The sequence below is a fragment of the Stenotrophomonas sp. STEN014 genome, assembly GCF_056760315.1.
This window is the reverse complement of sequence record NZ_JBRREN010000002.1, coordinates 169,322-279,700: the sequence shown is the minus strand read 5'-3', so window position 1 is coordinate 279,700 and position 110,379 is coordinate 169,322. Positions and strand designations below refer to the sequence as shown.

The window sequence follows — 110,379 nt, the reverse complement described above, 5'->3', positions numbered from 1 at the left end:
TGAGCACGACGGCACCGGCCCCATCGCCGAACAGGACGCAGGTCGTGCGATCCTCCCAGTCGACGATCCGGGTCAGGGTTTCCGCACCGATCACAAGCACATGCCTGGCATCGCCGCTGCGGATGAATTTGTCAGCCACGCTCAGGGCGAAGATGAAGCCCGAACACGCCGCATTAACGTCGAACGCCGCCGAACCGGTCGCGCCAAGACGCGCCTGGATCAGGCAGGCGGTAGACGGGAAAATCAGATCAGGCGTGGTCGTACCCACGATGATCATGTCCAGCTGCGAAGCCTCGATGCCGGCCGCTTCCAACGCGCGAACCGCCGCGTTGTAGCCCAGATCACCGGTGGTTTCGCCTTCGGCAGCGATATGCCGCTCACGGATACCCGTACGCGACTGAATCCACTCGTCGGTCGTGTCGACAATCTTGGTCAGATCGTCATTGGTCAACACTTTCTCGGGCAGATAACTACCTGTGCCCGCGATCCGCGAATAAATCCGCTTGCTCATGCTGTTTCCTGTTGCGCGAAGCCGCCCGAAGGCGGCCCCGGAAGAATCGGTGCAACAACCGCCACGTTTCCGCAGCGGCCGCCACGAATCAATCTTCTTCGACGACCGAGGAGGACTTGGTCGCGATCACTTTCTTGCCACGGTAGAAACCGTCAGCAGTGATGTGGTGGCGCAGATGCACTTCACCGGTGGTCGGATCGGTGGACAGCTGCTTGGCGCTCAGGGCGTCATGGGCACGACGCATGCCGCGGCGGGACGGGGTAACACGGGATTTCTGCACAGCCATGGGATTGCTCCAAACTCGATTCGTTTGCTTCGTCGTTTAATTGCACGGGACGCCAGCGTCCTGCACTACTTTCGCTTTTGCCGCGACCGCCGACGACAACCGGCCGCTATTGTTTCTTCAACGCCGCCAGCGCCGCGAACGGGTTGGCCTTGCTCAATTCTGCATCGGTCGCGAACCAGTCTTTTTCGACTGCCTCACTTCCGGGTGACAACGGCACCACCGGCACCGCCAGCACCAATTCGTCTTCCACCAGATCCAGCGGCCGCAGATTGCCATCTTCCGGCACCAGCAACGCCTCGTAATCCGGAGGCAGCGCAGATTCCTCATCCTCGTCGCGGATCAGGCCCAGCCGCTGCTTCACCGATACCGGCAGCAGGAAACGCTGCATGGTGCGCTGGCAGACCAGCGGCAACTCGACATCAATGGACAGCTCGACATAAGCCACCTGCAGCGTATCGTCGCGGCCAAATTCCAATGCATAGCGGCACTGGCCTTCGGCATCGGCAATCAGACCCTGCAGTCGGGTCAATTCGGACAAAGGCACCTGGCCGTCAAAGCACCTGCGTGCTGCGACCATCCGCCAAGCATCCAGCAATTCGGGTACGTTCGCGGACATAAGCTGCAGAATGTTAAGGATGACCCAAGCCGCTGTCAAACCCGGCCTGTTGTCCGGTTGCCATGCGGACCTTCACAGCCGCAGACTGCCTGTGCTTTCCGACGGTATTTTCGCATGCAAACACTGGTTCTGGCTTCCACTTCCCGCTATCGCGCCGAATTGCTTGCTCGACTGCGGATTCCGTTCAGCTGCGCACGCCCTGACGTGGATGAATCGGCACTGACCGGGGAATCGCCTCGTGCCTTGGCGCAGCGCCTGGCCGAAGCCAAAGCCCGCGCCGTCGCGGCGCACTACCCGCACAGCCGGGTCATTGGCTCGGACCAGGTCGCGGAGCTTGAGGGAAAACCCCTGGGCAAGCCCGGCACCGCGGAGGCCGCACTGGCGCAACTGGCAGCCATGTCCGGCAAATCCGTCAGATTCCATACCGCTGTCTGTGTCATCAGTGGCGCCGAGCTGCTGCATGCTCTGGATCTCACCACCGTGCGGTTCCGCACCCTGGGCCAGACCGAAATCGAGCGTTACGTGGCCGCCGAACAGCCGCTGGATTGTGCCGGCAGCTTCAAATGCGAAGGCTTGGGCATCAGCCTGTTCGAGGCGATCGACAATCAGGACCCCACGGCCCTGATCGGACTGCCTCTCATCCGCCTTGCGCAGCTGCTGCGCAAGGCGGGCTATCAGCTGCCCTGAGCCCCCTCCCCGCCATCACCGCGCGGGAGTCAGACGACACCATTGATAGGGGAACTGCCCCTGTCCAATACGCGATGTCAAGGTGATGCAGGACCCGGGCACAAGCATCAAGCCGTAGGCGGCCAATCGCGATTGCGCCAAGACGCGCTGCTCCGCCTCGGCTTCCATGACACTCTGCAATGCGCCATTGCGCGGGATCAGTACGCACCGCCCATCAGTGACGTGTACATCGGAGCGCAACCCCTTCAACCTGCGCGTCAGCCAGCGCAATTTCGCGCAATCGGATTCGCGATCCAGCCCGGCCATCGCCACTTTGGCATTCAGACTCTCGAACCGGGCCGCCAACTTGTCCGAGGAACCGGGGAATATCGCAAACTGCTGTGGGCGGTCTAGAAGCATCTGCCGCAAGTGCGCGCGGTAGCCCTCGGACTCCGGAAAATTCGACGCGACCGCGGCGTATCGCACAGAACGTGGCAGAAACGCGACCCGCCACGCCTGCGGATCGCCACCGACCAGCAGCACAACGCTCTCCCCGGGGGAATCGATACGCGGTTGCTGCACTTCGAACGCATTGGATGCCCAGCGCTCATGGCCCCAGTTGCCCCAGCCGGCCAGCGAAATCAACACACACACGCCTATCGCCCATCCCCCCATCCGCATGCCCCGGGGTGAAGGCCGCAGCGCCACACAGGCACACCACAGCAGCAGCGGCGCGATCAGTTCCAGTGCCACCAGGTAGCGATGGATACTGAACAGGGTTTGCCACAACAGGTAGGAAACGACGAAGAACACCACCAGGCTGCGCAGTACGGGCGCAAACACCACCCCACCGCCCTCACGCCTACCCAGCAGGCGCCGGGCCAACAGCAGGAACATGGCGACCGCCAACATCGCCCAGATGCCCGACGTCAGGGAAACTTCACTGATCCGCTTGGGATCGAAGGTGAACAGCAGCGGCCACGCCAGATGCTCGGCGAAACCCTCCGGCAACCAACGTGTGTCGCCAATGGAACCCTGCGCTGCCAGCGGCGACTGGAACAACGCGTTGAACTGCGGAAACAGCGGATTCCCGAACTGCTGCCAGACTTGCCAGTACCACCAGCCCACCGACAGCACGGCAACCACCATTGCCGCCAGAGTCACCAGCAGCAACGCGCGAAAACGGGATATCCAATGCCCGGGCCCGGCCAGCACTGCGGCCGCCAGCCCTACCGCATAGATGGCATTGGTCAACTTCAACGCGACCGCAAATCCGATCAACGCGCCGGCCAGCAGCCAGCCGTGGCCAGGGCGAGGCAAGGCCGTCCCAGCCTGCATACGCAGCACCCACCATACGCTGCACAGCACAAACAGAGCGGTGGTGTTATCGGCCATGGTGTTGCCGAATTCCGACAGGACCGCGCCCATGCACAAGCCGGACAAAGCCAGTAACGGCGCCAGCCACGCGCGCTCTTTCCGCCCGTCCAGCACGCACCATGCGATACCTGCAGCCGGCAGGAACAACAGGCCATGCAGCACGCCCATCAAAAATCCCGACAGCGCACCCGGCATGCCGGTCAGCAACAGGTACTGGGCAATATCAAGCAGCGGACTGAAGTAGCTCTGCATCTGCGCCGGCGCCAGATCCAGCGCGAGCCGGCCATGCAAAGCGGCATATCCGTTGTAGAGGTGGTAGTTGCGCAGATCCCAATTGGCATCCTGCCCCAGCCACAGCGACACGCAGCCCCCCAGCAACGACACAAACAGCGTCGCGGCCACCATGTTTGCACGGGAGTTGAACGCGAACCGCCGCTCAACGGCGGCCAGAAAGCGGTGTCTGGAACCTGCGGCATGCACCGCCCGCTGCGCGCTCACCGGCGATCACCGGAACCAACCGCGGTTCCTCTCGACACCGACAGATACGCCAGATGCTTTGCCTCGACACGCCCACGCGTCACGGTATCGAGGATCAGGCCGCACGCAAGCAGCAAGAACCCCAGCAACGCCAAGGCCACACACAGTATTGCGGTGGGAAAACGCGGCACCATCCCGGTTTCGAGATAGGTCTGGAACAGTGGAATCGCCAGTCCGAGTGACAGCAGTTCAGCCAGCGCAAAACCAATCGAGAAGAACAGCAGCGGCCGCTCGGCCTTGAACAGCTTGGCGATCGTACAGAGGATGCGCCAGCCGTCGCGCCAGGTATTGAGCTTGCTGTGCGAGCCTTCCGGACGCACGCCATATACGGTATCCACCTCGGCCACCGGCATGCGCAGCTGAAGCGCATGCACAGCCAGTTCGGTTTCAATCTCGAACCCATGTGCATGGGCGGCAAAGGAATGCACATAGCGCCTGGAGAAGACGCGGTAACCGGACAGCATGTCATCGAAGCTGCGGCCAAACAGGAAGCCGGCGCAACGCGTCAACAGCATGTTCCCCAGCCGATGTCCGGGCCGATACGCAGCCGCCTGCTGATCACGCCGTGCACCGACCAGCATATCCAGACGCTCCTCGATCAACTTGCGGATCAGACCGGGCGCCGCAGCGGCCTCGTAGGTGTCGTCGCCATCGACCAGTACATACACATCCGCATCGATATCGGCAAAGCCGCGCCGGACCGCGTTTCCCTTGCCCTGCAATGACACCCGCACAATCTCGGCCCCCGCCTGAAGTGCGATCTCGGCAGTGCGGTCGCTGGAGTTGTTGTCCAGCACCACGATCCTTGCCGCAGGCAGGCTCAGGCGGAAGTCGGCCACCACCTTGGCAATCGCCGCCTGCTCGTTGTAGCAGGGAATCAATACCGCAACGTCGAAATTTTCCATTGTCCCACCAGCTGTTGAAACTACCCTGTCAAGCGCTCTCGCAATCCATATCCGGGACCGCACCGCGTTCTATTTTTCCACGATGAACGGCTGCTCCATCCATTGTTCGACACTGCCGTCCCGGCCATACAGACGAAGCCCCAGCCAGTGTCGCCCCGGCTTCAACCCGGCGATATCCACCTGCGCATCAAACCCCACGTCGGGATGGCGGGGATCGCTGGTTCCCGGCCACGCAGGCCGCACATCGAAGGTGCGACCGTACTTCGCATCACCTGCACTGCGCCCATCCACCAGCAGCTCCACCCGCGCCAGCCCTACACCGTCCTTGAAGGCCCAGCCCTGCACATCCAGTTGCCCGGCGACCTTGGCACCTGCCACAGGGGTGTCCAGCCAGGCCATCGCCGGCGTCACACACGGTCCCTGCACCTTGGCCGCAGGCAGGCGGAACAGCAGAAATCGCTGGAAGCCGTGATCGGTGGACACCACGCGCGGTGGCGGCAGTGGCCCGACCAGCGCGCAGATGCGGTGATAGCGTGCCAGCAGATCGCGATAACGCTGGTCGCCAGGGGCGATCACCAGCAGCTGGGGAACGGTGCGGCTGCCATCGCTGATCAGACCCCACAGGGCCAGCTGCGCGGTGCGACCATGCCGGTCATTGAGTTCATGCGGCAGCACCTTGATGGCCGCATCGTCCAGGCGGAATCCCAGCTCGGACCCGACCTTGAAACTGCCGGCCACTATCTCGGTCTCGGCCGGCATCTGCGCCAGCTCGTCGCGCACCGCATCGGCCAGCGGCTGCCATCCGGCGAAATTGCGCGGGTAGTACTTGCTGCCGGCCATCTGCTCGCGCAACGAAGGCGCCGATGCCATCACGTAGTAGCCCAGTGCCATCACCAGTCCCAACGCAGCCACCGCCCAGACGCTGCGCCGCCAGAAGCGGGGCCAGCGGTTGAGCATCAGGGGCACACAGGCCAGCAACGCCAGGTATCCGGGCAACGGCCAATGGAAACTGACACGTTCCACATCGGTGAAGAATCCGAGCAGGAAGATCAGCAGGGTCGAGGTGGTACCTACCAGCGCGAAATAGCGCCACTGCAGATGACGAAAACCGCCCCGGCCGCGGCGCAGACCCTCGATGGCCACCAAGGCCAGGGCGGCAAACAACACGGGCGTGACCATCAACGGCTGGATCAGCAGGAACCACAAGCCGTCACCATGGAAGCTCCATGGATGACGTTCCAGTATCTGGAATTTCAGTCCGGCATCCTGGTTGTCCAGGTTCCACGCCAGCAGCGGCAGCCACGCCACGATCCCCACGGCTATCGCCACCCAGACACGGGCATCGCGCAGCATCCGCCGACCCTCCGGCAACAGCAGCAGGGCAATGAAGCCGACCACGATCACACCGATGAAGCGGTAGTGGCTCAGCGCGCCGACCAGCAACCCCAGCGCCAGCAGCAGCACCGCTCCCGCATCGACATTGCGCAGCAGCCGCGCGCCGGCATCCAGACAGAGCACCGCCGCGATGGCCATGGGCACATCGGGCACCGCCAGGATGCCCAGGCTCGCCGACAGCGGCATCAGCAGCGTGAATGCACCCGCCTGCCAGCCGGCACGCGCACCGAACCAGCGCGTGGTGATGTTGACCACCATCCACGGCAATAGCGCCCCCAGCAACAGGAACGGCAGGCGCACGCCGAGACGATGGTTGCCGACCAGCTCCACACCCAGGCGCGTCAGCCAGGCCGTCAATCCCGGCAGATCGGAATAGGCCGGTGCCAGATGTTGACCTTCCTGCCAGTAGAACGCCTCATCCACGAACAGGGGAAGATAGGCCGCGATGAGAACTTTGACGCCGCTGATCAACGCCCACAGCACAAGAAACGTCGTGCAGGCACGTTGTTCGCTCGCAGTTGCCACGTAAACTCCCCTTGAAACCAGATATACGAGACGACCATGCCAGTCGCACCGCCCGGAATGCTAACCCAAGTCACACTGCAGTCCCTGCGCCAGGCGCAGGAGCAGGTCAACGCGCTGCTGCTGGGCAAGGCCCTTGAAGTGCGTTTGGCCTTTGTCGCCCTGCTGTCCGGCGGGCACCTGTTGATCGAGGATCTGCCGGGCCTGGGCAAGACCACATTGGCGCATGCCATGGCCTCCAGCGTCGGCCTGCAGTTCCAGCGTGTGCAGTTCACCTCGGACCTGCTGCCGGCCGATGTACTGGGCATCTCGATCTATGAGTCCCACAGCCGCAGCTTCCAGTTCCATCCCGGGCCGGTGTTCTGCAATGTGCTGCTGGCCGACGAAATCAACCGGGCACCGCCGCGCACCCAGAGTGCGCTGCTGGAGGCCATGGCCGAACAGCAGGTCACGCTCGATGGCGTGACCCATGCCCTGCCCGATCCGTTTTTCGTGATCGCCACCCAGAACCCGGCCGACATGTCCGGCACCTTCCCGCTGCCCGATTCGCAGCTGGACCGCTTTTTGCTGCGGCTGACCCTGGGCTATCCCAATACCGAATCCGAACGTGCCCTGCTGGCAGGCAGCAGCCGCCGGGAACTCATCGCACAGACAATGCCGTGCCTGTCCGAAGACGATATCCGCCAGCTCCGTGCGGCCGTTGAACACATCCATGCCAGCGATGCGCTGATCGACTACGTACAGCGCTTGCTGACGCGCAGCCGCCAGCAACCGGGGATACGGGTGGGACTGTCACCGCGCGCGGGCATCGCCCTGCTGCGTGCGGCCAAGGCCCATGCGCTGCTGCTGGGACGGCAGCACGTGCTGCCGGAAGATGTGCAGGCGCTGTTCCTGGGTGTGGCCGGCCATCGGCTGGTTCCCGAAGCCGAGTCGACCACCGGGCCGGCGCTGGCCCGCGCGATCCTGCACGGTGTGCAGGTTGATTGAAGTACGCCAGCTCATGCGCGGCGACTGGCAGGTGTTGCAGCTGCTGGCCCGTCCACGCCATCCCGAGACCCTTCCGGTCACCCTCGACCGGAAGCGGATCTACGTGCTGCCCACGGGTTTTGGCCTGTTTCTGGCCGTTCTGCTGACGGTGATGCTGCTGGGCGCGCTCAACTACAACAACAACCCCGCACTGCTGCTTGCGCTGCTGCTGGCAACCACCGCACTGGCCAGCGCGCTGCAGGCCCACCTGCAGCTGTCCGGGCTGCAACTGGAAGCGCTCTCAGCCGAGCCGGTCGCCGCCGGCCAACCACTGCGGTTGCGGCTGGTGATCGCCCGCCAGGATCGGCGCCCGCGCCGCGGCCTGCGGATCGAACACCAGCAGGCCCACGCCCGCGCGGACCTTGAGGGTGATGAGCGCAGCGAAGTGGACCTGTGGCTGGCGACCTCCCGCCGCGGCTGGCTGGATCTGCAGCGCATCCGGTTCTCCACCACCCAGCCGCTGGGGTTGCTGCGGGCCTGGAGCTGGGTGTGGCCCGAAAGCCCCGTGCTGGTCTACCCCGCGCCGGAAACGCCCGCCCATCCGCTGCCCGACAGCAGCGACGGCGCCACCCGCACCCGTATCCATCCGCTCGGCGAGGAACTGCAACAGCTGCGCCCGTACCGGCAGGGCGACGCCATGCGCACCATCGCCTGGAAACACTCCGCACGCCGCGATGGCCTGCTGGTACGCGAGTACGAGCGCCCCGCCGGTGCGGAACTGGTGCTGGACTGGGCCACCCTGGGCGCGTTGCCGTATGAGTGGCGCATCGCCCGCCTGGCACGCTGGGTGGACGACGCCGAGCGCGAAGGCCGCCGCTATCGTCTGCTGCTGCCCGACGCCGCACCGATCGGCCCGGGCAGCGGTGATGCACATCGCCACCAGTGCCTGAGGGCGTTGGCCCTGATGCCGCCGGCATGAAGACCAGCCCACCACTGGACGCCCCCACCCGGGGCTGGGCACTGCTGACCACCGCCCTGGCCCTTCTGCCACTGCTGCTGCAGCTGCCGGCAGTGCTGGCCGTCGGCTATGCGATCGCCGCCATCGCCGTGGCGGCACTGGCGTGGCGCCACACGGTTCCCATGTCGCTGCGGCTGTTGCTTATCGCCGTCATGCTGGTGGCCATCTACTGGCAGATGGGTCCGCGCCCGGGCCGTGACAGCGGCTGCGCCCTGCTGGCGGCGATGCTGGCGATCAAATCCAGTGAACTGCGCACGCTGCGCGATGCCCGCAGCCTGCTGGGCTTCGCCCTGTTCGCGCCATTTTCGGCATTTCTGCTGGACCAGGGCCCGGGCACCCTGCTGCTGGCACTGGCTGCCGTGATCAGCACCCTGCTTAGCCTGCAGCGTATAGCGGATGGTGAAGCCGGGCGCGCCTCTGCGGCGATCACCCAGCAACTGCGCGTGGTAGGCCGCTTGATGGTCGTCGCCCTACCGCTGGCGCTGGCCGCGTTCTGGCTGGTACCGCGCCTGCCCACGCCACTATGGGGTATTCCCGAACGCGCGGTCGGACGCCCTGGTCTTTCGGACACGATGCAGCCGGGCGAGTGGATCGACCTGATGGCCGATGACAGTCCGGCCTTGCGGGCGCAGTTCTTCGGTCCGGTGCCGGCGGCGAGTCAGCGTTACTGGCGCGGCCCGGTGCTGACCCGTTTTGACGGGCGCGCCTGGACGCGGCTGGACAGCCAGCGCCACACCGCCGCCCCCCGCCTTGTGGCCGCCGATGTCCGCTGGGACTACCAGATCGAATACGAGCCTACCGAACGCCGCCAGCTGGTTGCACTGGACCTGCCAACCACCGCGCCGGCGGATACCCAACTGGATGCCGATTACAGCCTGACCAGCCGACGCCCGCTGACCGCGCTCACGCGCTGGCGCCTGCAGTCCACCAGCTACCGCCAGTTCCAGCCGGACCTGCCGCCGCTGTTGCGCCAGCAGGCGCTGCAGCTGCCACCCGGCTTCAACCCGCGCACGCAGGCATTGGGACGGCAATGGCGCAGCGAGGCCGGCGGCGACGAGGCCGCCATCGTGCAGCGCGCCTTGCAATGGATCACCCGCGAGTTCGCCTACACCCTGGAAACGCCGCTGGCCGGCCGGCACAGCGCCGATGAATTCCTGTTCGAACAGAAGGCCGGCTTCTGCGAGCACTTCAGCTCGGCCTTCGTGGTGCTGATGCGCAGCGCCGGCATCCCCGCGCGGGTGGTCACCGGCTATGCCGGCGGGGTGCGCAACCGTTTTGGCGACTACTGGGTCGTGCGCAAGATGGACGCGCATGCCTGGAGCGAAGTGTGGCTGTCCGGGCGAGGCTGGGTACGCGTGGACCCCACCGCCGCCGTCGCCCCGGAACGGATCTATGACACCCTCGAAGACCGTCTCGGCCAAGCCAATGCCGGCGGCTTCGACGTCGCCGGGCAATGGAACCAGCTGGCCCAGCTCGGCGACTGGATGCGCCGTGGCTGGAATGACATGGTGCTGTCCTTCGATGCCAGACGGCAGCAGCAGCTGCTGCGTCCACTGGGCATCGAGCGTCTGCAGCCGGCGCAGCTGATCGCGCTGTTCGCGGTGCTGGCTCTGCTGACGGTCGGTGTGATGATCCGGCTGCTGGCCCGCGGCGAACGCGAGCGCGATCCACTGCTGCGTGCCTGGCACCGCCTGGGCGCCCGCTATACCCGGCTCGGCCTTGCCCGTGAGCCCCACGAATCCGCTACCGCCTGGGCACAAAGGGTCGAGGAAAAACATCCCGGCAGCGACCTGCCATTACTCAGCCAACGTTTCAGCGATGCGCGTTACGCTGGCGCCCAGTCCGACCTCGCTTCACTATTGGCAGACCTGCGCAGGCATCGCCCGAAACCCGGAGCACGAACATGAAGACCCGCATTTTCCTCACCCTTGCCGCCAGCCTGGCACTGGCCGGCTGCGCGACCGCTCCCAAGCCGCTGCAAGGGCAGTTCAGCACCGTCTCGCCGCGTGATTCGGTGGCCCAGAAGCAGACCGGTACGCCGGTGCGCTGGGGCGGTCGCATCATCGAAACGCTGCCGGGACAAGGTGAGACCTGCTTCCAGATGATCGCCCGCCCGCTCAATGGCAGCGGCCGACCGAGCAGCACCTCGGCCGACGCCAGCGACGGCCGTTTTATCGCCTGCCGTGCGGGCTTCTATGATCCGGCGGTGTTCGAGCCGGGCCGCGACGTGACCTTCATCGGTCGCATCGATGGCTACCAGACCACCAAGATCGGCGAGTACGACTATCCGCTGCCCAAGATCGCCGCCGACGTGGTCTATCTGTGGCCGGTGCAGCGCGAGGTGGAAGTGGTACCGGCCTACCCGTACGGCCCGTGGGGCCCGGGTTGGGGTCCTGGCTGGGGCTGGGGCTGGCGCGGCGGCTGGTGGTGATCCAGCCGCGTGTGACCGAAAAACGCCGCCCGATGGGCGGCGTTTTCATTTCCGTAGTGCGTGCGCCCCAGCGATCGGCACGGCCGGGGGCACCTGCAACTGCGGGAGTTCCATACGTGCGCAGCGCGCGCCGGACCACTCCGCGCCCTGCTGCTCAGCCAGCGCCGAAACGCCCCAGTGGTGCGCCGGCCAGCAGATGCAGGTGGATATGGAACACGGTCTGCCCGGCATCCTCGCGGCAGTTCATCACGATGCGGTAGCCCTTCTCGGCAACCCCCTGCTGCCGTGCGTACGCGGCGGCGGCCAGGGCCAGTTTGCCGATCAGATGCGCCTGCGACGGCTGCAGGTCATCCAGGGTCGGGATGACCTCGTTTTTCGGGATGAAAAGCACATGCACCGGCGCCTGTGGCGCGATGTCCTGGAAACCCAGCACATCCTCATCTTCATAGACGATGGTGGCGGGAATCTCGCGGCGGATGATCTTGCCGAAAATCGTGTCGGTCATGCGACTTCTCTCTGCAGGAAACGGCCTACAGCTTAGCGCCTCACCCGGCGCTTATTCGCCGATTTCGCTGCGGCTGCCAAACGCATGCGACAGCGTGCCGCGGTCCACGTACTCCAACTCGCCGCCCAGCGGCAGGCCCTGCGCCAGCCGGCTCGGCCGCACCTTGTGGCGGCGGGCCAGCTGCGCCAGGTAGTGCGCGGTGGCCTCGCCTTCGACCGTGGAATTGGTAGCGATGATCAGCTCGGTGACCTCCCCCTGTGCCAGCCGCGCTTCAAGCCGGTCCAGCCCCAGCTCACGCGGGCCGATGCCGTCCAGCGGCGACAGGCGCCCCTGCAGCACGTAGTACACGCCGCGGTAACTGGTGGCATGTTCGATCGCCAGCCTATCGGCAGGTGATTCGATCACGCACAGCATCTGCCGCTCGCGACTGGCGCTGGCGCACACCGGGCATACCTCGGACTCACTGAAATCGCGGCACTGCGTGCAATGGCCGATCTTCTCGATCGCCTCGGCCAGCACTTCCGACAGCCGCTGACCGCCCTCGCGGGCGCGTTCCAGCACGTGATAGGCCATGCGTTGCGCGGTCTTCTGGCCGACGCCGGGCAGCACCCGGAAGGCTTCGATCAGTTGTTCCAGCAGCGGCAGGCTCATCGCGACAAGCTCTCTTCAAAACGAACGCGCGAAGCCTTCGAGGCTTCGCGACGTGGGCGACACATGTGCCGGGCAGCGCCGGCACGCGTCTGGTCAGAACGGCAGTTTCATGCCCGGCGGCAGTTTCATGCCGGCCGTGGCCGAGCCCATGCGGCTCTGCGATTCGACATCGATCTTGTTGGACGCATCGTTGAAGGCGGCCGCGATCAGGTCTTCCACCATTTCCTGGTCGGACAGCAGCGACGGATCGATGCGCACCTTGCGGCACTCCTTGGCGCCGGTCAGGGTGACGCTGACCATGCCGCCGCCGGCACTGCCGGTGACTTCCAGCTTGGCGATCTCTTCCTGGGCCTTCTGCAGGTTTTCCTGCATTTTCTGGGCCTGCTGCATCATTTGGGCGATATTGCCGCGCATAGTTGCTTACTCTTCAATGGGACGGATGGAATCGGCCACGACCCGGGCGCCCTGCTGGAGCAGCTGACGCACCTGGGGGTCGGCCATGAACACGGCTTCAGCCGCATTCTGGCGCTCACCGCGCTGACGGTCAGCGCGTTCGTGCAACGTCTCGGCCTGGACGTTGCCGGTTTCAATCACGATTTTCGGTGTGGTGCCCAGCGCCTGCGCCAAGGCCTGGGCCAAGGCCGTCAACGCACGCTCGGTCTGCAGGTACTCAAACCCCGGCAGCAGGCCCAACCGCAACACGCCGTGCTGAAAACTCACGAAGGCGCAGTTGGCCGCCAGCTCACGCGACGGCCCCGAAAGACCACTGTCCGCCACCAGGTCCAGCCACTGCTCGGCATTTTCCAGCGCGCGCACAGGGACATCCGGACCACGCTCAATGGCATCAGCGACCGGCGGCACCACAGCGGGCGCAGCCACCGGCGCCTGGCGTACCGGTTCGGGTTCGGCCTGCGCCATCTCCATGGCCATGGCTTCATCACGCGCACGGGCATCGGCGGCCTCTATCGCCCAAGGCGGCAGATCGTCGGTGGATACGGGTTTCCCGGCGGATACCCCCGGTGCCGACGGCCGCAGGGGTTCAGGCACGGGCGCGGTCGTCGCCATCGCGACAGGGGGCGCCGGTGGGGGCGGCGCAACCGCCGGTGTCGGTTCGACAGGCCTGGCCACCGGCGGCGCTGGCGGCAACACGGGAGGCGCAGTGGCCACGGCCGAGGCTGCCGGTGCTGCCGCGCCCGGAGCCATCGGCATCACGCTCTCGGGAACGGCCGGCACCACGCCGGCCGGACGGAATGCCAGCATCCGCAGCACCGCCATCTCAAAGCCGGCACGCGGACTCGGCGCCAGATGCAGGTCGCGACGGCCACTCAGTGCCATCTGGTACCAGAGCTGCACCACTTCCGGGCGCAGCCGCTGTGCGAAGGCGCCCGAATCGATCCCTTCACCAGGCACCACGGTCCCGGGCACCAGCTGCTGCACCTGGATACGGTGCAGCCCCTCGGCCAGCGCATCGAGCACGCCGTTCCAGTCCGGCGAGAACTCTGCCAGCGTGGCCACCACCTGCAACAGGCGCGCACCATCTCCTACGGCCAGCGCATCGAGCATGGCCGCCACCTGGGTGCGATCGACTGTGCCGAGCATGGCGCGCACCACGTCATCGCGCAGCGCGCCACCGGCATAGGCGATGGCCTGGTCCAGCAGCGACAGCCCGTCACGCAGCGAGCCATCGGCGGCGTGGGCCAGCTGCACAAGGGCGCTGTCGTCGAATTCGATGCCCTCGGCGGTCATGATCCGCATCATCTGCCCGCGGATCTGCTCCTGGTCCAAGCGCTTGAGGTTGAACTGCAGGCAGCGGCTGAGCACGGTCACCGGCAGCTTCTGCGGATCGGTGGTGGCCAGCAGGAATTTCACATGCTCCGGCGGCTCCTCCAGCGTCTTCAGCAGCGCGTTGAATGCCGCCTTGGACAGCATGTGCACTTCGTCGATCAGGTAGACCTTGTACTTGCCGCGCGAGGGCATGTACTGCGCGTTCTCGATCACTTCGCGTACGTCATCCACACCGGTGTTGGACGCGGCGTCGATCTCCAGCAGGTCGATGTAGCGGCCCGAATCGATGTCCAGGCAGGCCGGGCACTGGCCGCACGGATCGGCGCTGGTGCCCTGCTCGCAATTCAACGACTTGGCGAAGATGCGGGCGATCGTGGTCTTGCCGACACCGCGGGTGCCGGTGAACAGGAAGGCGTGGTGGACGCGACCACTGTCCAGCGCATTGCTGAGCGCGCGGACCACGTGTTCCTGGCCCACCAGCTCGGCAAAACGCTTCGGACGCCACTTGCGGGCAAGGACGAGATAGGACATCAGGCAACCGTCTTCATCTGAGGTCCCATTGTGCCATGCCCGGCCCCGCCAGCCGTATCCGGCGCCTGTCCCGGGCCAGTGCGCGCATGGCTCAGGTTCGCGTACGCGCGGCCGCTACCTCCGTAGTAACCCCCGGACAGCGACCCACGAGGGAATTCGTGCTGGCCGGCCCCCGATTCCACAAGGGAGAGGCCCGATGCGGATACGCAGGACAGGATTGACATCGATTGTGGCGCGCACCGCGCTGGTACTGGGCCTGGTGGCTGCCACCTGCTTCGCCGGGGCGGCCTGGCTGATCCAGCAGAAAGCGGCCGCCGTTCAGGAAGCCAGCGCACTCAATGAACTGGAGCAACTGGCCCGCGCGGAGGCCGCCAAGGTGCGGGGCTCGGTCAACGAGCCGCTGTCGCGGGTGCGCGGGTTGGCCGACGCCACGTTGGCGCTCATGGAGCGCGGCAACGGCTCGCGCGCCGAAGTTTCCGCCCTGGTGCGCCGCTATGCCGACGCCGACCCCGCGGTGCTGGGCTACTGGCTGGAATTCGAACCCGATGGCTTCGATGGCGCCGATGCCCGCTTCGCACGCAGCTGGCCGGACGGCGAACCGGCGGACGACACGCTGAAGACGTTCGTCGCCGGCCTCTCCGAAGATCAGCGCATCAGCACCGATTCGGGGCGGCTGTCGCTGTACTGGACACGCGAACCCTCCGGGCAGACCTCCCTGCAGGACGCGGTCGGCCCGGCGAACGACCTCCAGCTCGATGGCCCGGACGCGGAGAAATATTACGTGGCCGTGCGCGAACGCGGCGAGGAGCTGATGTTCGAACCCTATGCCGACGAGGTCTCCGGCCAGCAGGTGCTGATGACCAGCCTGATGGTGCCGGTCAAGGTCGACGGCCAGTTCCGCGGCGTGGCCGGCGCGGATATCGCGCTGTCCACCATCCAGGCCGAATTGGCCAAGATCCGCCCCTACCAGCGCGGCGTGGTACGCCTGCTCTCGCCCACCGGGCGGGTGTTGGCTGCACCGGAGCAGCAGAATCTGGGCAAGCCATTCGCCGCGGATATGGCGCCGCTGCTGGCACAGCTGGCCAAGGGCCAGATCGTCCGCCAGCGCACCTTCGACCCGACCGTGGGCGGTGAGGTGCTGCGCATCTATGTCCCCGTCACCGCCGGCCGTTCGCCCGATGCCTTCGCACTGATGGTGTCCGCACCGGTCGACGCGGTCATGGCCGGCGTGGTGGAGATCCGCAACCGGGTGATCCTGGTCGGTGTGGCCAGCGTGCTGCTGCTGGTGGTGGTCGTGGTGGTGTTGCTACGCACGCTGGTAGGCACGCCACTGCGCGGCATCGTGCAGGGCGTGGATGCGGTGGCGGCCGGACAACTGGACTACCCGATCGCCGCCGGCAGCGAGGACGAGGTCGGCCAGGTTTCGCGCGCCCTGCGCAAGATGCAGGCCGACCTGAAGGCCCGCCTGGACAGCGAACGCAGGATCGCCGCCGAAAACCTGCGCGTGCGCATCGCCTTGGACAACGCCGGCACGGCCATGCTGATCGCCGACGCCCACGGCCAGGTCGCCTACGCCAACCCGGCGATGCAGCGGCTGCTGCAGCAGCATCGCGGTGAACTGGCGCAGCACCTGCCGCACGCGAACCTGGACCATCTCCAAGGCCAGGCGCTGGCGCAACTGCAACCGGCAGGCGGCAACGATCCAGCCAAGGTCCAATCCACGCAGCAGAGCGAGCTGCGGTTTGGCACCGCGGTGTTCGCCCAGACCGTGGCTCCGGTGATCTCGGCCGAGGGCCAGCGGCTGGGCGTGGTGGTGGAATGGCGCGACCGCAGCCAGGAAGTGGCGGTGGAAGCGGAAGTGGCCGGCGTCATCGATGCCGCCGCTGCGGGCGACCTGTCGCAGCGGATCGACACCCTCGGCAAGAGCGGCTTCTTCCGGCGCCTGGCAGAAGGTGTGAACAGCATGTTCGATACCAACGCCGCGACCATCGGCGATGTGCAGCGCGTGCTCGGCGCCCTGGCGCAGGGCGACCTGACCCAGCGCATCACGGCCGACTACCGTGGCGTGTTCGGGCGGATGCGCGATGACACCAACACCACCGTCGAGCACCTGACCGGCATCCTGCAACGTGTACATGGCGCGGTCGATGCCATCGGCAGCGCCGCCCGCGACATCAACGCCGGCAACAACGACCTGGCCGCGCGTACCGAACAGCAGGCCGCCAACCTGGAGGAAACCGCCGCCTCGATGGAAGAGCTGACGTCCACGGTGAAAAACAACGCCGACACCTCGCAGCAGGCCCGCCAGCTGGCAACCGGCGCGGCCGACATCGCCGCACGCGGCGGCACGGTTGTCGCGCAGGTAGTCGAGCAGATGGACGGCATCACCCACGCCTCGCGGCAGATCGAGAGCATCATCGGCGTGATCGACGGCATCGCCTTCCAGACCAATATCCTGGCGCTGAACGCGGCGGTGGAAGCCGCCCGCGCCGGCGAACAGGGCCGCGGTTTTGCGGTGGTCGCCAGCGAGGTGCGCTCGCTGGCGCAGCGCTCGACCGAAGCGGCACGGCAGATCAAGCAATTGATCGGCGATTCGGCGCAGCGGGTGGACCAGGGCGCGGTGCTGGTCAACGACGCCGGCCGCACCATGCAGGAGGTGGTCACCGCGGTGCGCCAGGTCAACGAGCTGATGGCCGAGATCTCGGCCGCCTCGCAGGAACAGAGCGCCGGCATCGAGCAGGTCAACCAGACCATCATCCACATGGACAATGCCACCCAGCAGAACGCGGCGATGGTGGAGGAAGCCACCGCCGCGGCCCATGCCCTGCAGGAGCAGGCCGACGAGCTGGCACAGATGGTGGCCGTGTTCCGTCTACAGTGAGCACCGGCATATAGCCCCGGCGCAGATTCGACTTGTGGCCGCCGCCGCGACCCTATAGAATTTGCGCCCCTGCAGCGCCTTTACGGTTGCGGCAGGTCCGGAGAGGTGTCCGAGTGGTTGAAGGAGCACGCCTGGAAAGTGTGTAAGCGTCTAAACCGCGCTTCGGGGGTTCGAATCCCCCTCTCTCCGCCAGTTTTGAAGAAAAAGGCCGCCCACCGGGCGGCCTTTTTCATATCCCTCTCCCAGTCGAGCCGCAGCGGCTTGATAGCTGTATCAGCTCAAGAGCATCGACAATCAGCAGCGCCGCGCCCATGCGCCCGGCATGGATCTGCTGGCCCAGCAAAACGATGCCGACCGCAAATGCACCGACCGCACCGATGCCGGTCCAGATCGTGCAAGCGGTACCCAGCCCGGCACATGGCCAAGGCCAGCCACCAGCAGCAGCTGGCGATCCTGCCGACCAGGGTGACAGTGCCGGGAACCCGCCGGGTGAATCCCTGCAACTGCCTCATCGTCAGCGCCCACACACTCTCCAGCCAAGCTGGCAATCAGCACATAGATCCAAGCGATCCGACCTGCGGGAAGGGGCCTGGCCGTCCGGGGGAGATTCCGAAGTTGGGAACAGGTCGTCTTCCCTGCGTGCGGCGTTCCAGCCAATCACGGGGCTGCCGCAGCAGCCCGCCTTGTGCGGGTTGCAGACGATTCAATGCATCTGCGGCTGGCTGTTGTGTCCCCGCATACGTTACAATCGCCGCGCGCTGCAGGGTTCGTGATCCGCAGCGCCCCTTCTGGAATACCCGCCGGCTGATATCCATCGCCCCGTTTTCCAGAAAGAGCTCAGGCCGCCGCAAGGCGGCCAACGTCTCTATGGTGGCCCCGTCGGCCCCTCGCGACGCTAGGTCGAAAATCCCGCCAGGGCCGGAAGGCAGCAACGGTATCGATCGACGCGGGCGCCGAGGTCAGCCGGCGGGGCCACCGCCTTTTTGGGCCACATCGCCGCGTGGCCTGTTCAGACCGGCGCCGCAGTGGCGGCGGTCGGCCCAGCCAGGACCACACATTCGCCAGGCATCGCCACGCGATGTCCGCGTGCGCGCAGCGCATCGCCATCGGCCCCGCTGGCGTAGTGGTAGAGGATCATCCGCGCCTGCGTCGCCGCGTCGTATTCGCGTTCGAGATCATCCACCCCGGTATGCGAGGGATTGCCATGCAGGCCGCAATCATGGGCGATCAGCTCGCCGTCGGCCGCATAGCGCAGCAGCATCTCCGGAATAGGACGGGTATCCCCGCTCCACACCAGCGCCCCTTTCAGGCGCAGACCGTAGGCGGTTTCCGGCCAGTGATGGCGCACGGGGAACACCTCCAGCCGCACGCCGTCATGCCAGAACGCCTCACCGACGGCGATCAGCTGGAAGGCATCCCAGAAATTGGCACCGCCCTCGGCCAGCACATTCGGATAGTCGCCGATGCGCCTGTGCAGCAGTGGCAGCACCGTGGCCGGCACATACACGCGCACCGTGCCGCGCCGGCGCGGATTGAAATACGCATCGACGAACAAGCGCTCGAAGCCGGCCACGTGATCCAGGTGCACATGGGTGACAAACAGCGCATCGGGCATCGCCGCGTAGTGCGCGCGATAGGCCGTGAGCCCCTCACCGCCACAATCGATGGTCAACCACGGCTTGCCGTCGCGCTCGATCACCGCCATCGGAGAACCCAGATCGACCGCCGAGGCGTTGCCGACGCCCAGAAAACGTAATGCCCAGCTCATTTCAGACGCCCCGGTTCCAGGCCAGATCATAGGCACGGCGCAGCCGCGCGAAGTCATGCGCCACCTCCTCGCAACTGCGCTCACCGCGCAGTTTGAGCAGGGAGCGCAGCAGACGCTTGAGGTTGCGCTCGCGCCAGCGGGTGGCGGGAATACGCAGCACGCCACGATCGAAGTCGATCAACCAGCCGTGGCCGTTGGCATCGAACAGGATGTTGTGGGCGTTCAGATCGGCATGATCCAGACCGGCGCGGTGGAAGCGGGCGATCAGCCGGCCGGTTTCCTCCCATGGCGCGCCACGCCCGGTCACCAGCGCACGATCGGCCAGCGAACGCACACCCTCCAGCCGTTCCATCAGGATCGCCGCGCGGTAGCCCAGCCCGTCGCGCATATAGAACGCGGCCAGCGGCCGCGGCACCGGAAGCTTGTGCGCGATCAGCTCACGCATCAGCCGGAACTCGGCGAAGCTGCGGGTGCGATGTGCGCCCTGCCACAGATACAGATCGCGGCTGAACCTGGCCGCGACACCGCCACGCAGGTAGCCGCGCAGCACGCAGTGCCCGAACGGCGCGTCGACAAACCACGCACCTCCGCGCCCCCCCTCGCCGACCGGCCGGGCCTTCTCGCCCCAGTGCGCAGGCGAAAACAGAGCAGGCTCGGCTTGCCGCAGGCGTTCGCGGTCGAACAGAATGGCGCCATAACCGCGACCATCGCGGCAGGGCGTCAGCGCTTCAGTGGCGTCGAATGCGACCATTCTTTGCGAGTCTAACAACACCATGCCTGCATCGTCCCCCTCATTGTGCCTCTTGCGCCTTTCGGCATTGGGAGATGTGACCCATGTAGTCCCATTGGTGCGCACGCTGCAACAGGCACGACCGGGCACGACGCTGCACTGGGTGATCGACAAGGCCGGCCACAAACTGCTCGAAGGCCTGCCCGGCGTGACCTTCCATGTCTACGACAAGAAGACCGGCGTGGCCGGAATGCGCGCACTGCGCGAGCAGTTGCCTGCGGCGCGATTCGATGCGCTGCTGCAGATGCAGGTCGCCTTCCGCGCCAACCTGCTCTCGGCCTTCATCCCGGCCCGGCGCCGCATCGGCTATGACAGGTCACGTTCGAAGGATCTGCACGGCCTTTTCATCAATGAACGTATTGCCGACCGTCCCGGCATCCATGTACTGGATGCGATCGGCAGCTTCTGCGAACCGCTGGGATTGAAGCAGACCGAGGTCAGCTGGGACCTGGCCACGCCACCAGAAGCTTATGAGTGGGCGCGCGCGCAGTGGGACGAGGATGGTCGTCCGGTGCTGATGATCTCGCCCTGCTCCAGCCACCAGCGCCGCAACTGGTATGCCGAGCGCTACGCGGCGCTGGCCGATCACGCCGCAACGCAGGGTTGGCGCGTGGTGTTGTGCGGCGGTCGCAGCGAACTGGAGCGCAGCACCAGCGATGCCATCCTTGCCGCGATGAGGCACCCGGCACTGGATCTGGTTGGCAAGGACACGCTCAAGCAGCTGCCGGCACTGCTGGCCCGCGCCCATCTGCTGGTCACGCCGGACTCGGGCCCGATGCACATCGCCAACGCCGTGGGCACCAAGGTGCTGGGCCTGCATGCGGCCAGCAACCCGGCGCGCAGCGGTCCGTATTCGGATCGGCGCTATTGCGTGGACCGTTATGACGACGCCGCCCGCCGCTACCTGCACAAGCCGGCCAGCGCGCTGAAATGGGGTACCAAGATCGAGTTCGACGAGGTGATGTCGCTGATCAGCGTGGACGACGCCATTGCCGCCTTCGAGCGCTACCGCAGCGACCATCCACAGTGAACCGGCCGCGATGATGCAAAAGGCCGCCTCGACGGGCGGCCTTTCGCCTCCAGCAACCGCGCCTCTCAGCTGGCGCGGTAATCCTGGTAGGACTTCTCTTCCACGTAGCTGGAACCCAGCGCCAGGTTGATCGCCTTCTTGATCCGCGCGCGTTCGTCGTTCTGGAAATAGACGCTGCGCGCCAGCTGCACAAAGCCGTCATCGAACAGCTGCGCCTTTTCCTTCAGGCGGATGTCATCTTCGATATCCCACAGCCGCTCGTTGACCGCCTTCAGGTCCGCACGCAACGCGGCGATGTCCTGGGCCGCGGCCGGGTGCGCCCTCCAGGTGGCGTCCAGCGCCGCCAGCTCCTTGCGCACATTGGCCAGCTTGGCCGCATCGCTCATCCGCTCGGACTTGATCTGCAGGATCGAGATCTTGTCCAGCAGCTCGCCGAAGGACACCGGCACCAGGATTTCAGACATGAAAGTCACCATTTGGATCAGGCGCACAGTGTAGCGGGCCAGACGCGCCATGGCCGGGCAACGCGGAGGAAGGTCCCCGAGACGCGACCGCGACCGGTGCCGGGTTCTTGCGAGAGCGGACAGCGCGCCCTGATCCGCGCCCAAGAAAAAAGCCACCCGCAGGTGGCTTTTTCCGGTATCTGGCGGAGAGGGGGGGATTCGAACCCCCGAGGCGCTATAAACGCCTGCCTGATTTCGAGTCAGGTACATTCAACCGCTCTGCCACCTCTCCAGATGGTCCCCGGCGAACCGGGCTGCGAATAATAAGGGGCATTGGCATTGCCGACAAGCGGTTTTTCACAATTGACGCGCCATCGCCTGCCCGGAGGGGGCGTTGCGGCAACCGGCAGGCCATATTGCGACGCTTGCTGTACACCTCCATGAACGCGATGATGCGTTGCCCTTCCTGACGCAATACAGCCCACGCCGGCACTCATGATCGAATTCGGACACCTCAGCCATGTCGGCCTGCGCCGCCAGCTCAATGAAGACACCTACTACGGTGACAGCGAGCTCGGCCTGTGGCTGGTGGCTGATGGCATGGGCGGACACGCCTGTGGCGAAGTGGCCAGCGCCCTGGCGCGGGAAACCATCGTCCGCGAGATCCGCAAGGGGATCCCGCTGGTCCAGGCGATCCGTATCGCCGATGAGGAGATCATCCGCACCTCGCGACGGCGCAATGACAGCCTGCCGATGGGCACCACCGTGGTGGCCGCACAGATCCTGGGGCACCAGTTCGAAGTGGCCTGGATCGGCGACAGCCGCGCCTACCTGTGGCGGGACGGCAAACTGAGCCAACTGAGCCAGGACCACAGCTACGTGCAGGAGCTGGTCGCAAAAGGCTCACTGACCGCCGAACAGGCCCGCGCCCACCCGCACCGCAACGTGGTCACCCAGGCATTGGGAGTCACCGACCCGGCGCACCTGAACGTGGCCACGATGACCGGGGAATTGCGCCCGGGCATGCAGCTGCTGCTGTGCAGCGACGGGCTGAGCGAGGAAGTGGACGATGCCAGCATCGCCAGCATGCTGGCCCATGCCGATTGCAGTGCGCAGGAATGCGTGGACACCCTGGTCGGCGCGGCACTGGATGGCGGCGGCTCGGACAACGTGACCGTCATCCTCGTCCGCTGCCACTAGCCCCCTTCGATTGCCTCAGGCGGTTTCCGGCGCCACCGGCGCACGCTCACCATCCCACCAGGCGTGACCGGCCTTCTTGCGCAGCCGCGCCAGCCGGGCTTCGTGCGCCTCCAGCTCGGAACTGGTCGCCAGCACCCGCGGGCGCGGCAGCAAGACCGCAGGGTCAAATGCCTGTACCGCGCCGACAGCGCCACTGCGCTCGGCCTCTGGCTGACCGAAGCCGATCTCCTCCTGGCCCGAGGTCAGGGCGATATACACATCGGCCAGAATCTGCGCATCGAGCAGTGCGCCGTGCAGCTGGCGATGCGAGTTGTCCACGCCCAGCCGCCGGCACAGCGCGTCCAGCGAGTTGCGCTGGCCAGGGTAGCGCTCGCGCGCCATCAGCAGGGTATCGGTGACGGTGACCCGCTCGGCCAGCCGGGTTTTTCCGGCCAGCGCCAGCTCGTTCTCCAGGAAGCCCATGTCGAACGAGGCGTTGTGGATGATCAGTTCGGCGCCATCGACATAGGCCAGGAACTCGTCGACTACTTCTTCAAAGCGCGGCTTGTCGGCGAGGAACTCCAGGGTCAGCCCGGTGACTTCCTGCGCCCCACTCTCGAACTCGCAATCGGGCTTGAGGTAACGATGGAAATTGTTGCCGCTGGGGCGGCGTTCAAGCAGCTCCACGCAGCCGATCTCGACCACGCGGTTGCCTTTCTTCCAGTCCAGGCCGGTGGTTTCGGTATCAAGGATGATCTGGCGCACGGCCTACCTCAGTTGCTTGCGGCGCTGGCGCGCACGCGGATGGCTTCATCGCGGGCCAGCTGGTCCACGCGTTCGTTGTCCGGGTCGCCCGAATGGCCCTTGACCCAGCGCCAGTCGATCCGATGCCGCTGGGTGGCCGCGTGCAGACGCTCCCACAGATCGCGGTTCTTGACCGGATCGCCACCGGCGGTTTTCCAGTTGCGTCGCACCCAGCCGCCCATCCATTCGGTGATGCCCTGGCGCACGTACTGCGAATCGGTATGCAGCACGATCTCACACGGCTCGGTGAGGGTCTCCAGGCCCGAGATGGCGGCCATCAACTCCATGCGATTGTTGGTGGTGTGACCTTCCCCGCCGGTGACCTCGCGCTCATGTCCCTTGTAGCGCAGCAGGGCGGCCCAGCCGCCCGGCCCGGGATTACCGAGGCACGCGCCGTCGGTGTGTATTTCAATGGATTTCATGTAGTTCCGTAAAAAGTCAGGTCGCCAGCGGCCGGCGCCAATCGGCCGTCCTGAGCTGGCCAATAGCGGTCAACGTGGTGGTGCGTTTTTCCCCGCTCAATACACAGATCGCGCGCAGTGCCGCCAACGAAGTACCTGCGCCTGCACCGGAGGAATCCAGCAAAGGCCCCAGATGGCGCAGCGAGGTGCAGCGCAGGCCCTGGCGTTGGATCAGCATCCGGCAATGCCCCGCCGAGGGTGGCCGTGCGCCCTGCCATTGCCAGTGCGTGCGGTAGGGACTGCAGCGGTTGAGCAGTGTCATCCACAGCCGCCCCCCGGGCATCAAGATCCGCGCGCACTCGGCCAGCAGATCCGCCGCCTGCTCCGCCGCCACATGCTGCAGCACGATCGCATTGACGGACTCGGCCGGCAGCGGCAGGGGCAGCGAGCAACGCAGATCGCCGTCGTACCCCGGTCCGGTCACATGCGGATGCAGCCGGATGCCCCGACCCTGGGGTGGAGACACGGGCAACCAGCTGGCCGCCGGCCCCATCCACAGCCAAGGCTGCGCCGGTACCGCACGCAACTGTTCAAGCAGGGTCCGATGCTCGAGTTCACGCATCGCAAGCGCGCCAGTTTTCTCAAACCAGGCCGAGACTGCAGCTTGACGGGGGAACGGGGCGGCGGGCATGGTCCAATTCTATGCGACTGACCGCCCTGCCTGCATTTCAGGACAACTACATCTGGGCGCTGCAAACGCCTGACGACCGCACGGTTTTTGTCGATCCGGGCCAAGCCGGCCCCGTATTCGACGCCGCGGACCAAGGCATGCAGCCCGCTGCCGTCCTGCTCACCCACCACCACGACGACCACATCGGCGGCGTCGCGGCGCTGCGCCAGCGCTGGCCCTGGCTGCCGGTGTTCGCCCCAGCCGATGAACGCATCACTTTGGATTGTGAACGGGTGGGTGAAAACGACCGGGTACAATTGCCCGGCTTCGATTTCACCGTGCTGGAAGTTCCCGGCCACACCGGGAGCCATATCGCCTACCTCGGCCACAACCACCTGTTTTGTGGCGACATGCTGTTCAGCCTGGGCTGTGGACGCATGTTCGAAGGTACGCCCGCCCAGATGCTGGCCTCGCTGCAACGCCTGGCCGCGCTGCCCCCGCAGACATGGGTCTGCTGCGGGCACGAGTACACACTGGCCAATGCCGTGTTCGCTCGGCATATCGATCCCACCAACGCGGCATTGCAACGCCGCCAACAGGAAGCTCAGGACATGCGCAGCCGCTCACGCCCCTCCGTTCCCGCCTTACTGGCCAGCGAACTGCAGTGCAACCCATTCCTGCGCACCAACGACTCCGCCATTCGCGCCGCCGTCGCCACCCGCCTAGGCCGGGCGCCAGCCGATGAAGTGGAGACCTTTGCCGAATTACGGCGCTGGAAAGACGGTTTCCGCGCATGAAGCGGCACGCTCTGGCGCTCGCGCTCGGGATGTTTCTGGGCGTGGGCGCGGCTGCCGCCAGTACCCCGGCGCTGCCCGTCAGCGCCGGGGTGAGCCAGAACCTCGCGGCCCTGGGCGCCTTGCCCATTGACCCGGCCTCGCTGCCGCCGCCGACCAGCCGCAATGGTCGCGAGATTTTTGCCAACTTCCGCGAAGGCCTGGCCGACGCCCAGTGCGATGCCGCCGCGACCAGTCCCCGCTGGCGCAAGCACTTCGCACACGCCCCTTCGCGCCTGGGCAATATCGAAGACGACGCACTGCCGCTGTTCGGTTACGTGGTTGATGAACTGCGTGAGGCCGGCCTGCCGACCGAATATGCGTTGATCCCGTTTGTGGAAAGCGGCTACAGACCCGGCGCGCGCAATGCCGGGGGCCCGGCCGGCCTGTGGCAGTTCATCGCCACCACCGCACGCAACCACCGTGTACCGATGGAAGCCGGCTACGACGGCCGCCTTTCTGCGGTGGATTCCACCCGCGCGGCCGTTCGCTACCTGAAAACGCTGCACGGCATGTTCGGCGGCGACTGGCGGCTGGCGGTGATGGCCTACAACGCCGGCGAGTACCGCATCCTGCAATCGCTACGGCGGGCCGGCATGAACGCCCAGAACGCGCGTCCTGCAGAGTTGCCCGGGCTCTCGCCCATCACCTATTCGTATGTCGAGAAACTGCACGCGCTGGCCTGTGTGCTGGAACAGGCCGAGAAGCAACCGGATCTGATGGCCGCCCTCGACCGTCCAGTACCGATTCTCAAGGGCCATTCGCTGCCAGCCAACACCACGCTGGCCGCCTGGTCGGCGCAGAACGCACTGGATCCGGCCCGAATCGCCCGTCTCAACCCGGCTGTGACCGGTGCACGCCCGGGCGTGCGGGTGCTGGCACCTGCGATGATCGGCCATGCAGAAGGCGCCATGGCGCCGACCGACAGCGTCGTAGTGGCCTCCTCCTCCCCACCACCTCCGGCCACGGCTGTAGGCGCGCGTGTGGCCAGCAGCAGCGCGGCAACCACCACTGGCCGGACCTCACGCCGCCATACCGTGCGCAGCGGCGAATCGGTCTGGTCGATCGCACGTCGCTACGGGGTTACCGTCAAAGCGCTGCTGGCCCGCAACAACCTGGACGCCAAGGCGACGCTCAAACCGGGCATGGTGCTCAACTTCGAAGAGGCGCGCTGAGGCCGCAACTCCCCTGCCCACCCGGCACTGCAGGACAGACAAATGAAAAAGCCCGGCGAAAGCCGGGCTTTTTACTTGACCCCAGACCTAGAGCTGGGATTCCTGCACCTGCACCTTGAAGCGCTTGCGCATGCCATCCACATAGGCCTTCGCCGCCGCAGCGCCATCGATCTGGCTGAGCTGCTGCTTCAACATGGACTGCTGCTGCTCACTCACTTCAGCGATATCGCCAGGCGTCACCTTGGTCACCGCGAACACCGCATAGCGACCATCGCCCATGTCGACTTTGCCATAGCTCGGCTTGTCGGCACTCGGCGGTGCTGCGGCGAATACGGCTCGATTGGCCTCAACGGTAGGCATCGGCGCGGTACGCGGCAGACCCGGCATCGGCAACAGCTGCAGTTTGTCGGATTCGGCCAGCAGCTGCAGGGTTTGTCCGCTGCCCAGCTTGGCCAGCAGTGCATCAGCGGCCTTGCTCGATGCTTCTTCCGTACGGTGTGCGCGAATGGCGGCAATCACCTGCTCACGTGCCTGCGCAAGCGGAATCGGCTGCTCCGGCGTGTGCTCGGTGACACGCAGCATCACGTTGTGGTTTGGCGCGATCTCGATCGGGTCACTGACCGTACCGTCTTCCACCCGCGCGTCGGAGAACGCCGCACGCAACACGGCCGGATTGGCAGCGATACCGCTGGCGGTCGTCCGCGTGAACGGTCCCAGCACCTGCACCGGCACGCCCACTTCCTTGGCTGCCGGCTCCAACGCGGTCGGGTTCTTGTAGACCAGATCCACCAAGCGCCCGCTCAGCTCGCTGAACGCCTTTTCGGTATCAGCCTGCAACTGTTCGGCAGCCAGCTGATCGCGGACCTCCTCGAACGGACGCCCTTCACCGCCCTTGATCTCGCGCAGCTTCAGCACGTGGTAACCGAAATCGGTCTTGACCGGCCCGGTGATCTCGCCAACCTTCATCGCATACAGTGCGTCCTCGAACGGCTTGACCATCACGTCGCGCTCGACCCAGCCCAGATCACCACCCTCGTTCTTCGAGCCCGGGTCATCGGAGTTGGCCTTGGCCAGTGCCGCAAAATCAGCCCCCTGCCTGGCTTCTTCAGCCAGCTTTGCCGCCTTGGCTTCTGCGGCCTTCTGCGACGCCGCATCGGAACCGGCGCTGATCAGGATGTGCGATGCCAGACGCTGCTCAGGCGCAACAAAACGCGCCTTCTCCTCGTCGTAGCGACGGCGCAGCGCGGCGTCATCAGCCGGCGCAACCGGCGGCAACGTCGCCGCACTGAGTTCAACGTACTCGATGGAGACACTTTCCGGCTGCAGGAAATCCTTCGGATGGCTGTCGTACCACTGCTTGATTTCGTCATCGCTGACAGCGGCGGTATCGGCTTCCGGCGAGGGCAACAGCGCGAACTCGACGTCACGGGTTTCACCCAGCAGCTTCAGCAGACGCTCGCTTTCACCCTTGGTGACAAAACCGGACTGTGCAAGCGCACTGGGAATGATCGACTGCTGCAGACTGGTGCGCACCAGCTGTTCGAACATCGCCGGTGTCCGCGGCGGCACACTCTGCGCCAGCACCAGCCGGTACTGGTCGGCATCGAACTTGCCATCGCGCTGGAACGCCGGAATGCTGGCGATGTAATCGCGCACCGCGGCATCGCCGATCACGATATGCGCGTCTTCAGCCGCCAGACGCACGACCTGCTCATCGATCAGCTGATCCAGCACCAGCAGTTTGTTTTCCGCCGTTTCGAATTCACGCGGATCGAAATTCTCGCCCTGCTGCTCACGCGCCTGCATCCGCGCCTGCTCGAAACGGGTACGGAATTCTTCGGCACTGATTTCGTGATGGCTCCACAGGAACGACATCGGCCACCAGGACGGCGCCGACTGCCACCAGGTTGGCGGCGCCGACACCTTGGCCACGTTCTGCGCACCGACACCGCCAAGATAGCTGTTGTCGATCACGAACAGGAACGGAATCATCAACAGGCCCATGATCACGGTAACGATCCAGCCCGAGGTCTTGTCGCGGAGTTTCTGCAGCATGGGAAAAATCACGGCCCGATTGGCGAGCCGGGCAGTGTAACCCGCTTCCCGCCTGACTCCCAGCACAGGTGTGCCGCATGAGCGGCCAAAGAAAAACCCCCGGCTTGCGCCGAGGGCTTTTGAGACAACTGGCGGAGCGGACGGGACTCGAACCCGCGACCTCCGGCGTGACAGGCCAGCATTCTAACCAGCTGAACTACCGCTCCACATTTAACCTGTTTGTTTTCTCCGGTCCCGGGGGACTTGAGAAAACGAGGCCCCCGATTCCTCAGGGGCCCGTATGAAGTGGCGGAGCGGACGGGACTCGAACCCGCGACCTCCGGCGTGACAGGCCAGCATTCTAACCAGCTGAACTACCGCTCCACTTTCAAACTTTTACCAATGATGCTTTGGTGGGTGCTGAGGGTTTCGAACCCCCGACCCTCTCCGTGTAAGGGAGACGCTCTACCGCTGAGCTAAGCACCCTAGGTGAGCCGCTTAGTTTACAGCGTCTTTCAGAGCTTTGCCAGCCTTGAACGCAGGATTTTTCGAAGCGGCGATCTTGATGGTGTCACCGGTCTTCGGATTACGGCCGGTGCGCTCGGCGCGCTCGCGAACCTGGAACGTACCAAAGCCGACGAGAGTCACGGCATCGCCCTTCTTCAGAGCTTTGGTGATCTCGGCGATGACGGCGTCAACTGCACGGCCAGCTTCAGCCTTGGACAGGTCGGCAGCAGCGGCAACGCCATCAATCAATTCGGTCTTGTTCATTCTGTAAAACTCCCTTTGCGGTAATGCCGCGGAATAGATGGGTGGGTCGTCGCCCGCATTTGCAGCAGCGGCAACCGGAAAATCCTTCAAACACGTTGCCTGTGATTTCACAGGTACGTGAGTCGCACTTTTATACCAGCCGCCCCCTACCCGCGCAAGCTGAAAAGCCAATAACGACGCGGGTTTCAGGGGTTTTCAGCACTGCATTCAATGCTTGACGCGCGTTGCCGGAGATGACTTGGCCTTGCCTCGTACCGCCACACGCGGCGCTTTCTTGCCCACCTTCTTCGGTGCCGGTGGCGACTCCAGTGCGATATCCAGCACTTCATCGATCCACTTCACCGGCACGATGTGCAGATCGCGGGTGACATTGGCGGGGATATCAGCCAGATCCTTGCGGTTCTCGTCGGGGATGAGCACGGTGCGGATGCCACCGCGCAACGCCGCCAGCAGCTTCTCCTTCAAACCACCGATGGCGGTGACGCGGCCGCGCAGCGTGATTTCACCCGTCATCGCCACATCCGCCTTGACCGGAACCCGGGTCAGCGTGGAGACCAGCGAGGTGACCATCGCGATACCCGCGCTGGGGCCATCCTTCGGCGTGGCGCCATCGGGCACATGCAGATGCACATCGTGTTTCTGCAGGAAATCGACATCGATCCCCAGCGTTTCGGCACGCGCACGCACCACCGACAATGCCGCCGTCGCCGACTCCTTCATCACATTGCCCAGCTGGCCGGTCAGGGTGACAGCGCCTTTGCCCGGAATCAGTGTCGACTCGATCTGCAACAGGTCACCGCCGACCTCGGTCCACGCCAGACCGGTGACCAGGCCGATCTCGTTCGCCTCCTCGGCACGACCGAAGTCGAAGCGCTGCACGCCCAGGTATTTCTCCAGGTTCTTCGCGTCCACCACCACGGCTTTCGGCTTCTTGGCAGATTTCTTTGCAGCCACTTTCTTCACCGGCTGCGGACCGGCCAGGGCAATTTCCTTCACCACCTTGCGGCAGATCTTGGCGATCTCACGTTCGAGGTTGCGCACGCCCGATTCGCGCGTGTAGTAGCGCACGATGTCACGGATCGCCCCCTCCTCGATCGCCAGCTCCTCCACCTTCAGGCCATTGGCCTTGAGCTGCTTGGGCACCAGGTAACGGGTGGCGATGTTGAGCTTTTCATCCTCGGTATAGCCCGGGATGCGGATCACTTCCATGCGGTCCAGCAGCGGACCGGGGATGTTCAACGAGTTGGAGGTGGCCACGAACATCACTTCGCTCAGGTCCAGGTCGACCTCGAGGTAGTGGTCGTTGAAGGCGTTGTTCTGCTCCGGGTCCAGTACTTCGAGCAGCGCCGAGGACGGATCGCCACGGAAATCCATCGACATCTTGTCGATCTCATCCAGCACGAACAGCGGATTCTTGCTGCCGACCTTGTTGAGGTTCTGCACGATGCGGCCCGGCATCGAGCCGACGTAGGTACGGCGATGGCCACGGATCTCGGCCTCGTCGCGGACGCCACCCAGGCTCATGCGCACGAACTTGCGGTTGGTGGCCTTGGCGATGGACTGGCCGAGCGAAGTCTTGCCCACGCCCGGCGGTCCGACCAGGCACAGGATCGGGCCCTTCATCTGCTTCACGCGCGACTGCACGGCCAGATACTCGAGAATGCGATCCTTGACCTTCTCCAAGCCGTAGTGGTCGGCATCCAGCGTGTCCTGCGCGGCCTTCAGATCCTTGCGGACCTTGGTGCGCTTGTTCCACGGCACACCCAGCAGCCATTCCAGATAGTTGCGCACCACCGCCGCTTCTGCCGACATTGGCGACATCTGCTTGAGCTTGTTGAGTTCGTTCTTGGCCTTGGCCTCGACCGCCTTGGGCATGCCGGCGTCGGCGATCTTGCGCGCCAGCTCTTCCAGCTCGCCCGGCGCGTCATCCAGATCACCCAGTTCCTTCTGGATGGCCTTCATCTGCTCGTTGAGGTAGTACTCGCGCTGGCTCTTTTCCATCTGCGACTTCACGCGCCCGCGGATGCGTTTCTCCAGCTGCTGCACGTCGATCTCGCCGTCGACCAGGCCGACCAGCATTTCCAGACGATCACCGATCTGCAGGGTTTCCAGCAGCTTCTGCTTGTCGGCCAGGCGCACGCCGATGTGCGCGGCGATGGTGTCGGCCAGGCGCGCCGGCTCATCGATACCGGCCAGCGTCTGCAGCAGCTCCGGCGGCAGCTTGCGGTTGGTCTTGACGTACTGCTCGAACAGCGACATCAGCGAACGGGCGATCGCCTCGATCTCTCGCGGCTCGCGCGTTTCATCCGATTCGATTTCCACGCCGTGCCCCTGCAGCGCGCCATCCCGCTCATGGACCTTGTCCACGGCCACGCGCGAGAGCCCCTCGACCAGCACCTTGATGGTGCCATCGGGCAGCTTCAGCAATTGCAGCACCTGCGCCAGGGTGCCGACGGTGTACAGGTCCGCCGCGGCCGGATCATCGGTTTCGGCCGACTTCTGCGCCAGCAGCAGGATGCGCTTGTCCGCCTCCATCGCGCGCTCCAGCGCCTGCATGGACTTGTCGCGGCCCACGAACAGGGGAATGACCATGTGCGGGAACACCACCACGTCGCGCAGTGGCAGGACCGGCAGGTCGAGGACTTCGAGTTGGGACTGGGCCATGGGGGCTCCGCAGGAATTCGGGGGAACAACCAGCCGGGAGCTGGTGGGTGGACAAGGCTGAAATAAAAAAGCCGATGGCCCCGTTATGGGGCCATCGGCGAGGTGTTGCAAGAGGTGTACGAGCGAGATTCTGAACGGGCAACCCAGCCCCGCAGCAGTGCGTCCCGTCGCCCCTGTTCAGTCGCCGGAAGCAGCCTTGGGCGGTGCCGGCGGCGTCTGGTAGATCACGTACGGCTCGGACTTGTTCTCGATGACCGATTCATCGACCACCACCTTGCTGACATTTTCCTGCGACGGCAGGTCATACATGGTGTCCAGCAGCACCGACTCGACGATCGTGCGCAGGCCGCGGGCACCGGTCTTGCGCTTGATCGCCTTTTTGGCGATGGCTGCAAGTGCATCAGGCCGGAACTCCAGCTCGACGTTCTCCATTTCGAACAGTTTCTTGAACTGCTTGGTGATGGCGTTCTTCGGCTCGGTTAGGATCTTGATCAGTGCCGGCTCATCGAGCTCTTCCAGCGTGGCGACCACCGGCAGGCGGCCGACAAACTCGGGGATCAGACCGAACTTGATCAGATCTTCCGGCTCGACCTCGGCCAGCACCTTGCCGATCTCCTGCTTGCGCTCGGTGCTCTTGACCTTGGCGCCAAAGCCAATACTGCTGGTTTCCGAGGAACGCTGCTGGATCACCTTGTCCAGGCCGGCGAACGCGCCGCCACAGATGAACAGGATGTTCTTGGTATCGACCTGCAGGAACTCCTGCTGCGGATGCTTGCGCCCACCCTGCGGCGGCACGCTGGCCACGGTGCCTTCGATCAGCTTCAGCAGGGCCTGCTGCACACCTTCGCCGGACACGTCGCGGGTGATCGACGGGTTCTCGCTCTTGCGCGAGATCTTGTCGATCTCATCGATGTAGACGATACCCTGCTGCGCCTTCTCGACGTCGTAGTCGCACTTCTGCAGCAGCTTCTGGATGATGTTCTCCACGTCCTCGCCCACGTAACCGGCTTCGGTCAGCGTGGTCGCATCGGCCATGGTGAAGGGCACATTGAGCAGCCGCGCCAGCGTTTCGGCCAGCAGCGTCTTGCCCGAACCGGTCGGGCCGACCAGCAGGATGTTGGACTTGGACAGCTCGACGTCGTCGTTCTTCTGACGGCTTTCGATGCGCTTGTAATGGTTGTACACCGCCACCGCGAGCGTGCGCTTGGCGCGGGTCTGACCGATCACATACTGGTCCAGGACCTCGAGGATCTCCTTCGGCTTGGGCAGCGAACTGCGTGCCGACTGGGCCTTCTCCTCAAGCTCCTCACGGATGATGTCGTTGCACAGCTCCACGCATTCATCACAGATGAACACGCTCGGGCCCGCGATCAGCTTGCGTACTTCATGCTGACTCTTGCCGCAGAACGAGCAGTAAAGAATCTTGCTGCCGTCCCCGGAACGACCTTGCCGGTCTTCGCTCATGCTTCGCTTACCCAGTTGCTTCCCCCTATGAACAGGGGGTTCAAATTCGAGAATAACACAGGGCCGGAGGGACACCAGCCCCGTTCCGACCCTGCAGAATTGCCGTGTTTTCCGGCAGTTTTTACCATCAGGCCGCTTGGATCGACTCGTCCGGACGACGCTCAAGCACCTGGTCCACCAGACCATAGGCCTGGGCCTCGGCCGCGCTCTTGAAATTGTCGCGCTCGGTGTCGCGCGCGATGGTTTCCAGCGATTGCCCGGTGTGCTTGGACAGCACCTCGTTCAGGCGAGCACGCAGGGTCAGGATTTCACGCGCGTGGATGTCGATGTCGGTGGCCTGGCCCTGGAAGCCCCCCAGCGGCTGATGGATCATCACCCGCGAATTGGGCAGCGCATAACGCTTGCCGGCCGCACCGGACGCCAGCAGCAGCGCGCCCATGGAGGCCGCCTGACCGATGCAGATCGTGCTCACATCCGGCTTGATGTACTGCATGGTGTCGTAGATCGCCATACCGGCTGTGACCACACCACCGGGCGAATTGATATAGATGCTGATGTCCTTTTCCGGATTTTCCGCTTCCAGGAACAACAGCTGCGCCACCACCACGTTCGCCATGTGATCGTCGATGGGACCGACCAGGAAAATCAGGCGTTCTTTGAGCAGGCGCGAATAGATGTCATAGGCGCGCTCGCCGCGGGCGGTCTGTTCGACCACCATTGGAACCATGTTCAGGGCTTTGGCTCGGTTGTCCATTACGTGGGGCACCTATTTTGAGAGGAACACCCCGCGCCAGCGGCGCGAGGATCAAACGCCCGCCAGTTACTGGCGGATGGCTTCCTGGAACGACAGCGACTGCTCGGTGTGCTGGGCACGCTCGGCGATCCAATCGATCACCTGCTCTTCCATCACACGGTTCTGCAGGCCAGCCATAAGCTGGGGGTCGTTGCGGTACATCTCAATGACCTGCTCGGGCTCTTCGTAGGTCGAAGCGATCAGGCGCATGGTTTCGTTCAGGCGCTTCGGATCCAGGCGCAGCTCGTTCTTGCGGGCCACTTCACCGACCAGCAGGCCGACCAGCACGCGCTTGGCAGCGGCGTCCTTGAAGCCCTCATGGGCATCGGCCGGCACTTCGCCCGGGTTGCCGCCCTGGCGACGGATGGCCTCGATCTGCTGGGCCAGCATCGCACGGGCCTCGTTCTCGACCAGACGCGGCGGCAGCTCCACCGAGGAATAGGCGGCAATCAGCTGCTCGCCCACTTCACGGCGCAGACGGTTCATCAGCGCACCCTTGAGCTCGCGCTCCAGGTTGGAACGGATGTCGGCGCGGAACTGCTCCGGATCACCGTTCTTCACACCGAAGCTCTTGATAAACGCGGCGTCGACTTCCGGAACTTCCTGTTCGGAGACTTCAACGGCCTTGACGGTGACCTTGGCCGTCTTGCCGGCCAGCGCCGGCACGCGCCAGTCGGCCGGGAAATCGACGTCCAGCGTCTTTTCCTCGCCCTTGGCCAGCCCGACCAGGCCCTTTTCAATCGACTCGAACATCATGCCCTGGCCGAGAATGATGGTGCCCTTCTCGGCACCTTCCGCCGGCAGGCGCTCGTCGCCGATCTGCGACCAGGTTTCCAGACCGACCAGATCCCCTTGCTGCGCACCGCGCGCAACCGGCTTCCAGCTGCGGCGCTGCGCACGCAGGTTCTCGATCATCTGGTCGATGTCGGCGTCGCTGATTTCAGCGGTGTGACGCACAACGTTCAGCTTGGTCACATCGACATCGCCGAAGTCCGGCACCAGCTCGACGGTGGCGACGAAATCGAACTCGCCTTCGCCGGCCTTGTCGATGCGCGGATTGCCGGCGATGCGCAGCTCATGCTGGCGCAGCGCGGCGTCGAAGGTCTCGCGCAGCAGGCCATCCACGGCCTCGGCGCGCACCTGCGGGCCGAAACGCTGCTCGATCACCTTGGCCGGCACCTTGCCCGGACGGAAGCCCTTGATGCGCGCGGTGCGAGCGATCTCACCCAGACGACCATTGATGTGGGTCTGCAGGCGCTCCTCCGGCAGGGAGAAGGTCAGGCGGCGTTCCAGGTTGCCGGTGGATTCGATCGAAGCTTGCATGTGGACTCCTGCCACCGGTGGCGCATGGGCCCCGGCTCGATTGGTAGAGAAACGGATTTGAACGGCGCACGTATCCACGCCAGCCCGGTAGTTTCGCTGATTCTGGCGGGCGCTTCCAGCCCGCTGCAAGACCGCAGCACCGAAACCGGCGCCAGGAAGATGGGACCAGCAATATCCAAAGATGGTGCGAAAGGGGGGACTCGAACCCCCACGCCTTGCGGCACTGGAACCTAAATCCAGGGCGTCTACCAATTCCGCCACTTTCGCGATGCCGATTCAGGCCGCCATTGTTGCAGGAGCGCCAGAAAAGCGGAAGAGAAGCACCCGCCCTCCATCCAACGCCCCAGACCGGCACCGTGCCTGGCAAGAAAAAAGCCGCCAGATCACTCTGACGGCTTTTCAATCTGGTGGGCTGTCAAGGATTCGAACCTTGGACCTATTGATTAAGAGTCAACTGCTCTACCAACTGAGCTAACAGCCCTGAAACTTCGGCGCCAAGTCTACACCACAGGGTGTTTTCCACGCCACCCCAAAATGCGGGGCTTACACATAAAGAAAAAGCCGGCAGATCGCTCTGACGGCTTTTCAATCTGGTGGGCTGTCAAGGATTCGAACCTTGGACCTATTGATTAAGAGTCAACTGCTCTACCAACTGAGCTAACAGCCCTGAAAATCAGGAGGCGAATTATGCCGCAACCTGGCTTTTATTGCAAGCCCGGATTTCACTCCGAAGCTTTGAAACAGTGGGGTGGCTGAGGGGATTCGAACCCCCGACCACCGGAATCACAATCCGGTACTCTAACCAACTGAGCTACAGCCACCACTGAAAACTTGCTACCTACCGCTTGCACCTGATGGTGCGCCCGACAGGAATCGAACCTGTAACCGCCGGCTTAGAAGGCCGGTGCTCTATCCAGTTGAGCTACGGGCGCTCTGACCGGATTGTCGCATTCCAACACGCGCTTGGTGCATTGGATGGTCGGGGTAGAGGGATTCGAACCCCCGACATCCTGCTCCCAAAGCAGGCGCGCTACCAGACTGCGCTATACCCCGGCGGTGAATCTCTCCGATGCCCCGGAAAGGTCGGCTATTGTCGTAACTGTGGCGCAGCCTGTCAACGGTAAATTTCACTTCGATTGATACGGGTATGCTTGATGCAGCACCCGCCCCTCATTCCTCAGCAACGGAGACTTGCATGCGCAGCGGCAACCCGGCCCTTTCCGAATCCACTTTCCTCGACCTTGGCAGTGGCAGCGTGGTCTCACGCGGCGCGCAGGTGATGACGATCAACGGTACCGTCAACAAGACCGGCCTGCTGTTGCTGCTGGCCGTGCTCACCGCCGCGTTTGCATGGAGCGGCACGATCAGCGACAGCGGCGAGCTGCTGCCGGCCGCCAAACTCTACCTGTGGGGCGGCCTGATCACCGGCCTCATCCTGTCGCTGGTGACGATCTTCAAGAAGAGCTGGGCACCGATCAGCGCACCGCTGTACGCGCTGGCCGAAGGCTTCTTCCTGGGCTCGATCTCGGCCATCTATGAAGCCCGCTTCAACGGCATCGTGTTCCAGGCGGTGATCCTGACCTTCGGCACGCTGTTCGCGCTGCTGTTCGCCTATCGCAGCGGACTGATCAAGGCCACCGAGAACTTCAAGCTGGGCGTGGTCGCCGCCACCGGCGGCATCGCACTGGTGTACCTGGCCACGATCGTATTGGGCTTTTTCAATATCAACATCCCCTTCATCCATGAGTCCGGCCTGATCGGCATCGGTTTCAGCCTGTTCGTGGTGGTGATCGCGGCGCTGAACCTGGTGCTGGATTTCGACTTCATCGAAAGCGGCGTGGAAGCCGGAGCACCCAAGTACATGGAGTGGTACGGCGCGTTCGGGCTGATGGTCACCCTGGTGTGGCTGTATATCGAATTCCTGCGCCTGCTGTCCAAGCTGCAATCCCGCAACTGAGGGCCTGCAGCAGACGGTGATGCAAAGGGCGCCCTCAGGCGCCCTTTGTTTTTGGGATGTTGCGCCGCTGACCTGCAGCGCGGGGAGTGCACAGGGCCCGGCCCCCGCCCTTTCACATAGCGAAGGCGCGGCGATGACGTGGCGGCCACCCACAGCACCCCGCCCACGCGATCAATCCAAACAGAAACGGAGCGCTTGCGCGCCCCGTTTCGTCAACCACTAGAACGTGCCTCCGCCGCAATCAGATGCGGCTGGCGATCGCCTTGGCGAAGCCCATGGTGGTGCCGGTGCCGCCCAGATCGCCGGTCAGCGAGTCCTTGGCTTCCATCGTGGCGACGATGGCCTTGCGCAGGCGCTCGGCGTTCTGCGGCTGGCCCACGTGGTCCAGCATCTGCGCCGCCCCCAGCATCAGCGCCACCGGGTTGGCCTTGCCCTGACCGGCGATGTCCGGCGCGGTGCCATGCACGGCTTCGAAGATCGCCACGTCAGCACCGATGTTGGCACCCGGAGCCAGACCCAGGCCGCCGACCAGGCCGGCACACAGGTCGGAGATGATGTCGCCGAACAGGTTGGTGGTGACGATGATGTCGAACTGCTCCGGACGCATCACCAGCTGCATGCAGGCGTTGTCGACGATCATTTCCTGGAATTCGATTTCCGGGTACTTGGCGGCCACTTCACGCGCCACGTCCAGGAACAGGCCCGAGGTCGACTTGATGATGTTGGCCTTGTGCACGGCGGTGACCTTCTTGCGGCCGGTGCTCTTGGCCAGCTCGAAGGCGTAACGCACGATGCGCTCGGAACCCTTGCGGGTGATGCGGGTGCCGGAGAACGCGGTCTCGCCGTCGGCCGACACTTCCTGGCCTTCGGCCAGGTAGGCGCCTTCGGTGTTCTCGCGCACCGTGATCATGTCGATGTTCTCGTAGCGCGACTTGGTGTTCGGGAACGAGATGGCCGGACGCACGTTGGCGTACAGGTCGAACTGGCGACGCAGGGCGACGTTGATCGAGCTGAAACCACCACCCACCGGCGTGGTCAGTGGGCTCTTCAGCGCCACCTTGTTCTTCGTGATCGATTCCAGCGTGGACGCCGGGATCAGCTCACCGTGCTTTTCCAGCGCGGCCAGGCCGGCGTCGGCGTATTCATAGGTCAGGCCGGTGTTCAGCGCGTCGAGCACGAACAGGGTGGCGTCCATGATTTCCGGGCCGATGCCATCGCCGCGGATGACGGTGATTGTCTGCGTCATTTTGGGTATTCCAAACAGGGAGGAGGGGAAAGCGCCATCCGGCTGCCCGGAACCCGGCGCGATTGAAAAGGTTTCAACTGTCAATTATGCCCGATCCGCCCCTCCGCCCCCAACTGGACCAAGGTCTGGGTTCAGCCGTGGTCGTGCCCGGCCGGCGCCTGGGCCGCCCCGCTCTCGAGCTGGTCGAGGAAATCCACCGCCCGCCGCAGGTGCGGAATGACGATCGAGCCGCCCACCACCAGACCGACCGAGAAGGTCTCGAAGAACTCCTCGCGACTGACCCCGGCCTCCTTGCACTGGGCCACGTGGTAACTGATGCAGTCGTCGCAGCGCAGTACCAGCGAGGCGACCAGACCCAGCAGTTCCTTGGTCTTCACATCCAGCGCACCGGCCTGGTAGGTCTGGGTGTCCAGCGCGAAGAAGCGCCGCACCACCTGGTTGGGCTCGGCCAGGATGCGCTGGTTCATGCGCTGGCGGAATTCGGTGAATTCGGCCAGACGGTCCTTCTCGGCCCCGGCGCTCATGCGCCTTGCCCCGCCAGCAGCGGCTCGAGCTTGCCGGCACGATGCAGCGCCATCATGTCGTCGTAGCCACCGACGTGGACGTCGCCGACGAAGATCTGCGGCACGCTGGTGCGCCGGGTCAGCGCCATCATCTTCTCGCGCTCGGCCGGATCCAGGTCGATACGGACTTCGGTCCACGACTGGTTCCTGCTCTTCAGGAAGTTCTTGGCGGCCACGCAGTAAGGACACACGGCGGTGGAGTAGATGGTCACTGCAGGTGCGCCGGACACGGCGCCGGTGACGGGATTGCTCACAAGGAAACTCCTCGCTGGAAATGTTGTCCTTATATGGTAGCGGGCGCATGGATTTTCGATGCCACCGGCAGAACACTCTGGATTAACCTGCGCTTCACACCCCGCCGCCGCTTCCCCGTCATCCTCCGCCCAGCCCTACCGGAGTCACCGTTTGCGCCCGTTGCTGCTTGCCACCGCTTTGACCTTGGCCCTGGCCACCCCGCCCGGCGCGGCCCAGGACACGAAACTGCCGGACATCGGCTCATCGGCCGGCGAGCTGCTGACGCCCGCCCGTCAAGCTGAATACGGCGGCATGATGCTGCGCGAGCTGCGCAACTACGGCTACCTGCTGGACGACCCCCTGATCGACGACTGGCTGCAGGGGATGGGCACCGGGCTGGGTGCCAGCAGCGCGCAGCCGCGCCAGCCGTTCACGTTTTTCATGCTCAAGGACCGGCAGATCAACGCCTTCGCCACCCTGGGCGGCTACATCGGCGTGAACGCCGGGCTGGTGCTGACCGCCCAGCGCGAAGACGAGGTGGCCGCGGTGCTGTCCCATGAAATCGCCCACGTCACCCAGCAGCACGTGCTGCGCGGCGTGGAGCGCGCCCAGCGCGACCAGATCCCGATCCTGCTGGGCATGCTGGCGGCGGTGGTCGCCGCGCAACAGGCCGGGGGCAACTCCTCCGGCGACGCCACCCTGGCCGCGATCACCTCGGGCATGGGCCTGATGCAGCAGCGCCAGATCAATTTCACCCGCTCCAATGAAGCGGAGGCCGATCGCCTCGGCATCCGCACCCTGGCCCACAGCGGCTATGACGTGGACGCGATGGCCGGCTTCTTCGAGCGCATGTCCGCGGCCATGCGCGGCAACGAGGGCGGCTACAGCACCCCGGATTTCCTGCGCACCCATCCGGTCAACATCACCCGCATCAGCGAGGCCAAATCCCGCGCCGAGCAGATGAAAAAAGACACCGTGCTGCTCACCACGCAGACGCCCACCGGCGTGCGCCAGGAACGGGTGAATCCCACCCTGCCGGATATCCGCGACCCGCTCGGTGCCGGCGGCAATCCGCTGCTGCCGAGCTCCCTGCAGCTGTCGCTGCCGGCCAGCAGCGTGGCCCGCGGCGCGAGCGGCCAGTTCGACTGGGCCCGCGAACGGCTGCGGGTGCTCAGCGCGCCGACGCCGTCGGAGCTGGTCCGCGAATACGAGGATCTGCGCCGCAGCCAGAAGGACGGCCTGGATGATCCCCAGCGCTACGGTGTGGCCATCGCGCAACTGCGGGACGGCGGCAGCAACACCCGGCAGGCGCTGGAGTATCTGCAGCAGCTGCACGCCACCTACCCGGACAACCTGTGGATCAGCCTGGGCTTGGGCGAAGCCGAGTCGCGCAGCGGGAAGCGCACCGAGGCCAACCAGCGCTTCGATACGCTGCTGCAACGCCTGCCGCGCAACCGTGCGGTGGCGCTGACCTACGCCCAGGTACTCAACGAGCAAGGCGGCGCCGAGGCAGGCAAGCGCGCCCAGAGCATGCTGCGCCCGCTGCTGGCCCGCTCGGGCGATGACCCGGTGTTCCAGCGGCTGTTCGCCCGTGCCTGCGAACTGGCCGGAGACCCGGTGCGTGCCAGTGAGGCCTACGCCGAGGCCGCCTATCTGAATGGCCGCCCGGAACAGGCGCTGCTCCAGTTCGAGGCCCTGCTCAAACAGCCCGGACTGGATTACATCAGCCGCGCCCGCGTGAATGCGCGCATCGAGTCGATCATGCCCACGGTGCTGGAAATGCGCCGCCTGGGTGTGCGTGACCCGGACATGTCACGGAACTGAATCACGCCGCCGCGTACCGCCGCCGGAAGTCTCATCCGATGTCACAAACCGGTCATCAAACCGTAGTCTACTGGGCGCACTCCAGATTGATGGGCTCTACGGTAGGCAGACGTGCAGAAACGCATCCTGATAGTCGACGACGAACCCGCGATCCGTGACATGGTCGCTTTCGCCCTGCGCAAGGGCGAGTACGACCCGGTCCACGCCGGCGATGCGCTGGAAGCGCAGACCGCCATCGCCGACCGGGTCCCGGACATGATCCTGCTGGACTGGATGCTGCCCGGCACCAGCGGCCTGGAACTGGCCCGGCGCTGGCGCAAGGAGGCCCTCACCCGCGACGTGCCGATCATCATGCTCACCGCCCGCGGCGAGGAGAACGACCGCGTCGGTGGGCTGGAAGCCGGCGTGGACGACTATGTGGTCAAACCGTTCTCCGCACGCGAGCTGCTGGCCCGCATCCGTGCGGTGATGCGCCGCACCCGCGATGACGATGAGGACGGCAGCGTGGCCATTGGTCCGATCCGCATTGACGGCGCTGCCCACCGGGTGTTCGCCGGCGAGGCGCCGGTGCCGATCGGCCCGACCGAATACCGCCTGCTGCATTTCTTCATGACCCATCCCGAACGCGTCTACACCCGTTCGCAGCTGCTGGACCACGTCTGGGGCGGAAGTGTGTATGTGGAAGAACGCACCATCGATGTGCACATCCGCCGCCTGCGCAAGACGCTGGAGCCGTTCGGTGCGGAGAACATGGTGCAGACCGTGCGCGGTGCCGGCTATCGCTTCTCGGCCTCCATCTGAGCGGCTTGATGCTATAACCAGCAGTCATTTCGACGGATCCATCCGCACCACCCGAGAACGCAATGCCCCGCCAATTCCGATCCGCCTGGTTGAAGACGCTGGCCGCCGTGGCCGCGCTGTTGTTGCTGGCCGGATTGCTGGGCGCACTGGTCGGCCACGTCGGGCTGACCGTCGCGGCCGCCGCGCTGGGAATCCTGGCGTGGCACTACTGGCGCCTGCGGCAGGTGCTGCTGCGCCTGACCGCGCGCCAGCGCTGGGAAACCATCAACGGCAATGGCGTCTGGAACGAACTGGACCGCCTGCTGTACCGCAACCAGCAGGAGATGCGCGCGCGCAAGCGGCGCCTGCTGCAGATGCTGCGCAGCTACCGCGCCGCCGCTGCCGCGCTGCCCGATGCGGTGGTGGTGGTGGACCGCAACACCCAGCGTGTGCAGTGGTTCAACGAGGCGGCGACCACCCTGCTCGGCCTGCAGCATCCGCACGACATGGGCGCGGCGCTGGTCGAACGCCTGCAGCCGCTGCCGCTGGCGCACTGGCTGGCCGGTGGCCGCAACGCCGAGCCGATCCTGGATGCCAACTCGCCGGTGGATTCGGGCATCCGCCTGCACTTGCGGCTGATTCCCTATTCGGACCACCACTGGCTGCTGGTCGCCCGCGACGTCACCAAGCTGCTGCATCTGGAGCAGGTACGCCGCGATTTCGTCGCCAATGTCTCGCACGAGCTGCGCACGCCCTTGACCGTGGTACATGGCTATCTGGACATGATGGAGCCGGAGGATTTCCCCGGTACCGGCCCGATGCTGATGGAGATGCGCAAGCAGTCCCAGCGCATGGCGCAACTGGTGGAAGACCTGTTGACGCTGTCGCGGCTGGAATCGCAGCAGCACACCGAACTGGAAACCGTGGCGATGACGCCGATGCTGGTGTCGCTGCGGCGCGAAGCCGAGGCGCACAGCCAGGGACGCCATACCATCAGGATCGAAGACAACGCCGGGGTGGACCTGGCCGGCTCCAACAAGGAACTGCACAGCGCCTTCTCCAACCTGGTCACCAACGCGGTGCGCTACACCCCGGCTGGCGGTCGCATCACCCTGACCTTTGCCCGCGAGAACGGCGGTGCGGTGCTCGCCGTCACCGATACCGGCTATGGCATTCCGGCCAGCCACCTGCCCCGCCTGACCGAGCGCTTCTACCGCGTGTCGAGCAGCCGTTCGCGCGAAAGCGGCGGCACCGGACTGGGCCTGTCCATCGTCAAACACATCCTCGGCCTGCACCAGGCACGCCTGGAAATCCGCAGTGAAGTCGGCCAGGGCAGCACCTTTGCCTGCCACTTCGATGCTGAACACGTCCGCCCGCGACCGGCTCCGCTGTCGCCAGCTCTCACGGAAGATCCCCCGGCATGACTCCTCCCGTTTCGCCTCCGTCGCCCACGTTTGTCAGCACCGATCCGCTGCGCGATCCGGCGCTGTATATCAACCGGGAACTGTCGCAGCTGGATTTCAATTTCCGCGTGCTGGCCCAGGCCATGGACGCGCAGGTGCCGCTGCTGGAACGGCTGCGCTTTCTGTGCATCTCCTGCACCAACCTGGATGAATTCTTCGAGATCCGCGCCGCCGCGGTACGCCACGCGCAGGAGTTCGGTTTGCCCCCGGCACCGGACGGCCTGGGCCCGCAGGCCATCCTCGGCGCGATCCACGACCGCGCCGCCGAACTGGTCGAGCAGCAGTACCACTGCTGGAACGAGGTGCTGCGCCCGGCACTGGCCGAGGCCGGCGTGGGCATCCTGCACAACCGGACCTGGACGCCACGCCAGCGCCGCTGGCTGCGCGCCTATTTCCGCAACGAGATCATGCCGGTGCTCTCGCCGCTGGGACTGGACCCCTCGCACCCGTTTCCGAAGATCCTCAACAAGTCGCTGAACATCGTCGTGGTGCTCAAGGGCACCGATGCGTTCGGCCGCGCCGGCCACTTGGCGCTGGTACGTGCGCCGCGCTCGCTGCCACGCATCATCCAGCTGCCCGAATCGCTCGGCGGCCCGCAGAACTTCGTGCTGCTGTCGGCGGTGCTGTCGGCCTTCGTCGACGAGCTGTTCCCCGGCATGGATGTGCAGGGCGCCTACCAGTTCCGGGTCACCCGCAACTCCGAGCTGGTGGTGGACGAGGAGGAAGTGGAGAACCTGGCGCTGGCGCTGCGCGATGAACTGGCCGACCGTGGCTACCGGCCGGCGGTGCGGCTGGAGATCGCGCACGACTGCCCCAAGCCGATCATGCAGACCCTGCTGCAGAACTTCGGCCTGCCCGAAAACGCGGCCTACCGCATCGACGGCCCGGTCAACCTCAACCGGGTGATCCAGGTGTATGACCTGCTCACCCGGCCGGACCTGAAATACCCGCCGATGTCCCCGCGCGTGCTCAAGACCGCCGAGGGCATCTTCGAGAGCGTGGCCGGCAACGACATCCTGCTGCACCATCCGTTCGATTCGTTCAGCACCGTGCTGGACCTGATCCGCGAGGCTTCTGTGGATCCGAACGTGCTGGCGATCAAGCAGACGCTGTACCGCACCGGCAAGGATTCGGGGATTGTCGAGGCGCTGATCCAGGCCGCGCGCAACGGCAAGGACGTCACCGTGGTGGTCGAGCTGCGCGCGCGTTTCGATGAGGAGGCCAACCTCGGCCTAGCCGACCGCCTGCAGGACGCCGGCGTGCAGGTCGTCTACGGCGTGGTCGGTTACAAGACCCACGCCAAGATGCTGCTGATCGTGCGCCGCGAGGGCCGCAAACTGCGTCGCTACGTGCACCTGGGCACCGGCAATTACCACAGCGGCACGGCCCGCGCGTACACCGACCTGAGCCTGATCACCGCCAATGCCGACATCGGCAACGACGTGCACCTGCTGTTCCAGCAGCTGTCCGGGCTGGCGCCGAAGATGAAGCTCAAGTGCCTGCTGCAATCGCCCTTCACCCTGCATGCCGGGCTGATCAAGCGCATCGAGCGCGAGACCCGGCTGGCGCAGGAAGGCAAGCCGGCGCGCATCATCGCCAAGATGAACGCCCTCAACGAGGCCCAGGTGATCCGTGCGCTGTACGCCGCCTCGCAGGCCGGCGTGCAGATCGATCTGATCGTGCGCAGCGCCTGCACCCTGCGCCCCGGCGTCCCGGGTATTTCGGACAACATCCGCGTGCGCTCCATCGTCGGGCGTTTCCTGGAGCACAGCCGCGTGTACTGGTTCGGCAACAACGGCGCCCCGGAGCTGTTCTGCGCCAGCGCCGACTGGCTGGAACGCAACCTGCTGCGCCGCGTGGAAACCTGCTTCCCGATTCTCGATGCGGAGGTCGCCCGCCGCGTGTATCGCGAAACCCTGCAGAACTATCTGGATGACAACCTCAACGCCTGGGAACTGCAGGCCGACGGCCGTTACCGCAAGTGCGCGCCAGGCAACGGTGAACCGCCGCATTCGGCGCAGATGACGCTGCTGGCCGGCGTCTGAGCCGCCGGCCCGCAACGGCTGTCATCAACAGGTGACGGCCGCGCCCGGCCATCGGCTACCATTCCGCCATGCCACTGTCCTCCACGACTCCCCCGCCCCTGCAGGAAGGCGACCTGCTGGCCGCCATCGACCTGGGCTCCAACAGCTTCCACATGGTCATTGCCCGCTACCTGCTGGGGCAGCTGCGCGTGGTCGACCGCCTGCGCGAAACCGTGCGCATGGCCGATGGCCTGGACGGCAAAGGCGGGCTGTCACCGGAGGCCCGGCAGCGCGCGCTGGAATGCCTGGCCCGCTTCGGCCAGCGTATCCGCGACATCCCGCCGTTGCGGGTGCGCGCGCTGGCCACCAACACCGTGCGCAAGCTGCGCTCGCCGCTGGCGTTCCTGATGCCGGCTGAAACCGCGCTGGGCCACCCGATCGAAGTGGTCAGCGGCCGCGAGGAAGCACGCCTGATCTACCTGGGCGTGGCCCACGCGCAGCCACCGCACCCGGGCCAGCAGCGGCTGGTGATCGACATCGGCGGCGGCTCCACCGAATTCATCATCGGCCGCGGCTTCGAGACGATCGAACGTGAAAGCCTGCAGGCCGGCTGCATCGCCAGCACCCGCCGTTTCTTTCCCGGCGGCAAGCTGAGCAAGAAGCGCTGGAAGGACGCGCTGACCGAGATCGGCGCCGAGTTCCAGCCGTTTGCCGCCAAGTACAAGGTGCAGGGCTGGAACGAGGCGCTGGGTTCGTCCGGCACGCACAAGGCGATCAGCGACATGTGCGCGGCGATGAAGCTGAGCAAAGGGGCGATCACCGCCGAGGCGCTGCCGCTGCTGCGCGAGGAACTGCTGCGCGCCAAGCACATCGACGAGATCGACCTGCCCACGCTGTCCAACGAGCGCAGGCCGATCATCGCCGGTGGCATCCTCGTGCTGGAGGCGGCGTTCCAGGCGCTGGAACTGCAGAAACTGCAGGTCAGCAAGGCCGCGATGCGCGAAGGCATCCTCTACGACATTGTCGGCCGTGCCAGCGAGAACGACCTGCGCGATGAATCCGTCGCCGCGCTGATGCACCGCTACGGCATCGACAGCACGCAGGCGCAGCGCGTGGAGGCTACCGCGCAGCGTCTGTTCGAACAGGTCGCCCCCCTGTGGAATCTGGAAACCGATGATGCGCTGATGCTGGGCTGGGCCGCGCGCCTGCACGAGATCGGCCTGGCCATTGCCCACAGCGGTTATCACACCCATGGCAGCTACATCCTGGAGAACTCGGATATCGCCGGTTTCTCACGACAGGAACAGCAGCTGCTGGCGGCCCTGGTACGCACCCACCGCCGCAACGTGCCCAAATCCGCCTTCGAGGCCCTGCCCGACCGCCTGCTGATGCCGGCCCGGCGCCTGGCCGCGTTGCTGCGCCTGGCCGTGCTGCTGCACCGTGCCCACGAAGCCGATCCGATTCCGACCCTGGAACTGTCGGCAGACGGTGACAACCTGTCGCTGGTACTGGCCCAGGCCTATATCGATGCCCGTCCGTTGCTGCGTGCGGACCTGATCGGCGAGGTCGACGGCATGACCGGCCTGGGTATCAGCTTCAAGCCATTCATCGCCTGAGCACGGGCCGGCTGTCACAACGCCGGCATCTGCGCGACATCCTGCCGCCACACCCGCCCGGCATCCTCCGCTCAAACGCCGGAGGCCGCCATGCGCTTTGCCATCGTCACCGAGACCTATCCGCCGGAGGTCAACGGCGTCGCCCTGACGGTACAGGGGCTGGAACAGGGCCTGCGCGCACGGGGCCATGCGGTGGAGGTGATCCGCCCGCGCCAGGGTGTGCATCCGGCCGCCACGCATGAACTTCTGGTGCATAGTGCGCCGCTGCCCCGCTATCCCGGCCTGCGCCTTGGCCTGCCCGCGCCGCGGCGGCTGGCCCGGCAGTGGCAGTGCCACCGCCCCGATGCGGTCTACATCGCCACCGAAGGCCCGCTGGGCTGGTCGGCGCTGCGCACCGCGCGGCGGCTCGGCATTCCGGTGGCCTCCGGGCTGCACACCCGCTTCGATGAATACCTGGCCGACTACGGCGCCCCCTGGCTGCGGGGCACCGCACTGGCATGGATGCGGCGCTTCCACAACCAGTGCCAGGCCACCCTGGTCCCCACCCGCGAACTGCAGCAGTTCCTGCAGCACAAGGGCTTCGTCCGCGCCCGCCTGCTGGCCCGCGCGGTGGATGGCCGCCAGTTCGATCCGTGCCAACGCGATCCCGCGCTGCGCGCCGACTGGGGCATCGAAGGCGAGGGGTTCGTGGCGATCCACGTCGGCCGGATCGCCGCCGAAAAGAACATCGGGCTGGCGGTCAAGGCGTTCCGCCGGATCCAGCAGGTCCGGCCGCGGGCGCGGTTCGTCTGGGTGGGCGATGGCCCGCTGCGCGAGCGGCTGGCGTATGAAAACCCGGACTTCATCTTCTGTGGCATCCAGCGCGGCCAGGCGCTGGCCCGGCACTTTGCCAGCGGTGACCTGTTCCTGTTCCCCAGCCGCAGCGAAACCTTCGGCAATGTGACCCTGGAGGCCATGGCCAGCGGCGTGGCGACGGTGGCTTTCAACTACGGCGCCGCAGGCGAGCATCTGCAAAACGGTCACAGCGGGGTGGCGGTGGACAACGAGCAGACCTTCATCGCCGCCGCCGTGCAGCTGGCCGGCGATGACGAGATGCGTGCCACGCTCGGCGCCAACGCCCGCCGCGCGATGCAGCGGCTGCATCCGGAACAGGTCGTGGCCCAGTTCGAGGCGCTGCTGCAGGAGCTGGCCGCGCAAAGGCACACCGATGCAGCCGCCTGAGGGCATCCTCGCCCGCGAGGCCCGCTGGTGCCGGCGGGCGAACCGCTACGGCCGCCGACGCGGTATCCGCACGCTGTTCTCGGTGCTGAGCCGGCTCGGTGACGGGGTGTTCTGGTATGTGCTGATGGTCGCGCTGGTGCTGGCCGACGGACTGGACGGGCTGCGCGCCGCCCTCCATATGGCGCTCACCGGTGCAGCAGCGCTGGCGCTGTACAAAGGGCTCAAGCGCTGGACCCGGCGCCCGCGTCCGTTCGCCGCCGACCTGCGCATCCGCGCCTGGATAGCGCCCCTGGACGAATACAGCTTTCCGTCCGGACACACACTGCATGCCGTGGCATTCACTTGGGTGGCGCTGACCTACTACCCGCAGCTGGCGCCGCTGCTGCTGCCGTTCTGCGCCGGCGTGGCGCTCTCGCGCGTGGTGCTGGGGCTGCATTATCCCAGCGACGTACTGGCCGCCACCGGCATCGGCCTGGGGCTCGGCGGCCTCTCCGTGCACCTCGCCCCCATGTCCGCCGGGTGAACAGCCCCTACAATGCGGAGCATGACGACACTGTTCATCTCCGACCTGCACCTGGACCCGAGCCGTCCGGCCATCACCGAGCTGTTCCTTGATTTCCTGCGTGACCAGGCGCGCCATGCCGAGGCGCTGTACATCCTCGGCGACCTGTTCGAAGCCTGGATCGGCGATGACACGCCCTCCAGCGCGGCCGATGCGGTGGCTACCGCCCTGCGCGCACTCCACGACGCCGGTATCCCGGTGTACTTCATCCGCGGCAACCGCGATTTCCTGCTCGGCAACGACTATGCCGCCCGTGCCGGCATGCGCATCCTGCCCGACCCGGCGGTGATCGAGCTGTACGGCAAACCGGTGCTGCTGCAGCACGGCGACCTGCTATGTACCGATGACACCGCCTACCAGGCCTTCCGCACACAGACCCGCGACCCGGCCTTCCAGGCCCAGTTCCTGTCGCAGCCATTGCAAGCCCGCATCGCCTTCGCCCAGCAGGCGCGGGCGGCCAGCCAGGCCCACCAGTCGGAAATGAAGGAAGGCGACCGCGCCCAGTTCGAAACCGTCACCGACGTGGCCCCGGCCGAAGTCGTTGCGACGTTCCAGCGCTACGGGGTGGACACCATGATCCACGGCCACACCCACCGCCCGGCGATCCATGCGCTGAAGGTGGGCGGACGCGATTGCACCCGCATCGTGCTGGGCGACTGGTACGAACAGGGCTCGGTACTGCGCGTGGAGGCCGATGGCTTCACGCTGGATGCGCTGGGCTAGACCTAAGCGCCACCTGGCCCAACAACGGAACGGCAGCCTCGCGGCTGCCGTTGCTGTTTCAGGGTGCGGGCACCGGCACCGCCGGATCTCGGGCGCAGCCTTTGAGGGTTTCCGCACCCAGCACAAACTCCGCCGTGTAGGGATGGGGCAGATCGGACATGCCATCCGAACAGGTCGCACGTTCGATGGTCAGGCGGAATGCGTCCTGCCCTTCACCGCCCTGCACCCGCAGGCGGCCGTCGCGCACCTCACGCGTCCCCTCGAAATGACGGGGGCTCTGCTGGGTGTCCGGGGTGGTGTAGTCCAGCGCCGCACCCTCCACGCGTACGCCCCAGAACGGCTCGGTACCGGAGGCCTGCAGAACGGCCGGATAGTCATCGGCAGCAGCCGCCGCGGTGATCGCGGAAGACGACGCGGAGGGCGCAGCGGCGACCGGTTCGGGCGCCTGCCGGGCACAGCCCAGCAGAGCCAGCATCGGCACGACCAGCCAGAGAGGCGAATGCTTCATTTCAGATCCTTTCGGGGCAATGACAAGCCTCAACCCTACAGTCCCGCCACCTGTTGCGGTACCCGCGACGGACAGCACCGGACATTGAAAGCCGGCGCTGCGGCTGGCTCAGCCCGCCTGCTCCACCAGATCGGCCAGTTCCTCGTCATCGAAGCCGGCCAGCAGCCGCGCCTCCAGATTGAACGGCCCGCGCAGATAGCCGTGGGCGTATTCGCCCAGCAGCTGCTTGAAGCGTTCGCGCGGCTCGACGCCTTCGCGTTCGCAGTACCAGCGGTACCAGCGCGAACCGGCGGCGACGTGCGCCACTTCCTCGCGCAGGATCACCCCCAGCACATCGGCGGTGGCGTCATCGCCCAGCGAGCGTAGTTTGCCGATCATCGCAGGGGTGACATCCAGCCCGCGCGCTTCCAGTACCCGCGGCACCAGCGCCATGCGCGCCAGCCCGTCATGCGCGGTCTTCTCGCACATCTCCCACAGGCCGTTGTGCGCGGGGAAATCGGCGTAGTCGTGGCCGTGCGCCCGCAGCCGCTCGCGCAACAGCACAAAGTGGCGCGATTCATCGTCCGCGCAACTGACCCAGTCCGCATAGAAACTGCCCGGCAGGCCACGGAAGCGGTACACCGCGTCCCAGGCCAGATCGATCGCGTTGAGTTCGATATGGGCGATGGCGTGGATGAAGGCCGCGCGTCCCTCCGGCGAACCCAGCCCGCGTCGCGGCACGTCGCGCGGATGCACCAGCACCAGCTGCGGTGGCCGCCCCGGCATGCGGATCGGCTGCGGATCGGACGCCTGTGCCGGCAGCTTCAGTCCCCCGGTACGGAACCGCGCGGCGAAATGCTGGGTCAGCGCCACCTTGCGCAGCGGGTCGGCCTCGACCAGGCACAGTTGCGCGGCCTGCAGCAGATCATCGACCGCAGGCATGCCGTCGGCGGCGGCACAACCGGTGTGCATGGATCAGGCGCGGCGCTGGTTCTTGGCTTCGTCCGAACGCAACTGCTGGATGCGTTCGAAGTAGCCCGACTCGATGCCGGTGACGTACTCGCCATTGAAGCAGGACGAATCGAAGGCCTTCAGCTCCGGGTTGCCCTCGCGCACGGCCGCTTCCAGGTCTTCCAGATCCTGGTAGATCAGCCAGTCGCAGCCCAAGTGCTTTTCGATGTCCTCGATGCTGCGCTCGTGGGCGATCAGCTCTTCGGCGGCCGGCATGTCGATGCCGTAGATGTTCGGGTAACGCACCGGCGGTGCGGCGCTGGCCAGGTAGACCTTGCGCGCGCCGGCGTCACGCGCCATCTGCACGATCTGCTGGCTGGTGGTGCCACGCACGATCGAGTCGTCCACCAGCAGCACCACCCGGTTGCGGAACTCCAGATGGATCGGATTGAGCTTGCGGCGCACGGATTTCACCCGCTCGCCCTGCCCCGGCATGATGAAGGTGCGGCCGACATACCGGTTCTTGACGAAGCCTTCGCGGTACTTCACGCCCAGCACGTTGGACATTTCCAGGGCGGCGTCACGCGAGGTGTCGGGAATCGGGATGATGGTGTCGATGTCATGGTCCGGACGCAGGCGCAGGATCTTCTCGCCCAGCTTCTGGCCCATGCGCATGCGCGCCTTGTGCACGGAGACGTTGTCGATCATCGAATCCGGGCGCGCGAAGTACACGTACTCGAAAATGCACGGCGTCTGCTGCGTGGTGGTGGCGCAGACCTCGGAAAACAGCTCGCCGCGCTCGGTGATCACCACCGCTTCGCCCGGCGCGACATCGCGCACGCGCTCGAAGCCCAGCACATCCAGCGCCACCGACTCGGAAGCGACGATGTACTCGTCACCTTCGGCATGGCTGCGCTTGCCCAGCACCAGCGGACGGATCCCGTGCGGATCTCGGAACGCCACCAGCCCCAGGCCCAGCACCACACTGACCACGGCATAGCCGCCCTTGCAGCGACGGTGCACACCGGCCACCGCGCGGATCGCCGCTTCCGGGGTCAGCATGCGCTGCGCGTCCAGCTCATAGGCGAACACGTTCAGCAGCACTTCGCTGTCCGAATCGGTGTTGATGTTGCGGCGATCAGCCTCGAACACCTGCTTGCGCAGCGCTTCGGTGTTGATCAGGTTGCCGTTGTGCGCCAGCGCGATGCCGTAGGGCGAATTGACGTAGAACGGCTGCGCCTCGTCGGTGCCCTCCGAACCGGCGGTGGGATAGCGCACGTGGGCGATGCCGATGCGCCCCTTCAGCACCTGCATGCGGCGCTCGTCGAACACGTCGCGCACCAGGCCATTGGCCTTCTCCACGCGCAGACGGGTGCCATCGACCGTGGCGATACCGGCCGCATCCTGGCCACGATGCTGGAGGACGGTCAGACCGTCATAGAGCTGCCCGGCGACGTTCTGGTTGCCGACGATTCCGACGATGCCACACATGTTGCGCGATCTCCGCTGGGCGATGCCCGTTAACGTGAAGGTGGCCGTACCTGGCCGGGGGACTCGACCCGTGCCGGATCGGGGTGACCCGGGCGCACCTGCGCCGGATCGATATTGGAAGGCAACGCCTTCGCCGGGTCCTGGTCGTCTGCATCCGCGGCCTGGCCAGTGGCACCTGTCAGCGCCCTGGACACAACCTGCGACAGCACGCCGCCCTTCATCATCTCGTTCAGGGCCGCATTATCGCCTGCGATGGGCAACTTGCCCACGTCCAATCGCGCATCCTTGCCCGGCTCCGGCGCAGACAGTCCGCCCACGTCCACCTCCGGCATCTGGAAGTCCGGCAATTGCGCACGCATCCAGCCGGTAGCCGGGAGCAGCAACGGCAACACCAGGGATTGCTGCCACGCGGCTTCGCGCGGCATCGGCGTGAAGCCCATCAGCAGGATCAGGAGGCAGCTGAAAAAGGCGCCGCGCAGCGCGCCCAGCGCAAATCCCAGCGCACGGTCGGTACCGGTCAGCCGGGTCGCCTGGACGAGGCTGCGCACCGCCATGCCCAGCAGCGCCACCAGCACCATCGCGCCGATGAACACCAGCACATAGCCGCCGAGGTAATTGGTCATCGAGGGCTGCGCGCCTTCGGCCAGCCAGTGCGCGGCGCGATCGCCGAACTGGAAGGCCGCCCAGCCGGCCAGCAGCCACGAAACGGTGCCGACCACGATGCCGACGAAACCTTTCATCAGGCCCAGCAGGGCCGACACCCCGATCACCGCCAGCAGCAGCAGGTCGATCATGCGCCACCTGCGGCGCGTGGCCGGGCCGGCAAGCGGGCGACGGGAGCGCTCAGGTCAACGCGCATCAGGGATGCGGTCGGACCATGCCGGCGATACCCACTTTGGCGGCGACCTGTGCCTTGAGCTGCTCGGCATCGGCGCGGCTGGCCACCGGGCCGACCCGCACGCGGTTCAACACGCCGTTGTCGGTGCGCACCTGCTCGACGAAGGCGCTGAAACCGGCCGCCCGCACCTTGTCGCGCAGCGCATTGGCATCGGCAGCCTGGCCGAACGCGCCCAGCTGCACGGCGAACCCGACCGAACTGGCCGCCGGAACCGTCGGCTTGGGCGCTGCTGCCGGAGCAGGCGTGACGGCAACCGGTTTGGCCGGTGCGGGTTTGGGCGCTTCCGGCTTCGGCGCCGGTTTGGATTCGGGTTTGGGCGCGGCGGCAACCGGCTTGGCCGGTTCGGGCGGCAAGGTCTCGGTCCGCACCGGTGCCGGCGGCGGGGCGGCGGCCGGGGTACTGGCCACCGCCTCGGGCGCCGCGGCCGGCGTGGCGGCATCGGCATTGAGCACGACCACCTGCGCGTTCACGTCGTTGCGCACCTTGCCCGCTTCCAGACGCACCAGCTCGGCCTGCGCGCGATCGGCATACGGACCGATGCGCACGCGCCAGGCCTGGCGGCCGTTGATGGTGTCGGCCTGGCGGAAGCCCGGCAGATTGGATTTCTTCAGGTGGGCGATGACCGCATCGGCATCGGCCTCGGTGGCGTAGGCGCCAAAGTTCACCGCGTAGTTGCCCGCCGCCGTTGCCGGCGGCAGCTCGGCACCCGGCTGCCCGGTGGACGGCGCGGCGGCGGCCGTTTCCGGCTGCGCGGCGGGCATACCCAGTGCGCCACCGGGCGGCGCACTCGGCGTCACCAGCGGCAGCTCACGGGTTTCGAACTGGCCCTCGGACGGCGCGATCGGCGCCTTCAGCGGCACGTCCTGCACACCACTGTCCGGCGCCGGCCCTTTGACCAGCATCGGCAGGAAAATCACGGCCAACGCCACCAGAACGATGGCACCAATCAGTCGCTGTTTCAGAGGAGTTTCCACAGATGGCGTACAAGCGGCGCGGCGGAATGCCGTGGCGATTATAGGCGGGACGCCCGGCTCACCGCTTCAACCGGCTGAACGGAGCAGCGGCAGGACCTCGGCCACGGTATGGAACGAGCCAAACACCAGTACCCGGTCTCCCGCCTGCGCCTGCGCCAGCGCGGCTTCCAGCGCCCGGCCGACGTCATCGGCCAGCACCGCGGTGGCGGCCTCGGTCTGGAGCAGCCGGTCCCGCAATTGCAGCGCGCTCTGGCCACGCGCAGCGTCGAGCCCGGCCAGGAACCAGCCGGCCACCTGACCCTGCAGCGCGGCGACCACGGCCGGCGCATCCTTGTCGGCCAGCGCTGCATACACCGCCAGCGTGCGACCGGCAGCGGGCTCGGCCTTGAGCGCGGCCGCCAGCGCCGTGGCGGCCTGCGGGTTGTGGCCAACATCGACCAGCACTTCGACCCCCTCGCGCATGAAACGCTGCAGGCGCCCGGGCACCTGCGCGGCGGCCACGCCCTGCGCCCATGCAGCCAGCGGCACCTCCCGGTCCAGCGCGCGCAGCGCGGCGATGGCGGTGGCGGCGTTGTTGCGCTGGATCGGCGCCCACAACGCCGGCTGCGGCAGCTCGACCTGGAAAGACACATCGCGCCAGCGCCAGCATTGCGCATCCACCGCCTCGGCGAAGAAATCACTGCCGAAACGGATCGCGTTGGCGCCCAGCACATAGGCGCGGCGCAGCACGCTGGAGGGCGGGTCGATCTCGCCCAGGATCACCGGCTTCCAGCCGCGGATGATGCCGGCCTTCTCCACACCGATGGTTTCGCGGTCGTTGCCCAGCCAATCGGAGTGGTCGATGTCCACCGTGGTGATCACCGCCACGTCGGCGTCGATCAGGTTGACCGCATCCAGCCGGCCACCGAGTCCGACCTCGAGCACCGCCAGATCCAGCCCCGCCTGCGCGAACACCCACAGCGCGCACAGCGTGCCGTACTCGAAATAGGTCAGCGGGGTATCGCCGCGCGCGTCTTCCACGGCGTTGAAGCCGGCCACCAGCGTGGCGTCGTCCACGTCCTGGCCGTCGATGCGTACCCGCTCGTTGTAGTGCAGCAGGTGTGGCGAGGTGTAGGCGCCCACCCGCCAGCCGGCGGCACGGGCGATGGACTCGATGAACGCCACCGTCGAGCCTTTGCCGTTGGTACCGCCGACCACGATGCTGCGTTCGGCCGGTTGACCGGGCGGCATACGCTGGGCGACCTCGCGCACGCGCTCCAGGCCCATCGCGATGTTCTGCGGATGCTGCTGTTCGATATGGGCGAGCCACTGCTCGAGCGTGGCGGGACGGACGGAAGACATGCTGACGTTTCTCAGGATCATGGCCGGGCTGCAGGCCGGCTGCGCGTTGCGCGCGGGACAGGCGCCCATGATACAGCCCGCCGTCGACGCCCTGCGTGTGATCCGGCCCCGCAGGAAGGCCGGCATGCGACCTGTGCAGCCGATGCGGCGGGTGGCTACGGCGCCGGGGCTTCCAGCGGCAACGGCTGCTGCCGCGTGCGGGCGGCGCGCAGCTGCGCCAGCGATTGCCGGCACGCCTCCAGATCACGCCCGCACAGCACGCTGCTGACCACGAACCGGCGCTGTCCGTCGTTGACCAGCCGGTTGCGCACCAGCATCGTGCCGTTGAGCTGGAACAGGCTCAGCCCCTCCTCATCGCGCAGCCAGAAATTGACCTGGTCGCCATAACGGCGGAATACCGCCAGCGGGCCGATGGCCGCGATCGCCTCGGGAATCTGCATGAAACCGATCGGCACCGGATCGGCCACGAAGCCCGGCATCCCCTGTGCGCTGTTGCCCAGCCCCGGCCGCACCTGGCCGCTACGGCGTTCTTCAAAAAACGGATCGCGCGCCCGCGCGGCGGCGCGCGCCGGCACCGCCTCGGGCAGCGGATCAAACGCGAACGGCAGACGATAGCGGGGCTGGCCACGGTACTCCGGCGCCACAACCCAGCCGCGCGCGGCCTCCAGCGCCACCGCATCCAGCGCCGCCACGCCCGAGGACTGCTCCAGGCGCGCAGCGCCGACCCGGCCACAGCGGTCGGTCTCGATGATCACGTTGACGGTGTAGTCCAGCAGCCGCCACAGCTCGTCCACCGGATAGGACGGCGCGCGGTTGGCGTGCGCCGGGAACGGCGGGCAATCGGCCTGGGTCGCCGGCTGCGCCGCCGCTGCCGACGGCAACGCCAGCAGCAAGGCCACCAGCCCGACGACGGCGGTCACCGCACGCCGCATTACAGCGCGCGGTGCTTGGCTTCGCCGAAGAACGGGGTGTGGTGCGCGCAGTCGTTCAGGCGCACCACTTCCAGATGCTCCACATCCGGGCCTTCGAGCAGGTTCAACGTGGTCGGCGCCTGGCGGAAGCTCCACAGTTTGGCAATCGGCAGGCCCAGGATCTTGCACAGGATCACCCGGTTGACCGCGTCATGGGCCACCACCAGCAGCGTGTCGTCCTCGCCCAGCCCGTCGGCGGCGGCGCTCAGGCCGCGCCAGCTGCGATCCAGCACCTGGCGCAGCGATTCGCCGCCGGGCATCAGCACGGTGTCCGGCTCTTCGCGCCACGCGCGCAGACGCGCCGGGTCCTTGTCGTTGATCTCGCTGGCAAGCAGACCCTCCCACTCGCCGTGGGCGATTTCCTGCAGGTCCGGCTCGGTCAGCAGCATCGCTTCACGGGCAGTGCCCAGCGCGGCCCTGGCGGTCGCCTGGGCGCGGCTCAGTGGCGAGGCCACCGCACGGGCGATCTGCACGTCCGCCAGCCGCTCCCCCAGCGCCCTGGCCTGGGCCTCACCCACTGGCGAGAGGGGAATGTCGATCTGGCCCTGGTAGCGGCCTTCGGCGTTCCACGGCGTTTCGCCGTGACGGGCAAGCAGGATGCGCATGCAGCATTTCCGTTGAAAGGGGGAGAACCGCCGGGTGAATGCGGCGGGACCGGCATCATAGCCTGAGCCCGCCGCGGTGCCAGAAACGGTTGCCTGCGTTACGGACTCGGCGTGTTCAGCGCATCCGCCGTCTGGCCGGAACGGCGACCGCAGGGGAGCCGGCGGCGAATGCGGGCAGACCGGCAACGGCGGGAGATGGTCGCGATCCGGCGTGACCATCCCGTACATGCCGCACAGACCTGTCCGACCGGCGGCCAAGACCGGGGCGCCAGCGCCGCCTTTTGTTGCCCGCCGCGCATTCACCCGGCGACGGCAGGCGTTACCATGCCCGGCTTCCATCGCCCAACCGGTATGACGTCCGCATGAGGGTCCGCACCTCCCACGCCCCCCAGCCGGCATGAACGACGTTCCTGTCGCACCGACGTCCCGCTCCGCCCCCTGGAGCGAACAGCGTGATCCCTGGGCCGCAGCGCTGGTCAGCGCGCTGCTGCATGCGCTGATGCTGCTGCTCCTGCTCCACTCCAATCCCCCGCTGGTATCCACGCCCCAAGGCGCGGTTGGCGGTGGCCGGGTCAAGGTCGATTTCGTCGGCGACGCACCGCCGTCAACGCAGCCAAGCAACGTGCCGCCGCAGGACAAGCCGACCCAGACTCCGCGCTCGCAACCCAAGCCCGCAACGCCCCGCCGCAGCGACAACCGCAAGCCGGTGGCCGAAGCGCGTTACATCGAGCCCCCCAGCGAACCGGAGCAGCAAGAACAGCCGACGCCGCAACCGGCACAGGCGCCGGCCGCGCCACCGCCGGCAGCCAGCCCCTCCGAATCGGTACCGCGCCGCCGGCAGACCTGGACCGGACGCCCGCCCGGCGCGCTGGACAGGACCACCGCCGCGGACGATCACGGGCATTCGGCCGGCCCGGGCAATGACAGCGGCCGCCGCATCGACCGCAGCGCGGGCGCGCCGGCCATGGAAGTGGGCGGCTACCAGATCGTCTATGACCTGATCAGCGAGGAAAAGCTGCGCGCGTGGATGGACGGGGCCAAGGAGGTCGATGGCCAGAAGGAACTGTCGATCCCGCTGCCGGGCACCACCTGGCTGATGGTCTGTCCGGCCGAAGTGGCCCTGCGCCGCGGCTCCAGCAAGTGCCGCATGCTGGCGGCGGACGCGCCCGAACTGCAGGCCATCGGCGATGCCCGCCAGTTTGTCATCGTGATGTTCGTCTACCGCTACGGCGAGCTGCTGTGGCGCGGGCCCGGCCCTTACCGCTGAGCGCGGTGCAGAATCAGGCAGCGTAGCCCGGGCAAGCGCAGCGCACCCGGAAGACGGGCGATCGTCGCCGGGGGCGCGCAAACCTCCCCGGGGGCGCGTGACTGGCCCGAGCCGCAGCTTTGGCAGGAACGACGCCGCTCGCGAATCCATCGACGCCACAACACAGCAGCGAGGTCCGCAAGTGCAGCGGCTTCGGCCAACGGCAACTTCCTCGGCTTCGCAACGGAGGTCGCTGTCAAAAAAGCCGTGACCCTCCCGGGCACAAAAAAGCCCCGGGCCGTTTCCCGCCCGGGGCTTTTCATTCACACGATGCGACCGCTTACTTGGAGGCGGCGTCCATTTCCTTCAGCAGCTGCGGCGCCGGCGCCACTTCCTGCATGATCCAGCGCATGTAGCGCTCGTCCACCGAGATCATGCGGGTCATCACCGGGTCGAACACCCAGTTGCTGGCGACCGATTCCCAGATGCCGTCAAACGCCAGGCCGACCAGGCGACCGTGCGCGTCCAGCACCGGCGAGCCGGAGTTGCCGCCGGTGATGTCCAGGTCCGACAGGAAGTTCACCGGCACGCTGCCGATGCGCTTGTCCTCGAAGCCACCGTAACGCTTGGCCTTGACCGCCTCCAGCAGCGCCTTGGGCGAATCGAACGGATCGGCGCCGGTTTCCTTGGCGACGATGCCTTCCAGGTCGGTGAACGCGGCCTGTTCCTTGCCATCCAGACCGGTGTAGCCCTTCACGTTGCCGAAGGTGATGCGCAGCGACAGGTTGGCGTCCGGATAGACGAAGCCGCCCTGGCTCTTCTTGTAGTCGGCGATGGCCTGCAGGAACAGCGGACGCGCCACCAGCTCCTCGCCGATGCGCAGCTTGCGCTGGTGCTCCAGCTCCAGCAGCGCCGGCATCACCGCCACCGCGTACTGGATGGCCGGATCGGTGCTGGCTTCAAACGCGGCCTTGTCGGCCTTGAGCCACTTCAGGCGTTCATCCAGGTTGCCCAGCTTGGAACCGTCCAGACGCGACACCGTCGCCGCCACGGCCTTGGCATCGCTGCCACCGATCCAGGTGTCGAACGCCGGCAGGCGCTGTGCGGCCGGCAGCTGCACGTACTCGTTGAGCCAGTACTGCTGGAACTGGCGGTCCATGGCCGGCACGTAGCGGCGGTCCATCTGCTTCAGGCCGCCCTCGATGGCCGGCAGGTCACGCTCCTGGTAACCCTCCTGGCGCTCGGCGTCGGGCTTGGTCCTCTCGATGGCCAGACGGTACAGGCGCACGGCGGTGCCCAGCGTACCGGTGCGGTTGAGCATGCCCAGATCCATGTCGCGGGCCTGGGTGGCGCGGGCCTGCTGGCCCAGCACCTGCAGCTGCGCATAGGCGTCCAGCGCCGGCTTGCCGGCCGCGCTCTGGCCACGCAGCCATTCCAGCACCGCCGCTTCTTCCTTCTGCTTGTGGGCCAGCACGTTGTTGCGCTTGAAGCCGTCCAGCTGGCCGTCGTAGTTCTTGCTGGTGTTGTTCCAGCTGGCCATGTTTGCGGCGTACTTCACCGCGATGTCCGGGTTGTCCTTGCTGGCCGCTTCCACCAGCGCGATCTGGTCCTTGTAGGCCTTGGCGATGGCCGGGTAGGTCCAGGTAGCGGTGTTCTCGAACTCGCTGACCAGCGCATAGCGGTCGGTGCGGCCCGGGTAACCGGCCACCATCACAAAGTCACCCTCGCCCAGCGGCTGGTTGGCCAGCTTCAGCCAGTGCTTGGGCTGGTAGGGCACGTTGTCGGCGGCGAAGGCGGCCGGCTTGCCGTCCTTGCCGACGTAGGCACGGTAGAACGCGAAATCGCCGGTGTGGCGCGGCCACATCCAGTTGTCGATGTCGCCACCGAACTTGCCGACGCTGCCCGGCGGCGCATAGGCCAGGCGCACGTCGCGGATTTCCATGTTCTTGAACAGACGGTAGGTGTTGCCGCCGGAGAAGCTGTACAGCGTGCAGGCGTAGGCCTCGTCGGTTTCACACTCGGCGATGAGCTTCTTCTCGAACGCTTCCAGCGCCTGGGTGCGCTTGAGCGGATCGGCACCGGCGCCGGCGATGGCGGCCTTGGCCTGCGCGGTCACATCGGTGATGTCGTCCAGCACGTAGATGCGCGCGTTCGGGCCGGCGCTGAGTTCGTCCTGGGTGGTCGGCGCATTGAAGCCGTCCTTGATCAGGTTCTTCTCGGCGGTGGAGTTGAGCTGGATCGCACCGTAGGCGCAGTGGTGGTTGGTGACCACCAGGCCCTGCGGCGAGACGAAGCTGGCAGTGCAGCCGCCCAGGGCCACGACCGCGCCCATCGGCTCGCCGGTCAGGTTGGCCAGCTGCTGCGGGTCCAGCTTCAGGCCGGCCTGCTTCAGCGGCCCGGCGATTTCCGGCAGCTGCTGCGGCACCCACATGCCTTCGGCGGCCTGCGCGGCCTGGGCCATGCCCAAACCGGCCACGATGGAAAAAGCGAGAAGATTCAAACGCATGGAACATTCCCCAAATTAAGGTTGCGGCGATTGTAGCGGTTGCAACCGCCGCCCCTCCCCTGCCATCGGTCAGTACCGGGTTGTTACAGACGAAAGCATATAATCGGCGCCCTCACTCACACGGCGGTTTTCCCTGCAATGGCACACAACACGATGCGCGCGCTGGTGAAGCGCGAAGCGACCAAGGGCATCTGGATGGAACAGGTGCCGGTCCCCACGCCCGGCCCCAACCAGGTGCTGATCAAGCTGGAGAAGACCGCCATCTGCGGCACCGACCTGCACATCTACCTGTGGGACGAGTGGAGCCAGCGCACCATCACCCCGGGCCTGACCATCGGCCATGAATTCGTCGGCCGCATTGCCGAAATCGGCCCGGGCGTGACCGGCTACGAGATCGGCCAGCGCGTGTCGGCCGAAGGCCACATCGTCTGCGGCCACTGCCGCAACTGCCGCGGCGGCCGCCAGCACCTGTGCCCGAACACGGTGGGCATCGGCGTCAACGTCAACGGCGCGTTCGCCGAATACATGGTGATGCCGGCCACCAACCTGTGGCCGATCCCGGACCAGATCCCGTCGGAGCTGGCCGCGTTCTTCGACCCCTACGGCAACGCCGCGCACTGTGCGCTGGAGTTCGATGTGATCGGCGAGGACGTGCTGATCACCGGCGCCGGTCCGATCGGCATCATCGCCGCCGGCATCTGCAAGCACATCGGTGCGCGCAATGTGGTGGTCACCGACGTCAACGACTTCCGCCTGAAGCTGGCCGCCGACATGGGCGCCACGCGCGTGGTCAACGTCGCCAACACCTCGCTCAAGGACGTGATGGCCGAGCTGCACATGGAGGGCTTCGACGTGGGCCTGGAAATGAGCGGCAACCCGCGCGCCTTCAACGACATGCTCGACTGCATGTACCACGGCGGCAAGATCGCCATGCTCGGCATCATGCCCAAGGGCGCCGGCTGCGACTGGGACAAGATCATCTTCAAGGGTCTGACCGTGCAGGGCATCTACGGCCGCAAGATGTACGAGACCTGGTACAAGATGACCCAGCTGGTGCTGTCCGGCTTCCCGCTGGGCAAGGTGATGACCCACCAGTTGCCGATCGACGACTTCCAGAAGGGCTTTGACCTGATGGAAGAAGGCAAGGCCGGCAAGGTCGTGCTGAGCTGGAACTGACGGCCAGCAGATGACGCACCGAAGGCGCCGCAAGGCGCCTTCGGTCGTTGCGGGAGACACCGAACGGACGCAACTCCGGCAAATCGTCGCAGCGCGCGTACGCGGCGGCCCCTTCTGATCGCCCGTCCCCCCGGCGCGAACGGCAGGTAGGCAGCTGTTGCCGGGCCGGTCAGCATCGCGCGACCTGTAGCAGGTGATGGCAGGTGGCAGCGGCAGGGCCGCGGCGGCGCGGCGCTTTCCCCGACGGCGGAACCCGCCAGGAAAAAGGCGCCTTGCGGCGCCTTTTTCACACCACATCAAACACCGATCAGGGCACGTCCACCGAGACGGTGAACACCACGCCCGGCTTGTAGGTGTCCGACTCGCGGCGCAGCGACGGCGCGTCTGCACCGAAGGTGTCGTAGTAGCCCACGGTGGCGGTGGCCGGGCCGAACGCCTTGGACACCGAGATCGAGCCGTCGTAGTAATCCTCGCGACGCGGCCAGTCGTTGCCCTGGGCCTTGATCGTGGTGTAGCCGGCCGAGGCGCCGATCGAGAAGCCGGTCTCGCCGATGTCGTAGCTGGCTTCCAGCGCGCTGTAGGTCTGCTCGGCACCGCTGTTGCTGTAGTCGTCGGCATAGCCCAGCAGGCCGCTGACGGTCACCGGGCCGGTCCAGGTGACCTTGGCCAGATATTCGTTGTAGTCGATGTCGCCGAAGTCGCTGGAGGCGCTGGTGTAGGTGTAACGGTTCACCCCCAGGTCCAGATTCCAGCGGTCGGACAGGTCCTTGCTCCAGCCGATGGCGTAGTCGACCTCGAAGTTCGGGCCGCCCTTCTCGCCGAAGTCGACGTTGGAGCCCCAGACGGTGGCATACAGGCCGAACGGCGCGCTGTAGCTGGCCTCGGCCTGGAACGCCGGGCCGTTGTCGGTCTGCGACACACCACGGAACACGTAGTCGGTGGTGACCGTCGCGTTGAAGCTGAACGGGGATGCGGCTTCCTCGCTGTCCTGGGCGCTGATAGCAAACGGTACGGACAACAGGGCGGCGCAAACGGCAGCGGCAAGGCGCTTGTTGTGCATCAGGGATTCTCCAGGCAGTGGGGGATATCGAAACCGTAGCGGCCACGATTCACGAATTTTTAACCGCATCCTATTGCGATGCAACAACTTCGTGCTCCCCGCCCCCGTATTCAGCGCTCCGTGCGCGGGAACACGCCATAGCGTCGCACCTGCAGATGCACGGTGCTGCCGGGCGTGTAGGCCGGCGCCGCCGCCGGCAACTCCAGCTCCAGTTCCGAGGCATCGGCATCGAGTTTTGCGCGCAGCCGGACCTTGCCCCCCCTGCGCTGCAGCGCGGTCACCGTGGCCGGCCAGCCGCCCTCGCCCACTGCCAGATCCTCCGGTCGCACATAGATTTCCACCGCACCCGCGGTGCTGGTCGAGGGCGCGGCCAGACTGACGCCACCCACCGCCAGCCGGCCGTCCAGCAACTGCGCTGGCAGCCGGTTGGCCTCGCCGACAAAACCGTAGACGAACGGCGACACCGGCTGGTCGTAGACCTCGGCCGGAGTGCCCAGCTGCTCGATGCGGCCGCGGTTGAGGATCGCCACACGGTCGGCCAGCTCCAGCGCCTCTTCCTGGTCGTGGGTGACGAACACCGTGGTCAGCCCGGTGCGGTCATGCAGTTCACGCAGCCAGCGCCGCAGCTCACGGCGGACCTGGGCATCCAGCGCGCCGAACGGCTCGTCCAGCAGCAGCACCCGCGGCTCGATCGCCAGCGCGCGTGCCAGCGCCACGCGCTGGCGCTGGCCGCCGGAAAGCTGTGCCGGATAGCGCCCGCCCAACCCGTCCAGCTGCACCAGCGACAGCAGTTCCTGCACCCGCGCATCGATGCGCGCCCTGGGCCAGCGCCCGGCGCCGCGCCGCACCTCCAGGCCGAAGGCGATGTTGCCGCGCACATCCCGATGTTTGAACAACGCGTAGTGCTGGAACACGAAACCGGCACGGCGGGCCTGCACGCTCAGCGCGGTGGCATCTTCGCCATCGAACAGGATGCGGCCGCTGTCGGCATGTTCCAGCCCGGCGATGGTCCGCAGCAGTGTGGTCTTGCCCGAGCCCGACGGACCCAGCAATGCCAGCAACTCGCCCTGGCGGATATCCAGGCTCACATCCTCCAGCGCGGTGAAGCTGCCAAAGCGCTTGCCCAGGTGTTGTATGCGTATGCTCATGGTGCCCTCAGCGGCGATGGATGGCGGCCAGCGATTCGCCGTGGCGCCATTCCAGGAAAGACTTGACCACCAGCGTCAGCAAGGCGGTGCCGGCCAGCAGCGAGGCGCAGGCGAAGGCCGCGCTGTAGGCGTATTCGTTGTAGAGAATTTCCACATGCAGCGGCAGCGTGTTGGTGCGCCCGCGGATATGCCCGGACACCACCGAGACGGCGCCGAATTCGCCCATCGCCCGCGCACTGCACAGCAGCACGCCGTACAGCAGGCCCCAGCGGATGTTGGGCAGGGTCACCTTCCAGAACATCTGCCAGCTGCTCGCCCCCAGCGTCAGCGCGGCCAGCTCCTCGTCATGGCCCTGCTGCTCCATCAGCGGCATCAGCTCGCGCGCGATGAACGGGAACGTGACGAAGGTGGTGGCCAGCACGATGCCGGGAATGGCGAAGACAATGCGCGGCAGCTGCAGCAGCACCTCGCCCAGCACCGGCAGATGCAGGCGCAGGCCGTCCTCGATCAGCGGCCACAGCCAGCCGTCGCGACCGAACAGCAGGATGAACACCAGCCCGGCCACCACCGGCGAAACCGAGAACGGCAGGTCGATCAAGGTCACCAGCCAGCGCTTGCCGGGGAACGTGTGCTTGCTCACCGCCCACGCCGCCGCCACGCCGAACAGCAGATTCAGCGGCACCACGATCGCGGTCACGGTCAGCGTCAGGCCCAGCGCCGCTACCGCATCCGGATCACTGAGCGCGTTCCAGAACGCCAGCACACCGCCGCGTAACGCCTCGGCGAACACCAGCACCAGCGGCAGCAGCAGGAACGACAGCAGGAAGCCCAGCGCGCCGAGGATCAGCAGCCCCTGCACCCAGCGTGGCTCGGTGACGACGCTGGGCGTGCGCGCGACGGGGCCGGCCGGTGTGACGGGCAGCGCCTGCGCCGAGACGATGCTCAATCCGCTCATCGTGCCCCCCGCCGCTGCAGCCGCGCCTGCAGGGTGTTGACTCCCAGCAGCACCGCGAAGGACAGCAGCAGCATCGCCGCGGCAATGGCGGTGGCACCGGCGTAGTCGAACTCCTCCAGACGGATGGTGATCAGCAGCGGCGCGATTTCGGTGACGTGCGGCAGATTGCCGGCGATGAAGATCACCGAGCCGTATTCGCCCACGCCACGGGCGAAGGCCAGCGCGAACCCGGTCAGCATCGCCGGCCACAGCGCCGGCAGCACCACCCGCATGAGGGTCTGCAGGCGGCTGGCGCCCAGCGTGGCGGAGGCCTCTTCCAGTTCGCGCTCGGCCTCGGCCAGCACCGGCTGCACGATCCGCACCACGAACGGCAGGCCGACGAACACCAGCGCCACCACGATGCCCAGCGGCGTGTAGGCGACCTTGATCCCGAACGGCTCCAGCCATTGCCCGAGCCAGCCGTTGCCGCCGTACAGCGCGGTCAACGCGATGCCGGCCACGGCGGTGGGCAGCGCGAACGGCAGGTCGATCACCGCATCGAACAGGCGCCGGCCCGGAAAGCGGTAGCGCACGAACACCCATGCCACCCAGGTGCCCATCAGCGTGTTGAAGGCGGCGGCGGCGGCGGCGGTGCCGAAACTCAGCCGCAGCGCCGCCAGCACCCGCGGCTCGCTCCAGATCTGCCAGATGCCCGCAGGCCCCAGTCCGGCGGCCTTGGCGAACACACCCAGCAGTGGCAGCAGCACGATCAGTCCCAGCCAGGTCAGGGTGATGCCCATGCTCAAACCAAACCCCGGAAGCACCCGGGGGCGGCGTCGCGGCACTGCGGCCGATGTCTGCAACACGGCGCTCACGTTCTTACTTGCCCGCCTGGATCTGGTCGAACACACCACCATCGGCGAAGTGTTCGGACTGGGCCTTGGCCCATGAGCCGAATGCCTGCTGGATGGTCACCCGTTGCACCGGCGGGAGGCGTGCGATGTCGGCACGGTCGGCCTGCTCGGGATGGCGCGGCCGGTAGTAGTGGCGGGCGGCGATGCGCTGCCCCTCCGGCGAATACAGGTACTGCAGGTAGGCCTGCGCAACCTCGCGGGTACCGTGACGGTCGACGTTACGGTCCACCAGCGCCACCGACGGCTCGGCCAAGATCGACAGCTTCGGCACCACGATCTCGAACTTGTCCGGACCCAGCTCTTCCTGCGCCAGGAACGCCTCGTTCTCCCAGGCCAGCAGCACATCGCCGATGCCGCGCTGGACGAAGGTGGTGGTCGCCCCGCGCGCGCCGGTATCGAGCACCGGCACGTTGCGGAACAGCGCACGCATGTAGTTCACCACCTTGGCGCGGTCACCCTTGAAAATGTGGTCGCCATAAGCCCAGGCCGCCAGGTAGTTCCAGCGCGCGCCGCCGGAGGTCTTCGGGTTGGGCGTCACCACCGACACGCCGCTGCGCAGCAGATCCGGCCAGTCGCGGATGCCCTTGGGGTTGCCCTTGCGCACCAGGAAGACAATCGTCGAGGTATAAGGCGCGCTGTTTTCCGGCAGACGCGACTCCCAGTTGGCGGGAATCAGCCCGGATTTCTGCGCGATCGCGTCCACGTCGTAGGCCAGCGCCAGCGTCACCACGTCGGCCTCGATGCCATCGATCACCGCCCGCGCCTGCTTGCCCGAGCCACCGTGCGAGGTTTCGACCCTGACGGTGTCGCCCCGGGTTTGCTTCCAGTGCCTGGCGAAGGCGGCGTTGTAATCACGGTACAGCTCGCGGGTGGGGTCGTAGGAGACGTTGAGCAGCTGCACATCGCGCGCGAACACATGGCCGGCGGACACGGCCAGGCCGAAGGCCAGTGCCGCGCTGGCGATGCGGGAAACAAAAAAATGCTTCATGGGGCTCTCCGTCAGGAGGAAACTTGCAGGCGCGAGAAAACGGCTTTTTCATCAGGCAACGTCGCGCCACCGGCAGCTGCATCAAAACGACTGTGCAGGTAGTTGGTGGCCAGCTTCAGGTTGGCGGTGAGGTACCAGTTCGCGCCCAGCGTCCAGGACTGGATCCGCGCGGCCGAGACCGCCGGATCGGCGTAGAGCGGGAATGCCGCGTCATCGATCCGCAGTTCGCCGTAGCGCGCGGTGAGTTCCAACGCGCCCAGCCCGCCATTGACGCCCAACGGCCGTGACGGCGTCACTCCGCGGTAGCCGGCCTCCTCACCGGTAAGCACATAGCTGGCGGTGGCCTGCCAGGCGTGGTGCTCCAGTTCCTTGCGACGTGCGTCGCGTGCTACCGCCTGCCGCGAGGCGATGTACTCGGCCTGCAGACCCAGCCCGTTTCGGTAGAACCAGCCCTGCGGCGACCAGCGGCGGTGTTCACCGGCGGCGATCACCGAGCTGCGGTAGGCGAAGAACGTGGCCTGGCCCGGGGTGCGATAACGCGGCAGGAAGTTGTTGCCGCTGCCATGCTTTTCGCCGGTGCTGGTGCCGATGCCAAAGCCCAGCCCCGCCCAGCCGCTGTCCCCGCCCTTGAGCGGTTCGAAGAACACGCGGCCGGCATATTCGAAGTCATCATCCGGATTGCTGGCGATCGCGTCGCGGCCATCGACCGCACCGTTGAACACGCCCAGCGCATAGCTGAACCTGCCCGTGGCCACTTCGCCCTGCAGCTGCACGCCCAGATCGCGGTTGGGCGCCAGTTCGCTGGCCAGCCCGCGCTCAACAGCCACCAGCGCGGCCGAGGACTGCAGCCGCTCCAGGCCGACCGGCGAGGTGAACTTGCCCACCCGCAGCGTGTAGGCCGGATCGAAGCGCAGGTCGGCATAGGCATCGACGATGCTGGCAGTGTCGCCGGCGAACTCCGGGGTGAAACGGTAGGCTACCCGCTGGCCCAGCGAGCCCTCCAGCGTCGGCCGTGCGGTGCGCAGCAGGAAGGTGTCGTTCTGGCTGCTGTCGCCGAGGAAAACCCGCGCATCGCCCTGCAACAGGCCGCGCAGCTTCAGCTCGTAGTTGCCGTCGCCGGACTTGAACGCCGCACCCTTCTGGTCGATGGCGATCCTCGGCGCAGCCCTGGCTGCGGCCTCGGGCTCTTCCTCCTGCAGTTCCAGACGGCGCTCGAAAATGCGCAGGCGCTGGTCCAGATCGGTCAGGGCGATACCCTCGGCGCCGCTGGCGACACCGGCCAGACGTTCCACACGTTCCAGACGCTGCTGCAGCTGTTCCACCGTCAGCGTCTGCGCTGGGGCCGATGACCACGCCCCGCACGCCGCCACGGCCAGGCCGAGGGACAACCGCTTCCTGGTCGGCGCTGTGGATCGGGGACGGTACGCGGTCATCGGCGGACTATTTCCGGGAGTGGGCAGCCGATGCTGCAGGCGCACACCGGAGCGGAGAAATGACTTCGGCCCCGCCGCTTATAGCCTTTGCGCATGACGCCAGCGCCGAAGGTGGCGGACGGCTAAAATCGGCCATTCCTTAGCTGCTTGTATGGCCCTGCCATGACTTCTCTCCAGACCGATTCCCCGCTCACCCGGCATTACGCCGAGGAACTGGACGCGATCCGCGCGCAGGGCCTGTTCAAGTCCGAACGCATCATCACCAGCCCGCAGTCAGCCGAAATCACCCTGGACGACGGCCGCACGGTGCTGAATTTCTGCGCCAACAACTACCTGGGTCTGGCCGACCACCCGGACCTGATCCAGGCCGCCAAGGACGCGCTGGACAGCCATGGCTTCGGCATGGCCTCGGTGCGTTTCATCTGCGGCACCCAGGACCTGCACAAGCAGCTGGAAAAGCAGATCGCCGAGTTCTTCGGCAAGGACGACACCATCCTCTACGCCGCCTGCTTCGACGCCAACGGCGGTCTGTTCGAACCGCTGCTGGGCGAGAACGACGCGGTCATTTCCGACAGCCTGAACCATGCCTCGATCATCGACGGCGTTCGCCTGTGCAAGGCCAAGCGCTTCCGCTACGCCAACTGCGACATGGCCGATCTGGAAGCGCAGTTGCAGGCCGCCGACGCGGCCGGCTGCAAGACCAAGCTGATCACCACCGACGGCGTGTTCTCGATGGACGGCTTCATCGCCCCGCTCGATGAAATCACCGCGCTGGCCAAGAAGTACAACGCGCTGGTGCATATTGACGAATGCCATGCCACCGGCTTCCTCGGCGCCACCGGCCGCGGCTCGGCCGAGGTCAAGGGCGTGCTGGAGAAGATCGACATCATCACCGGCACCCTGGGCAAAGCCATGGGCGGCGCATTGGGCGGCTTCACCTGCGCCAGCACCGAGGTGATCGAACTGCTGCGCCAGCGCTCGCGCCCCTACCTGTTCTCCAACTCGCTGCCGCCGCATGTGGTCGCCGCCGGCATCAAGGCCTTCGAGATGCTGGCCGCCGCCGACGACCTGCGCGCCACGCTGCGCGAGAACACCGCCTATTTCCGCGAGAAGATGACCGCCGCCGGTTTCGACGTGAAGCCCGGCGTGCATCCGATCAGCCCGGTGATGCTGTACGACGCACCGCTGGCGCAGAAGTTCGCCCAGCGCCTGCTGGAAGAAGGCATCTACGCGATCGGCTTCTTCTTCCCGGTGGTGCCCAAGGGCCAGGCCCGCATCCGCACCCAGATCAGCGCCGCGCACAGCCGCGCCCACCTGGACCGCGCCATCGACGCGTTCACCCGCATCGGCCTGGAGCTGGGCGTGATCAAGGGCTGATCACCGCCTGGGTAGAAACAGAAAAGGCGCCGTCACCGGCGCCTTTTTCGTACCCGTGGCAAGCGGCTCAGTTCTTGCCGCGCTTGGCCGGCTTGGCCGCTTCCGGCACCGGCGCCGGCGCGCCCTTGGCCACGCGGATACCGTTGGCCTTCATCCACGCGTCGAACTGGTCGGCGCTCATTCGCTTCTCGCCCTGCTGCATCAGGAAGCGGTAATTGCCCTGCGCATCTTTCTGCGCCACCGGTGCATCCACCGTCACCGTGACCGGCTTGTCCTCGGCCTTGGCTGCCGGCTTGCCGGAGGACGCGCACCCGGCCAGAAATGCCACAGACGCCATCAACACGGCAATGGCGGAAACGCGAGCGGAAGAGTGCATGACCATGACCTCGGAAAACAGGGGATCAGTCTAATCAACCCCTGCAACAACTCCAGCTATTCGACTGAATTATTTGAACCCGATACAAAATCGTCTTGCTTGGCCAGGCCCTTGCCGCCGGCCAGCGCCTGGAGCTCTTCCGCGGCCAGCTCGCGCCATTGCCCTTTTGCCAGCTCTCCGAGCTGGACCGGGCCGATCGCCACGCGCACCAGCCGCAACACTTCCCACCCAAGAACCTGCAGCAGGCGCCGGATATGGCGGTTGCGCCCTTCGTCCAACACTATTTCCAACCAGGCGGTACGTCCGTTCTGGCGCAACAGCCTGGCGCTGTGGGCTGCCAGATGTTCGCCGGCGTCCTCAACGCCATGATGCATCCTTGCCAACTGGTCCGCATCCGGAATCCCATCGATCTGTACCCGATAGGTTTTCAGCGGTCCAGTGAGTGGGTCGGTCAACCGCGCCGCCCACTCCGGGTCATTGCTGAAGAGAAGCAGGCCCTCACTCGCCTTGTCCAAGCGCCCGACCGGCGCCAGCCACGGCAATCCCGCTCCGTCAAAGCAGCGATAGACCGTCTGCCTGCCCTGCTCGTCCTTCACCGTGGTGACCAGCCCCCGCGGCTTGTTCAGCGCCAGGTAGAGCCGCCGTGCTGCCGTCAACGGCTGCCCATCGGCCGCAATCCGGTGAACGCCCTGGATGATGGGAAATTCCGGGTCGCGGATGACCCGTCCATCCACGCTGACCCGGCCGTCCTGAATCCGTCGCGCCGCCTCGCTGCGCGAACACAAACCGGCCTTGGACAGCACCCGCGCCAGCCCGTGACGCCCCCCGGCGTTGGCCACCGGCCTGATCGGTGACGCGCCGGAAACAAAATGCCCGCTCCTGTTGCCAGGGCGGGCATTGTAGTTATGGGGGTGCTTGCGGGAGGCCATCTGTGATTGCGAAGGGGCTCCCGCCGCCTTACTTGGCCTCGGTTGCCGGTTGGGCCGGCGCAGCAGCCTCCGCCGCAGCCGGACGTGCCTTGACCACGCGCACGCCACGCGCCTTCATCCACGCATCGAACTCCTCGGCGGTCATGCGCTTGCCGTTCTGGCTCATGTCAAAACGCCACGGCGTGTTGTCGAACTCGGTCTGCGGCTTGTACGCCGCCGGATCATTGGCGTTGATCGCCGGGCGCGCCGGTATCGCGCTGGCCACGTTGTTGCAGCTTTCCACCCGCAGGCGCATCAGCACCTGGTCCAGCGACTGCCCCTCGCTGGAGCCGGAACTGAGCACCCCCGAGGGCATCCCCAGCTGCCCCTGGCGGGCGTACAGCTCCGAGGCCACCGGTGCGACTACCGTCGCCGCCAGCGGCGCGGGCATCACCGCGCTGGCCGAACAATCGACAGCGGCGTGCGCGGCGGGAACAAGAACCAAACCCAGCACACCGGCCAGTGCGATACGCAACATGGTGACTTCCATTCGAACAAGAGAACGTCGCGAGTGTAGGCAGGCACCGGGGTGCTTTCAACCGTCTTCTGCCAGCGGTTCTGTGGCCGGCCGCACACCCCGCCAAGTCAGGGGTGAAAAAGTCCCGCCAAAACAAAAAACAAGGCCCGGCAATGCCGGGCCTTGTTGTGTCTCAACTGTAGCGTCCGATCAGTTCTGGACGTTCAGCTCGGTGCGACGGTTCTTGGCGCGACCTTCCGGATTGTCCGAACCATCCGGGTTGGTGTTCGGAGCAATCGGGCGGCTCTCGCCGTAGCCGATCGGGCCGACCATACGCGAGGTGTCAACACCGTTGTCCTTCAGGTAGTCGTACACCGCAGCAGCACGACGCTCCGACAGCTTCTGGTTGTACGCGTCGGTGCCCTTCGAGTCGGTGTGACCGGCCACTTCAACACGCAGATCCGGGTAACGCTTCAGGATCTCGGCGGCTTCGCCCAGGATCGCAACAGCGTCCGGACGCAGGGTGGCCTTGTCGAAGTCGAAGTTCACGCCCTTCAGATCGATCGACACCGGCACCGGGCAACCGTCCGGACCAATGGTCTGGCCGGGCTGCGAGGTCGGGCACTTGTCGTCGCAGTTGTTGACGCCGTCACCGTCGTCGTCCAGGTCAGCGCAGCTCGGCGCGACCGGAGCCGGAGCCGGAGCAACCGCCGCGACCGGAGCCGGGCCCAGCGGGATCACGACGCCGACCGAAGCCAGCACGTCGCCGAACCAATCCTGCTGGTCGCCAGCTGCGGCGGTAGCAACGCTCTGGTCGTCGAAGTCGGCGCGGTAGGCCAGCTCGGCACGCACGGCGACGCGCTTTTCAAACGTGGTCTGCAGACCCACACCGACCTTGGCGGCCAGGTTGCCGTCCTTGCGCTGGGCCGGCGAGTCGACCGAGTTGATCACATATTCTTCTTCCGACTTCTGGTAGCCCAGACCTGCCAGCAGGTACGGGTTCCAGCCACGGCCGTCCTGGATGAAGTGGCGACGCAGGTCCAGCGAAACGCCGTACTGCGACCAGTTCAGATCCTGGTTGTTGTCGAAGTTCGGGTTCTGGTAGTTCAGCTCACCGTCCAGCGACCAGTTCGGGCTGATGAACTTGCCCAGACCCAGGGTTGCGAACGGAGCATCGTTGGTGCCACGGTCGTTGTCCTGGAAGTTGAAACCAGCAGCACCGGTCAGGTACCAGCGATCATCGAATTCCTGGGCCGAAGCGGCCTGGGCGAATGCAAGACCACCCAGCAGTGCGGCGGTAAGAATCTTCTTATTCATGAATACAACTCCTTGTGTTTCGGGGGTATGAAACCGGTAGAGGCATGGTCCAGCACAGCGATTTCATTCGTCGCGTTCAGAGACGGCCGTTTCCGCACGCCATCGCGATAAACAGTATTCGCAGGGCCGTGAAGACGATGTTAACGGCTGCGTAACAATTTGCACGGCCATCCAGTCCGTACGCTTCCGGCTGAGCGCACCGTATACAGCTTCGTCAAACCCCGCAAGATCGAGCCTTGACAAGGGCTCCCGGCCAATTGCTGCAGCGCAGGGTCCTTTTGCCATGCAAGCCCTTGAAATTCAGTGTCGAATCCCTGCGTAAGCGGCAGCTGAACAGTCCACTGCGTATCATGTCCCTGCCCCCACTGCGACGGAACTTTTCCGCATGAAAGCTGTTGGCCTGAGCCGCTATCTCCCCATCGTCGATCCCGCCTCGCTGGAAGATGTCGATCTGCCTGATCCGGGCGCTCCCCAAGGCCAGGATGTGCTGGTCAGTGTGCAGGCGGTTTCGGTCAACCCTGTCGATACCAAGCTGCGCGCGCCCAGGCCCGGCGAAGAGCGTCAGCCAAAGGTGCTGGGGTTCGATGCGGCCGGCATTGTGGTGGCCGTGGGACCGGAGGCGACCGCGTTTGAAGCGGGCGACGAGGTCTACTACGCCGGCGATGTCACCCGCCCGGGCTGCAACGCCCAGCTGCAGCTGGTGGACGAGCGCCTGATCGGGCGCAAACCCGCCACGCTGGATTTCGCTGAAGCCGCCGCGCTGCCGCTGACCACGCTGACCGCGTGGGAGCTGCTGTTCCAGCGCATGCCGTTCCAGCTCGATGGCAAGCGCCATTGCGGCCGCAGCTTGCTGGTCATCGGTGGGGCCGGCGGTGTCGGCTCGATGGCGATCCAGCTGGGCCGCCATGCCGGCTTCACTGTCATCGCCACCGCCTCGCGCGAGGAAACCCGCAGCTGGTGCCGGCAGATGGGGGCCGATCATGTGATCGACCATCGCCAGCCGTTGGCGCCGCAGTTGCAGGCGCTGGGCATTGCACAGGTGGATGCCGCGCTCAACTTGGCCGACACCGACCACTACTGGCAACAGCTCGGTCAGTTGCTGGCGCCGCAGGGTCACGTCGGCCTGGTGGTCGAACCCAAGGGGGAGCTGCACATCGGCGATCCTTACAAGGCCAAGTGCATCGGCATCCACTGGGAATTCATGTTCGCGCGCGCACGCTTCCGCACCGCCGACATGGTCGAGCAGCACCGCATCCTCACCCGTGCGGCCAGCCTGATCGATGCCGGCGAGTTGCGCACGACCTTGACCCGGCGCCTGGGGCCGATCACCGCGGCCAATCTGCGCGAGGCACATGCGCTGCTGGAATCGGGCCGCACCATCGGCAAACTGGCCCTGGAGGGCTGGGACTGATCCCGCGCCCCTGAACCGCCACCACCGCATGCGCCGGCCTGACGGCGGTGCATATCGCCCTTACCCGGCCCGCGGCAATGCGGGCCGCTCACGCCTGTCATCCGATGCCCACCCTGACGTTCACCAAGCGCCTGCTGCAGCTGTTGCTGGGGCTGTTCCTGTTCGGCATCGCGTCGGCGCTGATGATCAGCGCCAACCTCGGTATTGCGCCGTGGGATGTACTGGGCCAGGGCATTGCCGTCCGCAGCGGTCTGTCGTTCGGCCTGGCCACCAATCTGATCGGCGCCGCTGTACTGCTGATGTGGTGGCCGCTGCGACAGAAGCCCGGGTTGGGCACGCTGCTGAACGTGCTGATGATCGGCCCCAGCGCGCAACTCGGATTGACCGTGCTGCCAGCCGTGAACGGACTGGGGTGGCAACTGCTGGTGTTTGCCGCCGGGCTGGTGCTGATGGCCACCGCCACCGGTCTCTATATAGGAGCGCGTTTCGGCCCCGGCCCCCGCGACGGCCTGATGACCGGCCTGCACGCACGTACCGGCCGGGCGATCTGGCAGGTGCGCACACTGATTGAGGCCACCGCGCTGCTCATCGGCGGATGGCTGGGCGGGAATATCGGCTGGGGCACGCTGGTCTTCGCGTTGCTGATCGGCCCGCTGTGCGGGCTCACGTTGCCGCTGTTCGACCGGCAACGGCGCCCGATCGACCTCCCGCTGGCCCGATGAGGTCCGTGGCCCAGCCTCTGTGTAGCCAGCACCGGCTGGCATAGATGCCCTTTCCCGCAGCGCCACCTGCCCCGCCATATGGCGTGTCGTGGCAGCGGTGGCTGTACCGGTAATGGTCCTTGTGCCTGCGGGCTGCACACCCCTGCCAACCCGGCAGCTTCGGCACTTCCCGTGGCAGCGGCATGCGCGCGGGGGCGTACAGCCGTGCGAACCGCGTCAGCACCTGCCCGCCATCGACAGAGCGTACGGAGGCCGTCCCACCGGCGGCGCAAACTCTTCCGGAGATGCCACGGTCGTTGACCACACCACGCCGCCCGACGCTGGCAACGATTGAGAAACAGGCCGATTGGCAGTAAGAATGGACACATTCCATACGCAAGCGTATCCCACATGACGCCCGCCACCGACACCGCCTATCCACACCTGTTCACCCCTCTGGACCTGGGCTTCACCCGGCTGCGCAACCGCATCCTGATGGGCTCGATGCACACCGGACTGGAGGACCATGCCCGCGATTTCCCCAAGCTGGCCGCCTATTTCGGCGAGCGCGCGGCCGGTGGCGCGGCGCTGCTGGTGACCGGCGGGTTCGCGCCGAATGTGGTGGGCTGGCTGGCGCCGTTCGGCAGCAAGCTGTCGTGGCCATGGGAAGTGGGCCGCCACCGCCAGGTGACCACGGCGGTGCATACGCATGGCGCGAAGATCTGCCTGCAGCTGCTGCATGCCGGCCGCTACGGCTACCATCCGTTGCAGGTGGCACCGTCGAAACTGAAGGCACCGATCAATCCGTTCACGCCGCGCGCGCTGTCGTCCGGTGGCGTGGAACGGCATATCGCCGACTACGCCCGTGCTGCGAAGTACGCGCGCGAGGCGGGCTATGACGGCGTGGAGGTGATGGGCTCGGAAGGCTATCTGATCAACGAGTTCATCGCCCCGCGCACCAACGGCCGCAGCGATGCCTGGGGCGGTGACGCGACCAAGCGCATGCGCTTTGCGGTGGAGATCGTGCGTCGCATCCGTGAGGCCTGCGGCCCGGACTTCATCATCATCTACCGGCTGTCGCTGGTGGACCTGGTCGAGGACGGCAGCAACTGGGAAGAGATCGTGCAGCAGGCCAAGGCGATCGAAGCGGCTGGCGCGACCCTGATCAACTCCGGTATCGGCTGGCACGAGGCGCGCATCCCAACCATCGCCACCTCGGTACCGCGCGCCGCGTTTGCCGGCGTCACCGCCAAACTCAAGCCGTACGTGGGCATTCCACTGATCGCCACCAACCGCATCAACATGCCCGACGTGGCCGAAGGGATCCTCGCCGGCGGCGGCGCCGACATGGTGTCGCTGGCGCGGCCGCTGCTGGCCGATCCGCAATGGCCGGCCAAGGCCCGCGCCGGCAAGCCGGAGGCGATCAACACCTGCATCGCCTGCAACCAGGCCTGTCTGGATCACGTGTTCCAGCAGAAGCGCGCCAGCTGCCTGGTCAATCCCCGCGCCGCGCATGAAACCGAGCTGGTCTACCTGCCGACCAGCGCGCCCAAGCGTGTTGCGGTGGTCGGCGCCGGCCCGGCCGGGCTGGCCTGCGCCACCGTGGCCGCCGAGCGCGGCCATCAGGTGACCCTGTTCGATGCGGCCGGCGAGATCGGCGGCCAGTTCAACGTGGCCAAGCGCATCCCCGGCAAGGAGGAATTCCACGAGACGCTGCGCTACTTCCGCCATCAGCTGGCCGAAACCGGGGTCGATGTGCGCTTGAACACCCGCGCCGATGTCGAGGCATTGAGCGGCTTCGACGAGGTGGTCATCGCCACCGGTATCACCCCGCGCAAGGCCAGCTTCCCCGGCGCTGACCACCCGATGGTGGTCAGCTATCTGGATGTGCTGTTGGGCCGGGTCAAGGCCGCCGACAAGGTGGCCATCATCGGCGCTGGCGGCATCGGCTTCGACGTTGGCGAGTTCCTGGTGCATGAAGGGCCGTCCCCGGCGCTGGACCCGACCCGCTGGATGGCCGAATGGGGCGTAGATGCCAACTTCGAAACCCGCGGATCACTGGCCCGGCCGCAGCCCGCGCCCGCCGCGCGCCAGGTCTGGCTGCTGCAGCGCAGCCCCGGCAAGCCCGGTGCGCGACTGGGCAAGACCACCGGCTGGATCCACCGCGCCACGCTCAAGGCCAAGGGCGTGCAGATGCTCGGCGGGGTCGAATATCTGGGCGTGGACGACAGCGGCCTGCGCATCCGCGTGGACGGCAGCGAGCAGCTGCTGGAAGTGGGCACCGTGGTGGTCTGCGCCGGCCAGGAGCCGCGCCGGGATCTGGCCGATGCACTGCGCGCGGCCGGTCGCCCGGTGCACATCATCGGCGGCGCCGACGTGGCCGCCGAGCTGGATGCCAAACGCGCGATCGACCAAGGCAGCCGCCTGGCGGCCGCGCTCTGAGCACGCGGCGGACGGCACCCTTGCCGGCGGGCGCGGCCGATGGGGCCGGCGCCGGCAGTCGGTCTGTTTGAGCGGCTTATAGCGCTGGAAACGCGATGCGCATCACGCATTTTCACCGCTGAAATGGGGAAATCCGGGCCTCCGCGCCGTGCTGCGTGGCGCCCGCCCAAAATGTGAATACGCAAAACCGGCGCCCATTCGGCTTCAGATGCAAACCTGAATGTCAAGAAATAACGTTCAGGATGAGTTTTGGATTCGCCCCCTACCTTGCGCGCACTTCTCGCTCACCCCCAGTCCCGGTGAGCCAGGCGCGGTCCTCCCCATCTGATGGAGAGCCGCCCACGGGGCGGCCCCGATGCCATGGCCGCCTCCCCATAACGCCAAGTCCGACGTGCCGTTCTGCTCCATTCCCGGAGCAGGTTGCCGCGGGCCCATACGGAGCAAGGAGATTTATGAAACTGGCCTGGATTCTCTGGCTGTCGCAGATGTTGCCGCAGCCGGCTGCCGATTCGCTGTGCTTGAGTACCACCGTCTATCTGGAAGCCCGCGACCAGACCCTGCGCGGCCAGCAGGCCGTGGCCGAAGTCGCCCTGCGGCGGCTGGACAGCGGCCTGTGGGGCGACTCGATGTGCCAGGTGGTGACCGCGCGCAAGCAGTTCGCCCCGACCCTGGTCGCCCCCGGCACCCAGCTGCGCAACAACGATGCCTGGGCGGAAGCCGTTGACGTGGCCTTTGCCGCCGAGCGCAACTGGGCACTGCCCGTGGGCGAACGCAAGGAGATCGTGCCCGGCGCCAGCCATTTCGCCGCCCATGCCATCGCCAGCCCGAGCTGGCGCAACGCCTACCAGGTCGCGGTCATCGGCGGCCACACCTTCTATAAGGTGCAGTCGCTCAAGCCCCGCAACTCCTGAGCAGATTGAACGCGTGGCGCACTGTCTGTGCTACGCATGGCCACAAAGGGCAGCGCGCTTGTAGCGATAATGCGGAGTCCCATCCCTTCGACAGGATTCCCATGAAGCTCTACACCAAGCCCGGCGCCTGCTCGCTGGCCGACCATATCGCGCTGATCTGGTCCGGTCTGCCGTTTGAAGTCCAGATCGTGGATATGCCGACCATGAAGTCGCCCGAGTTCCTGGCGATGAATCCTTCCGGCGCGGTGCCGGTGCTGGAAGACGGCGGCTGGGTGCTGACCCAGAACGCGGCGATCCTGCACTACATCTGCGACAAGGCGCCGGCCGCCGGCCTGGACGGTGGCAGCGAGCCGCGCACCCGCGCCGAAGTGAACCGCTGGCTGTCCTTCGTCAACGCCGATCTGCACCCGGTGTACTACCCGATCTTCGGTTCGACCCGGTATCTGGAAGACGAGGCGGTGATCGCCCGCACCCAGCAGAACGCGCGCGACAGGCTCAAGGCCCTGTACCAGCGGGTGAACGACCGCCTGGCGCAGGTGGACTGGCTCGGCGGCACGCCGCGTCCGTCCATCGCCGATGCCTACACCTATGTAACGCTGCGCTGGGCGCGCGGGCTGAAGCTCGACCTGGCCGGCATGGATGCACTGGACCGCTTCGAGCAGCGCATGCAGGCCGATCCGGCGGTGCAGGCCGCCCTGAAGGCTGAAGGTCTGGTCTGACCGGCCGGAGCGCTGCGGACGGCATGCACACCGCCGCCTGAAAAACCACGGCCGCCGGCCTCACGCTGGCGGCCGTGGGCGTTTCAGGCCCGCCTCAGCCCAACACCAGCGCGCGGGTTTCCTCCAGCCAGCGGGTGGCAAAGGCCGGGCTCTTGGCCTTGCCCAACGCACCGGCCAGTTCCGGCCACAGCTGCTCCAGTGCGACCGCGGTCTTGCTGCGCTCGATCTTCAACTGGATCAGATAGCCTTTCAGCCCCAGGTGCTTGCGCACCGATTCGGCCATCCAGTCGCGCAGCTGCTGGTAGCGCAACGGATCATCGCCCAGCTGCGTGGTCACCGGCAGCGCCGGTTTGATCTCGGCACTGCCGCCCACCGCTTCGATCAGCTCCAGCGACGCCAGTTGCACCAGAACATCCCCGGGTGCACGCAGGCCCTGCGCCATCTGCGACAGTTCATGCTCATCGCGCTGGCCATCGACCAGCAGCAGCACCGAGCGCAACGCCGGCGCCAGACGCAGCCCACGGTCTTCGATCTCACGACGGCCAGCGGCCGTCTTGGCATAGATGAATGCCATTCCCCCTCCCACATGTGATGCATCGCCAACACGGCACGCATCGCGCGCGCCGGGGCCCCCGCCCCGGATCACCGCACCTGCCTGCGTACCGCCCCCTTGCGATCGCTGCTGCCTGCCAGCCCGGCGGCGCTATGTCCCCAGTGCGCGACGGATTTCCTCCAGTGCGCCCGGATCATCCAGTGTGGACAGATCCCCCGGGTCGCGCCGTTCGGCCAGGGCCTGCAGCGAACGCCGAAGCAGCTTACCCGAACGCGTCTTGGGAAGTGAATGGACGATATGGACCTGCGCCGGCCGCGCCACCGCCCCCAGCGAGGCGGTCACCGCCTGCAGCATTTCCGCTGCCAGCCGCGGCACCTCGTCCTCGGCCGCGGCCTGTTTGAGGGTGACGAACACCAGCGGCACCTGCCCCTTCAGCTCGTCATGGACGCCGATCACCGCCGCCTCGGCCACGCGCGGATGGCTGGCGATGGCCTCCTCGATCTCGCGCGTGCCCAGCCGGTGCCCGGCGACATTGATCACATCGTCGGTGCGCCCGAGGATGAAGGTGTAGCCGTCGGCGTCGCGGATGGCCCAGTCCAGCGAGCTGTAGAGCAGTTCGTTGAAGTGGCTGAAATAGCTTTTGAGGAAACGCGCATCGTCCTTCCAGACGGTGCTCATGCAGCCCGGCGGCAACGGCGGCTGGATCACCAGCACGCCCTTCTGTCCGGCGGGCACTTCGGCACCGCTCTGCTCGTCGATGATCTTCATCCGGTAGCCGAGGTTGGGGAAGCCGGGTGAGCCGAACTTGACCGGTTTCATCTCCAGACCCGGCAGCAGGGTCAACGCCGGCCAGCCGGTCTCGGTCTGCCAGTAGTTGTCGATCACCGGTTTGCGCAGCGCGCCGCTGATCCACTGCGCGGTGGGTTCGTCCAGCGGTTCGCCGGCCAGGAACAGGTACTTCAGCTCGGACAGGTCGTGACGGTCGATGAAGTCCACGTCGTGCTTCTTCAGCACCCGGATCGCGGTGGGGGAGGAGAACATCGTGCGCACTCCGTACTGCTCGCACAGCGCCCACCAGATGCCGGCGTCCGGCGTGGTCGGCAGGCCCTCGTACAGCAGCGAGGTGCAGCCGCCGATCAACGGGCCGTAGACGTTGTAGGAATGCCCCACCGCCCAGCCGACATCGGAGGTGGAGAACATCACCTGCCCCGGCGCGCAGTCGAACACCGTGCGCATGGACTGCGCCATCGCCACCGCGTAGCCACCGACATCACGCTGCACGCCTTTCGGCTTGCCGGTGGTGCCGGAGGTATAGAGCAGATAGCTGGGCTCGTTGGATTCCAGCCACACCACCGGCACTTCCGCATCACCGACCTGCGCGCGAAGCGCGGCATAGTCTTCATCGCGGCCGGCGATGCGCGGCTGGGCCGCATCCAGCCCGCGCGAAACGATCAGCACTTTCGGCGGCGGTGACTGGGCTTCGGCGCAGGCCGCATCGACCATTGCCTTGTAAGGAATGACCTTGCCACCGCGCATGCCGGCATCGGCGGTGATCAGCAGCTTGGGCGTGGCGTCGTCGATCCGCAGCGCCAGGTTGTGCGCGGCAAAACCACCGAACACCACCGAATGCACCGCGCCGATGCGCGCGCAGGCCAGCATCGCGAACACCGCCTCGGCCATGTTCGGCATATAGATGACCACGCGGTCGCCACGAACGACATTGAGCGTCTGCAGCACCGCGGCGAAGGCATTCACCTCGCGATGCAGCTCGCGGTAGGTGATCTCGCGGGTGACATCGGTTTCGGTCGAGATGGCGACCAGTGCGAGCTGATCGCCGCGCGCGGGCAGATGCCGGTCCACCGCGTTGTAGCAGAGGTTGGTTTCCCCACCGACAAACCAGCGCCGGAACGGCGGGTTGGAATAGTCCAGGATCTGCTGCGGCGGGCGATGCCAATGGATCGCCTTGGCCTCTTCGGCCCAGAAGCTCTCCGGTTCTTCGATGGAACGGCGGTAGATCTGCTCGTACTGCACGACATCCTCCGGCACCTGCGCGTTTGATCCGAGCATAGTCCGCGCCAGTGCCCCGCTCCTTCCGACATTGGTCGTAGGAGGCCTGCCAGACACGGGCAGGTGCGGCCCCAGTCAAAGCCGTCGCACCGTCCCCGACGCGGGCGACAGCGGCTTTCCGGCATGACCCGATCCTGCAACCACACTGCCCCTGTCTTTTCCGCGCTGCCGTTGCCTGCAATGCCAGCCCGCTTGCACGGCTTGCGGCCCGCAAGCGACGTCACCGAACACCGGTCAACGCGCCAGCGCCGTGCGCGTGACACCGGCGTGGCCGATGAGATGGGCCCCGGAAGCGGCGCCAGGATATGCCCAGCAGTTACTAGCGCAGCGCCATTGACACCGGGCCCCACACTCGCCGACGCTGCCGGCCTCGCTGTTCGTTGCCGTGCCCATGATCCGACCTGCGTTGATGCTCGCGATGTTGATGCTGCTTCCCCACGTCGCGTCCGCCGCGCCGGCAACTGCCAGCTCACCAGCCGAGCTGCCGCCACCGCCGGCATGGCTGGCCATTGTGGAGGCCGACTATTCCCGCCACCACGTCGATGGTCTGTCCTCGCGCATCTTCACTGCGGAGCACTGGTGGGAAATCGCCACCCCGCTGCTGACGACGGAGGCCGGTTTTCGGGTAGAGCCGATCGGCTACAGCGCCGAGGGCCGCCCGTTGCGCCATGTGCACTGGGGAGACGGCCCGACCCGCGTCCTGCTCTGGTCGCAGATGCATGGTGATGAAAGCACCGCCAGCATGGCGCTGGCCGATCTGTTCCATTTTCTCGGCCAATCCCCGGCGCATCCGCTGGCAGATCGCCTGCGCCGGCAGCTGAGCCTGCACGTCGTGCCGATCCTCAATCCCGATGGCGCGGCCCGCTTCCAGCGCCGCAACGCGCAGGGCATCGACATCAATCGCGATGCCGCCGCGCTGGCCTCGCCGGAAGCCCGTGCGCTCAAGACCCTCCGTGATCGCCTGCAGCCGGCCTTCGGCTTCAACCTGCATGACCAGCGTCCCGGCTACCGCGTGGGCGACTCCGCACGTGGCACCGCGATCGCCCTGCTCGCGCCGCCGTTCAACGAACAGCGGGAAGTCAATGACGTGCGCGGACGCGCGATCGGTGTCTCGGCGCTGATCCGCGCCGCACTGGAACCGCGCATCGGCGGCCATATCGCGCGCTGGGACGACGAGTTCAACCCGCGCGCGTTCGGTGATCTGATGACGTACTGGGGCACCAGCACCGTGCTGATCGAATCCGGCGGCATCGAAGGCGATCCGCAGAAGCAGAAGCTGCGCGAACTGAACTTCCTCGCCCTGCTGGTGGCGCTGGATGCCATCGCCAGCGGCGACTACGCCAGCGCGCCGCACGATCTGTACACCGGGCTGCCGGAGAACGGCGAAGTGTGGCCCGATCTGCTGATCCGCGGCGCCACCCTCGCCAGCCCGGGCGTGGCACCGGCACGCGCCGACATCCTGGTGGAGTTCGAGCATGCCCTCAGCGGCGAAGGGGGCCGCATCACCGATATCGGCGATCTGGGCGCACGCTCTGCCCGCACGGTGATCGATGCGCGTGACCTCTACCTCACTCCCGCCCCGGGCAGCCGCCTGGTACACAACGCCCCGGCCCGATTCGCCCTGAGCCGGGACCCGGAAGGTCTCCAGGTGGTCTGGTCACTGCTGGACGATCTGGACACCACCCAACCGATGCCGGAAAACCCCGGGCGGCATTGAGCCGGCGCCAGCACCCGGAACTCAGAACGGCGCCGGTGACCGGAAGCGCAGCGGTTGTCCGGATTCGGGATGCACGAAAGCCAGCGCGCAGGCATGCAGCGCAACCCGCTCGGCCAGAGCCGCGCCGTAGAGCACATCGCCGACGATCGGATGGCCGAGGCTGGCCATATGCACCCGCAACTGGTGGCTGCGGCCAGTCACCGGTTCCAGCGCCACCCGCGTACGCTGCGCGACGGCATCGCGCCCGATCACCCGCCAGCGCGTCAGCGCCGGTTTGCCAACCTCGAAATCGACGATCTGCCGCGGCCGGTTCGGCCAATCGCAGATCAGGGGCAGGGCCACCTCGCCGGCCTCGCCAGCCACCTCCCCTTCCAGCAGCGCCTCATAGCACTTTTCGACCTGGCGCCGCTCGAACAGTCCCGACAGCGCCGCCTGCATCGGCTTGCCGCGCGCATACAGCATCAGCCCGGACGTCACCTGGTCGAGCCGGTGCACGGTCAGGGCCTCCGGATACACCTGCTGCAGCCGGGCGATCACGCAATCCTGGTTCTCCGGCAGGCGCCCGGGCACGGACAACAGCCCGGCCGGCTTTTCCGCCACCAGCAGCTGCGCGTCCAGGTGATGCACGCTGATATCAGGGCTCATGACAACTCACATGCGAGCAACGCAACAGCGTCGCTTCGAACCGGAAAAACAATAAAAAACGGGGAAGCCCAAGCTTCCCCGTCGGTCACACCATCACACGTGTGGATTTACAGCAGGTCGGCAACGCCGGCGCGCTCTTCTTCCAGTTCGTTCAGGGTGATGTCGATGTACTTCTGCGAGAAGTCATCGATCGGCAGATCCTTGATGATGGTGTACTCGCCGTTCTCGGTGGTTACCGGGAAGCCGAACACGACGCCTTCCGGGATTCCGTAGGAGCCGTCGGACGGCACGCCCATGGTCACCCACTTACCGTTGCTGCCCAGCACCCAGTCATGGACGTGGTCGATGGCGGCATTGGCGGCCGACGCAGCCGAGGACAGGCCACGGGCGGCGATGATCGCCGCGCCACGCTTGCCGACGGTCGGGATGAAGGTATTGGCGTTCCATTCCTGGTCGTTGATCAGCTCGGCAACCTTGGCGCCGCCGGTGGTGGCGAAGCGGTAGTCCGGGTACATGGTCGGGCTGTGATTGCCCCACACGGTGAACTTCTCGAAGCTGTCCACGGTCTTGCCGGTCTTGGCGGCCAGCTGGCTCAGCGCACGGTTGTGGTCCAGGCGCAGCATGGCGGTGAAGTTCTTCGGGTTCAGGTCCGGGGCCGACTTCATGGCGATGTAGGCATTGGTGTTGGCCGGGTTGCCGACCACCAGCACCTTCACGTCACGCTTGGCGACGGCGTTCAGGGCCTTGCCCTGCACGGTGAAGATCTTGGCGTTTTCCAGCAGCAGGTCCTTGCGCTCCATGCCCGGACCGCGCGGACGCGCGCCGACCAGCAGGGCGACGTCCACATCCTTGAAGGCCACCAGCGGATCGGCGGTGGTCACCACGCCGGCCAGCAACGGGAACGCGCAGTCTTCCAGCTCCATGACCACGCCCTGCAGGGCGGCCTGGGCCTTTTCGTTGTCGATTTCCAGCAGCTGCAGGATGACCGGCTGGTCCTTGCCCAGCATTTCGCCGGAGGCGATGCGGAACAGCAGGGCGTAACCGATATTGCCGGCGGCGCCGGTGACGGCAACACGTACAGGAGTCTTCATGGGGGATTTCCTCTGCTTGATAAAGCGTGTGGGGTGAGAGTCTGCGCAGGTCGCCGTGCCAGGCACGACGGCCGGATCAAAAACGGCCACCGGATGAAGGGTGGCCGTCGAAAGGAATCAGGCGGCGAGGATCTTGTTCCACTCGGCCACGCGGTCGGCCTTGGCGGCCAGCACCGCCTCGGCGTCGCCCTCGAGGGTGATCTTGTTGATCACGTCGCCCATGGCCACGCTGTCGACCACATCCATGCCTTCGAGCACCTTGCCGAACACGGTGTGCTTGCCATCGAGCCAATCGGTCTTGATGTGGGTGATGAAGAACTGGCTGCCGTTGGTCGACGGGCCGGCATTGGCCATGGACAGCACGCCGCGATCATGGCGTACGCCGTTCTTGGTCTCGTCCTCGAACCGGTAGCCCGGGCCGCCGCGGCCGGAGCCTTCCGGGCAGCCGCCCTGGATCATGAAATCGGCGATCACGCGGTGGAAGATCAGGCCGTCGTAGAAGCCATGCTTGACCAGGTTGACGAAGTTGGCCACGGTCAGCGGGGCCTTATCGGCGAACAGCTCGACCTTGATGGGGCCGCGGGAGGTGTCGAAATGGGCGATCAGGGACATGGGAATCCTTGTGGGAGAAGACATTTTCGCTAGCCCCATAGGATACACCCGCCCCCGCACCCGGCGCTGCCCCTGCGGCCGTCACCTCTGCCGGTGCCAGCTGAACCCCCGGTCCGGTCGATTTCACAGGTACTTTTCGCGATGGGGCCACATACCGGTATAATGTTGAACTCTTTTCCCCAATTCACGGCGCCGGCTGGCCGTCTTTCGCATGTCTATCGAAAATCTTCGCAACATCGCCATCGTCGCTCACGTGGACCATGGCAAGACCACCCTGGTTGACTGCCTGCTCAAGAACTCCGACACGCTGTCCGAGCGCACGGTGCTCGCCGAGCGCGTGATGGACAGCAACGACCAAGAAAAGGAACGCGGCATCACCATCCTGGCCAAGAACACGGCCATCAAGTGGAACGGCAACCGCATCAACATCGTCGACACCCCCGGACACGCCGACTTCGGTGGCGAAGTGGAGCGCGTGCTGTCGATGGTCGACTCGGTGCTGATCCTGGTCGACGCGATGGACGGCCCGATGCCGCAGACCCGTTTCGTCACCCAGAAGGCCTTCGCGATGGGCTTCAAGCCGATCGTCGTGGTCAACAAGGTCGACCGCCCGGGCGCGCGTCCGGAGTGGGTGATCGACCAGGTGTTCGACCTGTTCGACAAGCTCGGCGCCACCAATGAGCAGCTGGACTTCCCGATCGTCTACGCCTCGGGTCTGAACGGCTACGCCGGCCTGGAAGACACCGTGCGTTCGGGCGACATGACCCCGCTGTTCGAAGCGATCATGAAGTACGTGCCGGTGCCGGACGTGGATCCGGAAGGCCCGTTCCAGATGCGCATCAGCCAGCTGGACTACAACAATTTCGTCGGCGTGATCGGCATCGGCCGCATCCAGCGCGGCAAGCTGAAGAAGAACATGCCGGTCACCGTGATCGACCGCGAAGGCAAGAAGCGCAACGGCAAGGTGCTGCAGGTGCTGGGCTTCATGGGCCTGGAGCGGGTGGAAGTCGAAGAGGCCGAGGCCGGTGACATCGTCGCCATCTCCGGCATCCAGGAACTGACCATCTCCGACACCATCTGCCACCCGGATGCCCCGGAAGCGCTGCCGGCACTGACCGTCGACGAGCCGACCATCTCCATGACCTTCCAGGTCAACAACTCGCCGTTCGCCGGCAACAAGGACCTGTCCGGCGGCAAGTTCCTGACCAGCCGCCAGCTGAAGGAGCGTCTGGAGCGCGAGACCGTGCACAACGTGGCACTGAAGGTCGAGCAGCTGGAAGATGCAGACAAGTTCCTGGTCTCCGGCCGTGGCGAGCTGCACCTGTCGGTGCTGATCGAAACCATGCGCCGTGAAGGCTACGAACTGGCCGTGTCGCGCCCGGAAGTGATCATCAAGGAAATCGACGGCCAGATGATGGAGCCGATCGAGCAGCTGGTCGTCGATATCGAAGAACAGCACCAAGGCGGCGTGATGGAGAAGCTGGGCATCCGCAAGGGCCTGCTGAAGAACATGGAAGCCGACGGCAAGGGCCGTGTGCGCCTTGACTACATGATTCCGGCCCGCGGCCTGATCGGCTTCCAGAACGAGTTCAAGACCCTGACCCAGGGTTCGGGCCTGCTGTTCCACGTGTTCGACCATTATGGCCCGAAGGAACAGGGCGCCATCGCCAAGCGCCAGAACGGCGTGATGATCGCCAACGCCCCGGGCGCCACCCCGGCCTACGCGCTGGGCCCGCTGGAAGAGCGCGGCAAGCTGTTCGCCGCCGAAGGCGACAACGTGTACGAAGGCCAGCTGATCGGTATCCACTCCAAGGACAACGATCTGACCGTCAACGCAATCAAGACCAAGCCGCTGACCAACATGCGCGCGTCGGGCAAGGATGACGCGATCAAGCTGACCCCGGCCATCAAGTACACGCTGGAGCAGGCACTGGACTTCATCGAGGACGACGAGCTGGTCGAAGTCACCCCGAAGGAAATCCGCCTGCGCAAGAAGTTCCTGACCGAAAGCGACCGCAAGAAGGCCTCGCGCGCCGGTTGATTGCATTGACCGGCACGTCGCCCTACAACCCGGATCCGCATGCGCATCCGGGCCTGGCAGCCATCGCGCTGCTGGAAGCGGGAAAGGCCCTTGCGGCCTTTCTCGCCGCGGCCGGCCTGGAAGTGTCCGGGCCCGCCCCGCTGCGCACCGTCATCAACACCCTGATCCTGCGCCTTGGCGGCGATCCCGAGCACGGATCATTCTCTTCGCTGCTCGGCCAGATCACTCCCGATACCGTCCACCTCGCCGCCACCGTACTGGCCGCTTATGGCCTGCTGCGTGCCGTGGAAGCGTGGGGGCTGTGGCGCGCCCATGCGTGGGCATCGTGGCTGGGCTGCATCTCCGCGGCGCTGTATCTGCCACTGGATCTGTACGCCATCGTCAAACACCCCGGCTGGGCGTCGTGGCTGCTGCTGGCAGTCAACGTACTGGTGGTCTGGGTGCTGGCACGGGATATCCGCAAGCGCCACCTCGACTGAGCGCGGCATTTGCAAAGCCCCCTGCCGGCTGGCTAGCCTGCGCAGATGGACACCCCCTCGCGCCGCTCCCAGCCCTTCCTGCTGACCGCCCTGACCCTGCTGCTGGGCAGCGCCTGCACACGCACGCCAGTACCCGCCGACGCCCCCGTGGCGCCATTCGCCTATGCCGAAGCCCGCATCGACGATCTGCAAGCGCTGATGGCCCGCGGTGAGCTGGACAGCGTCACCCTGACCGAAGCCTACCTGCAGCGGATCGCCAGCCTGGACCGCAGCGGCCCACGCCTGCGCTCGGTACTGCTGATCAACCCCGCCGCCCGCCGCGAGGCTGCCCAGCGCGATGCCGAGCGGCGCAGCGGCCGTATCCGCGGCCCCCTGCATGGCTTGCCGATCCTGCTCAAGGACAATATCGACGCCACGCCAATGGCCACCACCGCCGGCTCATTGGCGCTGCGCTCATTCCACCCCGACGAGGACGCCTTTGTGGTGCAGCGGCTGCGCGAGGCCGGCGCGGTGATCCTGGGCAAGACCAATCTCAGCGAATGGGCCAACTTCCGCTCCAGCAGCTCCACTTCCGGCTGGAGCGCGGTAGGCGGCCAGACCCGCAACCCCTACGCACTGAGCCACAATCCCTGCGGCTCCAGCGCCGGCAGCGCGGTGGCGGTGGCGGCCAACCTGGCCGTGGCGGCCGTGGGCACCGAAACCGACGGCAGCATCGCCTGTCCGGCGGCAGTGAACGGGATCGTCGGACTCAAGCCGACCGTGGGACTGGTCAGCCGCGGCGGCATCGTACCGATCTCTTTCAGCCAGGACACCGCCGGCCCGATGACCCGCAGCGTCGCCGACAGCGCCATCCTACTGGGCATCTTGGCCGGCCGCGACGGCGCCGACCCGGCGACCGCGACCATGCCCGGCCGGGCGGTGTACGACTACCATGCCCGCCTGCACCCGGACGCCCTGCGCGGAGCCCGCATAGGCGTACTGCACCCCGCCCTGGTCGAACAGCCTGAGATCGCCGCAGTGTTCGCCCAGGCCATCGCCGCCCTGCGCGATGCCGGTGCCACGGTCATCGAAACCCGCATCCCTACCGAGGGCCAGTGGGAGCAGGACGAGCAGACCCTGCTGCTGTATGAATTCAAGGCCGGGCTGGAGCGTTACCTCGGCACCGCCAAGGCGCCGATCCGCACGCTGGAACAATTGATCGCCTTCAATTACGAACATGCCGCACGCGAAATGGCGCACTTCGACCAGGATCTGCTGGAGCAGGCCGCCCGCCAGGGCCCCCTCACCGATCCGGCCTATATCGCCGCCCGCACCCGCGCACGACGTCTTGCTGGTCCGCAGGGGATCGATGCCGCCCTACAGGCAGACCGGCTGGATGCACTGATCGCCCCGACTACCGGCACCGCATGGCTGACCACGCCCGGCCAAGGCGATGCGTTCCCCGGCGGCAGCTACAGCGCCGCAGCCGTGGCCGGCTATCCGAGCCTGAGCGTGCCGATGGGGCACGCCAATGGCCTGCCGCTGGGGCTGCTGTTCATGGGAACGGCCTGGAGCGAGCCCAAGCTGCTGGCGCTGGGCTACGCCTATGAACAGCTCACCCAGGCCCGGCGGCCACCGGCGTTTTCCGCCAGCCCCGCCGCGCCGGCCCGCCGGCACTGAGTCCGACGGGCGCCACTCACGGGGCGGACTGCTCCTGCTTGCGCACGATCGCCATGGCAATTTCCAGCGACTGTTCGTAGTTCAGCCGCGGATCGACAGTGGAGCGGTAGGCACGCTCCAGATCACGCTCGGTCAACTCGCGTGCGCCGCCGGTGCACTCGGTCACATCCTCCCCGGTCAGCTCCAGATGCACGCCTCCCAGACGCGTGCCGGCTGCGGCATGCAGATCGAAGGCCAATTCCACCTCGCCACGGATATTGTCGAAGCGGCGGGTCTTGTAGCCGTTGCTGGTGCTTTCGGTATTGCCGTGCATCGCATCGCAGACCCACAACACCCGGCGCCCGTCGCGGCTGACCGCATCGAGCAACGGCGGCAGCTTCTCGGCGATCTGCGCCGCCCCCATGCGGTGGATGAAACTCAGCCGGCCCGGCTCGTCATCCGGATTGAGCACATCCATCAGCCGCAGCAACTGGTCCGGCTGCACCGATGGCCCGACCTTGATCGCGATCGGATTGCGCACGCCGCGCAGGTATTCCACATGCGCGCCATCCAGCGCCGCTGTACGCATGCCGATCCACGGGTAATGCGTGCTCAGGTTGAAGTGGCCGTGCTGGCGTGGCACCTGGCGGGTCAGCGACTCCTCATAGGGCAACAACAGCGCTTCGTGCGAGGTGTAGAAGTCCACCCGGTTGAGGTTGTGCACGGGCGCGCCGGCCAGCGTCTCCATGAAACGCACCGCATCGCCAATGGAGCCCACCATCTTCTGGTACTCGGCCGCCAGCGGCGAACAGCCCACCCAGCCCAGGTTCCAGTACTCGGGGTGATGCAGATCGGCGAAGCCGCCATCGATCAGCGCCCGTACGAAGTTCATCGTCAGCGCCGAACGCGAATGCGCGGTGATCATCCGTTGCGGGTCGGGAACACGCGCCGCCTCGGTGAACTCCGGGGCGTTGATCACATCGCCGCGGTAGCTGGGCAGGGTCACGCCGTCGCGGGTTTCAGTATCGGCCGAGCGCGGCTTGGCGTACTGCCCGGCAAAGCGGCCGACGCGGATCACCGGCTTGCGCAGCCCATGCACCAGCACCAGACTCATCTGCAGCAACACCTTGAGCCGGTTGGAGATTGTGGCCGATTCGCAATCGGCGAAATTCTCGGCGCAATCCCCGCCCTGGAGCAGGAAGCGTTTGCCCTCCTGCGCCTCGGCCAGCTGCTGCTTGAGCGCGAAGATCTCCCAGGAGGTGACCAGCGGCGGCAGCTGCCGCAATTGACCCAGCGCCGCTTCCAACGCCACCGGATCGGGATAGGTCGGCATCTGCAGTCCCGGCTTGCAACGCCAACTCGACGGCGCCCAGCCCGGATCTGGAACAGGATAAGCAACAGAAGGCGCAGACTGGTTCATGCAATTACCGGCAAGAGAAGAAGAAAGAAAACGGCGCGGCGATCAGCGCGCTACCCGGCGCAAGCCGGCGTACAAGGCCCACAGCCCCAGCAACACGAACCACACCAGACTCCACATCGGCATGGTCAGGCCCAGGAACTGCCAGTCGATGTTGCCGCAATCACCGGTGCCGGTAAGCACCGTGCGGAACACCTCGAACGGCCCCATGGTCTCGCTCAGGAAGCTCAACGGCGGGCCACAGCTGCTGCCGAGGTCCTTCGGCAGCAACTGCACATAGACGTGGCGCCCGGCGATGCCGGCCCCCACGCCTGCCGCGATCAGGGTCAACACGCCATAACCGGCGCGGCCAGCGCGGCTGGAAGGACCGTGCAGCGCGCCGAGCAGGAACAGGACGCCGACCGAGGCGAAGGCGATGCGCTGGTAGATACACAGCGGGCACGGCTCCAGCCCCATCTGGATCTGCATGTAGATCGCAAAGGCCAGCAACCCGGCACAGATCAAAAAACCCAGCAGGCACTGCGCACGGAAATTCCAACGCAACGGATTCATCGGCAACCCCCTTACAAATAAGGTCGCAAGAGTAGCAGCCCCCATGCCTTCCGGCAGCCGTCTTGCAGATGCCGGGTACGCAAACGCAAGAAGCCCGGCATAGGCCGGGCTTCCGCAGGATCCGTCGCTTGGCGAGTGTGCCGATTACTCGGCGACTTCCTCGGCCACAACAGCCGGACGGTCCACCAGTTCGACATAGGCCATCGGTGCGTTGTCGCCAGCACGGAAACCGCACTTCAGCAGACGCAGGTAGCCGCCCGGACGGTTGGCGTAGCGCGGGCCCAGGATGGTGAACAGGTTGCCGACGGCTTCCTTGTCACGCAGACGGGCGAACGCCAGGCGGCGGTTGGCGACCGAGTCGACCTTGGCCAGGGTGATCAGCGGCTCGGCGACGCGGCGCAGTTCCTTGGCCTTCGGCAGGGTGGTCTTGATCAGCTCGTGCTTGAACAGCGACGCAGCCATGTTCTTGAACATCGCTTCGCGGTGGGCGCTGGTGCGGTTGAACTTGCGGCCCGACTTCATGTGACGCATGGGTGTATTCCTTGGTTAATGATGGATCGTTGAACTTCGCTGTCGCCATCCAGGCGTTGAAACTGTGGACTGCGGATGGTCCTGGTCGTCCGTCCTGGACGACCTGCGTGCCGGCATCTGCACCGGTCAACGCGGGTACTGCAGACAACATTCCCCCACATGGTTACCCATGCGGGGGAATGGATTTTACTCTCAGCCGAGCATGCCGTGCTGGGAAACACCGGCCGGCGGCCAGTTTTCCAGCTTCATGCCAAGGGACAGACCACGCTGGGCCAGTACTTCCTTGATCTCGGTCAGCGACTTCTTGCCGAGGTTCGGGGTCTTGAGCAGCTCCACTTCGGTCTTCTGGATCAGATCACCGATGTAGTAGATGCTCTCGGCCTTCAGGCAGTTGGCCGAACGCACGGTCAGCTCCAGATCGTCGATCGGGCGCAGCAGCACCGGATCCACGCCGTTGTTGGCCGGCTTGGCTGCACCGCGGTCGCGGTGGGTGAAGTCACCGAACACCGACAGCTGATCGCTGAGGATGTCGGCAGCGGTACGCACTGCTTCTTCGGCGTCGATGGTGCCGTTGGTCTCGATATCGATGACCAGCTTGTCCAGGTCGGTGCGCTGTTCGACACGAGCCGCTTCCACGGCATAGGCGACACGGCGGACCGGCGAGAACGAGGCATCCAGGACCAGACGGCCGATGGCACGGGTTTCTTCGTCCGGACGACGACGCGCAGCTGCCGGCTGATAGCCGAAACCACGCTCGATCTTCAGACGCATGTTGATCGATGCATCCTTGGTCAGGTTGCAGATCACATGGTCGCCGTTGATCACTTCGACGTTGTGGTCGACCTTGATGTCGGCAGCGGTAACAACGCCCGGGCCCTGCTTGGACAGGGTCACGGTGGCGCTGTCGCCGGTATGCATACGGACTGCCACATCCTTCAGGTTGAGCAGGACTTCCAGCACGTCCTCCTGCAGACCCTCAAGGGTGGTGTATTCGTGCAGCACGCCGTCGATCTCGACTTCCGTAATGGCGAAGCCCGGGATGGACGACAGCAGCACGCGACGCAGGGCGTTGCCCAGCGTATGCCCGTAACCACGCTCCAAGGGTTCGATAACGACCTTGGCGCGGGTGTCGGTAAGGCGTTCGATCTGCGGGCCACGAGGACGCAGAACCTGGTTTGCGGTAACCGTCATGTTGCGGGTTCTCCTGCGAACCTCCGGTGCAACCCGGAGGTTCTCCATTGTGAATTACTTCGAATACAACTCGACGATCAGCGCTTCGTTGATATCCGCAGGCAGATCGGCGCGATCCGGCACGGCCTTGAAGATGCCGGCGAACTTGCCCGAATCAACCTCAACCCACGACGGACGCAGGTCGTGCTGGGCGGCAACGGTCAGGGCTTCCTGAACGCGCAGCTGCTTGGCAGCCTTTTCCGACAGCGCAACGGCATCGCCAGCCTTGACCTGGTACGAAGCCAGATTCACCGACTTGCCATTGACCGTGACACCGCGGTGCGAGACCAGCTGACGGGCAGCCGGACGGGTCACTGCGAAGCCCATGCGGTAGACGACGTTGTCCAGACGGGTTTCCAACAGCTGCAAGAGGTTCTCGCCGGTGTTGCCCTTCTTGGTCGAGGCCTTCTTGTAGTAGTTGCGGAACTGACGCTCCAGCAGACCGTAGATACGCTTGACCTTCTGCTTTTCACGCAGCTGGGTGGCGTAGTCGGACAGCTTGCCCTTGCGGGCGGTAGCGCCGTGCTGGCCGGGCTTCTGCTCCAGCTTGCACTTGGAATCCAACGCGCGGGCCGGGCTCTTCAGAGAGAGGTCGGCGCCTTCGCGGCGGGCGAGCTTACAGGTGGGACCGATATAACGAGCCATTTCTTATCGCTCCCTTAGACGCGACGCTTCTTCGGCGGACGGCACCCGTTGTGCGGGATTGGCGTCACGTCGATGATGTTGGTGATCTTGTAGCCGACGTTGTTCAACGAACGTACGGCCGACTCACGGCCCGGACCCGGACCCTTGATGCGGACTTCCAGCGACTTCAGGCCGTAATCCAGCGCAGCCTTGCCAGCCTTTTCGGCGGCAACCTGAGCAGCGAACGGAGTCGACTTGCGCGAACCACGGAAGCCGGCGCCACCGGAGGTGGCCCAAGACAGTGCATTGCCCTGGCGGTCGGTGATGGTCACGATGGTGTTGTTGAACGAAGCGTGGACGTGGGCGACGCCGTCAGTGACGACGCGCTTGATCTTCTTCTTGGTTTTTGCAGCAGCGGGCTTAGCCATTATTTAGGTCCCTTACTTCCTGATCGCCTTGCGCGGACCCTTGCGGGTGCGGGCGTTGGTACGGGTACGCTGGCCACGCAGCGGCAGACCGCGACGGTGACGCAGGCCGCGATAGCAGCCCAGGTCCATCAGGCGCTTGATTGCGATACCGATTTCGCGACGCAGGTCGCCTTCCACGATGTACTTGCCGACTTCGGCGCGGAGACGCTCGATTTCCGGCTCGGACAGTTCGCGGATCTTGGTGGTCGAAGCAACGTTTGCGGCTTCGCAAACCTTCTTCGAACGGGTACGGCCGATGCCGTAAATGCTTTGCAACCCGACCCAGACGTGCTTCTGGGCTGGCAGGTTGACGCCTGCAATACGCGCCATGACGCGGTTCTCCAGCTGAGTGATGGCCGAATGCGCACCAACAGGCGCGCCAATCCGGCAGGATGGATCAAAAAAGTTAATTAGCGATCTAACAAGGCCTCGGTTTGCTTTGAGGTCCGCATAACCCGAAGGTTCCACAGACCCGGCGTGGGGAGTGTGCCCACGCTCCGGCGCCGGATGTGCTTGGCAAAGTGATACCACCTCTGCCGCCCGCGCTACTCCTGCGCAGAACCACCACATCACACCCCCACCCGAGACCGCTGCGGGGGCCGCCCTTCTGTCTTGAAGACCCCCAACGGGAACCGGAGGGGCTCTTCTCGCTATGAAGCGGAAAGTATACCGGGTGAATCAGCCGCGCGCAAAACCGCCGCGGTTGCCGCCCTTCAGGTTGGCCTTCTTCAACAGGCTCTCGTACTGGTGAGACATCAGATGCGCCTGGATCTGCGCAATGAAGTCCATCACCACCACCACCACGATCAGCAGCGAGGTGCCACCGAAGTAGAACGAGGCGTTGAGCTGGGTGCGCATGATTTCCGGCAACAGGCAGACGATGACCAGGTAGGCCGAGCCGGCCGCCGTCAGGCGCGTCAACACACCATCGATATAGTCGGCCGTGGCCTTGCCCGGACGGATACCCGGAATCAGCGCGCCCGACTTCTTCAGGTTGTCAGCGGTTTCCTGCGAGTTGAAAACCAGCGCGGTATAGAAAAACGCGAAACCGGTGATCAGTGCAGCGAACACGATCATGTGCAGCGGCTCGCCCGGACCCAGCGCATTGGCCACTTTCTGCAGCCAGGTGGCCGAGCTGGCCTGGCCGGACCACATCGCCAGCGTGGCCGGGAAGGCCAGGATGCTGGAAGCGAAGATCGCCGGAATCACACCCGCCATGTTCAGCTTCAACGGCAGGAACGAGGTCTGGTTCATGTAGGCGTTACGGCCACCCTGACGGCGGGCGTAATTAACGGTGATGCGGCGCTGGCCGCGCTCGACGAACACCACGAAGTAGGTGAACGCCAGCACCACCAGCACAATCAGCAACAGCGAAATGAAGCTCATGTTGCCATCGCGGTACGCCTCGACGGTCTGGATCACCGCCGCCGGAAGGCCCGCGACGATACCGGCGAAGATGATCAGCGACACACCGTTGCCGATACCCCGCTCGGTGACCTGCTCACCCACCCACATCAGGAAGATGGTGCCGGCCGTGAGTGCGACCACAGCGGTCAGCACGAAACCCATGCCAGGTGCGTACACCACCGGAGCACCGCCCGGCGACACCTGGTTCTGCAATGCCAGCGCGATACTGCCGCCCTGCACCACCGCCAGGAGCACCGCGCCGATGCGCGAATACTGCGTGATCTTGCGACGACCGGACTCACCTTCCTTTTGCATGGCCTTCAGGGCCGGGAAGATGTGGACCGCCAGCTGCATCACGATGGATGCCGAGATATACGGCATCACGTTCAACGCGAAGATGCTGAAACGGTGCAGGGCGCCGCCCGAGAACATGTTGAACATGTCCACGATTCCGCCGCCCTGCGCCTGCATCAGCGCAAGCATGGCATCGGGATTGACGCCCGGCACCGGCACATAACAGCCAATGCGATAGACGAGCAATGCCCCGAGTACGAACAGAAGACGCTGGCGAAGTTCCGTGAACTTGCCCATCCCGCCCGCGAGGTTACCGATGCCAGCTTGCGCCATGTTCCAGTTACTCCTGTACGCTGCCGCCGGCAGCTTCGATCGCAGCCTTGGCGCCGGCAGTTGCCGCAACACCCTTCAGGGTGAACGCCTTGCTCAGCTCGCCCTTCAGGACGATCTTGGCCTTCTTGGCAGTGGACGGGACCAGCTTGGCAGCACGCAGTGCCGCAAAATCGATCTCGCCAGCTTCCAGACGGTCCAGATGGTAGGACAGCACTTCAGCGGTGTCCTTGGCCGTACGGGAAACGAAGCCGATCTTCGGCAGACGACGCTGCATCGGGGTCTGACCGCCTTCGAAGCCAGCCTTGATCTTGCCCTTGCCCGAACGGGCGAACGAACCCTTGTGGCCGCGGCCGCAGGTCTTGCCCAAGCCGGAGCCGATGCCGCGGCCGACGCGCTTGCGCTCGGTACGCGCGCCCTCAACCGGGCTCAGTTCATTAAGACGCAAAGTCATGGTCAATTACTCCTCAACCTGGACGAGGTACTGAACCTTGTTGATCAGGCCGCGAACCTGCGGGCTGTCCTTCAGTTCACGCACATCATTGAGCTTGTTCAGGCCCAGGGCACGCACCGACAGGCGGTGACGCGACTGGGTTCCACGCAGGCCACGCACCAGGCGCACCTTCACGGTCTTGACGTTCTGATCAGCCATGATTGAGATCCTCCACCTTCTTGCCGCGCTTGGCCGCAATGCGAGCCGGCGACTGCACGCCTGCCAGACCCTTCAGCGTGGCGCGAACCAGGTTGATCGGGTTGCGCGAACCCACCGCCTTGGCCAGCACGTCCTTCACGCCAACCGCTTCCAGCACAGCGCGCATCGCGCCGCCGGCAATCACGCCGGTACCTTCCGAAGCCGGCTGCATGAACACGCGAGCCGCACCGTGGCCGTCCTTGACGGTGTGCCACAGCGTGCCGTTGTTCAGATCAACGCTGATCTGGTTCTTGCGGGCCTGCTCCATCGACTTCTGGATGGCGACCGGCACTTCGCGCGCCTTGCCGTAGCCGAAACCGACCTTGCCTGCACCATCACCGACCACGGTCAGTGCGGTGAAGGTGAACTGACGACCACCCTTGACGGTCTTGCTGACGCGATTGACCGCGACCAGCTTCTCGATCATGCCATCGTCGACTTTTTCTTCGCGGTTGCGATCGCGATCGCGACCCCGCGACTGACGTTCTTCAGCCATTTCTATTCCTTGTTGTGTGGATTATGTACGGCTCGAAGCCGCTTATAGTTGTGGGACGAAGCGTTGACTCGTCGGCCGCTGCATAAGAGCGGAGACGCCCGGCACAGCCCGTACCGGCAGGCAGGCGGAAAGGGGCCAACGGCCCCTTTCCCGATCCCTTAGAACTGCAGGCCGCCTTCGCGGGCTGCATCGGCCAGGGCCTTGATGCGGCCGTGGTAGCGGTAACCGGAACGGTCGAACGCGACCTTTTCGATACCTGCAGCCTTGGCGCGCTCGGCAATCATCTTGCCGACCTTGGCAGCTGCGTCGCAGTTCTTGCCGTTCTTCAGGCCTTCCATGACTTCGGCCTGGGCGGTGTTGGCAGCAGCCAGCACCTTGGAGCCATCGGCGGTGAAGACCTGTGCATACAGGTGCTGGCCGGTGCGCAGGACCGACAGGCGCGCCACACCCAGTGTGCGGATGTGCGAGCGGGTCGACTTGGCGCGACGCAGACGTGCAATGTTCTTGTTCATGTTCTTTATCCTCGAAAGCTGAAAACCTAGGAATTAGGCCTTCTTGGCTTCCTTGCGAATGATGACTTCACCGGCGTACTTCACACCCTTGCCCTTGTAGGGCTCCGGCGGACGGTAACCGCGGATCTTGGCGGCGACTTCACCGACAACCTGCTTGTCCGAACCCTGGACCAGAATTTCGGTCTGGGTCGGGGTCGACAGGGTGATGCCTTCCGGCGCCACGAACACGACAGGATGGGAGAAGCCCAGCGACAGGTTCAGGTCCTTGCCCTGCATGGCGGCGCGGTAACCCACACCCACCAGCTCCAGCTTCTTTTCGAAGCCTTCGGACACGCCCTGGACCATGTTGGCCAGGATCGAACGGACGGTGCCGGTCAGCGCGTCGAAGGAGATGTCCTTCGGGCTCAGCGTGGCAACGCCATTGTCGAGAGTGATTTCAACGCCAGCGGCCTTGTTCAGCGACAGGACACCCTTCGGGCCCTTCACGGTCACAACTTCCGGCTGGATGGTCAGTTCAACGCCCTTGGGCAGGTTGATCGGCTTCTTGGCTACGCGGGACATAGTGGACTCCTTCCCTTAGGCCACGAAGCACAGGACTTCGCCGCCGACGCCCAACTGGCGCGCCTGCGCATCAGTCATGATGCCCTTGGAGGTGGAAATGATGGCGACGCCCAGGCCGTTGAGGACCTTCGGCAGTTCAGACTTGCCACGGTACTGGCGCAGACCCGAACGCGAGAAGCGCTTCAGGGTCGCGATGACCGGCTTGCCTTCGAAATACTTCAGGACGATTTCAAGCTCGGCCTTGTTGTTTTCGGTGTTGGTCACGCGCAGGTCTGTGATGTAACCCTCGTCCTTCAGGACCTGGGCAATGGCCACCTTGACCTTGGACGACGGGGCTTTCACCGTCTGCTTGCCAACCGCGGCCGCATTCTTGATGCGTACCAGCAGGTCGGCGATGGGATCAGTCATGCTCATGTAGATACCTTTGAGTGCACCGATATCCGCTTTCGCGAAAATCTCGTGTTTTCCTGGGATGGGCCAGGGCCCCTACCACACCAGCCAGCCGGTTTCGGACAGGCAAGGAGCGGGATTATACGACAAAAAGTCCGACTGGCGTCGGACTTTTTGAGTCACCTTCAGGTTGCCCTGCCGATGCCCCGGCCGGACCTTGCGGCCCGGCCGGAATTTCTTACCAGCTGGCCTTACGCAGGCCCGGCACATCGCCGCGCATGGTGGCTTCGCGCAGCTTGTTACGGCCGAGGCCGAACTTGCTGTACACGCCACGCGAACGACCGGACAGCTCGCAACGGTTGCGGTGGCGGCACGGCGACGAATCGCGCGGCAGCTTGGACAACTTCGTCGAGGCCTCGATCTTCTCTTCGTAGGTCGCGTCCACCGAGGACACGATCTTCTTCAGAGCCGCACGCTTTTCAGCGTACTTTTCAGCCAGCTTTTTCCGCTTGATGTCGCGGTTGACCATGGAGGTCTTTGCCATTTCGGTATCCTCGACGAATCAGTTACGGAACGGGAACTTGAACGCTGCGAGCAGCGCCTTGGCTTCCGCGTCGGTCTTGGCAGTGGTGGTGATGGCGATATCCATACCGCGGATCGCATCGACGGCGTCGAAGTCGATTTCCGGGAAGATGATCTGTTCCTTCACACCCATGTTGTAGTTGCCACGACCGTCGAACGAACGCCCCGACACGCCGCGGAAGTCACGCACGCGCGGCAGCGAGATGTTGATCAGACGATCCAGGAACTCAAACATGGTGTCACGACGCAGCGTGACCTTGCAGCCGATCGGCCAGCCATCACGGATCTTGAACGATGCCACCGAAACACGCGACTTGGTGACGATCGGCTTCTGACCGGTGATCTTGGTCATATCCGCGACGGCGTTTTCCAGAACCTTCTTGTTGGTAGCCGCTTCGCCCACACCCATGTTCAGGGTGATCTTGACGAGCTTCGGCACTTCCATCGGGTTCTTGTAGCCGAACTGCTTGGTCAGCGCCGGCACAACTTCGTCTTTGTAAAACTTTTCGAGACGGGAATTCATTCGATCATTCCTCAGGCGTCAAGCGCCTCACCGCTGGAGCGGAACACACGCAGTTTGCGTCCATCCTCCAGCACCTTGAAGCCAACGCGCTCGCCCTTGCCCGTTGCCGGGTTCAGAACATTGACGTTGGAGATATGGATCGACGCTTCACGCTCGACCACGCCGCCGGCAACACCTGCCTGCGGATTCGGCTTGGTGTGGCGCTTGACGATGTTCACGTTGGCGACGATCACACGATCGCCGTCGACGCGGACGACTTCGCCCTGCTTGCCCTTGTCCTTGCCGGTGTTGACGACGACCTGGTCGCCCTTCTTGATACGGTTAGCCATGATTATCTCCTGGCGCTCACAGAACTTCGGGAGCGAGCGAGACGATCTTCATGAACTTCTCAGAACGAAGTTCACGGGTCACCGGCCCGAAGATGCGGGTGCCGATCGGCTCTTGCTTGTTGTTCAGCAGGACCGCGGCATTGCCATCGAAGCGGATCAGCGAACCGTCAGCGCGACGCACACCCTTGCGGGTACGCACCACGACTGCGTCATACACTTCACCCTTCTTGACCTTACCGCGCGGAATCGCATCCTTCACGGTGACCTTGATGATGTCACCGATGTGTGCGTAACGGCGCTTCGAGCCGCCCAACACCTTGATGCACATCACTTCCTTGGCACCAGAGTTGTCAGCGACGTCGAGGTAGCTCTGCATCTGAATCATGATTCAGGCTCCTTATTTCGCTGCGCGGGTGATGATTTCCACCACACGCCAGTTCTTGGTCTTGGACAGCGGAGCAATCTCGGTCACACGCACGAAATCACCTTCATTGCAGGTGTTCTCGGCGTCGTGTGCATGCAGCTTGGTCGAGCGCTTGATGTACTTGCCGTACAGGGCGTGCTTGACCTGGCGCTCCACCAACACGGTGACCGTCTTGTCCATCTTGTTGCTGACGACACGGCCTTCGACCGTGCGCAGCGTCTTGCTTGCGTTATTTTCGCTCATAGCAGCCATCCTTACTTCGTGCTGCCGATCAGGTGCTTGACGCGAGCGATCTCGCGGCGCACCCGGCGGGTTTCGTGGGTCTTCGGCAGCTGGCCGGTGACCTGCTGCATACGGAGCGAGAACTGCTCCTTACGCAGGTCGGTCAGGTGGGCCTTGAGTTCGTCAGCCGACTTCTCGCGGAGTTGTTTGATGTCCATCAGCGCACCGTCCGGGTCACGAAAGTGGTGGTGACCGAGAGCTTGGCAGCGGCCAGGCGGAACGCCTCGCGTGCCACTTCCTCGGAAACGCCCTCGATTTCATAGATCATGCGGCCGGGCTGGATCTGCGCGACCCAGTATTCCACGCCACCCTTACCGGCACCCATTCGGACTTCGATGGGCTTCTTGGTGATGGGCTTGTCGGGAAACACGCGGATCCACATCTTGCCGCCGCGCTTGACGTAGCGGCTGATCGAGCGGCGGGCCGCTTCGATCTGACGCGCGGTCAGCTGACCGTGAGCGGTTGCCTTCAGGCCGTACTCGCCAAAGCTGACGGCATTTGCGCTCCAGCTCAGGCCGTCGTTACGGCCTTTGAACATCTTACGGTATTTGGTTCGCTTGGGTTGCAACATTGCCGTTACCTCGCTTCACGAGCCGGGCGCGACGGACGGTCACCACGGTCGCCGCGATCGTTACGATCGTTGCGCGGGCTGTCGTCCTGCTTTTCCTGGCCAACCTGGGAGAAATCAAAGACCTCGCCCTTGTAGATCCAGACCTTGATGCCGATGATGCCGTAGGTGGTGCTGGCTTCAGCGAAACCGTAGTCGATATCCGCACGCAGGGTGTGCAACGGCACGCGGCCTTCGCGGTACCACTCCGAACGGGCGATTTCAGCGCCGTTCAAGCGGCCGCCGACGTTGACCTTGATGCCCAGGGCACCCAGACGCATCGCGTTGCCGACCGAGCGCTTCATTGCGCGGCGGAACATGATGCGACGCTCCAGCTGCTGCGCGATCGACTCGGCAACCAGCTGTGCATCCAACTCCGGCTTGCGCACTTCGGTGACGTTGATGTGCGCCGGAACGCCCATCATCTCACTCACTTCCTTGCGCAGCTTCTCGATGTCCTCACCACGCTTGCCGATCACCACGCCCGGACGGGCGGTGTGGATCGTCACGCGAGCGGTCTTTGCCGGACGCTCGATCAGGATCTTGCTGATGCCGGCCTGAGCAAGCTTCTTGCGCAGCATCTCACGGACTTTCAGGTCGGCTGCCAGGTAACCAGCAAACTCGGCCTTGTTGGCGTACCACTTGGAGTTCCAATCCTTGGAAATACCGAGGCGGATACCAATCGGATGAACTTTATGACCCATGGTCTTTTCCTTTCCGCTTACTTGCCGGCGCCCACAACCACAGTGATGTGGCTGGTGCGCTTGAGGATGCGGGTACCGCGGCCTTTCGCCCGCGCCATGAAACGCTTCAGGGTCGGACCTTCATCAACCATGATGGTCTTGACCTTCAGCTCGTCGACGTCAGCGCCCTGGTTGTTCTCGGCATTGGCAATAGCCGACTCCACCACCTTCTTGATCAGGTGGGCAGCCTTCTTGTCCGAGAACTTCAGCAGGTTGACCGCACGCTCGGCCGGCAGACCGCGCACCTGGTCAGCGACCAGACGGGCTTTCTGCGCAGAGATGCGCGCGGAGCGCAGGATTGCTTTCGCTTCCATTGTCATCTCTCCTTACTTGCCCGACTTCTTGTCGCCACCGTGACCCTTGAAGGTCCGGGTGACGGCAAATTCGCCGAGCTTGTGGCCGACCATGTTCTCGTTGACCAGCACCGGAACGTGGTTCTTGCCGTTATGAACGGCGATGGTGACGCCTACCATTTCCGGCAGGATCATCGAACGGCGCGACCAGGTTTTGATCGGCTTCTTGCTGCCCGCAGCGGCCTCCACCTTCTTGATGAGGTGGTGATCGACGAACGGGCCCTTCTTGAGTGAACGTGCCATGGTCGATTAGCCCCTACGATCGCGGACGATGAACTGCTGAGTGCGCTTGTTATGGCGCGTCTTGTAACCCTTGGTCGGAACACCCCACGGGGTGACCGGATGCGGATTACCCTGACCGGCCTTGGCCTCACCACCACCATGCGGGTGATCCACCGGGTTCATGGCAGCACCACGAACGGTCGGCTTCACGCCACGCCAGCGCTTGGCACCAGCCTTGCCCAGCTTTTCCAGGTTGTGCTCGTCATTACCGACTTCACCGATGGTGGCGCGGCATTCGACCGGCACCTTACGCATTTCACCCGAGCGCAGACGCAGGGTGGCGTAGATACCTTCACGAGCGACCAGCTGCACGGCTGCACCGGCGGCACGGGCGATCTGGGCGCCCTTGCCCGGCTTCAGCTCGATCCCGTGAATGGTGGTACCCACCGGGATGTTGCGCAGCGGCAGGGTGTTGCCGGTCTTGATCGGCGCGTGTGCACCGGAGATGACCTGGTCACCCGCCTTCAGGCCCTTGGGGGCGATGATGTAGCGACGTTCGCCGTCGACATAGCACAGCAGGGCGATATGGGCGGTGCGGTTCGGATCGTATTCGATACGTTCCACGCGCGCCGGAATACCTTCCTTGTTGCGCTTGAAGTCGATCAGACGGTAGTGCTGCTTGTGACCACCACCCACGTGACGGGTGGTGATGCGACCGTGGTGGTTACGACCACCGGACTTGCTCTGCGGCTCCAGCAACGCTGCGTGCGGTGCGCCCTTGTGCAGATCGGGCGTGACCACGCGCACGGCCGAACGACGGCCTGCGGAGGTGGGCTTGAATTTCATCAATGGCATGGGATGTACCTCAGGCCTTGGCCGTTACATCGATGGACTGGCCATCGGCCAGACGCACGTACGCCTTGCGCCAATCGCCACGGCGGCCAGCGCGATTACGGAAGGACTTGCTCTTGCCCTTGACGTTCAGCACGTTGACGGCCTCGACCTTGACGTCGAACAGCTGCTCAACCGCGGCCTTTACATCGGCTTTGGTGGCTTCGCTCGAAATCTCGAAGACATACTGATTGGAAAGTTCCTGCAGGCGCGCGGTCTTCTCGGAGACTCGCGGAGCACGCAGCACGCTGAAGATTTTTTCGTTGCTGCTCATGCCAGCCACTCCTCGACCTTCTTGACCGCGTCAGCGGTGATGACGACCGTGTCGGCACCGACCAGAGCCACCGGATCCAGACCCTGCACGTCACGCACCTGCACGTACGGCAGATTGCGGGCCGACAGGTACAGCGACTCGGAAGCGTCTTCGGTCACGATCAGCGGGCGCTTGCCCACCGACAGACCCGCCAGCTTCTCGATGAGCGCCTTGGTCTTGACAGCATCGACGTCGAAGGATTCGACGACGGTGATGCGACCCTGACGGTTCAGCTCGGACAGGATCGCGCACATGGCGGCACGGTACTGCTTGCGATTGACCTTCTGGTCGAACGAACGCGGCTTTGCGGCAAACGTCACGCCACCGCCGACGAAGATCGGAGCCGTCAGCGCGCCATGACGCGCACCGCCGCCCTTCTGCTTCTTCGACTTCTTGGTCGTGCCGTTCACTTCCGAACGCGTTTTCTGAGCCTTGGTGCCGGCGCGAGCGGCGTTGCGATAAGCAACGACGACCTGGTGAACCAGATCTTCGCTGAAATCGCGACCGAACACGGCGTCGGAGACCGAGACCTTGTTGTTGCTACCCGTGATAACGAGTTCCATCGTCATCTCTCCTTATGCCTTGCTAGCCGGACGCACGATCACGTCACCACCGGCTGCGCCAGGCACGGCGCCGCGAATGGCGATCAGACCACGCTCGACGTCGACCTTGACCACTTCCAGGTTCTGCGTGCTCTGCTGCACAGCACCCATGTGGCCGGACATCTTCTTGCCCGGGAAAACGCGACCCGGGGTCTGGCGCTGACCCAGCGAACCCGGCGCGCGATGCGACAGCGAGTTACCGTGGGTTGCATCGCCCATACGGAAGTTGTGGCGCTTGATGGTGCCCTGGAAGCCCTTACCCTTGGTGACACCCTGGACGTCGACCTTCTGGCCAACTTCGAAGATGTCCGCCTTGACTTCGCCACCGACGGCGAAATCGCCGATCTGTGTGTCTTCAACGCGGAATTCCCACAGGCCACGGCCCGCTTCCACCTTCGCCTTGGCGAAGTGGCCGGCTTCCGGCTTGTTGACCAGCGCAGCGCGACGGGCGCCGACGGTCACCTGCACGGCGCTGTAGCCGTCGGTTTCGACGGTCTTGATCTGCGCGATGCGGTTCGGGGTTGCTTCAATCAGGGTCACCGGGATGGACTGGCCATCTTCAGTGAAAACGCGGCTCATGCCAGCCTTGCGGCCCACGAAGCCCAACGAATATTTCTTCGTCATGGTCGTAGTCCTCAGGTCAACTTGATCTGCACGTCGACGCCGGCAGCCAGTTCGAGCTTCATCAGCGCGTCCACGGTCTTGTCGTTGGGGTCGACGATGTCAAGCACGCGCTTGTGCGTGCGGGTCTCGTACTGGTCACGCGCGTCCTTGTCGACGTGCGGGGAAACGAGGATGGTGTAACGCTCGATCTTGGTCGGCAGGGGGATCGGGCCACGCACTTGCGCGCCGGTCCGCTTTGCCGTTTCAACGATCTCGCTGGCCGAACGGTCGATCAAACGATGATCGAACGCCTTCAACCGAATCCGGATCTTTTGGTCCGCCATGACGGTGTTCCTATAGGTCTAAAGAGCGACAGGTCCGGCCCCTGAGTGTGCCGAACCCCATGAATACGACAAAAAGCGCCGAAGCACCCTCCGTCGCGCGAATCCTTTCGATACAAGGAAGGCGGCCCGGTTTCCCGGCCCGCCCCAGACACAAACAAACGCGCAACACCCCTCCAACGATGCCGGAGCGATCCACGCGACCTGTCCTTAGTCTGGCGAACACGAGGCGCTTCCTGCACCTCTTTTCGCTGGTTGCGAAGCTGCACTGATGCGCACCTTCGCGAGTGGTCGTGCATTCTGTCAGTTATTGCCAGCCACCGCAAGTCACCCTGCAACCGCCGCACAGAGGCTTCAGCCAATAGACAGACAGACCGCCCGTTCAGGCAGGTGGCCCGCGGCCCCGGAGCTGGCCCAGGCCGCGCAACGGCGGCCCGGACCGGGATCGGATCTCAGTTCTGCGCCGCGTCCGATCCACCTGCGCGCAGCAGGCCATTGAACAGCAACTTGAACGAGCCATGGGTCTGCGCGCGGAACGTGATGTCGGTGCCCACAAAGGTCAGCCGTCCCGTACCGATATCCGCCTCGGCCGCCAGCACCCCGCCCTGCAGATGCTCTTGTCCCCAGGCCCACCCGGAACGCAGCGGGGCCGGACCGGCAAAGCTCAGCAGCGGCCGGATGTCCGCCCGCCCCGCCGGCAGCTCGAATACCGGCGCATTGTCCCAGCGACCATCGGAGAAATACACATCCAGCTCCGACGGCAAGCCCCAGCTCAACGGACTGGACTTGTCCACCGCGACCTGCAGCACACTGCCCGGGATGTAGTACTCACGCTGACCGAGCGCGCGCATCCCGCCCTCAGCCGCCGGCGTACGCAGATGGCTTTGCAGCGGCAACCCCAGCGCCAGCGCCAGCCCGCTGGAAGACCCGGTCGCCACCACATGTCCGCCCGACTCGAGAAACCCGCGCAGCACCGGCACCACCTTTTCCGCCGTCAGCTCGCCGAGCAGCGGATGGTACTGGTCAGGAATCGTCGCCGGATCCGGGGACGCCGGCACCCTGCCAGCCTTGCCCTCGATTGCCAGCGCCTCCGGCAATGGCAGTGCCCCACTGGGCAGGATCATCACGTCGAACCGCTCACGCAGCCCGCCCTTGAGGATCTGCTGCGGATACACCACCTGGTAGTCGAAGCCGAAATTCTCCAGCACCAGGCGCGTCCATCCGGACACCATCGAACCGCCGTAGTGATCCCACAGCGCAATGCGCGGCGCGTGCACCACTTCGCCCGCCTCCACCCGGCCCTTGGGCACCACCGCGCGAACACCCGTGCCGCGCAGCGCCCGCTCGAGCTGCGGCACAGGCACCGCGGGCAGGAAGAAGGCACCGTCCCGCCCGGGCAACCGCCGGATCTCAACCCCATCCCTGAGCAGGCGATTGACCACCAGCACGCTGTCATTGACCCGCGCATCCAGCAAATAACCGCGCGAGGAATGCGCCACAGGCAAGTCAACAGGCGTTTGCAGCTGCCCGATCGACAGCGCCTCGAACGGGCCGGTAAAGCCGTCCATGACCCGATCAAACCTCACCCCCATCTGGTAGGCCAGCGTCCACCCCGCCGAGTCATACGGCGCGATCGGCGGACCACCGTCATATTCGAAATCGTGGGGATGATCCTGCGGTTCGAACATGTCCCGCACGTGCGGGCGGAAGGCCTGATCGCCACGCACCACGAAGGAACCGGCCGGGTATTTTTTGCCTGCGACCGTGAACTCACGCGAGGCGCGCATCACCTCCACACCGCCCAGCTGCAAGGCATCGACGAACTTCACCGCGGTCGGGAAATCCGCCTGGTCGGCCGGGATGATATAGCCACGCGCATCACGCTGATCGGGCTGGCGCAGCAGTTGCTGCACCTGCGCCGCGGCCAACGCGCCCTTGTCCCTGCCCGCTTTTTCCACCGCCAGCTTCGCCTGCGCCAGAGCTGTCGGACTTGGCGTCCAGCTGTCGCGGCTGCCCCGCTCGATCGAGTTGCGCCCCATGCGGTAGATGTTCAACAACAGCTGTTCACGGTTGCGCGAGGCGTAATCCAGCAGCGCCCAGTTGGCCGTCAGGCTGTAATCGATGGACTGGCGGAAATGCCAGGTCTGGGCCGCCACCGGCGCAGGCAGATTGCTGTCTGGCAACTGGCGCTCTGGAATGAACGGGATGTGCATCGGCGTCGGGTTGCCGGTGATCTCGGTCAGCACGCCCATCATGTTGTGGAAGTACGGCATTGTGCGCAGGCCGCCGCTCCACCACGTCGAGTACACGCTGCCACGCTTTGAAACCGCACCCGGCTTGCCCTCCTGCAGGTAGCGCAGGTTCATCGCCGACCCCAGCGCCTCCAGCCCGACCGGAATCATCGCGTCGATGTTGTAGTTGTACGGATCGCGATAGGGCGGGATCACGATCACCGTGCCCTTGGGCGAGGCCTGGTGGTGGTTGTAGACAATCTGCGGATACCAGCGGGTGTACATCGCCCGATTCAGGTTGCGCGTTTCCTGCAACGCCGCCATGTAGAAGTCACGGTTGTTGTCGTGCCCGGCGTACTTCTGATACAGCCGCGGCGGCTTGTCGAGCACCCGCTTCTCGGGCACCGGCTCCCGCATGTACCAGTCCGCATACAGCTCCTGCCCGTCCGGGTTGGCATGCACCAGCAGGATGATGGTGTCCTCCAGAATGCGCCGGGTTTCGGCATCGTCGCGGCTGGCCAGCTGCCAGACCGTCTCGATCAGCTGGTGGGCGCCGACCGTCTCGTTGGCATGCAGGCCGCCATCGATCCACACCACCGCCTTGCCCTGCGCCGCCAGCGCCCGCGCGGTGGCCTCGTCATCCCGTGCCCGCGCCATGCGTCCGGACAGCGCCCGATATTCCTCCAGGCGGGCGAGATTGGCCGGCGACGATGCCACCAGCATCAACTGGGATCGCCCTTCCGAAGTCGTGCCCAGCTCCTGCAGCAAGAACCGGTCGGAAGCGGCCGCCACTTTGCGGAAATACGCCTCCGTCTGCGTGTAGTTGGCGAGCATGTAGTCATCGCCGATATCGAATCCAAAATGCTCGCGCGGCGAAGGCGCAGCGGCCTGCCCCATACCTGCGGCCAGCAACATCACCAACGCAAGGGCGATACGCCCGCGCCATTGTCCAAATCCGTACTTCACTTCCTCTCCCCAGGAGCAGCCCTGCACCAGATACCGGCACGGCCACCCCGCAACAGCCATATTCGGCACCGGAGTCCGCGCATGCACACAGCCCCGACACCCCTGGCCCAGTCACCGTGAATACTCCGACGACAGGCAACAAAAAGACGCACGGACGCGGCTTTTCCGCCATCCCGCCGGCGACCGAAACCACCCGAACACCTTATTTCAGGCAAGCAAACGAAGAAGGGCAGCCCAGAGGCTGCCCTTCCCGATGACATCCCGCCTGAAGCACCTTCTTTG

110 protein-coding genes, 11 tRNA genes, 1 other RNA gene and 1 pseudogene (1 of these 123 running past the window's edge) are annotated in these 110,379 nt (G+C 65.5%); 33 read left to right on the top strand and 90 right to left on the bottom strand.

All coding sequences use genetic code 11. From position 1 onward, the window contains the following. The 3 genes from ACVOMC_RS03960 to ACVOMC_RS03950 form a co-directional block, all read right to left on the bottom strand. Positions 1-511, bottom strand: the 5' portion of a protein-coding gene (locus tag ACVOMC_RS03960; RefSeq protein ID WP_054658546.1) for a beta-ketoacyl-ACP synthase III. Its footprint begins 455 nt before the window's first position; the window shows 511 of its 966 coding nt (coding positions 1-511); it begins with the start codon at positions 509-511; its stop codon lies off the left edge, out of view. An 88-nt stretch (positions 512-599) separates the two neighbouring features. Next, positions 600-797: a 50S ribosomal protein L32 gene (gene rpmF, locus ACVOMC_RS03955; protein WP_054658547.1), complete on the bottom strand. Its 198-nt coding sequence runs from the start codon at positions 795-797 to the stop codon at positions 600-602. Positions 798-903: 106 nt separating this feature from the next. Continuing rightward, on the bottom strand, positions 904-1,413 hold the full coding sequence (locus tag ACVOMC_RS03950) for a YceD family protein (protein ID WP_054658549.1): 510 nt from the start codon (positions 1,411-1,413) through the stop codon (positions 904-906). A gap of 114 nt (positions 1,414-1,527) precedes the next feature. Here ACVOMC_RS03950 and ACVOMC_RS03945 point away from each other — a divergent pair, with 114 nt between their 5' ends. Continuing rightward, positions 1,528-2,100, top strand: a complete 573-nt coding sequence (locus ACVOMC_RS03945; protein WP_481522887.1) for a Maf family protein — start codon at positions 1,528-1,530, stop codon at positions 2,098-2,100. Between the two features lie 15 nt (positions 2,101-2,115). On the opposite strand, the gene ACVOMC_RS03940 is transcribed toward ACVOMC_RS03945, so the two are convergent. The 3 genes from ACVOMC_RS03940 to ACVOMC_RS03930 form a co-directional block, all read right to left on the bottom strand. Beyond that, entirely contained in the window at positions 2,116-3,954 is a 1,839-nt protein-coding gene (locus tag ACVOMC_RS03940; protein ID WP_481522886.1) for a hypothetical protein, read from the bottom strand. Then, on the bottom strand, positions 3,951-4,898 hold the full coding sequence (locus ACVOMC_RS03935; RefSeq protein ID WP_481522885.1) for a glycosyltransferase family 2 protein: 948 nt from the start codon (positions 4,896-4,898) through the stop codon (positions 3,951-3,953). The genes ACVOMC_RS03940 and ACVOMC_RS03935 overlap by 4 nt, the downstream gene beginning before the upstream one ends. A gap of 69 nt (positions 4,899-4,967) precedes the next feature. Next, a complete protein-coding gene (locus tag ACVOMC_RS03930; protein ID WP_481522884.1) occupies positions 4,968-6,818 on the bottom strand; it encodes a glycosyltransferase family 39 protein in 1,851 nt (616 codons plus the stop codon). A gap of 36 nt (positions 6,819-6,854) precedes the next feature. On the opposite strand from ACVOMC_RS03930, the gene ACVOMC_RS03925 reads away from it, so the two are divergent. Genes ACVOMC_RS03925 through ACVOMC_RS03910 form a run of 4 tightly spaced genes read left to right on the top strand, consistent with a single transcriptional unit; the run spans position 6,855 to position 11,230 of the window. After that, positions 6,855-7,802, top strand: a complete 948-nt coding sequence (locus ACVOMC_RS03925) for an AAA family ATPase (protein ID WP_054658556.1) — start codon at positions 6,855-6,857, stop codon at positions 7,800-7,802. A gap of 13 nt (positions 7,803-7,815) precedes the next feature. Beyond that, positions 7,816-8,760, top strand: coding sequence for a DUF58 domain-containing protein (locus tag ACVOMC_RS03920; RefSeq protein WP_057506289.1), 945 nt, complete (start codon positions 7,816-7,818; stop codon positions 8,758-8,760). Beyond that, a complete protein-coding gene (locus ACVOMC_RS03915; protein ID WP_481522883.1) occupies positions 8,757-10,706 on the top strand; it encodes a transglutaminase TgpA family protein in 1,950 nt (649 codons plus the stop codon). Before ACVOMC_RS03920 ends, ACVOMC_RS03915 begins: the two co-directional genes overlap by 4 nt. Beyond that, entirely contained in the window at positions 10,703-11,230 is a 528-nt protein-coding gene (locus ACVOMC_RS03910; RefSeq protein WP_481522882.1) for a Slp family lipoprotein, read from the top strand. The genes ACVOMC_RS03915 and ACVOMC_RS03910 overlap by 4 nt, the downstream gene beginning before the upstream one ends. Positions 11,231-11,384: 154 nt before the next feature. Here the strand turns inward: ACVOMC_RS03910 and ACVOMC_RS03905 are convergent, their stop codons facing one another. The 4 genes from ACVOMC_RS03905 to dnaX form a co-directional block, all read right to left on the bottom strand. Continuing rightward, the gene (locus ACVOMC_RS03905) at positions 11,385-11,735 is read right to left on the bottom strand and encodes a histidine triad nucleotide-binding protein (RefSeq protein WP_481522881.1); all 351 of its coding nucleotides are present in this window, start codon (positions 11,733-11,735) and stop codon (positions 11,385-11,387) included. A 51-nt stretch (positions 11,736-11,786) separates the two neighbouring features. Next, a complete protein-coding gene (gene recR / locus ACVOMC_RS03900) occupies positions 11,787-12,386 on the bottom strand; it encodes a recombination mediator RecR (RefSeq protein ID WP_481522880.1) in 600 nt (199 codons plus the stop codon). A 93-nt stretch (positions 12,387-12,479) separates the two neighbouring features. Next, on the bottom strand, positions 12,480-12,800 hold the full coding sequence (locus ACVOMC_RS03895) for a YbaB/EbfC family nucleoid-associated protein (RefSeq protein ID WP_054659998.1): 321 nt from the start codon (positions 12,798-12,800) through the stop codon (positions 12,480-12,482). A 6-nt stretch (positions 12,801-12,806) separates the two neighbouring features. Then, entirely contained in the window at positions 12,807-14,702 is a 1,896-nt protein-coding gene (gene dnaX / locus ACVOMC_RS03890) for a DNA polymerase III subunit gamma/tau (protein WP_481522879.1), read from the bottom strand. Positions 14,703-14,919: 217 nt separating this feature from the next. Here dnaX and ACVOMC_RS03885 point away from each other — a divergent pair, with 217 nt between their 5' ends. Both ACVOMC_RS03885 and ACVOMC_RS03880 read left to right on the top strand, forming a co-directional pair. After that, entirely contained in the window at positions 14,920-17,583 is a 2,664-nt protein-coding gene (locus ACVOMC_RS03885) for a methyl-accepting chemotaxis protein (RefSeq protein ID WP_481522878.1), read from the top strand. Between the two features lie 99 nt (positions 17,584-17,682). Next, positions 17,683-17,775: transfer RNA gene (locus ACVOMC_RS03880), tRNA-Ser, on the top strand. A 37-nt stretch (positions 17,776-17,812) separates the two neighbouring features. Here the strand turns inward: ACVOMC_RS03880 and ACVOMC_RS03875 are convergent. Next, positions 17,813-17,962, bottom strand: a complete 150-nt coding sequence (locus ACVOMC_RS03875; RefSeq protein WP_241772729.1) for a hypothetical protein — start codon at positions 17,960-17,962, stop codon at positions 17,813-17,815. Between the two features lie 497 nt (positions 17,963-18,459). Between ACVOMC_RS03875 and ffs the strand changes: the two genes are divergently transcribed. Next, an RNA gene (ffs, locus tag ACVOMC_RS03870) (signal recognition particle sRNA small type) lies at positions 18,460-18,556 on the top strand. Between the two features lie 36 nt (positions 18,557-18,592). On the opposite strand, the gene ACVOMC_RS03865 is transcribed toward ffs, so the two are convergent. Both ACVOMC_RS03865 and ACVOMC_RS03860 read right to left on the bottom strand, forming a co-directional pair. Continuing rightward, positions 18,593-19,351: an MBL fold metallo-hydrolase gene (locus ACVOMC_RS03865; RefSeq protein WP_481522877.1), complete on the bottom strand. Its 759-nt coding sequence runs from the start codon at positions 19,349-19,351 to the stop codon at positions 18,593-18,595. A 1-nt stretch (position 19,352) separates the two neighbouring features. After that, complete coding sequence (locus ACVOMC_RS03860) at positions 19,353-20,102, bottom strand: 3-deoxy-D-manno-octulosonic acid kinase (RefSeq protein ID WP_481523062.1); 750 nt, start codon at positions 20,100-20,102, stop codon at positions 19,353-19,355. A gap of 22 nt (positions 20,103-20,124) precedes the next feature. Here ACVOMC_RS03860 and ACVOMC_RS03855 point away from each other — a divergent pair, with 22 nt between their 5' ends. Then, positions 20,125-21,171: a glycosyltransferase family 9 protein gene (locus ACVOMC_RS03855; RefSeq protein ID WP_481522876.1), complete on the top strand. Its 1,047-nt coding sequence runs from the start codon at positions 20,125-20,127 to the stop codon at positions 21,169-21,171. A 65-nt stretch (positions 21,172-21,236) separates the two neighbouring features. On the opposite strand, the gene ACVOMC_RS03850 is transcribed toward ACVOMC_RS03855, so the two are convergent. Next, positions 21,237-21,635 (bottom strand): DUF6165 family protein, encoded by a 399-nt coding sequence (locus tag ACVOMC_RS03850; RefSeq protein WP_054658772.1) that lies wholly within the window; start codon positions 21,633-21,635, stop codon positions 21,237-21,239. 180 nt (positions 21,636-21,815) lie between these two features. Then, positions 21,816-21,906: transfer RNA gene (locus ACVOMC_RS03845), tRNA-Ser, on the bottom strand. A gap of 203 nt (positions 21,907-22,109) precedes the next feature. Between ACVOMC_RS03845 and ACVOMC_RS03840 the strand changes: the two genes are divergently transcribed. Further along, complete coding sequence (locus ACVOMC_RS03840; protein WP_054657159.1) at positions 22,110-22,814, top strand: PP2C family protein-serine/threonine phosphatase; 705 nt, start codon at positions 22,110-22,112, stop codon at positions 22,812-22,814. 15 nt (positions 22,815-22,829) lie between these two features. On the opposite strand, the gene dnaQ is transcribed toward ACVOMC_RS03840, so the two are convergent. Genes dnaQ through ACVOMC_RS03825 form a run of 3 tightly spaced genes read right to left on the bottom strand, consistent with a single transcriptional unit; the run spans position 22,830 to position 24,689 of the window. Beyond that, complete coding sequence (dnaQ, locus tag ACVOMC_RS03835) at positions 22,830-23,558, bottom strand: DNA polymerase III subunit epsilon (RefSeq protein ID WP_481522875.1); 729 nt, start codon at positions 23,556-23,558, stop codon at positions 22,830-22,832. Between the two features lie 8 nt (positions 23,559-23,566). Further along, positions 23,567-24,019: a ribonuclease HI gene (gene rnhA / locus ACVOMC_RS03830; RefSeq protein ID WP_054657155.1), complete on the bottom strand. Its 453-nt coding sequence runs from the start codon at positions 24,017-24,019 to the stop codon at positions 23,567-23,569. 16 nt (positions 24,020-24,035) lie between these two features. Then, positions 24,036-24,689: a class I SAM-dependent methyltransferase gene (locus ACVOMC_RS03825; RefSeq protein WP_481522874.1), complete on the bottom strand. Its 654-nt coding sequence runs from the start codon at positions 24,687-24,689 to the stop codon at positions 24,036-24,038. Positions 24,690-24,700: 11 nt separating this feature from the next. On the opposite strand from ACVOMC_RS03825, the gene gloB reads away from it, so the two are divergent. Both gloB and ACVOMC_RS03815 read left to right on the top strand, forming a co-directional pair. Beyond that, complete coding sequence (gene gloB / locus ACVOMC_RS03820) at positions 24,701-25,465, top strand: hydroxyacylglutathione hydrolase (RefSeq protein WP_481522873.1); 765 nt, start codon at positions 24,701-24,703, stop codon at positions 25,463-25,465. After that, entirely contained in the window at positions 25,462-26,676 is a 1,215-nt protein-coding gene (locus ACVOMC_RS03815) for a lytic transglycosylase domain-containing protein (protein WP_481522872.1), read from the top strand. The genes gloB and ACVOMC_RS03815 overlap by 4 nt, the downstream gene beginning before the upstream one ends. An 87-nt stretch (positions 26,677-26,763) precedes the next feature. Here ACVOMC_RS03815 and ACVOMC_RS03810 read toward each other — a convergent pair whose 3' ends face one another. From ACVOMC_RS03810 to ACVOMC_RS03740, 15 genes are all read right to left on the bottom strand, one after another. After that, positions 26,764-28,731 carry a peptidyl-prolyl cis-trans isomerase gene (locus tag ACVOMC_RS03810; RefSeq protein WP_481522871.1) on the bottom strand — a complete coding sequence of 656 codons (1,968 nt, stop codon included), beginning with the start codon at positions 28,729-28,731 and terminating at the stop codon, positions 26,764-26,766. Between the two features lie 129 nt (positions 28,732-28,860). Beyond that, positions 28,861-28,937: transfer RNA gene (locus ACVOMC_RS03805), tRNA-Asp, on the bottom strand. Between the two features lie 80 nt (positions 28,938-29,017). Continuing rightward, a tRNA-Asp gene (locus tag ACVOMC_RS03800) sits at positions 29,018-29,094 on the bottom strand. Positions 29,095-29,121: 27 nt separating this feature from the next. Beyond that, positions 29,122-29,196, bottom strand: a tRNA-Val gene (locus tag ACVOMC_RS03795). Between the two features lie 12 nt (positions 29,197-29,208). Next, entirely contained in the window at positions 29,209-29,481 is a 273-nt protein-coding gene (locus ACVOMC_RS03790; protein WP_054657149.1) for an HU family DNA-binding protein, read from the bottom strand. A gap of 207 nt (positions 29,482-29,688) precedes the next feature. Then, positions 29,689-32,145 carry an endopeptidase La gene (gene lon / locus ACVOMC_RS03785; protein ID WP_481522870.1) on the bottom strand — a complete coding sequence of 819 codons (2,457 nt, stop codon included), beginning with the start codon at positions 32,143-32,145 and terminating at the stop codon, positions 29,689-29,691. 177 nt (positions 32,146-32,322) lie between these two features. Further along, positions 32,323-33,609: an ATP-dependent Clp protease ATP-binding subunit ClpX gene (gene clpX, locus ACVOMC_RS03780; RefSeq protein ID WP_481522869.1), complete on the bottom strand. Its 1,287-nt coding sequence runs from the start codon at positions 33,607-33,609 to the stop codon at positions 32,323-32,325. 127 nt (positions 33,610-33,736) lie between these two features. Next, positions 33,737-34,363, bottom strand: a complete 627-nt coding sequence (gene clpP, locus ACVOMC_RS03775) for an ATP-dependent Clp endopeptidase proteolytic subunit ClpP (RefSeq protein WP_054657143.1) — start codon at positions 34,361-34,363, stop codon at positions 33,737-33,739. Positions 34,364-34,429: 66 nt separating this feature from the next. Then, positions 34,430-35,725, bottom strand: a complete 1,296-nt coding sequence (tig, locus tag ACVOMC_RS03770) for a trigger factor (RefSeq protein WP_481522868.1) — start codon at positions 35,723-35,725, stop codon at positions 34,430-34,432. 182 nt (positions 35,726-35,907) lie between these two features. Next, positions 35,908-35,992 (bottom strand) — tRNA-Leu (locus ACVOMC_RS03765). 138 nt (positions 35,993-36,130) lie between these two features. Further along, positions 36,131-36,206 (bottom strand) — tRNA-Lys (locus ACVOMC_RS03760). Positions 36,207-36,316: 110 nt separating this feature from the next. Next, positions 36,317-36,392: transfer RNA gene (locus tag ACVOMC_RS03755), tRNA-Lys, on the bottom strand. Positions 36,393-36,469: 77 nt separating this feature from the next. After that, positions 36,470-36,546, bottom strand: a tRNA-His gene (locus tag ACVOMC_RS03750). A 34-nt stretch (positions 36,547-36,580) separates the two neighbouring features. Then, a tRNA-Arg gene (locus tag ACVOMC_RS03745) sits at positions 36,581-36,657 on the bottom strand. Positions 36,658-36,701: 44 nt separating this feature from the next. After that, a tRNA-Pro gene (locus ACVOMC_RS03740) sits at positions 36,702-36,778 on the bottom strand. 142 nt (positions 36,779-36,920) lie between these two features. Here ACVOMC_RS03740 and ACVOMC_RS03735 point away from each other — a divergent pair. Further along, the gene (locus ACVOMC_RS03735) at positions 36,921-37,682 is read left to right on the top strand and encodes a Bax inhibitor-1/YccA family protein (protein WP_481522867.1); all 762 of its coding nucleotides are present in this window, start codon (positions 36,921-36,923) and stop codon (positions 37,680-37,682) included. A 241-nt stretch (positions 37,683-37,923) separates the two neighbouring features. Here ACVOMC_RS03735 and ACVOMC_RS03730 read toward each other — a convergent pair whose 3' ends face one another. From ACVOMC_RS03730 to grxC, 3 genes are all read right to left on the bottom strand, one after another. After that, the gene (locus tag ACVOMC_RS03730; protein WP_481522866.1) at positions 37,924-38,928 is read right to left on the bottom strand and encodes an isocitrate dehydrogenase; all 1,005 of its coding nucleotides are present in this window, start codon (positions 38,926-38,928) and stop codon (positions 37,924-37,926) included. Between the two features lie 131 nt (positions 38,929-39,059). Then, positions 39,060-39,452, bottom strand: a complete 393-nt coding sequence (locus ACVOMC_RS03725) for a carboxymuconolactone decarboxylase family protein (protein WP_481522865.1) — start codon at positions 39,450-39,452, stop codon at positions 39,060-39,062. After that, entirely contained in the window at positions 39,449-39,745 is a 297-nt protein-coding gene (gene grxC / locus ACVOMC_RS03720) for a glutaredoxin 3 (protein ID WP_054657137.1), read from the bottom strand. The genes ACVOMC_RS03725 and grxC overlap by 4 nt, the downstream gene beginning before the upstream one ends. 151 nt (positions 39,746-39,896) lie before the next feature. Here grxC and ACVOMC_RS03715 point away from each other — a divergent pair, with 151 nt between their 5' ends. The 8 genes from ACVOMC_RS03715 (at position 39,897) to lpxH (ending at position 49,938) form a co-directional block, all read left to right on the top strand. Beyond that, positions 39,897-41,549, top strand: coding sequence for a M48 family metalloprotease (locus ACVOMC_RS03715; RefSeq protein WP_481522864.1), 1,653 nt, complete (start codon positions 39,897-39,899; stop codon positions 41,547-41,549). A gap of 111 nt (positions 41,550-41,660) precedes the next feature. Then, positions 41,661-42,350 (top strand): phosphate regulon transcriptional regulator PhoB, encoded by a 690-nt coding sequence (gene phoB / locus ACVOMC_RS03710; protein WP_054659077.1) that lies wholly within the window; start codon positions 41,661-41,663, stop codon positions 42,348-42,350. Between the two features lie 62 nt (positions 42,351-42,412). Beyond that, a complete protein-coding gene (gene phoR / locus ACVOMC_RS03705; protein ID WP_054659075.1) occupies positions 42,413-43,753 on the top strand; it encodes a phosphate regulon sensor histidine kinase PhoR in 1,341 nt (446 codons plus the stop codon). After that, positions 43,750-45,837 carry a polyphosphate kinase 1 gene (gene ppk1, locus ACVOMC_RS03700; protein ID WP_481522863.1) on the top strand — a complete coding sequence of 696 codons (2,088 nt, stop codon included), beginning with the start codon at positions 43,750-43,752 and terminating at the stop codon, positions 45,835-45,837. The genes phoR and ppk1 overlap by 4 nt, the downstream gene beginning before the upstream one ends. A 74-nt stretch (positions 45,838-45,911) precedes the next feature. Beyond that, positions 45,912-47,432: an exopolyphosphatase gene (gene ppx, locus ACVOMC_RS03695; protein ID WP_481523061.1), complete on the top strand. Its 1,521-nt coding sequence runs from the start codon at positions 45,912-45,914 to the stop codon at positions 47,430-47,432. Positions 47,433-47,522: 90 nt separating this feature from the next. Continuing rightward, entirely contained in the window at positions 47,523-48,653 is a 1,131-nt protein-coding gene (locus ACVOMC_RS03690) for a glycosyltransferase family 4 protein (RefSeq protein WP_481522862.1), read from the top strand. Beyond that, positions 48,640-49,176, top strand: a complete 537-nt coding sequence (locus ACVOMC_RS03685; RefSeq protein ID WP_481522861.1) for a phosphatase PAP2 family protein — start codon at positions 48,640-48,642, stop codon at positions 49,174-49,176. The genes ACVOMC_RS03690 and ACVOMC_RS03685 overlap by 14 nt, the downstream gene beginning before the upstream one ends. A 21-nt stretch (positions 49,177-49,197) precedes the next feature. Then, positions 49,198-49,938: a UDP-2,3-diacylglucosamine diphosphatase gene (gene lpxH / locus ACVOMC_RS03680; RefSeq protein WP_481522860.1), complete on the top strand. Its 741-nt coding sequence runs from the start codon at positions 49,198-49,200 to the stop codon at positions 49,936-49,938. Between the two features lie 58 nt (positions 49,939-49,996). Here lpxH and ACVOMC_RS03675 read toward each other — a convergent pair whose 3' ends face one another. The 8 genes from ACVOMC_RS03675 to ACVOMC_RS03640 all read right to left on the bottom strand — a co-directional run bounded on the left by ACVOMC_RS03675 (position 49,997) and on the right by ACVOMC_RS03640 (position 57,656). Further along, complete coding sequence (locus ACVOMC_RS03675) at positions 49,997-50,446, bottom strand: COG3650 family protein (RefSeq protein WP_481522859.1); 450 nt, start codon at positions 50,444-50,446, stop codon at positions 49,997-49,999. A gap of 108 nt (positions 50,447-50,554) precedes the next feature. Further along, entirely contained in the window at positions 50,555-51,397 is an 843-nt protein-coding gene (locus ACVOMC_RS03670) for a ferritin-like domain-containing protein (protein WP_481522858.1), read from the bottom strand. A gap of 3 nt (positions 51,398-51,400) precedes the next feature. Beyond that, positions 51,401-52,867 carry an amidophosphoribosyltransferase gene (gene purF, locus ACVOMC_RS03665; protein WP_054659395.1) on the bottom strand — a complete coding sequence of 489 codons (1,467 nt, stop codon included), beginning with the start codon at positions 52,865-52,867 and terminating at the stop codon, positions 51,401-51,403. A gap of 29 nt (positions 52,868-52,896) precedes the next feature. After that, positions 52,897-53,661 carry a CvpA family protein gene (locus tag ACVOMC_RS03660; RefSeq protein ID WP_481522857.1) on the bottom strand — a complete coding sequence of 255 codons (765 nt, stop codon included), beginning with the start codon at positions 53,659-53,661 and terminating at the stop codon, positions 52,897-52,899. A 64-nt stretch (positions 53,662-53,725) separates the two neighbouring features. Continuing rightward, the gene (locus ACVOMC_RS03655) at positions 53,726-54,739 is read right to left on the bottom strand and encodes an SPOR domain-containing protein (protein ID WP_481522856.1); all 1,014 of its coding nucleotides are present in this window, start codon (positions 54,737-54,739) and stop codon (positions 53,726-53,728) included. A gap of 66 nt (positions 54,740-54,805) precedes the next feature. Further along, positions 54,806-56,080: a bifunctional tetrahydrofolate synthase/dihydrofolate synthase gene (folC, locus tag ACVOMC_RS03650; protein ID WP_481522855.1), complete on the bottom strand. Its 1,275-nt coding sequence runs from the start codon at positions 56,078-56,080 to the stop codon at positions 54,806-54,808. A gap of 155 nt (positions 56,081-56,235) precedes the next feature. Then, entirely contained in the window at positions 56,236-57,000 is a 765-nt protein-coding gene (locus ACVOMC_RS03645; RefSeq protein ID WP_481522854.1) for an energy transducer TonB family protein, read from the bottom strand. 11 nt (positions 57,001-57,011) lie between these two features. After that, on the bottom strand, positions 57,012-57,656 hold the full coding sequence (locus ACVOMC_RS03640) for a histidine phosphatase family protein (protein WP_481522853.1): 645 nt from the start codon (positions 57,654-57,656) through the stop codon (positions 57,012-57,014). Positions 57,657-58,053: 397 nt separating this feature from the next. Here ACVOMC_RS03640 and ACVOMC_RS03635 point away from each other — a divergent pair, with 397 nt between their 5' ends. Next, positions 58,054-58,923 (top strand): type II toxin-antitoxin system RelE/ParE family toxin, encoded by an 870-nt coding sequence (locus ACVOMC_RS03635; RefSeq protein WP_481522852.1) that lies wholly within the window; start codon positions 58,054-58,056, stop codon positions 58,921-58,923. Positions 58,924-59,242: 319 nt separating this feature from the next. Here the strand turns inward: ACVOMC_RS03635 and ACVOMC_RS03630 are convergent, their stop codons facing one another. Then, on the bottom strand, positions 59,243-61,408 hold the full coding sequence (locus tag ACVOMC_RS03630) for a S46 family peptidase (RefSeq protein ID WP_481522851.1): 2,166 nt from the start codon (positions 61,406-61,408) through the stop codon (positions 59,243-59,245). A 153-nt stretch (positions 61,409-61,561) separates the two neighbouring features. Here ACVOMC_RS03630 and tdh point away from each other — a divergent pair, with 153 nt between their 5' ends. Then, complete coding sequence (gene tdh / locus ACVOMC_RS03625) at positions 61,562-62,584, top strand: L-threonine 3-dehydrogenase (RefSeq protein ID WP_096144905.1); 1,023 nt, start codon at positions 61,562-61,564, stop codon at positions 62,582-62,584. A gap of 307 nt (positions 62,585-62,891) precedes the next feature. Here tdh and ACVOMC_RS03620 read toward each other — a convergent pair whose 3' ends face one another. From ACVOMC_RS03620 to ACVOMC_RS03595, 6 genes and pseudogenes are all read right to left on the bottom strand, one after another. Further along, a complete protein-coding gene (locus ACVOMC_RS03620) occupies positions 62,892-63,644 on the bottom strand; it encodes a TorF family putative porin (RefSeq protein WP_481522850.1) in 753 nt (250 codons plus the stop codon). Positions 63,645-63,754: 110 nt separating this feature from the next. Next, positions 63,755-64,792 carry a sulfate/molybdate ABC transporter ATP-binding protein gene (locus tag ACVOMC_RS03615; RefSeq protein ID WP_481522849.1) on the bottom strand — a complete coding sequence of 346 codons (1,038 nt, stop codon included), beginning with the start codon at positions 64,790-64,792 and terminating at the stop codon, positions 63,755-63,757. Positions 64,793-64,799: 7 nt separating this feature from the next. Continuing rightward, positions 64,800-65,675: pseudogene (gene cysW / locus ACVOMC_RS03610) on the bottom strand (sulfate ABC transporter permease subunit CysW); the annotation flags it as partial. 68 nt (positions 65,676-65,743) lie between these two features. Beyond that, complete coding sequence (gene cysT, locus ACVOMC_RS03605) at positions 65,744-66,589, bottom strand: sulfate ABC transporter permease subunit CysT (RefSeq protein ID WP_481523060.1); 846 nt, start codon at positions 66,587-66,589, stop codon at positions 65,744-65,746. A 16-nt stretch (positions 66,590-66,605) separates the two neighbouring features. Further along, entirely contained in the window at positions 66,606-67,628 is a 1,023-nt protein-coding gene (locus ACVOMC_RS03600; protein WP_481522848.1) for a sulfate ABC transporter substrate-binding protein, read from the bottom strand. 11 nt (positions 67,629-67,639) lie between these two features. Further along, positions 67,640-69,016 carry an OprO/OprP family phosphate-selective porin gene (locus tag ACVOMC_RS03595; RefSeq protein WP_481522847.1) on the bottom strand — a complete coding sequence of 459 codons (1,377 nt, stop codon included), beginning with the start codon at positions 69,014-69,016 and terminating at the stop codon, positions 67,640-67,642. A 207-nt stretch (positions 69,017-69,223) separates the two neighbouring features. On the opposite strand from ACVOMC_RS03595, the gene kbl reads away from it, so the two are divergent. Continuing rightward, entirely contained in the window at positions 69,224-70,438 is a 1,215-nt protein-coding gene (gene kbl / locus ACVOMC_RS03590; RefSeq protein ID WP_481522846.1) for a glycine C-acetyltransferase, read from the top strand. Between the two features lie 67 nt (positions 70,439-70,505). Here kbl and ACVOMC_RS03585 read toward each other — a convergent pair whose 3' ends face one another. The 4 genes from ACVOMC_RS03585 to ACVOMC_RS03570 all read right to left on the bottom strand — a co-directional run bounded on the left by ACVOMC_RS03585 (position 70,506) and on the right by ACVOMC_RS03570 (position 73,556). Beyond that, complete coding sequence (locus tag ACVOMC_RS03585) at positions 70,506-70,814, bottom strand: hypothetical protein (RefSeq protein WP_481522845.1); 309 nt, start codon at positions 70,812-70,814, stop codon at positions 70,506-70,508. Between the two features lie 56 nt (positions 70,815-70,870). Then, positions 70,871-71,743 carry a pseudouridine synthase gene (locus ACVOMC_RS03580; protein WP_481522844.1) on the bottom strand — a complete coding sequence of 291 codons (873 nt, stop codon included), beginning with the start codon at positions 71,741-71,743 and terminating at the stop codon, positions 70,871-70,873. Positions 71,744-71,771: 28 nt separating this feature from the next. Beyond that, a complete protein-coding gene (locus ACVOMC_RS03575; RefSeq protein ID WP_481522843.1) occupies positions 71,772-72,260 on the bottom strand; it encodes a hypothetical protein in 489 nt (162 codons plus the stop codon). Positions 72,261-72,449: 189 nt separating this feature from the next. Beyond that, positions 72,450-73,556 (bottom strand): OmpA family protein, encoded by a 1,107-nt coding sequence (locus tag ACVOMC_RS03570; RefSeq protein WP_054657988.1) that lies wholly within the window; start codon positions 73,554-73,556, stop codon positions 72,450-72,452. 385 nt (positions 73,557-73,941) lie between these two features. Here ACVOMC_RS03570 and ACVOMC_RS03565 point away from each other — a divergent pair, with 385 nt between their 5' ends. From ACVOMC_RS03565 to ACVOMC_RS03545, 5 genes are all read left to right on the top strand, one after another. Further along, positions 73,942-74,967: a zinc-binding alcohol dehydrogenase family protein gene (locus ACVOMC_RS03565; protein WP_054657990.1), complete on the top strand. Its 1,026-nt coding sequence runs from the start codon at positions 73,942-73,944 to the stop codon at positions 74,965-74,967. 104 nt (positions 74,968-75,071) lie between these two features. Continuing rightward, entirely contained in the window at positions 75,072-75,689 is a 618-nt protein-coding gene (yczE, locus tag ACVOMC_RS03560) for a membrane protein YczE (RefSeq protein ID WP_481522842.1), read from the top strand. A gap of 390 nt (positions 75,690-76,079) precedes the next feature. Next, complete coding sequence (locus ACVOMC_RS03555) at positions 76,080-78,110, top strand: 2,4-dienoyl-CoA reductase FMN-binding domain-containing protein (protein ID WP_481522841.1); 2,031 nt, start codon at positions 76,080-76,082, stop codon at positions 78,108-78,110. Between the two features lie 452 nt (positions 78,111-78,562). Next, the gene (locus ACVOMC_RS03550) at positions 78,563-79,021 is read left to right on the top strand and encodes a cell wall hydrolase (protein WP_054660722.1); all 459 of its coding nucleotides are present in this window, start codon (positions 78,563-78,565) and stop codon (positions 79,019-79,021) included. Between the two features lie 101 nt (positions 79,022-79,122). After that, positions 79,123-79,740 (top strand): glutathione S-transferase family protein, encoded by a 618-nt coding sequence (locus ACVOMC_RS03545; protein WP_481522840.1) that lies wholly within the window; start codon positions 79,123-79,125, stop codon positions 79,738-79,740. A 94-nt stretch (positions 79,741-79,834) separates the two neighbouring features. Here ACVOMC_RS03545 and ACVOMC_RS03540 read toward each other — a convergent pair whose 3' ends face one another. Next, positions 79,835-80,314, bottom strand: a complete 480-nt coding sequence (locus ACVOMC_RS03540; protein WP_054658427.1) for a hypothetical protein — start codon at positions 80,312-80,314, stop codon at positions 79,835-79,837. 129 nt (positions 80,315-80,443) lie between these two features. Further along, a complete protein-coding gene (gene prpE / locus ACVOMC_RS03535; RefSeq protein ID WP_481522839.1) occupies positions 80,444-82,360 on the bottom strand; it encodes a propionate--CoA ligase in 1,917 nt (638 codons plus the stop codon). Positions 82,361-82,778: 418 nt separating this feature from the next. Between prpE and ACVOMC_RS03530 the strand changes: the two genes are divergently transcribed. Continuing rightward, positions 82,779-84,077 carry a M14 family zinc carboxypeptidase gene (locus ACVOMC_RS03530; RefSeq protein WP_481522838.1) on the top strand — a complete coding sequence of 433 codons (1,299 nt, stop codon included), beginning with the start codon at positions 82,779-82,781 and terminating at the stop codon, positions 84,075-84,077. A gap of 21 nt (positions 84,078-84,098) precedes the next feature. Here ACVOMC_RS03530 and ACVOMC_RS03525 read toward each other — a convergent pair whose 3' ends face one another. The 3 genes from ACVOMC_RS03525 to ACVOMC_RS03515 all read right to left on the bottom strand — a co-directional run bounded on the left by ACVOMC_RS03525 (position 84,099) and on the right by ACVOMC_RS03515 (position 86,425). Continuing rightward, complete coding sequence (locus ACVOMC_RS03525; RefSeq protein WP_481522837.1) at positions 84,099-84,722, bottom strand: RluA family pseudouridine synthase; 624 nt, start codon at positions 84,720-84,722, stop codon at positions 84,099-84,101. A gap of 107 nt (positions 84,723-84,829) precedes the next feature. Then, positions 84,830-85,813, bottom strand: a complete 984-nt coding sequence (locus ACVOMC_RS03520) for a malate dehydrogenase (RefSeq protein ID WP_054658421.1) — start codon at positions 85,811-85,813, stop codon at positions 84,830-84,832. Between the two features lie 117 nt (positions 85,814-85,930). Beyond that, positions 85,931-86,425 (bottom strand): peptidylprolyl isomerase, encoded by a 495-nt coding sequence (locus ACVOMC_RS03515; RefSeq protein WP_054658419.1) that lies wholly within the window; start codon positions 86,423-86,425, stop codon positions 85,931-85,933. Between the two features lie 211 nt (positions 86,426-86,636). On the opposite strand from ACVOMC_RS03515, the gene typA reads away from it, so the two are divergent. The 3 genes from typA to ACVOMC_RS03500 are packed head-to-tail and all read left to right on the top strand — an operon-like array spanning position 86,637 to position 90,604. After that, positions 86,637-88,466, top strand: a complete 1,830-nt coding sequence (typA, locus tag ACVOMC_RS03510) for a translational GTPase TypA (RefSeq protein WP_054658417.1) — start codon at positions 86,637-86,639, stop codon at positions 88,464-88,466. A gap of 5 nt (positions 88,467-88,471) precedes the next feature. Continuing rightward, positions 88,472-88,945: a DUF7144 family membrane protein gene (locus tag ACVOMC_RS03505; protein ID WP_481522836.1), complete on the top strand. Its 474-nt coding sequence runs from the start codon at positions 88,472-88,474 to the stop codon at positions 88,943-88,945. Between the two features lie 45 nt (positions 88,946-88,990). Continuing rightward, positions 88,991-90,604, top strand: coding sequence for an amidase (locus tag ACVOMC_RS03500; protein WP_481522835.1), 1,614 nt, complete (start codon positions 88,991-88,993; stop codon positions 90,602-90,604). A gap of 16 nt (positions 90,605-90,620) precedes the next feature. Here the strand turns inward: ACVOMC_RS03500 and ACVOMC_RS03495 are convergent, their stop codons facing one another. The 30 genes from ACVOMC_RS03495 to ACVOMC_RS03350 form a co-directional block, all read right to left on the bottom strand. Further along, positions 90,621-92,003, bottom strand: a complete 1,383-nt coding sequence (locus ACVOMC_RS03495; protein WP_481522834.1) for a class II 3-deoxy-7-phosphoheptulonate synthase — start codon at positions 92,001-92,003, stop codon at positions 90,621-90,623. A gap of 42 nt (positions 92,004-92,045) precedes the next feature. After that, positions 92,046-92,552 (bottom strand): disulfide bond formation protein B, encoded by a 507-nt coding sequence (locus ACVOMC_RS03490; protein ID WP_481522833.1) that lies wholly within the window; start codon positions 92,550-92,552, stop codon positions 92,046-92,048. Between the two features lie 144 nt (positions 92,553-92,696). Beyond that, entirely contained in the window at positions 92,697-93,083 is a 387-nt protein-coding gene (gene rplQ, locus ACVOMC_RS03485; protein ID WP_054657231.1) for a 50S ribosomal protein L17, read from the bottom strand. Between the two features lie 192 nt (positions 93,084-93,275). Beyond that, a complete protein-coding gene (locus ACVOMC_RS03480; RefSeq protein ID WP_481522832.1) occupies positions 93,276-94,274 on the bottom strand; it encodes a DNA-directed RNA polymerase subunit alpha in 999 nt (332 codons plus the stop codon). A gap of 54 nt (positions 94,275-94,328) precedes the next feature. Next, on the bottom strand, positions 94,329-94,958 hold the full coding sequence (rpsD, locus tag ACVOMC_RS03475) for a 30S ribosomal protein S4 (protein ID WP_017355428.1): 630 nt from the start codon (positions 94,956-94,958) through the stop codon (positions 94,329-94,331). 14 nt (positions 94,959-94,972) lie between these two features. After that, entirely contained in the window at positions 94,973-95,365 is a 393-nt protein-coding gene (gene rpsK / locus ACVOMC_RS03470; RefSeq protein ID WP_054657227.1) for a 30S ribosomal protein S11, read from the bottom strand. 12 nt (positions 95,366-95,377) lie between these two features. Next, positions 95,378-95,734 (bottom strand): 30S ribosomal protein S13, encoded by a 357-nt coding sequence (gene rpsM / locus ACVOMC_RS03465; RefSeq protein WP_057505879.1) that lies wholly within the window; start codon positions 95,732-95,734, stop codon positions 95,378-95,380. A 348-nt stretch (positions 95,735-96,082) separates the two neighbouring features. Continuing rightward, positions 96,083-97,438 carry a preprotein translocase subunit SecY gene (secY, locus tag ACVOMC_RS03460; RefSeq protein ID WP_054657223.1) on the bottom strand — a complete coding sequence of 452 codons (1,356 nt, stop codon included), beginning with the start codon at positions 97,436-97,438 and terminating at the stop codon, positions 96,083-96,085. A 7-nt stretch (positions 97,439-97,445) separates the two neighbouring features. Next, positions 97,446-97,889 carry a 50S ribosomal protein L15 gene (rplO, locus tag ACVOMC_RS03455; protein WP_054657221.1) on the bottom strand — a complete coding sequence of 148 codons (444 nt, stop codon included), beginning with the start codon at positions 97,887-97,889 and terminating at the stop codon, positions 97,446-97,448. Positions 97,890-97,895: 6 nt separating this feature from the next. Beyond that, the gene (gene rpmD, locus ACVOMC_RS03450) at positions 97,896-98,087 is read right to left on the bottom strand and encodes a 50S ribosomal protein L30 (protein ID WP_054657219.1); all 192 of its coding nucleotides are present in this window, start codon (positions 98,085-98,087) and stop codon (positions 97,896-97,898) included. Continuing rightward, positions 98,080-98,622 carry a 30S ribosomal protein S5 gene (rpsE, locus tag ACVOMC_RS03445; protein ID WP_054657217.1) on the bottom strand — a complete coding sequence of 181 codons (543 nt, stop codon included), beginning with the start codon at positions 98,620-98,622 and terminating at the stop codon, positions 98,080-98,082. Before rpsE ends, rpmD begins: the two co-directional genes overlap by 8 nt. A 158-nt stretch (positions 98,623-98,780) precedes the next feature. Continuing rightward, the gene (rplR, locus tag ACVOMC_RS03440; protein ID WP_054657216.1) at positions 98,781-99,134 is read right to left on the bottom strand and encodes a 50S ribosomal protein L18; all 354 of its coding nucleotides are present in this window, start codon (positions 99,132-99,134) and stop codon (positions 98,781-98,783) included. 33 nt (positions 99,135-99,167) lie between these two features. Beyond that, the gene (gene rplF / locus ACVOMC_RS03435; protein ID WP_054657214.1) at positions 99,168-99,695 is read right to left on the bottom strand and encodes a 50S ribosomal protein L6; all 528 of its coding nucleotides are present in this window, start codon (positions 99,693-99,695) and stop codon (positions 99,168-99,170) included. Positions 99,696-99,710: 15 nt separating this feature from the next. Beyond that, positions 99,711-100,109 (bottom strand): 30S ribosomal protein S8, encoded by a 399-nt coding sequence (gene rpsH, locus ACVOMC_RS03430; protein ID WP_054657212.1) that lies wholly within the window; start codon positions 100,107-100,109, stop codon positions 99,711-99,713. Positions 100,110-100,323: 214 nt separating this feature from the next. Beyond that, positions 100,324-100,629, bottom strand: a complete 306-nt coding sequence (gene rpsN, locus ACVOMC_RS03425; RefSeq protein ID WP_057505880.1) for a 30S ribosomal protein S14 — start codon at positions 100,627-100,629, stop codon at positions 100,324-100,326. 18 nt (positions 100,630-100,647) lie between these two features. Continuing rightward, on the bottom strand, positions 100,648-101,190 hold the full coding sequence (rplE, locus tag ACVOMC_RS03420; protein ID WP_054657210.1) for a 50S ribosomal protein L5: 543 nt from the start codon (positions 101,188-101,190) through the stop codon (positions 100,648-100,650). Positions 101,191-101,201: 11 nt separating this feature from the next. Continuing rightward, on the bottom strand, positions 101,202-101,519 hold the full coding sequence (gene rplX / locus ACVOMC_RS03415) for a 50S ribosomal protein L24 (RefSeq protein WP_054657208.1): 318 nt from the start codon (positions 101,517-101,519) through the stop codon (positions 101,202-101,204). A gap of 16 nt (positions 101,520-101,535) precedes the next feature. Beyond that, on the bottom strand, positions 101,536-101,904 hold the full coding sequence (gene rplN, locus ACVOMC_RS03410) for a 50S ribosomal protein L14 (protein WP_003479595.1): 369 nt from the start codon (positions 101,902-101,904) through the stop codon (positions 101,536-101,538). A 12-nt stretch (positions 101,905-101,916) separates the two neighbouring features. After that, positions 101,917-102,186: a 30S ribosomal protein S17 gene (gene rpsQ, locus ACVOMC_RS03405; RefSeq protein WP_054657206.1), complete on the bottom strand. Its 270-nt coding sequence runs from the start codon at positions 102,184-102,186 to the stop codon at positions 101,917-101,919. An 11-nt stretch (positions 102,187-102,197) separates the two neighbouring features. Further along, the gene (gene rpmC, locus ACVOMC_RS03400) at positions 102,198-102,383 is read right to left on the bottom strand and encodes a 50S ribosomal protein L29 (RefSeq protein ID WP_054657204.1); all 186 of its coding nucleotides are present in this window, start codon (positions 102,381-102,383) and stop codon (positions 102,198-102,200) included. Further along, positions 102,383-102,796, bottom strand: a complete 414-nt coding sequence (gene rplP, locus ACVOMC_RS03395; RefSeq protein WP_054657202.1) for a 50S ribosomal protein L16 — start codon at positions 102,794-102,796, stop codon at positions 102,383-102,385. The genes rpmC and rplP overlap by 1 nt, the downstream gene beginning before the upstream one ends. A 5-nt stretch (positions 102,797-102,801) precedes the next feature. Then, complete coding sequence (gene rpsC, locus ACVOMC_RS03390) at positions 102,802-103,536, bottom strand: 30S ribosomal protein S3 (RefSeq protein ID WP_054657200.1); 735 nt, start codon at positions 103,534-103,536, stop codon at positions 102,802-102,804. Positions 103,537-103,553: 17 nt separating this feature from the next. Next, on the bottom strand, positions 103,554-103,889 hold the full coding sequence (gene rplV / locus ACVOMC_RS03385) for a 50S ribosomal protein L22 (RefSeq protein WP_054657198.1): 336 nt from the start codon (positions 103,887-103,889) through the stop codon (positions 103,554-103,556). 12 nt (positions 103,890-103,901) lie between these two features. Beyond that, the gene (gene rpsS / locus ACVOMC_RS03380) at positions 103,902-104,171 is read right to left on the bottom strand and encodes a 30S ribosomal protein S19 (protein ID WP_054657196.1); all 270 of its coding nucleotides are present in this window, start codon (positions 104,169-104,171) and stop codon (positions 103,902-103,904) included. A 6-nt stretch (positions 104,172-104,177) separates the two neighbouring features. Further along, a complete protein-coding gene (rplB, locus tag ACVOMC_RS03375) occupies positions 104,178-105,005 on the bottom strand; it encodes a 50S ribosomal protein L2 (protein WP_054657195.1) in 828 nt (275 codons plus the stop codon). A 10-nt stretch (positions 105,006-105,015) separates the two neighbouring features. Then, the gene (gene rplW, locus ACVOMC_RS03370; protein ID WP_054657193.1) at positions 105,016-105,315 is read right to left on the bottom strand and encodes a 50S ribosomal protein L23; all 300 of its coding nucleotides are present in this window, start codon (positions 105,313-105,315) and stop codon (positions 105,016-105,018) included. Next, the gene (gene rplD / locus ACVOMC_RS03365; RefSeq protein ID WP_054657239.1) at positions 105,312-105,917 is read right to left on the bottom strand and encodes a 50S ribosomal protein L4; all 606 of its coding nucleotides are present in this window, start codon (positions 105,915-105,917) and stop codon (positions 105,312-105,314) included. The genes rplW and rplD overlap by 4 nt, the downstream gene beginning before the upstream one ends. Positions 105,918-105,929: 12 nt before the next feature. Further along, on the bottom strand, positions 105,930-106,580 hold the full coding sequence (gene rplC / locus ACVOMC_RS03360) for a 50S ribosomal protein L3 (protein ID WP_481522831.1): 651 nt from the start codon (positions 106,578-106,580) through the stop codon (positions 105,930-105,932). 11 nt (positions 106,581-106,591) lie between these two features. After that, positions 106,592-106,903, bottom strand: a complete 312-nt coding sequence (rpsJ, locus tag ACVOMC_RS03355; RefSeq protein ID WP_010341589.1) for a 30S ribosomal protein S10 — start codon at positions 106,901-106,903, stop codon at positions 106,592-106,594. 449 nt (positions 106,904-107,352) lie between these two features. Beyond that, positions 107,353-110,157 (bottom strand): M14 family metallopeptidase, encoded by a 2,805-nt coding sequence (locus tag ACVOMC_RS03350; protein ID WP_481522830.1) that lies wholly within the window; start codon positions 110,155-110,157, stop codon positions 107,353-107,355. Positions 110,158-110,379 lie beyond the last annotated feature (222 nt).

What these genes read in the sequence shown, in the direction of transcription:
- rpmF (WP_054658547.1), bottom strand. Translation starts at nt 797, where the DNA reads ATGGCTGTGCAGAAATCCCGTGTTACCCCGTCCCGCCGCGGCATGCGT.
- ACVOMC_RS03950 (WP_054658549.1), bottom strand. Translation starts at nt 1,413, where the DNA reads ATGTCCGCGAACGTACCCGAATTGCTGGATGCTTGGCGGATGGTCGCA.
- ACVOMC_RS03945 (WP_481522887.1), top strand. Translation starts at nt 1,528, where the DNA reads ATGCAAACACTGGTTCTGGCTTCCACTTCCCGCTATCGCGCCGAATTG.
- ACVOMC_RS03935 (WP_481522885.1), bottom strand. Translation starts at nt 4,898, where the DNA reads ATGGAAAATTTCGACGTTGCGGTATTGATTCCCTGCTACAACGAGCAG.
- ACVOMC_RS03925 (WP_054658556.1), top strand. Translation starts at nt 6,855, where the DNA reads ATGCCAGTCGCACCGCCCGGAATGCTAACCCAAGTCACACTGCAGTCC.
- ACVOMC_RS03920 (WP_057506289.1), top strand. Translation starts at nt 7,816, where the DNA reads ATGCGCGGCGACTGGCAGGTGTTGCAGCTGCTGGCCCGTCCACGCCAT.
- ACVOMC_RS03915 (WP_481522883.1), top strand. Translation starts at nt 8,757, where the DNA reads ATGAAGACCAGCCCACCACTGGACGCCCCCACCCGGGGCTGGGCACTG.
- ACVOMC_RS03910 (WP_481522882.1), top strand. Translation starts at nt 10,703, where the DNA reads ATGAAGACCCGCATTTTCCTCACCCTTGCCGCCAGCCTGGCACTGGCC.
- ACVOMC_RS03905 (WP_481522881.1), bottom strand. Translation starts at nt 11,735, where the DNA reads ATGACCGACACGATTTTCGGCAAGATCATCCGCCGCGAGATTCCCGCC.
- recR (WP_481522880.1), bottom strand. Translation starts at nt 12,386, where the DNA reads ATGAGCCTGCCGCTGCTGGAACAACTGATCGAAGCCTTCCGGGTGCTG.
- ACVOMC_RS03895 (WP_054659998.1), bottom strand. Translation starts at nt 12,800, where the DNA reads ATGCGCGGCAATATCGCCCAAATGATGCAGCAGGCCCAGAAAATGCAG.
- dnaX (WP_481522879.1), bottom strand. Translation starts at nt 14,702, where the DNA reads ATGTCCTATCTCGTCCTTGCCCGCAAGTGGCGTCCGAAGCGTTTTGCC.
- ACVOMC_RS03865 (WP_481522877.1), bottom strand. Translation starts at nt 19,351, where the DNA reads ATGAGCTGGGCATTACGTTTTCTGGGCGTCGGCAACGCCTCGGCGGTC.
- ACVOMC_RS03860 (WP_481523062.1), bottom strand. Translation starts at nt 20,102, where the DNA reads ATGGTCGCATTCGACGCCACTGAAGCGCTGACGCCCTGCCGCGATGGT.
- ACVOMC_RS03855 (WP_481522876.1), top strand. Translation starts at nt 20,125, where the DNA reads ATGCCTGCATCGTCCCCCTCATTGTGCCTCTTGCGCCTTTCGGCATTG.
- ACVOMC_RS03850 (WP_054658772.1), bottom strand. Translation starts at nt 21,635, where the DNA reads ATGTCTGAAATCCTGGTGCCGGTGTCCTTCGGCGAGCTGCTGGACAAG.
- ACVOMC_RS03840 (WP_054657159.1), top strand. Translation starts at nt 22,110, where the DNA reads ATGATCGAATTCGGACACCTCAGCCATGTCGGCCTGCGCCGCCAGCTC.
- rnhA (WP_054657155.1), bottom strand. Translation starts at nt 24,019, where the DNA reads ATGAAATCCATTGAAATACACACCGACGGCGCGTGCCTCGGTAATCCC.
- ACVOMC_RS03825 (WP_481522874.1), bottom strand. Translation starts at nt 24,689, where the DNA reads ATGCCCGCCGCCCCGTTCCCCCGTCAAGCTGCAGTCTCGGCCTGGTTT.
- gloB (WP_481522873.1), top strand. Translation starts at nt 24,701, where the DNA reads ATGCGACTGACCGCCCTGCCTGCATTTCAGGACAACTACATCTGGGCG.
- ACVOMC_RS03815 (WP_481522872.1), top strand. Translation starts at nt 25,462, where the DNA reads ATGAAGCGGCACGCTCTGGCGCTCGCGCTCGGGATGTTTCTGGGCGTG.
- ACVOMC_RS03810 (WP_481522871.1), bottom strand. Translation starts at nt 28,731, where the DNA reads ATGCTGCAGAAACTCCGCGACAAGACCTCGGGCTGGATCGTTACCGTG.
- ACVOMC_RS03790 (WP_054657149.1), bottom strand. Translation starts at nt 29,481, where the DNA reads ATGAACAAGACCGAATTGATTGATGGCGTTGCCGCTGCTGCCGACCTG.
- lon (WP_481522870.1), bottom strand. Translation starts at nt 32,145, where the DNA reads ATGGCCCAGTCCCAACTCGAAGTCCTCGACCTGCCGGTCCTGCCACTG.
- clpX (WP_481522869.1), bottom strand. Translation starts at nt 33,609, where the DNA reads ATGAGCGAAGACCGGCAAGGTCGTTCCGGGGACGGCAGCAAGATTCTT.
- clpP (WP_054657143.1), bottom strand. Translation starts at nt 34,363, where the DNA reads ATGGACAACCGAGCCAAAGCCCTGAACATGGTTCCAATGGTGGTCGAA.
- tig (WP_481522868.1), bottom strand. Translation starts at nt 35,725, where the DNA reads ATGCAAGCTTCGATCGAATCCACCGGCAACCTGGAACGCCGCCTGACC.
- ACVOMC_RS03735 (WP_481522867.1), top strand. Translation starts at nt 36,921, where the DNA reads ATGCGCAGCGGCAACCCGGCCCTTTCCGAATCCACTTTCCTCGACCTT.
- ACVOMC_RS03730 (WP_481522866.1), bottom strand. Translation starts at nt 38,928, where the DNA reads ATGACGCAGACAATCACCGTCATCCGCGGCGATGGCATCGGCCCGGAA.
- ACVOMC_RS03725 (WP_481522865.1), bottom strand. Translation starts at nt 39,452, where the DNA reads ATGAGCGCCGGGGCCGAGAAGGACCGTCTGGCCGAATTCACCGAATTC.
- phoR (WP_054659075.1), top strand. Translation starts at nt 42,413, where the DNA reads ATGCCCCGCCAATTCCGATCCGCCTGGTTGAAGACGCTGGCCGCCGTG.
- ppk1 (WP_481522863.1), top strand. Translation starts at nt 43,750, where the DNA reads ATGACTCCTCCCGTTTCGCCTCCGTCGCCCACGTTTGTCAGCACCGAT.
- ACVOMC_RS03690 (WP_481522862.1), top strand. Translation starts at nt 47,523, where the DNA reads ATGCGCTTTGCCATCGTCACCGAGACCTATCCGCCGGAGGTCAACGGC.
- ACVOMC_RS03685 (WP_481522861.1), top strand. Translation starts at nt 48,640, where the DNA reads ATGCAGCCGCCTGAGGGCATCCTCGCCCGCGAGGCCCGCTGGTGCCGG.
- lpxH (WP_481522860.1), top strand. Translation starts at nt 49,198, where the DNA reads ATGACGACACTGTTCATCTCCGACCTGCACCTGGACCCGAGCCGTCCG.
- ACVOMC_RS03675 (WP_481522859.1), bottom strand. Translation starts at nt 50,446, where the DNA reads ATGAAGCATTCGCCTCTCTGGCTGGTCGTGCCGATGCTGGCTCTGCTG.
- ACVOMC_RS03670 (WP_481522858.1), bottom strand. Translation starts at nt 51,397, where the DNA reads ATGCACACCGGTTGTGCCGCCGCCGACGGCATGCCTGCGGTCGATGAT.
- purF (WP_054659395.1), bottom strand. Translation starts at nt 52,867, where the DNA reads ATGTGTGGCATCGTCGGAATCGTCGGCAACCAGAACGTCGCCGGGCAG.
- ACVOMC_RS03660 (WP_481522857.1), bottom strand. Translation starts at nt 53,661, where the DNA reads ATGATCGACCTGCTGCTGCTGGCGGTGATCGGGGTGTCGGCCCTGCTG.
- folC (WP_481522855.1), bottom strand. Translation starts at nt 56,080, where the DNA reads ATGTCTTCCGTCCGTCCCGCCACGCTCGAGCAGTGGCTCGCCCATATC.
- ACVOMC_RS03640 (WP_481522853.1), bottom strand. Translation starts at nt 57,656, where the DNA reads ATGCGCATCCTGCTTGCCCGTCACGGCGAAACGCCGTGGAACGCCGAA.
- ACVOMC_RS03635 (WP_481522852.1), top strand. Translation starts at nt 58,054, where the DNA reads ATGAACGACGTTCCTGTCGCACCGACGTCCCGCTCCGCCCCCTGGAGC.
- ACVOMC_RS03630 (WP_481522851.1), bottom strand. Translation starts at nt 61,408, where the DNA reads ATGCGTTTGAATCTTCTCGCTTTTTCCATCGTGGCCGGTTTGGGCATG.
- tdh (WP_096144905.1), top strand. Translation starts at nt 61,562, where the DNA reads ATGCGCGCGCTGGTGAAGCGCGAAGCGACCAAGGGCATCTGGATGGAA.
- ACVOMC_RS03620 (WP_481522850.1), bottom strand. Translation starts at nt 63,644, where the DNA reads ATGCACAACAAGCGCCTTGCCGCTGCCGTTTGCGCCGCCCTGTTGTCC.
- ACVOMC_RS03615 (WP_481522849.1), bottom strand. Translation starts at nt 64,792, where the DNA reads ATGAGCATACGCATACAACACCTGGGCAAGCGCTTTGGCAGCTTCACC.
- ACVOMC_RS03600 (WP_481522848.1), bottom strand. Translation starts at nt 67,628, where the DNA reads ATGAAGCATTTTTTTGTTTCCCGCATCGCCAGCGCGGCACTGGCCTTC.
- kbl (WP_481522846.1), top strand. Translation starts at nt 69,224, where the DNA reads ATGACTTCTCTCCAGACCGATTCCCCGCTCACCCGGCATTACGCCGAG.
- ACVOMC_RS03585 (WP_481522845.1), bottom strand. Translation starts at nt 70,814, where the DNA reads ATGCACTCTTCCGCTCGCGTTTCCGCCATTGCCGTGTTGATGGCGTCT.
- ACVOMC_RS03580 (WP_481522844.1), bottom strand. Translation starts at nt 71,743, where the DNA reads ATGGCCTCCCGCAAGCACCCCCATAACTACAATGCCCGCCCTGGCAAC.
- ACVOMC_RS03575 (WP_481522843.1), bottom strand. Translation starts at nt 72,260, where the DNA reads ATGTTGCGTATCGCACTGGCCGGTGTGCTGGGTTTGGTTCTTGTTCCC.
- ACVOMC_RS03570 (WP_054657988.1), bottom strand. Translation starts at nt 73,556, where the DNA reads ATGAATAAGAAGATTCTTACCGCCGCACTGCTGGGTGGTCTTGCATTC.
- ACVOMC_RS03565 (WP_054657990.1), top strand. Translation starts at nt 73,942, where the DNA reads ATGAAAGCTGTTGGCCTGAGCCGCTATCTCCCCATCGTCGATCCCGCC.
- yczE (WP_481522842.1), top strand. Translation starts at nt 75,072, where the DNA reads ATGCCCACCCTGACGTTCACCAAGCGCCTGCTGCAGCTGTTGCTGGGG.
- ACVOMC_RS03555 (WP_481522841.1), top strand. Translation starts at nt 76,080, where the DNA reads ATGACGCCCGCCACCGACACCGCCTATCCACACCTGTTCACCCCTCTG.
- ACVOMC_RS03550 (WP_054660722.1), top strand. Translation starts at nt 78,563, where the DNA reads ATGAAACTGGCCTGGATTCTCTGGCTGTCGCAGATGTTGCCGCAGCCG.
- ACVOMC_RS03545 (WP_481522840.1), top strand. Translation starts at nt 79,123, where the DNA reads ATGAAGCTCTACACCAAGCCCGGCGCCTGCTCGCTGGCCGACCATATC.
- ACVOMC_RS03540 (WP_054658427.1), bottom strand. Translation starts at nt 80,314, where the DNA reads ATGGCATTCATCTATGCCAAGACGGCCGCTGGCCGTCGTGAGATCGAA.
- prpE (WP_481522839.1), bottom strand. Translation starts at nt 82,360, where the DNA reads ATGCTCGGATCAAACGCGCAGGTGCCGGAGGATGTCGTGCAGTACGAG.
- ACVOMC_RS03530 (WP_481522838.1), top strand. Translation starts at nt 82,779, where the DNA reads ATGTTGATGCTGCTTCCCCACGTCGCGTCCGCCGCGCCGGCAACTGCC.
- ACVOMC_RS03525 (WP_481522837.1), bottom strand. Translation starts at nt 84,722, where the DNA reads ATGAGCCCTGATATCAGCGTGCATCACCTGGACGCGCAGCTGCTGGTG.
- ACVOMC_RS03520 (WP_054658421.1), bottom strand. Translation starts at nt 85,813, where the DNA reads ATGAAGACTCCTGTACGTGTTGCCGTCACCGGCGCCGCCGGCAATATC.
- ACVOMC_RS03515 (WP_054658419.1), bottom strand. Translation starts at nt 86,425, where the DNA reads ATGTCCCTGATCGCCCATTTCGACACCTCCCGCGGCCCCATCAAGGTC.
- typA (WP_054658417.1), top strand. Translation starts at nt 86,637, where the DNA reads ATGTCTATCGAAAATCTTCGCAACATCGCCATCGTCGCTCACGTGGAC.
- ACVOMC_RS03500 (WP_481522835.1), top strand. Translation starts at nt 88,991, where the DNA reads ATGGACACCCCCTCGCGCCGCTCCCAGCCCTTCCTGCTGACCGCCCTG.
- ACVOMC_RS03495 (WP_481522834.1), bottom strand. Translation starts at nt 92,003, where the DNA reads ATGAACCAGTCTGCGCCTTCTGTTGCTTATCCTGTTCCAGATCCGGGC.
- ACVOMC_RS03490 (WP_481522833.1), bottom strand. Translation starts at nt 92,552, where the DNA reads ATGAATCCGTTGCGTTGGAATTTCCGTGCGCAGTGCCTGCTGGGTTTT.
- rplQ (WP_054657231.1), bottom strand. Translation starts at nt 93,083, where the DNA reads ATGCGTCACATGAAGTCGGGCCGCAAGTTCAACCGCACCAGCGCCCAC.
- ACVOMC_RS03480 (WP_481522832.1), bottom strand. Translation starts at nt 94,274, where the DNA reads ATGACGGTTACCGCAAACCAGGTTCTGCGTCCTCGTGGCCCGCAGATC.
- rpsD (WP_017355428.1), bottom strand. Translation starts at nt 94,958, where the DNA reads ATGGCTCGTTATATCGGTCCCACCTGTAAGCTCGCCCGCCGCGAAGGC.
- rpsK (WP_054657227.1), bottom strand. Translation starts at nt 95,365, where the DNA reads ATGGCTAAGCCCGCTGCTGCAAAAACCAAGAAGAAGATCAAGCGCGTC.
- rpsM (WP_057505879.1), bottom strand. Translation starts at nt 95,734, where the DNA reads ATGGCGCGTATTGCAGGCGTCAACCTGCCAGCCCAGAAGCACGTCTGG.
- secY (WP_054657223.1), bottom strand. Translation starts at nt 97,438, where the DNA reads ATGGCGCAAGCTGGCATCGGTAACCTCGCGGGCGGGATGGGCAAGTTC.
- rplO (WP_054657221.1), bottom strand. Translation starts at nt 97,889, where the DNA reads ATGACTTTGCGTCTTAATGAACTGAGCCCGGTTGAGGGCGCGCGTACC.
- rpmD (WP_054657219.1), bottom strand. Translation starts at nt 98,087, where the DNA reads ATGGCTGATCAGAACGTCAAGACCGTGAAGGTGCGCCTGGTGCGTGGC.
- rpsE (WP_054657217.1), bottom strand. Translation starts at nt 98,622, where the DNA reads ATGGCTGAAGAACGTCAGTCGCGGGGTCGCGATCGCGATCGCAACCGC.
- rplR (WP_054657216.1), bottom strand. Translation starts at nt 99,134, where the DNA reads ATGAACAAGAACATTGCACGTCTGCGTCGCGCCAAGTCGACCCGCTCG.
- rplF (WP_054657214.1), bottom strand. Translation starts at nt 99,695, where the DNA reads ATGTCCCGCGTAGCCAAGAAGCCGATCAACCTGCCCAAGGGCGTTGAA.
- rpsH (WP_054657212.1), bottom strand. Translation starts at nt 100,109, where the DNA reads ATGAGCATGACTGATCCCATCGCCGACCTGCTGGTACGCATCAAGAAT.
- rpsN (WP_057505880.1), bottom strand. Translation starts at nt 100,629, where the DNA reads ATGGCAAAGACCTCCATGGTCAACCGCGACATCAAGCGGAAAAAGCTG.
- rplE (WP_054657210.1), bottom strand. Translation starts at nt 101,190, where the DNA reads ATGAATTCCCGTCTCGAAAAGTTTTACAAAGACGAAGTTGTGCCGGCG.
- rplX (WP_054657208.1), bottom strand. Translation starts at nt 101,519, where the DNA reads ATGGCTAACCGTATCAAGAAGGGCGACCAGGTCGTCGTCAACACCGGC.
- rplN (WP_003479595.1), bottom strand. Translation starts at nt 101,904, where the DNA reads ATGATTCAGATGCAGAGCTACCTCGACGTCGCTGACAACTCTGGTGCC.
- rpsQ (WP_054657206.1), bottom strand. Translation starts at nt 102,186, where the DNA reads ATGAGCGAAAATAACGCAAGCAAGACGCTGCGCACGGTCGAAGGCCGT.
- rpmC (WP_054657204.1), bottom strand. Translation starts at nt 102,383, where the DNA reads ATGGACATCAAACAACTCCGCGAGAAGTCGGCTGACGAACTCAAGGCC.
- rplP (WP_054657202.1), bottom strand. Translation starts at nt 102,796, where the DNA reads ATGTTGCAACCCAAGCGAACCAAATACCGTAAGATGTTCAAAGGCCGT.
- rpsC (WP_054657200.1), bottom strand. Translation starts at nt 103,536, where the DNA reads ATGGGTCATAAAGTTCATCCGATTGGTATCCGCCTCGGTATTTCCAAG.
- rplV (WP_054657198.1), bottom strand. Translation starts at nt 103,889, where the DNA reads ATGGAAGCGAAAGCAATCCTGCGCTCCGCGCGCATCTCTGCGCAGAAA.
- rpsS (WP_054657196.1), bottom strand. Translation starts at nt 104,171, where the DNA reads ATGGCACGTTCACTCAAGAAGGGCCCGTTCGTCGATCACCACCTCATC.
- rplB (WP_054657195.1), bottom strand. Translation starts at nt 105,005, where the DNA reads ATGCCATTGATGAAATTCAAGCCCACCTCCGCAGGCCGTCGTTCGGCC.
- rplW (WP_054657193.1), bottom strand. Translation starts at nt 105,315, where the DNA reads ATGAGCAGCAACGAAAAAATCTTCAGCGTGCTGCGTGCTCCGCGAGTC.
- rplD (WP_054657239.1), bottom strand. Translation starts at nt 105,917, where the DNA reads ATGGAACTCGTTATCACGGGTAGCAACAACAAGGTCTCGGTCTCCGAC.
- rplC (WP_481522831.1), bottom strand. Translation starts at nt 106,580, where the DNA reads ATGACGAAGAAATATTCGTTGGGCTTCGTGGGCCGCAAGGCTGGCATG.
- rpsJ (WP_010341589.1), bottom strand. Translation starts at nt 106,903, where the DNA reads ATGGCGGACCAAAAGATCCGGATTCGGTTGAAGGCGTTCGATCATCGT.
- ACVOMC_RS03350 (WP_481522830.1), bottom strand. Translation starts at nt 110,157, where the DNA reads ATGGCTGTTGCGGGGTGGCCGTGCCGGTATCTGGTGCAGGGCTGCTCC.